The organism is Cupriavidus basilensis (assembly GCF_008801925.2).
Lineage (GTDB): Bacteria > Pseudomonadota > Gammaproteobacteria > Burkholderiales > Burkholderiaceae > Cupriavidus > Cupriavidus basilensis.
In genome coordinates this window covers 3,679,387-3,793,022 of the sequence record NZ_CP062803.1, presented here as the reverse complement: position 1 = coordinate 3,793,022, position 113,636 = coordinate 3,679,387, and the positions used below count along the sequence as shown (strand labels likewise).

The window sequence follows — 113,636 nt, the reverse complement described above, 5'->3', positions numbered from 1 at the left end:
ACGCCATCCCTTGGCGGGCCGGTATTTTCTTGACACCTATTTTAGGCGCGTGCCCGTACTGTTCCGGTCGCGCCGCGGCCACTGTCATCCTGACGCTCGCCGTGGCTTCAGTCGTCGCTGCATGCGTGACTGTCCACCGATCGAAGTTCTTCCAATTGCCAAGTTATCCATGACTGCTCTTCGCTTCAACGTTTCGCACGCCTGTCTCGCTACCCTGTCCTGCGCCACGCTTCTCGCCACGCCGGCCGCCTTCGCACAGGGCGCGCCCGATGCAGCCGCAGCAGCCGACGCGTCGCCGCACACCTTCACGGCCAACGTCACGCTGGCCAGCGAGTATCGCTACCGGGGCCTGATGCAGTCCAACCGTCGCCCGGCGATCCAGGGCGGGTTCGACTACACGCATTCGAGCGGCTTCTACGTGGGCAACTGGAACTCCAGCATCAGCTGGCTTGGCGATAGCAACGCCAAGGTGTCGGCGCCGATCGAGATGGATTTCTACGGCGGCTTCAAGAACACCGTCACGCTGGGCGGGCTCGAATGGAACTACGACGTGGGCGTGCTGGAATACTACTATCCCGGCGACTATCCGGCCGGCTACACACGCCCGTACACGACGGAGCTGTACGGCGGCATCGGCTACGGCCCGGTGTTCCTGAAATACTCGCACGCAGTGACCAACCTGTTCGGCTTCAACGACAGCAAGAACAGCTACTACGTAGACCTGTCGGCCAATGTGCCGCTGAACGTCTGGGACCTGACGCTCAATGCGCACGTCGGCTACCAGAAGGTGAGGAATGTCACGGACGCCTCGTACACGGACTGGAAGCTGGGGTTGACCAAGGATCTGGGCAAAGGCTTTGCGCTGGCGATCGCTTATATCGACACCAATGCCAACAAGTCGGTCTACACCAATGTGCCTGGCCGTTATATCGGCAAGGCAGCCGCCTTCGCGTCGCTTACCAAGACGTTCTGAGCATGCCGCGCCATCTTGATGACATTTTGATGGCGGCGGCGGCGATTACTGCATCAACTTGAGGCGGCCATGCTTAGCATGGTTGCATCTTCAACAGACGACCCGCCCAGCGCGGGTCCCGCTCAAATGCGACAGTCGAGCCTTGCCGTGGCCTTTGCTTGCGTGCCACGCCGCCGTCTTACCCGCACCGAATCCCGCACCGCGCGCCTTGACGCATCTGGCATCGAAGCCGCGCAGGCCGTCGCGCCCGCGCTTGGCGTGGACACCGCGCACAGCTGGATCCGCCTGCGCCTGGCGGTGGCGTCGAGCCAGGTCTTCGCACTGCGCCAGTCGCTGCACCGCGCGATCGGCCAACTGGCGCGCATCTACGTGGTCGAGGTGGACCACCGCCATGGCGAGACCACGCTGCATGTGGAAGTCGAGCGCGGCGGCCGCGACGCTGCCATGCATGCCATCATGATGGCCCTGCCGGCCGCCGAGTTCGGCGTCACCACGATGCTAGGACAAGACCATGCCGCGCACTGAGATGATGGCGGGCTTGCGCGAAGACAGCCGCGCGACGTTGTGGCTGCCGCTGGTGACACCGATGCAGGGCGGCGAGCTGGACCTGGCCTGCGCGCAGCGGCTGGCCGCGCACTATGTGGCCAGCGGCGTGGATGGGCTGGTCATCCTGGGCACGACCGGGGAGGGCGGCTTGCTCACGCGGGATGAGCGGCTGATGTTTACCGCCGCGGTGCTGGAGGCGGTGGACGGTGCGCTGCCGGTGCTGGCTGGCGTTGGCGGCGTGGATACCCGCGTGGTTTGCGAGCAGGTGCGCCAGCTCGACCGCTTCGACCTGGCGGGCTACCTGGTGCCGCCGCCGTACTACCTGCGGCCCGGCGATGAGGGCATTGCCTGGCATGTCGAACGCGTGGCGGATGCCACCTGGCGCCCGCTGATGCTCTACAACGTGCCCAAGCGCACTGGCTGCAACATGTCACCGGCATTGGTGCAGCGGCTGGCCGCGCATCCGCGCGTCGTCGCGGTCAAGGAGTGCGACGCGACCGGGCTTCGCGCCCTGGCCGGCAACGACCGGCTCGCAGTTTTTTGCGGCGAGGACGCTGCCATGCTGGACCACCTGCTAGCGGGTGGCGACGGCGTGGTGCCGGCTTGCGCGCACATCCGCCCGGATCTGTTCGTGCGGCTGCTGCAACGGGTGGCGCAGGGCCGTGTTGCCGAAGCGCGTGCGCTGTTCGCGAGCCTTTCGCCATTGATCTCTCTGCTGTTTTCCGAGCCCAATCCGGCCCCGGTCAAGACCGCGCTGGCATTGTGCGGGCTGGCAGGTTCCGAGGTCAGGCGGCCACTGGCGCCGGCCAGCCGCGCGCTGCGCGAACGGCTGGACCAGGTGATCGCTTCGCTGCCGGCGGTGGAGGACGTGGAGCGCACTTTGCTGCCGGCCTAGCGCTGGCGCGGGCGCGGCGCCGGATGCGTCGGATGCGCAGGATGCGTGAAAGGGCGGCAACCGGTAGAATGCCGGATTGCCTAAAATTTGTGCATCATGTCACACGACTGGAAGGCCAGCGTCACGGTTGCCGCGGTAATTGAGCGCGGCGGCCGCTTCCTGCTGGTGGAAGAAGAAACCCCCGACGGCCTGCGGTTGAACCAGCCTGCCGGCCATCTCGACCCGGGCGAGAGCCTGATTCACGCCGTCATCCGCGAAACGCTGGAAGAAACCGCGCACACGTTCGAGCCGCGCGCGCTGCTGGGCTGCTATATGGCCCGCCCGCACTCGGCCGGCACGGCGGCGCGCCCGGGTGGCGACATCACCTATGTGCGCTTCGCCTTTACCGGCGAGCTGGGCGCGCTCGATGCCGGGCGTCAGCTCGATGTGGGCATCGTGCGCACCGTGTGGATGAGCGCCGACGAAATCCGCGCCTGCCCCGAGCGCCATCGCACGCCGCTGCTGCTGGCCTGCATCGAGGACTACCTGGCGGGCAAGCGCTTCGCGCTCGACGTGCTTTACACCCATCCTTCCGTGGTGGGCAGCGGAGTGCTGTCATGAGCCAGGGCAAGCGCGTGGTGGTGGGCATGTCGGGTGGCGTGGATTCGTCGGTGACAGCCTGGCTGCTCAAGCAGCAAGGCTACGAGGTGATCGGCCTGTTCATGAAGAACTGGGAAGACGACGACGACAGCGAGTATTGCTCGACCCGGCAGGACTGGCTGGACGTGGTCTCGGTGGCCGACCTCATCGGCGTCGACGTGGAAGCGGTCAATTTCGCCGCCGAGTACAAGGACCGCGTCTTTGCGGACTTCCTGCGCGAATACTCGGCCGGCCGCACGCCTAACCCGGACGTGCTGTGCAATGCCGAGATCAAGTTCAAGGCCTTCCTGGACCACGCCATGTCGCTGGGCGCTGACACCATCGCCACCGGCCACTACGCGCGCGTGCGCGAAGCTGGGGCGGATGTGGGGGCCGGCACGGGCCGCTTCGAGCTGCTCAAGGCCTTTGACCACACCAAGGACCAGAGCTACTTTCTGCACCGGCTGAACCAGGCGCAGCTGTCGCGCACGCTGTTTCCGCTGGGCGAGATGCCCAAGACGCGCGTGCGCGAGATCGCTGCCGAGATCGGCCTGCCCAATGCCAAGAAGAAGGATTCCACCGGCATCTGCTTTATCGGCGAGCGGCCGTTCCGCGATTTTCTCAACCGCTACCTGCCGACCAAGCCGGGGCCGATGAAGACCCCGGACGGCAAGGAAGTCGGCCAGCACATCGGTCTGGCGTTCTACACGCTGGGGCAACGCAAGGGCATCGGCCTGGGCGGCAGCCGCGCGGGCAACGGCGACGCCTGGTACGTGGCGCGCAAGGATATGGCCAGCAACACGCTGTATGTGGTGCAGGGCCATGAGCATCCGTGGCTGCTGACGCCTACGCTCGACGCGGCCGACCTGTCGTGGGTGGCGGGCACCGGTCCGGCAGTGGGCACCACGCTGTCGGCCAAGACGCGGTATCGGCAGAGCGATGCGCCCTGCACGGTGACGGGGGCCGGCGACGATGCCCTGCAACTGACGTTCGCGCAGGCGCAGTGGGCGGTCACGCCCGGCCAGTCGGCGGTGCTGTACGACGGCGATGTCTGCCTGGGCGGCGGCATCATCCGGTGACGCGCGCCGAGCGCGATCGCATGAAAAAACCGGCTCGATGGCCGGTTTTTTTTCCTCTTCGCGCGGCAGGAGGCGCAGGCAAGGCTCAGGCGCGTGGCGGTTCCGTGTCGATGAACGACTGGCGCTTGGCAAGCTTGTCCTGGTACACGGCGAGGCGCGGGTGGCGCTCACGCCAGGCGATGTCCGGGAAGCGGAAGTCGAGGTACGACAACGCGCAGCCCACGGCCACGTCGGCCAGCGAGTAGTGGTTGCCCGAGCACCAGGGCCGGTCGGCCAGGCCGTCGGCGATGGCGGCCACCGCGGCGTCGATCTTGCCGAGCTGGCGCTGGACCCAGCGCTCGCTGCGCTGCGCGGGCTCGCGCTGCGTGTGTTCCAGGCGTGCCAGCAGGGCGGCATCGAGCAGGCCGTCGGCCAGCGCTTCCCAGCAGCGTACCTCGACGCGTTCGCGGGCGCCTTGCGGGATCATGCGGCTGACGGGCGTCAGGGTGTCGACGTATTCGACGATCACGCGCGAGTCGAAAATCGCGCCGCCGTCTTCCATGACCAGGCACGGTACCTTGCCCAGCGGGTTGAACTGGGAGATGGTGGTGTCCGGCGACCACACGTCAACCTCGACCATCTGGTAATCGATCTTCTTTTCCGCCATCACGACGCGCACCTTACGCGCGTAAGGGCTGGTTTGCGATGCATACAGCTTCATGGACTCCCCTCGAGCTTGTTATGAAGTGCATCGGCCGCGTCTCGCGCGCCCCGGCATGCCCGATGCACTTCATAACAGGCTAGCGGATCGGCGAGCGCGAGTATACCCGTGCCCCGTCCGGGATGTGCCGGGCGTGCGCGGCGCCTGCCTGCCGTGTCGTCATGCCGAGACGCGCGAGCTGCCCGGCCCCGCGAACGCGTCCACAGAAGGCGGGCCGCGATGGTAAAATGCCCGCTTTCCGTCGTGCCGTCAGTCGGTTTTTGCGCCGAATTGTTCTCTTCTTGAGGCGAATTGGACCTGTTTTTGTGTCTTTTCCCCTCGTTAGACCGGTTCGGCCTTGTCACCGGCCACTTCGGCCCGCGAGGGCCTCGCCCGGCCATTTTGCCCGCGCAATCTGCCCGCCCGGCCACGCTTGCGTAACCACTTCCCTCTATCCCTCCGGTCTCCCAGCATGTCTTCTTCCTCGCTCTCCCCGCTCACCGCCCTGTCTCCTATCGATGGCCGCTACGCCTCCAAGGCCGATGCGCTGCGCGAGTGGCTCTCGGAAGCAGCCTTCATGCGCAACCGCGTCAAGGTGGAAGTGCACTGGCTGATCGCGCTGTCGCAAGCCGGCCTGCCCGACATGCCGAAGTTCTCGCCGGCCTCGGAAGCGGCCCTGCTGGCGCTGGTGGACAACTTCACCGAAGCCCACGCATCGCGCATCAAGGAGATCGAGGCGGTCACCAACCATGACGTGAAGGCCGTGGAATACTGGCTCAAGGAACAGGTCAAGGGCAACGCCGAGCTGGAAGCCGCGAGCGAGTTCATCCATTTCGCCTGCACCTCGGAAGACATCAACAACACTTCGCACGGCATGATGCTCAAGGGCGCCCGCGAAGGCGTGATCCTGCCCACGCTGCAACGCGTGCACGCGCGCCTGGTGGAGCTGGCGCATGCCAATGCCCGCCAGCCGATGCTGTCGCGCACCCACGGCCAGCCGGCCAGCCCGACCACGCTGGGCAAGGAAATGGCTAACGTGGCGGCACGCCTGGCGCGCGCCATCGAGCGCATCCAGCGCGTGGAGCTGCTGGGCAAGATGAACGGCGCGGTCGGCAACTACAACGCCCACCTGTCGGCGTACCCCAGCTTCGACTGGGAAGCCTTCTCCAGGCAGGTGATCGAAACGCGCCTGGGCCTGACCTTCAACCCCTACACCATCCAGATCGAGCCGCACGATTACATGGCCGAGCTGTTCGACGCCATCGCCCGCGCCAACACCATCCTGCTCGACCTGAACCGCGACATCTGGGGCTATATCTCGCTGGGCTACTTCAAGCAGCTCACCAAGGCCGGCGAAATCGGCTCGTCGACCATGCCGCACAAGGTCAACCCGATCGACTTCGAGAACTCGGAAGGCAACCTGGGCCTGGCCAACGCGGTGCTGCGCCACCTGTCGGAAAAGCTGCCGCTGTCGCGCTGGCAGCGCGACCTGACCGATTCCACCGTGCTGCGCAACATGGGCGTGGCCTTCGGCTACAGCCTGCTGGCCTATGAGGCCTGCCTGCGCGGCCTGGGCAAGCTGGAAACCAACCCCGAGCGCCTGGACGAAGACCTCGACAACTGCTGGGAAGTGCTGGCCGAGCCGGTGCAGACCGTCATGCGCCGCTTTGGCGTGCCCAATCCCTACGAGCAGCTCAAGGAACTGACGCGCGGCAAGGGCATCTCGCGCGAGGCGCTGCAGACCTTCATCAGCGGCCTGGCGATCCCCGACGATGCCAAGAAGCTGCTGCTGGAAATGACCCCGGCCACCTATATCGGCCGCGCCGTCAGCCTCGCCGAGCGCGTGTGATTCTTCCGGCCTGCCGGCCGGCGCGTTGCAAAAAAAGCCATCCCTGCGGATGGCTTTTTTGTTGTTGGGCGGCCAGCGCGGGCACGGCTTGCCGGCTGCGGCGTAATGTCACTTCAAATGGTTTGAATGATTCCATGAATTTCAGACCGTTCCGCAACCTGCCTGCCGCACAATAATGCGAGAATTCAAGGAGCAGCAGCAATTGCCGTTCAGTAAAAGATTGTGAAACGCCCGCAAGGGCAGGGGTCCTTATCCATGCATTCCCAAGCCAAAGCCGGCGCCCACGCCGGCGCTGCCGCAGCGCCGCAGCCGACGTCCGCCTATGGAGCCACGGCGATCGGCCTGCACTGGATCATCGCGCTGCTGATCTTCGCCGCCTTCGGGCTGGGCCTGTACATGACCAGCATCCCGGGCTTGTCGATGCTCAAGCTCAAGCTGTTTTCCTGGCACAAGTGGATCGGCGTGACCGTCTTTGCCATCGCGGTGCTGCGCGTGCTGTGGCGCGCCACCCACCGCGCGCCGGCACCGGCCGCGGGCACTCCGGCCTGGCAGGCCAAGGCCGCGCACGCGGCGCACCTGCTGCTCTACGCGCTGATCGTGGTGGTGCCCATCACGGGCTACCTGTACAGCTCGGCTTCAGGGGTTCCCGTGGTCTACCTGGGCATCTGGCAGCTGCCCGCGCTGATCGAGAAGAGCGATGCGCTCAAGGAAATCCTCAAGCTGGTCCACATCTGGCTGAACTACCTGATGGCCGTGATCGTCGTAGTGCATGCGGCGGCTGCCATCAAGCATCAGTTCATCGAACGCGATGGCACGCTGGCGCGCATGCTGCCGTTCCTCAAGTAAGCCGACGTACCGACATACCGGCAAACCGACAAATGACCGAGGGCCGCAAGGCCCTCTTAGCGACAGGAGTTTTTAATGAAACGCATTCCCCGCCCGAGCGCGCTCCTGATGGCAGCCACGCTGGCCACCGCCGGCATCGCAGCCAACTACGCCTGGGCCCAGGTCGACGCGGCCAAGAGCTCGGTCACCGCGACGGCCCGCCAGATCGGCGTGCCGATGGAGGGCAAGTTCAAGAAATTCGACGCCACCGTCGCGTTCGATCCCGCCAAGCTGGCAACATCCTCGGCCAAGGTCGAGATCGACGTGTCCAGCTTCGAGATCGGCGACGCCGAGACCACCAAGGAGGTCAAGGGACGCGACTGGTTCGACGCGGCCAAGTACCCCAAGGCGGTGTTCCAGTCGACCAGCATCAAGGCCGGCGCCGCCGGCAAGTATGAGGTGGCAGGCAAGCTCACCATCAAAGGCAAGACCCAGGACGTCGTGATTCCGGCAAGCTATCGCCAGGATGCCGGTGGCCAGGTGTTTGAAGGCGTGCTGCCGATCAAGCGTACCGTGTACAACATCGGCGACGGCGAATGGAAGGACACTTCCGTCGTGGCCGACGATGTCCAGATCAAATTCCGTATCGTGACCTTGGCCAAGAAGTAAGCGCGCGGCGCCCATCTTCCCAGCCATTCCTTTGCTGTTCATCCCCAACTTTTTGCCGGGAGCTCTTATGAAATTGCGCACCATCCTCGCCGCTGTCGCGGCCCTGTCCGCCGTCGGCGTCGCATCCGCCAACACGGTGACCTACAACCTCGATCCCACCCACACGTACCCGAGCTTCGAAGCCGACCACCTGGGCGGCCTGTCGACCTGGCGCGGCAAGTTCGAAAAGTCGAGCGGCGTGGTGACGCTGGACCGTGCCGCGAAGACCGGCTCGGTGGATATCAAGATCGATCCCGCCTCGGTCGACTTCGGCAACAGCAAGCTGAACCAGCACGTGAAGGGCCCCGACATGTTCAACGTCGAAGCCTTCCCCGAAGCCACCTACAAGGGCAAGTTCTCCAAGTTCAACGGCGATGTGCCGACCGAAGTCGATGGCGTGCTGACTCTGCACGGCGTGTCCAAGCCGGTCAAGCTGGAGATCCGCGAGTTCAAGTGCATCCAGCATCCGATGCTCAAGCGCGAAGCCTGCGGTGCTGACGCGGTGGGCACCTTCAACCGTGCCGATTTCGGTATCGACTACGGCGTGAAGATGGGCTTCAAGCCCGAGGTCAAGCTGGCGATCCAGGTCGAAGGCGTAAAGGCGGACTAAAGCCCGGCCAAGTGCCAACCAAGCGTCGACTAAAAAAAAGGCCGGGAGCATTCCCGGCCTTTTGCATTATTTTCGGTGGTTTCCAGTCGTTCCTGGCTCGGCGAGCGGGCTTGCGCAGGTTGTGTTGTCTGCACTTGACGCCCACAGTACAATGATCCGCTAAGATTCAGTTACAGTCCTACCCAGTACAGTCTCAATCAGTCTCACTCAGTTTCAGTCTCAGTCACAGTTACCAGGGTGTAGTCGCGCGCGTGCCATCATCAGGACGCCCATGCCCGCAACCGATTACCGACATGTATCCCAGCAGTACCCCCTGACACTGGCCTAGCGTAGCGATCCATCGCCCTACGAGCTGTACCCGGCCAGTCAATGATGCATTGTTGAACTGGGCGGCCGGCAGCGTTTTTCGGATTTCTCTGGCGCAATACCGTGTACTCCCAAACGCAAATCGATCCGGTGGTTAGTTTCCGCAACTCGCAGGGCGAGCAGGTGCGGGGCACAATTATCAATCTCCAGAGAAAAGCTCTGGTGATGGAAATCTACAATCCATACTCGATCGTCCAGGTCAGTGAGGTGCTGAGCGAGCTGAGTGTGCGCATGGGCAGCAAGAACGCCTACCTGGGCAAGGCGGTGGTGATGAGCCTGGTGAACACCGGCCTCACCGCGGTGGTATCGCTGACGCTGATCGATGAATGGCGCGAGCTGAGCGACCTGCCCAATGAGCCTAAATCGGTTGGGCGCGAGGCCGAACTGTTCATCAACGACTGGGATGCGCGCTTCAATATCCGGCGCGATTACCAGATCGTGGTCAACGAAATGCGCGCGTTTCTCTCGGAAGTCTCGCGCTGGGTCGAGCAGGTCGACCTGACCGAGAACCTGCCCAAGACCGACGGACGGTTGCGCGAGGACGTGTTCTACGAGCTCGCCACGCCAATCATGCTCAAGGTCAAGACTTACCTTGACCGGCTCGAAGGCGAGGCCGAGCAGGTGGACGCGGAGATCGCGCCGGTGCACCGCACATACGCGCAATCGGCCCTGCATCCGCTGCTGCTGCGCGCCCCCTTTGTCTACCGCACCTTCACCAAGCCGCTGGGCTATGCGGGCGACTATGAGATGGTCAACCAGATCCTGAACGATCCGCAGCAGGGCCCGACCACCTACTTCCAGATCGTCAATACGGCCTTCCTCAAGGCGGCCGTGGCGACCGCCCACCGCAACCGGATCGACCTGCTGGTCGATTTCCTGTCGCGCCAGGCCGATGCCGCCCGCGCGGCCGGCAGGCCGTTTCGCATCCTGAATGTCGGCTGCGGCCCGGCCTTCGAGATCCAGCGCTTCGTGCGCGAGTATCCTCAGCCCGAGCTACTGTCGTTCCAACTGGTCGACTTCAGCGAGGAGACCCTGGCTTACACCAAGTCCTCCATCGAGGGCTCGGCCGCTTCGGCGGGGCACACGGTGTCGGTGGAGATGGTGCATCAATCGGTACATGAACTGCTTAAGCGCAAGATCGCGCCGGACGACGCCGGGCTGCGCGAGTTCGATGCGGTGTACTGCGCCGGGTTGTTCGACTACCTGTCCGATAAGGTGTGTTCCCGCCTGCTGAGCTATTTTGCCGCGCGTACGCGGCCGGGCGGCCAGTTGCTGGTAACCAACGTCCATTCGGACAATCCGGAGAAATTCGGGATGGAACACCTGCTGGAGTGGTACCTGATCTATCGCGACGAGGCCAGGATGAGTATGCTGCTGCCCGAACAATCCCGCGATCACAAGCTCTATGTCGACCAGACCGGGGTAAATGTGTTCGCCGAAGCGATCATCCTCTGAAACGCCAGTAGCCGGCCCAGCCATGAGCACCAATCAACTTTACGCGGGTTACCAGACCGAGCTGGCGGATTTCCGCCTGGCCTTCAGCCGCGGCGGCGCCTATACCGCCATCGTGCTGGTGCTGCTCGGCGTGGGGCTGGACTACGGCCAGTATCCGCAGTTGCAGGCGCCCTTCGCCGTGGCGCGCGTGCTGGTGTCGCTGCTGATCGCCGGCATCGTGATGCTGTTGTACAGCACGGCCGGGCGCCGCTTTGCGCCATGGCTGACGTTGTCGTGGCTGCTGCTGCCGCAGATCATGATCTCGTGGATGATCTGGCATACCGATGGCGTGGAGTCGCCGTATTACGTCGGGCTGAATCTCGCCATCTTCGCGTCAGGCATCGCGCTGCCGTTCGGCTTGTGGCAGAACCTGGTCTTCGGGATACTGTCCTACCTGTTCTACCTGCTTGCCTGCGTGCTGCACCCCGGCGGCATCGAGCCGGCGGGCACCTTTATCGTCAATTCGCTGTTCCTGCTGTTTGCCGCGGCGGCCAGCGCGGTCTATACCTTCTTCAATGAGCGGGCGCGCTTCATGCTGTTCCGCCTGAAGGCCGAAGTGGCGGAAAAGAACGGCGAGCTCGAAGTGATCAACCGCAAGCTGGTCGACATCAAGGGCCAGATGCTGCAGCAGGAAAAGATGGCGGCCATCGGTACGCTGGCCGCGGGCCTGCTGCACGAGGTCAACAACCCGGTCAACTTCTGCCTGATGGCAATCGAAGTCGCGCTGGAAGAACCGGTGGCCAAGAACGAACCGATGCTGCAGGAGTGCCTGGTGGACGCCAAGCAGGGAATGCAACGCATCCAGCATATCGTGTCGGACCTGAAGACCTTCGCCTATCGCAAGCCCGGTGCCGAAGCGGAGGGCACACCGTTCCTGTTCGAGAAGGCGCTCGATTCCTCGATCCGGCTGACCGCCCATGAACTGCGCGGGGTGGCGGTCACGCGCGAGCTGCCGACCGATACGCTGGTGCTGGGCGACGAAGCCGCGGTGATCGGTGTGCTGATCAACCTGTTCTCCAATGCCGCGCTGGCCATGCGCAAGGCCGGCACGCAGGCCCCAGCCATCCATACCACCGTGAAGTGGGTGGAGCGCCGGCTGCATGTGACCGTGAAGGACAACGGGCCGGGCATTGCGCAAGAGCACCTGGCGCGCGTGTTCGAGCCCTTCTTCACCACGCGCGAAGTCGGCCAGGGCCTGGGCCTTGGCTTGTCGATCAGCTACGCGGTGATCGAGCGTCACGGTGGCGTGCTGTTTGCCGAGAGCGAACTGGGCAAGTGGGCCTCGTTCAGCTTCGACCTGCCCCGAGCCGACTGAGAATGCCATGAGCGACGCCCGTCAACCACGGCTTACCGTGCTCTACGTCGATGACGAGGAAATGGCATGCAAGTACTTCGCCCGCGCGGTCGGCACGGAGTACGAGGTGCTGGTTGCCAGCGGCGCCGACGAAGCAGTACGCATCCTGCGCCGGGAGAGTGCGCGCATCGCCGTGCTGGTGACGGATTTCCGCATGCCGGGGCGTGATGGCGGCGACCTGCTGCGCCAGGTTGCGCTCGAATACCCGCAGATCGTGCGCATCCTGGTGACCGCCTACGCGGACAAGGACATGCTGTTGAAGACGGTCAACACTGGCGAAGTGTTCCGCATCCTGGAAAAGCCCATCGAGCTGGGCCAGGTGCGCGAAGCGCTGCGGCTGGCCGCCGAGCGCTATCGCGAACGCTCGATCCGCCATCAGCGCCTGATGGCGATCGACGAGACGCTGGCCTTCCTGGCGCATGAACTGAACACGCCGTTGGCGGCGATTGCAAATTTTGCGCGGGGTATCGAAAGCCGTATCGCGGCGGAATACAATCCGCTGCGCCAGAGCGAGATTGGCCAGGCGGCCACGTCGATGCACGACAACGCGCAGTATTGCCTGGCCGTGATTTCGTCGTTCCTGCAGTCGGTGCGCAGCAGCGGCAGCCGGCCGAGCACGCGAGCGGGCGCCAGCCGGGAAGTGACCGCCGGCGGCCTGATCGCCGCGCTGCTCGACACCTACCCCTTTGCCGGGCCGCAGCGCGAGTGGGTGAAGATCGAAATGCATGACGACTTTGCCGTGCGCACACTGCCCAATTGCGTGGCGCTCGTGCTGTCGTCGCTGTTGTCCAATGCGCTGCGGGCGCTTGACGGCGTCGACTCGCCTTCGCTGCGTTTCGTGGTGGCGGCCGAGCCCGATGCCGCGATCCGCATCTGCGACAACGGCCCGGGCATACCACCTGAGGTGATGGGGCGCCTTCTGGTGGATCCGGTCACCACCCATGCGAGTACCGGCGGCAACGGACTGGGCATGATTTTTTGCAACCGTGTCATGCAGTCTTTCGGTGGCGGCATCCGGATCGAGTCTACGTCCGGTGCGGGTACCACGGTGACGCTGGATTTCCCCAATACCAAGAGTCGAATGCATAGGAGTAATCGATGAACGAACCGAATGCCACGCAGGCACCATCACCGGCGATTCTGTTCGTCGATGACGAGGCGACGGCCGTCAAGTATTTCCAGCGTGCCATCGGAGCCCTGGCGCCGGTCGTGACCGGTGGCTCGGTCGAAGAGGGCAAGGCGCTGCTGGATGCGCACGCGGACAGCCTTGCGGTCCTGGTCTCCGACCAGCGCATGCCGGGCGAGTACGGCAACGAGCTGCTGCGCTACGCGCGCGAGCGCTATCCGCACATCGTGCGGATCCTGACCACGGCCTACTCGGAGATCGAGCATACGGTCGCGGCCGTCAACGAGGGGCAGATCCATCGCTATATCAAGAAGCCGTGGGACATCACCTCGCTGCGCATGGAGCTCAAGCAGGCGCTTGAGATGGCCGGCCTGCGCAAGGAGCGCGACCAGTTGCTGCGCGAGAAGCTGAGCGTGCTGCAGCGGCAGACCATTGCCGCGCGCATCGGCCTGATCCGCACGCTGTCGGCCAGCCTGATTGGCCCGGAGCGCTTCCAGCCGGTGGACACCTACCTGGCCTCGGCCGCGCTGGTCGGCGTGCAGAATCCCGAGCCGGACTGGCTGTTGATGGACTACGCCGACCTGGTGGCGGCGGAAAGCCGCCGCAGCGGCACCTTCGGCCACGCGGTAGCGGCCAAGCTCGCCGCGCTGCGCACGCAGCTTGCCGGCCGTGGCGCGGGCGATGCGGTGGCGGCACTGGCCGAGACGCTGGCCGCGACGCAAGGCGCAGCCAACGTGCGCCGCGATGGGGATGCCCTGGTATGGATCCAGGGCGCCGCGCTTGCCGAGTACCTGGGGGAGCCGGTGGATAAGGAAGTGTCCGCGCAGCACGCCACCTGGCTGGCCGGGCTGCTGTGGCTGGATGAAACCGGCGGCGCGCTCAAGGCTGTGCGGGAGGGCGATTCCATCGTCTACCGGCCCGCCGATCGCACCGCGGAGTTTGCCGCGGATCGCCTGGCGGTGTGGATCGAGCAGTTCTGAGCGCGTCCCGAGCGCGTTCCGAGTAGCAACGGCATAACAAAGAAGGGCACCCGAAGGTGCCCTTTTTTGTTGGCTTGAAACTATCCGCGGCAGGCCCGTCAGGCTTGCGCGCCGAAGTTCGGGTCTTCGCGGTCGACGTCGCCCGGCTTCTTCTCGCCCTTGACCAGGTCCTCGCGCTTGACGCCCAGCCACATGGCCAGCGCCGCGGCGACGAACACCGAGGAGTAGATGCCGAACAAGATGCCGACGGTCAGCGCCAGCGCGAAGTAGTGCAGGGTGGGGCCGCCGAAGAAGAACATCGACAGCACCATCATTTCGGTCGAGCCGTGGGTGATGATGGTCCGCGAGATGGTGCTGGTGATCGCGTTATCGATGATCTCGTGCGTGGTCATCTTGCGGTACTTGCGGAAGTTCTCGCGAATCCGGTCGAAAATCACCACCGATTCGTTCACCGAGTAACCCAGCACCGCCAGGATTGCCGCCAGCACCGACAGCGAGAATTCCCACTGGAAGAAAGCGAAGAAGCCCAGGATGATCACCACGTCGTGCAGGTTGGCAATGATGCCGGCCACTGCGAACTTCCACTCGAAGCGGAACGACAGGTAGATCACGATGCCGGCCACCACGCACAGCAGCGCCAGCAACCCGTCGGTGGCCAGTTCCTTGCCCACCTGCGGGCCGACGAACTCGACACGCTGGAGCTTGACGTCAGGCGTGGCCGTCTGCAGGGCGGTCATGACCTGCTCGCTCTGCTGGGCCGAGGTGACTGGCTTGCCGTCCGGACCCTTTTGCAGAGGCAGGCGGATCATCACGTCGCGCGAAGTGCCGAAGTTCTGCACCTGCACGTCGGTGTAGCCAAGCTTGCTGACCTGGCCGCGGATGCGCTCCAGGTCGGCCGTCTGCTGGTAGTTGACCTCCATCACCGTACCGCCGGTGAACTCGATCGACAGGTGCAGGCCCTTGTGTGCCAGGAAAAATACGGCGGCGGCAAACGTCAGGAAGGAAATCACGTTGAAGATCAACGCGTGCTTCATGAACGGAATATCGCGCCGGATGCGGAAGAATTCCATGTTGAATCCTGTTTTGTACGGCAGCGCCTGCTGCCGTTCTATGCTGGTTGGATGTCCGTGCGCGTTCTGTGCGCGCGGACATCCATGATGCTTACTTTGCGACGGTGCCCTGGCTGTCCGAGCCCGGCTTCCAGATCTGGCCGATCGCCACGCTTTGCAGCTTCTTCTTGCGGCCGTACCAGAGGTTCACCAGGCCGCGGTTGAAAAACACCGCCGAGAACATCGAGGTCATGATGCCCAGGCAGTGCACCACGGCAAAGCCGCGCACCGGGCCGGAGCCGAAGGCAAGCAGCGCCAGGCCCGCGATCAGGGTGGTCACGTTGGAGTCCAGGATGGTGGCCCAGGCGCGGTCAAAGCCGACGGCGATCGCCATCTGCGGCGATGCGCCGGCGCGCAGTTCCTCGCGGATCCGCTCGTTGATCAGCACGTTGGCGTCAATGGCCATGCCGAGCACCAGCGCGATAGCGGCGATGCCGGGCAGCGTCAGCGTAGCCTGCAGCATCGACAGTACCGCCACCAGCAGCAGCAGGTTGATGGCCAGCGCGGCCACCGAGAACACGCCGAACAGCATGTAGTACAGCATCATGAAGACGGCGATGGCGCCAAAGCCGTAGGCCACCGAGTCAAAGCCCTTCTTGATGTTGTCCGCGCCCAGCGACGGGCCGATGGTGCGTTCTTCGATGATTTCCATCGGCGCGGCCAGCGAGCCGGCGCGCAGCAGCAGGGCCAGGTCGTTGGCGGCTTCGGTGGAGTACGAGCCGGTGATCTGGAAGCTGGAACCCAGTTCGGACTGGATCGTTGCCACCGTCAGTACTTCGCCCTTGCCCTTCTCGAACAGCACGATGCCCATCGGCTTGCCGATGTTCTCGCGCGAGACGTCGCGCAGCACGCGGCCACCCTGGGCGTCGAGCTTGATGTTGACCGAGGCGCGCTGGTTCTGGTCGAAGCCGGCCGAAGCGCTTTCGATGCGGTCGCCGGTGAAGATCACCTGCTTCTTGAGCACCACCGGGGCGCCATTGCCTTGCGTGAACAGCTCGCTGCCGAAGGGGATCGGGTCGCCCGGGCGCGGGTTGCGCGGCGCGTCGGGGTCGGCCAGGCGGGCTTCCAGCGTGGCGGTGCGGCCGATGATGTCCTTGGCCTTTGCGGTGTCCTGCACGCCAGGCAACTGCACCACGATGCGGTCGGCGCCTTGCTGCTGGATCACCGGCTCGGCCACGCCGAGCTCGTTGACCCGGTTGTGCAGGGTGGTGATGTTCTGCTTGACCGCCGCATCCTGCACCGCCTTGCGGGCCGCATCGGTGAACACGCCGGAGATGTTGTTGCCATCCGGGGTGAACGCCAGCTCGCGCAGGTTGTCGGCCAGGATGCCGCGCGCCTTGGTGGCGTCGTCGGCATTGTTGAAGCGCACCGTCAGGCGGTCGCCGTCGCGGTCGATGCCGCCATGGCGGATGCCTTTGTCGCGCAGCAGGGTTCGGGCGTCGCCGGCCAGGCTGTCGAGCTTCTTGTCGACCGCGCCCTTCATGTCCACCTGCAGCAGGAAGTGCACGCCACCGCGCAAGTCCAGCCCCAGGTACATCGGCAGCGCGTGCATGGCGGTGAGCCAGCGCGGCGAGCCCGACAGCAGGTTCAGCGCGACCACGTAGGTGGCGTCGTTGGGGTCGGGGTTGAGCGCGCGGGTCAGCACGTCCTTGGCCTTGAGCTGCTCGTCGGGCGTCTTGAAGCGCGCCTTGACCGAGCCGGACTGCCCGTTCAGGTCGAAGAACATGCCGTCGGGCTGCAGGTTGTTCTGCGCCAGCACCTGCTCGATCTGCTTTTGCATGGCCAGGTCGACCTTGACCGTGGCCTTGGCGGAGGAGACCTGCACGGCAGGCGCCTCGCCGAAGAAGTTCGGCAGCGTGTAGGTGATGCCGATGGCCAGGGCCACCAGGATCACGAGGTATTTCCAAAGCGGATAACGATTCATCTTTGGCCAGTCGTTCTTCGGTTGGCGGTGCCGACGAGACCGTCAGCGGGCAGTTGGCGCCACCGCACCGGTTGGCAAACAGCCGCCTGGCATCCACGGATAACCCGTGCTGGATCAGGCGGCTGCAGGGGCACGCGCGCTAAAGGCGTGCCGGGAAGGGCGAAAAAGCAGGCAGGCGGTGCGGGAGAAGCTGGGCGGTGCCTGAGTCAAGCAACGCCCCGCCCGCGGCCCCGGTGCTCAGAGCGACTTCAGCGAGCCCTTGGGCAGCACCGTGGTAACCGCGCTCTTTTGCACCGTGATTTCGGTGCCCGTGGCGATTTCGATGGTCACGTATTGTTCGTTGACCTTGGTGACACGGCCGAGAATACCGCCGGCGGTCACGACTTCGTCGTTCTTGGCCAGGGCTTCCAGCATTGCCTTCGATTCTTTCTGGCGCTTCATCTGCGGGCGGATCATGATGAACCACAGCACCGCGAACATCAGGATGATAGGCAGGAAACTCATCAGGCCACCCGCCGCGCCGCCGGTGGCACCGGCAGTCTGGGCAAATGCGTTAGAAATCAGCACGTTGCTTCTCCGTCACAAAGTCAATCAGTTAGTCGGTCATTCTACCACCCGCTTGCAGCCGCATTCCATGCCCGATCCGGGCATTTACGGTGTAGTACGGGTTTGTTCGGGGCGCCTTGCGAGCCGCTTGGCAGCTGCAGGCACCGCTATTCGACCGAAGCCGTGCGGAAAGTTCACGCCGGGGCGGGCGTGGCCGGCTGCGCCCCGCGCGCGCGATCGGCGGCAAATCGCAGGCGGAAGGCCTCGAAGCGGTGTTCCTCGATGGCTTCGCGCATCTCGCTCATCAGTTCCAGGTAGTAGTGCAGGTTATGGATGGTGTTCAGGCGCGCGCCCAGAATCTCGCCGACCCGGTGCAGGTGGTGCAGGTAGGCGCGCGAGAAGTTGCGGCAGGTATAGCAGCCGCAGGACTCGTCCAGCGGGCGGGTGTCGTTGCGGTGGACGGCATTCTTGATCTTGACGTCGCCAAAGCGCGTGAACAGCCAGCCGTTGCGGGCATTGCGGGTCGGCATCACGCAGTCGAACATGTCCACGCCCGACGCCACGCCGGCCACCAGGTCTTCGGGCGTGCCCACGCCCATCAGGTAGTGCGGCTTGTGCGCGGGCAGGCGCGGGCCCACGTGCTCCAGCACGCGCATCATGTCTTCCTTGGGTTCGCCGACCGACAGGCCGCCGATGGCGTAGCCGTGGAAGTCCAGCTCCGACAGGCCGGCCAGCGACTCGTCGCGCAGGTCCTCGAACATGCCACCCTGGACAATGCCGAACAGCGCGTTGGGGTTGCCCAGGCTGTTGAACTCATCGATCGAGCGCTTGGCCCAGCGCAGGCTCATGCGCATGGAGGCGGCAGCTTCCGCGTGGGTGGCGGGGCGGCCGTCGATTTCGTACGGTGTGCATTCGTCGAACTGCATCACGATGTCCGAGTTCAGCGTGCGCTGGATCTGCATCGAGATCTCGGGCGACAGGAACAGCTTGTCGCCATTGACCGGCGAGGCAAAGGTCACGCCATCCTCGGTGATCTTGCGCAGCGCGCCCAGCGAAAACACCTGGAAACCGCCTGAATCGGTCAGGATCGGCTTGTCCCAGCCCATGAAGCGGTGCAGGCCACCGTGCTTTTCCACCACTTCCAGCCCGGGACGCAGCCACAGGTGGAAGGTATTGCCCAGGATGATCTGGGCGTTGATCTCACCGAGCTCGAGTGGCGACATCGCCTTGACCGAGCCATAGGTGCCGACCGGCATGAAGATCGGCGTCTCGACCACGCCGTGGTTGAGGGTGACGCGGCCGCGGCGGGCGTTGCCGTCGGTGGTGAGCAGTTCGAAGTTGAGCATGACGGGATTCGGGATTCAGGGTCGGGCTGGCGCGGCGCGCTCAGGGCTGGGGCTGGCGCGTCAGCAGCATGGCGTCGCCGTAGCTGAAGAAGCGGTAGCGCTCGGCCACCGCATGGCGGTAGGCAGCGCGGATGGGCTCCACCCCGGCCAGCGCCGACACCAGCATCAGCAAGGTCGACTTGGGCAGGTGGAAATTGGTGATCAGCGCATCGACCACGCGGAAACGGTAGCCGGGCGTGATGAAGATCTCGGTGTCGCCACTGCCGGCGGCCAGCATGCCATCGGCAGCGCCGGCGGACTCCAGCGCGCGCAGCGAGGTGGTGCCGACCGCGATCACGCGGCCGCCGGCGGCGCGCGTGTCGCGCACGGCTTGGGCCAGCGCATCCGAGACCTCGTACCACTCGGCGTGCATCTTGTGCTCGGCCAAGTTCTCGGTGCGCACCGGCTGGAAGGTGCCGGCGCCCACGTGCAGGGTCAGGAAGCCGCGGCGCACGCCCAGCGCGTCGAGCCGGGCGAACAGGGCCTCGTCGAAATGCAGGCCGGCAGTCGGCGCGGCCACCGCGCCGGGGGCGCGGGCGTAGACCGTCTGGTAGCGGGATTCGTCGAAGGCGTCGGGATCGTGGGTGATGTATGGCGGCAGCGGCAGGCGGCCGTGGCGCTCGATCAGGTCCAGCGCCGGCTCGGGGAAGGTGAGCGTGAAGAACTGGTCCACGCGCGGGCCCACAGTGACGTCGAAGGCATCCGCCAGGCGCAGCAGGCTGCCCTCGGGCGGCGTCTTGGAGGCGCGCACCTGGGCCAGCACGGTGTGGCTGTCCAGTACCCGCTCGACCAGCACCTCGACCTTGCCGCCGCTGCTCTTTTGCCCGAAGAAGCGCGCCTTGATGACGCGGGTGTCATTGAACACCAGCAAATCGTTGGGGCGCAGGTAGTCGACGATGTCGGTAAACGCCCGGTCTGTGAGGCGGGTGGTGCCCACCCGGGCGTCCGTATCCACCACCAGCAGCCGGCTCGCGCCGCGCTCCGGCAAGGCGGTCTGGGCAATCAGTTCGGGCGGGAGGGCAAAGTCAAAATCGGACAGCGTCAGCATCATGGGGGCAAAAACGGCCGCAGACCGCGCGGTGGCGCGGCCGGCATAGGTACAATCGGCGAATCCGATATTGTAAGGCTTGGGGCGGCTGCTCCGCCCGGGCGCGCGTGATATCGCCTATTTGCGCCAACCAGCGCGTGCCACCCGACGCGCGCCCCGACCCGAATCGCCAGCCACGCCCCAGATGCCAGGAACCGTTCCCGACCGAACCCCGGAAACCAACGACAGCCCGCCCACGGCGCGCGCCGGGGACAAGCCGGGCCGTGCGGGCAAGGCAGCGGCCAAGGGCGCTGCCGCCGGCAAGCCGTCCTCAGCCATGGCCCGGCTGCATAAGCTCGGCCTCAAGCGCGATGTCGATCTGGTGCTGCACTTGCCGATGCGCTATGAGGACGAGACCACGCTGCTGCCGATTGCCGATGCCGTCGGGCGCGCGGGCATGGGGCTGACGGTGCAGGTCGAGGGCGTGGTCACCTCCAACGAGGTCAGCCTGCGCCCGCGCCGCCAGATGGTGGTCAAGATCGCCGACGATAGCGGCGAGCTGACGCTGCGGTTCATTAATTTCTACGGCAGCCAGACCCAGCTGATGGCCGAAGGCGCCTGCCTGCGGGTGCGCGGCGAGCTGCGCGGCGGCTTCTTCGGCGCGGAAATGGTCCATCCCACGGTGCGCGCGGTGACGCCCGGCGAGGCGCTGCCCGAGCGGCTGACCCCGGTCTACCCGAGCACCGCCGGCATCCCGCAGAGCTACCTGCGCAAGGCCATCGGCGGCGCGCTGTCACGCACGCCGCTGCCCGAGACCCTGCCCGCGCCCGTGCTGCAAGGCCCGCTAGCCCAGCTCAAGCTGCAAGCCTTGCCCGAGTGCCTGCGCCTGCTGCACGCACCGCCGCAGGATGTGGACGAGCACGCGCTGATCGAGCGCTCGCACCCGGCCTGGCAGCGCATCAAGCTCGATGAGCTGCTGGCGCAGCAGCTCTCCCTCAAGCGCTCCCAGGCGGCGCGGCGCGACAAGAGCGCGCCGCCCATGCCGCGCCGCGCGGGCGGCCTGCTGACCGCCTTCCTGGCCGCGCTGCCGTTCAAGCTGACCGGCGCGCAGCAGCGTGTGGTGGAAGAGATTGCCAAGGACATGGGCGCGCCCCATCCGATGCACCGCCTGCTGCAGGGCGACGTCGGCAGCGGCAAGACCATCGTGGCGGCGCTGGCCGCCTGCCAGGCTATCGATGCCGGCTACCAGGCCGCGCTGATGGCACCCACTGAAATCCTGGCCGAGCAGCATTACCGCAAGCTCTCCGCCTGGCTGGAGCCCCTGGGCGTGCCGGTGGTGTGGCTGGCCGGCAGCCTGAAGACGCGCGCCAAGCGCGAGGCCGCGGCCAAGGTCGAGTCCGGCGAGGCCAAGCTGGCCATCGGCACCCACGCGCTGATCCAGGACAGCGTCAAGTTTGCCCGCCTGGGCTTGTCCGTGGTCGATGAGCAGCATCGTTTCGGCGTGGCCCAGCGGCTGGCGCTGCGCGGCAAGGCGGACCCCGATGCCGCCGCCGCGCAGGGCAAGGCTGTCACGGTCGCGCAAACCGTGCCGCACCAGTTGATGATGTCGGCCACGCCGATCCCGCGCACGCTGGCCATGACCTACTACGCCGACCTCGACGTCTCGGTGATCGACGAATTGCCGCCCGGGCGCACTCCGGTGGTGACGCGGCTGGTCAACGACGCGCGCCGCGACGAGGTGATCGAGCGCGTGCACCACGCCGCCGCCGATGGCCGCCAGGTCTACTGGGTCTGCCCGCTGATCGAAGAGAGCGAGGCGCTGCAACTGCAGACCGCGGTGGAAACCTATGAAACGCTGGTCGCCGCCTTGCCCGACCTCAAGGTGGGATTGGTGCACGGGCGCCTGCCACCGGCGGAGAAAGCCGCGGTGATGGAAGACTTTACCGCCAACCGGCTGCAGGTGTTGGTGGCCACCACTGTGATCGAGGTGGGGGTGGACGTGCCCAACGCCTCGTTGATGGTGATCGAGCATGCCGAGCGCTTCGGCCTGGCGCAGCTGCACCAGTTGCGCGGCCGGGTAGGGCGAGGCAGCGCGGAATCGGTCTGCCTGCTGCTGTACCAGGCACCGCTGTCGCCCACCGGGCGAGAGCGCCTGGCCACCATGCGCGAGACCACCGACGGCTTCGAGATCGCCCGGCGCGACCTGCAGATACGCGGTCCCGGCGAGTTCCTCGGCGCGCGCCAGTCCGGCGAGGCCATGCTGCGTTTCGCGGATCTCAACACCGACGCCTGGCTGGTCGACTATGCCCAGGAGGCCGCCGAACTGATGCTGGCGCGCTTTCCGGAGGCGGTTGAAGCGCACCTGCTGCGCTGGCTGGGTGGCAGGGAGCATTACCTGAAGGCCTGATGTGACGGCGGGGACTCACCGGGTGCGGGCGCTCAGGTATCGCCTGCATCGCTTTGCCTGTCATCTCTGACAGAACGTCGAATCGAAGGTAAAATCTATCGCTTAACGGAAATTGATAAGTCATGACGCTCACCGAACTCAAGTACATCGTCGCCGTAGCGCGCGAGCGCCATTTCGGCCGGGCGGCCGAAGCCTGCTTCGTGTCGCAGCCGACGCTGTCGGTGGCGATCAAGAAGCTGGAAGACGAACTTAATGTGCAGATCTTCGAGCGCGGCACGTCCGAAGTCTCGGTGACGCCGATCGGCGAGCAGATCGTGGCGCAGGCCCAGCGCGTGCTGGAGCAGACCATGGCCATCCGCGAGATCGCCAAGCAGGGCAAGGACCCGCTGGCCGGGCCGCTGCGGCTTGGCGTGATCTACACCATCGGGCCCTACCTGCTGCCCACGCTGGTCAAGGAAATGATCCACACCGTGCCGCAGATGCCGCTGATGCTGCAGGAGAACTACACGGTCAAGCTGATTGAGTTGCTCAAGCAGGGCGAGATCGATTGCGCCATCATGGCCGAGCCCTTTGCCGATTCCGGGCTGACCGTGCAGCCGCTGTATGACGAGCCCTTCGTCGTGGCGGTGCCGCGTGGCCACCATCTGGAGCATGCCGGGAAGGTGGATCCCGACGAACTCAAGCAGCAAACCATGCTGTTGCTGGGCAGCGGGCATTGCTTCCGCGACCAGGTGTTGGGCGTATGCCCGGAGCTGTCGCGCTTCTCGCAGGCGGCCGACGGCATCCAGAAGACCTTCGAAGGCTCCTCGCTGGAAACCATCCGCCACATGGTCGCAAGTGGCGTTGGCATCACGGTGCTGCCGCGGACTTCGGTGCCGGACCTGAAGTCCAACAAGAACGACCTGCTGGCCTACGTGCCCTTTACCGATCCGGTGCCCGACCGGCGCGTGGTGCTGGCCTGGCGCAAGAGCTTTACCCGCCTGCCGGCCATGGAAGCGCTGCGCCGCGCGGTGGCCGCCTGCGACTTGCCCGGCGTCAGCATGCTGGCCGCCAAGGAACTGGCTGAAGCCGCCTGAGCGCGCCCCGTGCTTGCCGGCGCTGCGCGCCGGCGGCACGCTTTGCCCTGCCTTGTTTTTTTCTTCCCCTCCTCGATTTTTCTAACTTCACTGCGTCTTTTTCCTATGCCATGCTGGCGCGCAGGCATGGCATAGGCATGCTCTATTTCATAGTTAGAAATAATTGAATTTCATATTCAATAGCCTTTCTGTACACTTCCTGCGTCGACGCATATTTCCCGGCGGCTTTGCCGCAGCCCGCCCCAGCCAGACTCCCCCGTTCCACCCCCAAGAAAAATGAGGCCAAGATGAGCAAGAACAAGGACACTCTCACCACCGCCGCTGGCGCGCCGGTAGCCGACAACCAGAATTCGCAGACCGCCGGCGCGCGCGGGCCGATGCTGCTGCAAGACGTGTGGTTCCTGGAAAAGCTCGCTCACTTCGACCGTGAAGTCATCCCCGAGCGGCGCGTGCACGCCAAGGGCTCGGGCGCCCACGGCAAGTTCACGGTGACCCATGACATCTCGCGTTTCACCAAGGCCTCGGTCTTCGCCAGCGTTGGCAAGGAGACGCCGATCTTCATCCGCTTCTCCACGGTGGCGGGCGAGCGTGGCGCCGCCGACGCCGAGCGCGATGTGCGCGGGTTCTCGGTCAAGTTCTATACCGATGAAGGCAACTGGGACGTGGTGGGCAACAACACGCCGGTGTTCTTCGTGCGCGACCCGCTGAAATTCCCGGATTTCATCCACACGCAAAAACGCAATCCGCGCACCAACCTGCGCGACCCGATTGCCGTATGGGATTTCTGGTCGCGCCATCCGGAATCGCTGCACCAGGTCACCATCCTGATGAGCGACCGCGGCCTGCCGCAGAACTATCGCCAGATCCATGGTTTCGGCTCGCATACCTTCTCGTTCATCAATGCGGCCAACGAGCGTTTCTGGGTGAAGTTTCACTTCAAGTCGCAGCAGGGCATCGCCAACTGGACCAACGAGGAAGCGGCCAAGGTGGTGGCGGGCGACCGCGAGAGCGCGCAGCGCGACTTGTTCGAGAACATCGAGCGCGGCAACTTCCCGCGCTGGAACGTGCGCGTGCAGGTCATGCCCGAAGCCGATGCGGCCAGGTACCACATCAACCCGTTCGACCTCACCAAGGTGTGGCCGCACAAGGACTATCCGCTGATCGACGTGGGCGTGCTGGAGCTCAACCGCAACCCGGACAACTACTTCGCCGAGGTGGAGCAGGTGGCGATGAACCCCTCCAACATCGTGCCGGGCATCGGCTTCTCGCCCGACAAGATGCTGCAGGGCCGGCTCTTCTCGTACGGCGACACGCAGCGCTACCGCCTGGGCGTGAACCACAACCAGATCCCGGTGAACGCGCCCAAGTGCCCGTTCCACAATACCTTCCACCGCGATGGCGCGATGCGCGTGGACGGCAACCAGGGCGGCAAGCTCAACTACGAGCCGAACCGCGAGGGCGCCTACGCCGCCAGCGAGCGCGCCATCGAGCCGCCCCTGGCCCTGGATGGCGCGGCCGACCGCTTCGACCACCGTGTCGACAGCGATTACTACAGCCAGCCCGGCGCGCTGTTCCGCCTGTTCGACGAGGCCCAGCGCCAGCGTCTTTACGCGAACATTTCGGCGGCCATGCAGGGTGTGCCGGAAAACATCGTGCGGGTGCAGCTGGAGCACTTCACCAAGGCCGATCCGGCTTATGGCGAGGGCGTCAAGCGCGCGCTCAACCTGAAGTAATGCGCAAGCAATGAAGCAGGGCAGTGCGGGTGGCCCCGAGCCGGGGCCACCTTGAAAGCCCGGCACGGAGAACCATCATGGCCATGTTCAGACTGTTCGTCAGCGAATTTCAGCAGTTGCAGCAAGTTGCCCACGACCGCCCCCGCCGCGCAGACGCGGCGCGCCTGCAGCGCAAGCTGTGGCGCACGGAGATCGGGCTGGCGGCGGTCGCGCTGGGCGCGGTCGCGATGTTCCTGGACGCGGCCAAGGGTTTGTCTGCCTTTACCGGGTGATGCCATAATGTGCGGGTTGTGCCGCGTCCCGTGGCGCGGCAGTTGTCAGAGCCACCCCAGACTGGAGCGTACCTATCATGGCAAAGAAGAATGAGATGAGCGTGAACATCGGCATTTCCGACAAAGAACGCAAGAAGATCGCGGAAGGCCTGTCCAAGTTGCTGGCGGATACCTACACGCTCTATCTCAAGACCCATAACTTCCACTGGAACGTCACGGGTCCGATGTTCAACACCTTGCACCTGATGTTCGAGACGCAATACACCGAGCTGGCGCTCGCCGTGGATTCGATCGCCGAGCGTATCCGCGCGCTGGGCTACCCGGCGCCGGGCACCTACAAGGAATACGCCCGCTTGTCGTCGATCCCGGAGGAAGAGGGCGTGCCCGAAGCCACCGAGATGATCCGCAAGCTGGTCGAAGGCCAGGAAGCCGTGGTGCGCACCGCGCGCTCGCTGTTCCCGGTCATCGACGCCGCCGGCGACGAACCCTCCGCCGACCTGCTGACCCAGCGCATGCAGACGCACGAAAAAACCGCGTGGATGCTGCGCTCGATGCTGGCCTGATGCCCTGATCGACATCACCGGCGGCCTTGGTGTGCTGCCGGCCATGCGCGCCGCGCCCTGACCGGGTCGCGGCGCGTTTTCGTTGAATGCCAATGCTTTGCCCGACCCCGTGCCGCGGCCCCTCGCCATGCTTGAACGCTTAGCCCTGTACGCGCGCCTTGTGCGCATCGACAAGCCCATCGGCACGCTGCTCCTGTTGTGGCCCACGCTGTGGGCACTGTGGATGGCCTCGGGCGGCCAGCCGGTGTGGAGCCTGTTCTGGATCTTCGTCATCGGCACCTTCCTGATGCGCTCTGCCGGCTGCGCCATGAACGACTGGGCCGACCGCGACTTCGACAAACACGTCAAGCGCACCAAGGAGCGGCCGCTGACCGCGGGCAAGATTGCCGCGTGGGAGGCCGTGGCGGTGGCGGTGGTGCTGGCGCTGGCAGCCTTCGCGCTGATCACGCCGCTCAATGGGTTCACCAAGTGGCTCGCGGTGGTCGGCGCCGTACTTGCCGCCACCTATCCGTTCTTCAAGCGGTTCTTTGCCATCCCGCAGGCCTACCTTGGCATTGCTTTCGGCTTCGGCATCCCGATGACGTTCGCCGCGGTGCAGGACCATGTGCCGGTGGTGGCGTGGGTGATGCTGCTGGCCAATGTGTTCTGGGCGGTGGCCTACGATACCGCCTACGCCATGGTGGACCGCGACGATGACTTGCTGCTCGGCATGAAGACGTCGGCCATCACGTTCGGGCGATTCGATGTCGCCGCCATCATGATCTGCTATGCGGTGTTCCTTGGCCTGATGGCCTGGGCCGGTACGCAGTTCGGGCTGGGCTGGCCGTACTGGATCGGCCTGGCGGCGGCGGCGGGATGCGCGGTGTATCACTACACGTTGATCCGCGAGCGGGATCGCATGAAGTGCTTTGCCGCGTTCCGGCACAACAACTGGCTGGGCGCTTGCGTGTTTGCCGGGGTGGCTGCGGCTTATGCGTTGCGCTGAGGCTGCGCTTGAGCGTCCTGACGGCTTGCGTCCTTTCCCGTGAGGCGGGAAAGGACGTACCCAACTCAGTCCTTGCCAAACTCCGCGCCCATTTCCGTCGCGCGTTCAGCGGCGGCATGCATGGCCCTGGCGAAGGCTTCGCCGATGCCGGCGGCTTGCATGGCGGTGAGCGCGGCGTAGGTGGTGCCGCCCTTTGAGGTCACGCGCTCGCGCAGCAAGCTGACCGGCTCTTCCGACTGTGCCGCCAGGGCCGCGGCGCCGCGGAAGGTCTCCACTGCCAGCGCGCGCCCTTGCTGGGCGTTCAGGCCGAGTTCCACGGCCGCTTTCTCCATGGCTTCGATGAAATAGAAGACGTAGGCCGGGCCGCTGCCGGAGATGGCGGTGACTGCGTCGATCTGCGCGTCGCCTTCCACCCACTCGCACTTGCCCACGGCTTGGGCCAGTGCGCTGGCGATATCGCGGTCCTGCTGCGCCAGTCCGGCTACCGCCGCCAGGCCGGTCATGCCCATGCCGGCCAGCGCCGGGGTGTTGGGCATGGCGCGCACCAGGCGGGTGCGCCCGCCGAACCAGCGCTGCATGTCGGCCAGGCGGATGCCGGCGGCCACGCTCACGATCAGGCTGTCGCCCAGGTGCGGCAGCAGCGCTGCCGCCGCTTCGCGGAACTGCTGCGGCTTGACCGCCAGCACAAGCACATCGCTCTTGCCAAAGGCGGCGTCGGGCGCGCCTGCCGCATGCACCCCGAAGTCGCGCCGCAGGCGCGCCTGCGCTTCATCGAACGGATCGACCACGCGGATCGAGGTGGCTGGCACGCCCCGGGCGATCAGGCCGCCGATCAGGGCGGTGGCCATATTGCCGCCGCCGAGGAAACCAAAGGTGAGGGTCTTGAGCATATCGGTCTCTTGCTGGGAATCGTCTGGGAAGAAGGGGGCGGGCGTTCAGGCCGGCCTGGCCTGTGTCGCCTCGGGTGCCGTGGCATGGTCGCGCGCGCCGAATATGGCGGTGCCGATGCGCACCACGGTAGCGCCCTCGGCAATGGCGGCCTCCATGTCGGCGGACATGCCCATCGAGAGCGTGTCCACATCCAGCCCGGCGGCGCGCAAGGTGTCGAGCAGGGTGCGCAGCGCGGCAAACGGCCGGCGCTGGGCATCCAACTCGCTCTGCGGCTCCGGAATGGCCATCAGGCCGCGCAGCCGCAGCCCGGGCAGCGCCGCCACGGCGCGTGCCAGCGCGGGCACTTCGTCTGGCGCGATACCGCTCTTGCTGGCTTCGCCGCTGATATTGACTTGCAGGCAGACCTGCAACGGCGCCATGCCGGCGGGCCGCTGCGCCGACAGCCGCTCGGCGATGCGCAGGCGGTCGATGGCATGGACCCAATCGAACTGCTCGGCCACGGCACGCGTCTTGTTGCTTTGCAGGGGGCCGATAAAGTGCCAGCTTATCTGGTCGCGCAAATCGCCAAGCTGCGCAATCTTGTCCACGCCTTCCTGCACGTAGTTCTCGCCAAAGGCGCGCTGGCCGGCATCAAACGCTGCCCGCACCGCGGCGGCGGGGAAGGTCTTCGAAACCGCCAGAAGCGTGACGTCACCGGCCGGTCGCCCGGCCTGTTGTGCGGCCGCCGCGACGCGCCGGTTGACGGCTTGCAAGTTGGCGGCGATTACAGACATAATCCGGCGAACATATCAAGAAGTACAACAATAAGTACGACAAAAAGGGTGGGGTCATTATAGATGGACATCGCGCAGCTATTGGCTTTCGCCGTCAAGAACAAGGCGTCCGATCTCCATCTCTCGGCAGACATGCCGCCGATGGTGCGTATCCACGGCGACATGCGCCGCATCAATGTGGCCGCGATGGGCCACAAGGATGTCCACGCCATGGTGTACGACATCATGAGCGACACCCAGCGCAAGCAATATGAGGAACGGCTGGAAATCGACTTTTCATTCGAGATCGCCAGCCTCTCGCGTTTCCGGGTCAATGCCTACAACACGCAGCGCGGCGCCGCCGCCGTGTTCCGGACCATCCCTTCCAAGGTACTGACGCTGGAAGACCTGCGCGCGCCGGCGGTATTCGCTGACCTGTGCATGAAGCCGCGCGGCCTGGTGCTGGTGACCGGCCCGACCGGCTCGGGCAAGTCCACCACGCTGGCGGCGATGGTGGACCACCGCAACGATCACGACATGGGCCACATCCTCACAGTGGAGGACCCGATCGAGTTCGTGCACACGTCCAAGAAGAGCCTGATCAACCAGCGCGAGCTGGGGCCGCACACGCATTCCTTTGCCAACGCGCTGCGCTCCGCGCTGCGTGAGGATCCCGACGTGGTGCTGGTGGGGGAGCTGCGCGACCTGGAAACCATTCGCCTGGCGCTGACCGCGGCCGAAACCGGCCACCTGGTGTTCGCCACGCTGCACACGAGCTCGGCGGCCAAGACCATCGACCGGGTTGTCGACGTGTTCCCGCCCGAAGAAAAAGACATGGTGCGCACCATGTTGTCGGAATCGCTGGAAGCGGTGATTTCGCAAACGCTGCTCAAGACGCGCGATGGCAACGGCCGTACGGCGGCCCACGAGATCATGATCGCCACGCCGGCGATCCGCCACCTGATCCGCGAGAACAAGATCGCGCAGATGTACTCGATGATGCAGACCAGCAGCGGCCTTGGCATGCAGACGCTGGACCAGTGCCTGTCGGACCTGATCAAGCGCGGCATCATCAACTACAACGATGCGCGCGCCATTGCCAAGAACCCCGACTCATTCACGGGCTGAGGCGAGTCCGCCGCATCCGAACCAGGACACCGCCATGCTCGATCGCGAATCCGCTGCCAAGTACATCAACGACCTGCTCGAGCTGATGGTGGGCAACCGCGGCTCGGACCTGTTCATCACCGCGGATTTTCCGCCGGCCATCAAGGTCGACGGCAAGATCACGCCAGTCTCGCAGCAGCCGCTCAACCCCACCCAGGCGCTTGGCCTGGTGCGCTCCATCATGAACGAGCGGCAGGCGGGCGAGTTCGACGGCAGCCGCGAGTGCAACTTCGCCATCTCCGTGCCCAACGCCGGGCGCTTTCGCGTCTCCGCGTTCATCCAGCAGGGCAAGGCGGGCATGGTGGTGCGTACCATCAATACGCGCATTCCTTCGGTGGAAGACCTCGACCTGCCACCCGCGCTGCATGACATCGTGATGTCAAAGCGCGGACTGGTGATCGTCACCGGCGCCACCGGCTCGGGCAAGTCGACCTCGCTTGCGGCCATGCTCGATCACCGCAACGCGCATTCGTACGGGCACATCATCACCATCGAGGACCCGATCGAATACGTGCACGCGCACCAGAACTGCATCGTTACGCAGCGCGAGGTCGGCATCGATACCGACTCCTGGCACGTGGCGTTGAAGAACACGCTGCGCCAGGCGCCCGACGTGATCCTGATCGGCGAAATCCGCGATCGGGAAACCATGGAGTACGCGATGCAGTACGCCGAAACGGGCCACCTGTGCCTGGCCACGCTGCACGCCAACAACGCCAACCAGGCCATCGACCGCGTGGTCAACTTCTTCCCCGAGGAAAAGCGCCAGCAGTTGCTGATCGACCTGTCGCTCAACCTGAAGGCGATGGTGTCGCAGCGCCTGTTGCCGCGCAAGGGGCAGAAGGGCCGGGTGCCGGCCGTGGAGATCATGCTCGGCACGCCGCTGGTGGCCGACCTGATCTTCAAGGGCGAGATCCATGCGCTCAAGGAAGTCATCAAGAAGTCGCGCGAGCAGGGCATGGTGTCGTTCGACCAGGCGCTGTTCGATCTCTACGAGGCCGGCAAGATCACCTACGAAGACGCGCTGCGCAATGCCGACTCCCTCAACGACCTGCGCCTGATGATCAAGCTGCACGGCACCATGGACCGCGAGACCGACCTGGGCGCCGGCACCGAACACCTGAATGTGATCTGAGCACCCACGGCCGCGTCGCCAAGTACACTGTCCGCCGGTGGGCGCACATCGCCGTCCACCGCCGTGTCACCCGAGGATTCCGTCATGAGCAATGTCTACCAGTTCGAAGCCAGCTCCCTGGCCGGCCAGCCGGTGCCGCTGTCGCAATTCAGCGGCAAGGTGCTGCTGATCGTGAACACGGCTAGCGAGTGCGGCTTTACGCCGCAATATGCCGGCCTGCAGGCGCTGCAGGACCAGTACGCGGCCAGCGGCCTTGAAGTGCTGGGTTTTCCCTGCAACCAGTTCGGCAAGCAGGAGCCGGGCGACGCCGCGCAGATCGGCCAGTTTTGCGAGTCGCGCTTCCACGTCACCTTCCCGATGTTCGGCAAGATCGACGTCAAGGGCGACAACGCGCATCCGCTGTATCGCTGGCTGACCTCGGAGAAGCCGGGCGTGCTTGGCCTGGAGGCGATCAAGTGGAATTTCACCAAGTTCCTGCTGCGCCGCAACGGGACGGTGTTCAAGCGCTATGCGCCCACCACCAAGCCCGAGGATATCAAGCGCGACATCGAGACGCTGCTGGCCGAGCCGGCGTAGGACGCATCTCCAATCACCTGAGCAGCCGATCAGCCGGCTAGCCGCTGGTGTGCTGCACCGCACGCAGGAAGCCGTTGAGCGAGCGGTCGGGGGTTTCGTGGAAGCGGTCTTCCAGCATGACGATGCCGCGGCAGCGGTCCAGGCGGAAGCTGCGATAGTCGATGCGCGTGGTGCACCAGGCGGCCAGCAGCCAGCTATTACCCCAGAAGAACAGGCCCAGCGGCTGCACGATGCGGTCGGTGGCGCGCTGCTGCGCGTCGGTGTAGTCCAGGCGCAGCAGGCGTTGCGCGTTCATGGCGCCATGCACTACGTCAAAGGCGTCGCGCACCTGCGGCAGGTTGACGAATTCGGGGGCGAACACGCGGCTTTGCTGCGCCGCATGACGCCGCGCGGGCGGTAGCGCCGCCACCAGCTTTTCCAGCGCGGGATCGGCCGCGGCGGCCAGCGCGCCGCCGCCCCAGGCCTTGAGCAGCCGCAGCCCGGCCACCAGCGCTTCGACTTCGATCGCGGTGAACATCAGCGGAGGGACGTCATAGTCGGCCCGCAACCGGTAGCCAATGCCCGCTTCGCCCTCGACCGGCACGCCCGACAGCGACAGCGCCTGGATATCCCGGTACACCGTGCGCTCGGACACCCCGAGCCGCTGCGCCAGCAGCGCCGCCGTGGTGAGGCGGCGCCCGCGCAGTACCTGGACGATCTGGAAAAGGCGGTCGGCGCGGCGGCTCATCGAGGCTTCATCTTGGTGCTATGCGGGGATTGTTAAAACGGTCGCGGTGGCCGGCTATCCTGCCAGCGGCTGGTGCAGGCCGACGCGATTGCCTTCGCTGTCGATGATATGCGCGATATGGCCGATATCGCCAGGCAACTGCAGCGGGCCGAACACGGTCTTGCCGCCGGCCGCGGACACACGCGCCAGCAGCGCCGTGAGCTGCGCCGTGTGCAGGTAAGGCAGGCAGCCGTCGGCCGAAGGGCGGAAGCCCTCGCCGGCTACCAGTGCGCCGCCAGGCTCATGGTTGGCAAAGACAGCCATGTCGATCTGCGCCATGGTTTCGCGCTTGAGGGTGGTCTCGAAGGCCTGCTCGTAGAACCGGATGGCACGGGTCATGTCCGCGACAGGAATTTCAAGCCAGTTGATCAGTCCGCTCATGATGGTCTTTCTCAGGGGTGATGGTGAGACGGATCATGCGCGAGGGCTCCTGACAACGTCCTGTCAGCAGGGATCAGCGCGGTATCCATGCCGCCAGCATCGGCACCATCACGGCGGTCAGCACGCCGTTCAGGCCCATGCCGAGCGCGGCGAAGGCGCCGGCCTCCTGGTTGACCTGGAAGGCGCGCGCGGTGCCGATGCCATGCGCTGCCACGCCGGTGGCGAAACCGCGCACGGTGTAGTCGGAAACGCGCAGCAGGTTCAGCAGCTTGGTGGCGCTGACCGCGCCGATGATGCCGGTGGCCATCACCAGCACGGCCGTCAGCGAGGGCAGGCCACCGATCTTCTCGGCCACGCCCATGGCGATCGGGATGGTGACCGACTTGGGCGCGAGCGAGCGCATGGTCTCGGGCGATGCGCCCAGCAGCCAGGCGATGCCCACGGCCGACACCACCGCCACCAGCGATCCCGCCAGCAGCCCGCCCAGCAGCGGGAACACGTGCTTGCGCAACTTGGGCAGCTGCATGTAGAGCGGCACCGCCAGCGCGACGGTAGCGGGCCCGAGCAGGAAGTGGACGAACTGCGCGCCATCGAAATAGGTCTTGTACGGCGTGCCGGTCACCGTCAGCAGCGTGACCAGGATGGCGACCGCGATCATCACGGGATTGGCTAGCGGCGAGAAGCGCGCGCGCTCATAGACGCGGAACGCGAAGACATAGGCCAGCAAGGTAGCGGTCAGGCCGAGCAGCGGGCTGGCTGCCAGATAGACCCAGATCTCGTTCAGGCGCGGCGTCATGCTTGTTCTCCCGAACCGGCTTGCGCGCCGGCATCCTCGGGCGGCCGGGGCTTGCCCATCAGCGCGCGCGCCACCAGCGCGGTGGTGGCGATCGCAAGCCAGGTGGACACCACCAGCGCCACCACGATCGGCAGCCACTCCCCGCCGATGCGGTGCGCGTGCACCATGATGCCGACACCCGCCGGCACGAACAGCAGCGACAAGTGCTTGAGCAGCTCGGAGGTGGTCCCCTGGATCACCGGCAGCAGCCGGTCGTCGAACGTGAGCCAGCCGAACAGCAGGATCATGCCGATCACCGGCCCGGGCACAGGCAGGCTAAGGGAATAACTGAGCGCTTCCCCGACGGATTGGAAAACCAGCAGGATGGCGAAGGTCTGAAGCATGCGGGTGCGGGGCGAAAGGAGCGAAAGGCGGCAAGGTTGAATGCCATCGCATGGTAACCCGGCACCACGCGTCCAGCCTACCCCAGCATGCGGTCCACCAGCTCGATCCAGTGCATCACCGGCGTGCCGGTGCCGCTCTGCAGGTGCGTGATGCAGCCGATATTCGCCGAGACGATGGCCTCGGGCTTCGAGGCCTGCAGATTGGCGAGCTTGTCATCGCGCAGCTGATAGGACAAAGCGGGCTGCAGCACCGAGTACGTGCCTGCGGAGCCACAGCAAAGGTGGCTGTCGGCACAGAGCTTGACGTCCACGCCCAGGCCTGTCAGCAGGGCTTCCACCTTGCCGCGGATCTGCTGGCCGTGCTGCAGCGTGCAGGGCGGATGATAGGCCACGCGCTGGCCATTGGTGTTGTTGGTGCCCTTGCTGCTTCTTGCCTCGTCGGCCGCGTCCTGCAGGGCGTCGGCGAAGTTGGGCAGCAGCTCCGACAGATCCTTGGTCAGCGCCGAGATCTGGCGCGCGCGATCCGCATAGCGGGCATCGTTGCGCAGCAGGTGGCCGTATTCCTTGACCATCACGCCGCAGCCCGACGCCGTCATCACGATGGCCTCCGCGCCGGCCTGCACCGCCGGCCACCAGGCGTCGATATTGCGCCGCATATTGTCGAGGCCGCCGTCGTGGTCGCCGGTGTGATAGCGCACGGCGCCGCAACAACCGGCCTCGCGCGCCATCACCAGCTGCACGCCAACGCGGTCGAACACGCGTGCCGTGGCGGCATTGATGTTGGGCGACATCGAAGGCTGCACGCAGCCGTCGAGCAACAACATCTTGCGCGCATGCGTGGTGCGGGGCCATGCGCCGGCTTCGACCGCCTGCGGCACCTTGTTGCGCAGCGCCTGCGGCAACAGCGCTCGCACGCGCTGCCCCATGCGCATGGCCGTGCCGAACAGCGCCGGGCGCGTCATGCTCTCGCGCAGCGCCCACCGCGCGAGGCGCTCGCGCGCCGGGCGCTGGATGCCTTCGGCGGCAAGGCGGTCGTCCACCACCTTGCGGCCGATGTCGACCAGGCGGCCGTACTTCACGCCCGAGGGGCAGGTGGATTCGCAGTTGCGGCAGGTCAGGCAGCGGTCCAGGTGCAGGCGTGTGCTTTCCGTGACGGGCTGGCCCTCCAGCACCTGCTTCATCAGGTAGATGCGGCCACGCGGGCCGTCCAGTTCGTCGCCGAGCAACTGGTAGGTGGGACAGGTCGCGGTACAGAAGCCGCAATGCACGCATTTGCCGACGATGGACTTGGCTTCTTCGCCGTCGGGCGTGTCGCGCAGGAATTCGGCCAGTGTGGTTTGCATGGTTCGGGGACTCTCCGGTGCCTTGGCTGGGGATCGATGCGGTGTGGCGCGGTGCGGCCCGTGGCTCAGAGGCCAGCGTACATGCGCTGCGGATTGAAGATGCCGGCGGGGTCGAACGTCGCCTTGAGCCGCTGATGGATGGCAGCCACCGGCGCGGACAGCGGCGTGAACACGCCCACGGCCTTGTCGCCGTTGCGGAACAGCGTGGCGTGGCCGCCGGCCGCCTTGGCCGCGGCGCGCACGATGGCGCTGTCGGCCGCGCTGTCGCTGCCGCCCAGCCACCAACGCTGGCCGCCGCCCCATTCGATCAGCTGCCCGCCGGGCAGCGCCAGCGGTGCGGCGGTGGTTGGCACGGCAATGCGCCACAGTGCCCGGCCAGCTTGCACCGGGGCAAAGAAGGCGTGGCTCTGCTCGCGCAGCGCGCGCCACAATGCATCGGCTTGCGCGGCGTCCACGGCTTCGCCGCCAAGCCGCTCGCGCGCGGCGCGCAGCGCGGCCGCCGCGCCCGACAGGCGCAGGTGCAGCACGCCGTCGTGCCAGGCCGAAGCGGCAATCGGCAGGGGCTGGCCGCCCCAGTCGTTGAGGCGATCGAGCGCCGCGGCCTCGTGCAGCGCAAATCGCAGCGTGGCGTCGTCGAAGGGCACCGGCAGCACCTTGAGCGAGACTTCCAGGATCAGCCCCAGCGTGCCGAGCGATCCCGACATCAGCCGCGAGACGTCATAGCCGGCTACGTTCTTCATGACCTGGCCGCCAAAGCTCAGGACGTCGCCACGGCCGTCCATCACGCGTGTGCCCAGCACAAAGTCACGCAATGCGCCCACCGCCTGCCGGCGCGGGCCGGACAGGCCCGCGGCCACGGCGCCGCCGATCGTGGCCACGTCGCTGGCATTGGCGCCGGTGCTGAAGTGCGGCGGCTCGAACGCCAGCATCTGGCGCCGTTCGGCCAGCGCCGCTTCGATCTCCGCCAGCGGCGTGCCGCAACGCGCGGTGATCACCAGTTCGGGCGGATCGTAGTCGACGATGCCGCTGTAGGCGCGCGTGTCGAGCAGGGTGCCTTGCGCATGCTGGCCGTAGAAATCCTTGCTGCCGCCGCCGCGCAGGCGCAGCGGCGCGCGCGTGTCGGTGGCATGCCGGATGGCATCGCGAAAGGCGGTGAGGGTGGCTTGCGGATCTGCTGGCATGGTGGCGGGCGGGTGTCGGCTGAACTAGGTCAGGCGGAAGAAGTGGGACGGCGAGGTGGTGTCTCGGCGCTTGCGCGGGAGCCTGCCGGCTCGCGTTCGCTCTCGCCCTGGTAAGGCGGCAGCTCGCTGCCGCAGTGCTTGCAGTAGCCGGCGTCCGGATCGTGGCCTTCCGTCAGGCAATGGTTGCAGGTGCGCGTGGTCAGCGGCCGCTTCATGATGCTGGCGGCCAGCTCGGCGCCCACGATGCCGGTGGGGAAGGCGATGATGCCGTAGCCCAGCAGGATGGTCAGCGAGGTGATGAACTGGCCCAGCGGGGTCTTGGGCACCATGTCGCCAAAGCCGGTGGTGGTGAGTGTCACCACCGCCCAGTACATGCTCACGGGGATGCTGGTAAAGCCGTGCTGCGGGCCTTCCACCACATACATCACGGTGCCGAGGATCACGGTGATGATGAACACCGTGCCAAGGAAGACGAAGATCTTGCGCCGGCTGTTGGCGAGCGCGCGGTACAGGATCTGCGCCTCTTCGAAATACACCGTCAGCTTGAGGATCCGGAACACGCGCAGCAGCCGCAGCAGCCGCACGTCGATCAGGAAGGCCAGCTCCGGCACGAAGAAGGCGAGCCAGGTCGGGATGATCGACAGGAAGTCGACCACGCCGAAGAAGCTGAACACATAGCGCAAGGGACGCCGCACCACCAGGATGCGCATCACGTACTCGCCGGTAAACAGCAGCGTGAACAGCCATTCCAGCACGGTGAATATCCGGCCCAGCCGCAGGTTGACCGCCGGCAGGCTGTCGAATATGACGATCAGCACGCTGGCGACGATGGCCAGCAACAGGGTGATATCAAACAGCCGGCCGTTGCGCGTGTCGGCCTCGAAGATGATGGTGTACCAGCGCTCGCGCCAGCCCGATTCGGGCTTGCCCAGGCGCTGGCGGGTCTGCGCGCTGCTGTTGGCGCGCTGCGTTGCGTTTTGACCTGGCATGTTCAGAAGCGCGGCAGTTCGGGGTGCGGCAGCAGGCCGCGCTTCACATGCATGCGGCCGTACTCGGCGCAGCGCGCCAGCGTGGGGATGGCCTTGTCGGGGTTGAGCAGGCGCGCCGGGTCGAAGGCCGCCTTGACGCCAAAGAACAGCTCACGCTCTTGCGCGGAGAACTGCACGCACATGGAATTGAGCTTCTCCACGCCCACGCCGTGCTCGCCGGTCACCGTGCCGCCCAGCTCCACGCAGCTCTCCAGGATGTCGGAGCCGAACAGTTCGGCGCGGTGCCATTCGTCCTGGTCCGCACCATCGAACAGGATCAGCGGGTGCATATTGCCGTCGCCCGCATGGAACACGTTCATGCAGCGCAGGCCGTACTTGCGCTCCATCTCCTCGATGCGCTTGAGCAGCGTGCCGATATGCTTGCGCGGGATGGTGCCGTCCATGCAGTAGTAGTCTGGCGAGATGCGCCCGGCGGCGGGGAAGGCGTTCTTGCGCCCGCTCCAGAAACGCAGCCGTTCGGGCTCGCTTTGCGACACCTGGATGCGGCTGGCGCCGGAAGCGCGCAGCACCTCGCTCATGCGCTCCACTTCCTCGGCCACTTCTTCCGGCGTGCCGTCGGACTCGCACAGCAGGATGGCGGCGGCGTCCAGGTCGTAGCCGGCGCGCACGAATTCCTCGACCGCGGCGGTGGCGGGCTTGTCCATCATCTCCAGCCCGGCCGGGATGATGCCGGCGCCGATCACATCGGCCACCGCGTTGCCGCCCTTGGCCACGTCATCGAAGCTGGCCATGATCACTTGCGCCAGTTGCGGCTTGGGGATCAGCTTGACGGTCACCTCGGTGACCACCGCCAGCATGCCTTCGGAGCCGATCACGGCGGCCAGCAGGTCCAGGCCCGGCGCGTCGGGCGCTTCCGAGCCGAACTCCACCACTTCGCCTTCCATGGTGACGGCGCGCACGCGCAGCACGTTGTGCACCGTCAGGCCGTACTTCAGGCAATGCACGCCGCCCGAGTTCTCGCTGACATTGCCACCGATGGTGCAGGCGATCTGCGAGGAAGGATCGGGGGCGTAATAGAGGTTGTACTGTGCGGCGGCCTCGGAGATGGCGAGATTGCGCACGCCGGGCTGGACCACCGCGGTGCGCGAGCGCACGTCCACGCTGACAATGCGCTTGAACTTGGCCAGCGACAGCACCAGGCCGGTGGCGATCGGCATGGCCCCGCCGGACAGGCTGGTGCCGGCGCCGCGCGGCACCACGGGCACCTGCAGCGAGTGGCACAGGCGCAGGATGGCGCAGACCTGGTCCTCGTTGTCGGGCAGCGCCACGGCCATCGGCACCTGGCGGTAGGCGGCCAGGCCATCGCACTCGTAGGGCACGGTGTCTTCGGGTTTCCACAACAACGCCGCATCGGGCAGGATTTTCGCCAGGCCGGCGAGCAACGCGCTGCGGCGTGCGTCGTCGGCGACCAGTGAGACTTCGTGCGGGGCGTTCATGGCAACTCCTGTTATGGCCGCCGGCGCCCGCAGTGGCAGGGCGGGCGCGGGTGGGGAGCAAGGACTATAGCGCAGCCAGGTGGCTGCGCAGCCCCGTGGCGACGTGAATTCCGCATGGCAAGCCGATCAAAATCGCTCATGACGGCATGTTCCAAGAACCTGCCATGCGGGCGGTGGCAGGGACGATCCTCGCGGGCTGGCCGGTACCAATCCAGCTTAGCACCGGCGTGGTACAAGGCGCCAAGAGGGCGCTTTATGGTCCGCGCGGTGCCAGCATGTGCACCATTTCCAGCTTGTCGTGATAGTCCGGTGCCACATAGAGCGCCTGCGGCTCCACGCCGTAGCGCACGAAGCCCATGGCCTCATAGAGCGCAATCGCTGGCGCATTGATGACGTTGACGCTGAGCGTGACCTGGCGCAGCCCGGGCATGGCGGTGGCTACCGCCAACGCCTGCTCCATCAGTTGCCGCCCGAGGCGCCGGTCGCGATAGCCCGGCGCCACATACATGCCCCAGATAAACGCCTTATGGCGCTGCTTGGCCTTGTCCTCGCGCATCACCCCGACCACGCCGGCCAGCGCGGTGCCGTCCCCGGTGGCGTCGAAGGCGCCGAGCACGGCCTTTTCGGGCGTTGCCTCAAGGCGGCCGGCGATGGTGGCCAGCGGCAGGTCGCGCTCTTCCTCGAAGCTGGAACCGAAGGCAGCGGGCGCCTCCAGCAGGCCTTCGAGGCGCAGTGCGTGGAAGGCTTCAGCATCGTTGGGGGTGAGCAGGCGGATCTGCATGGGCATCATGCGTGCTCCTGGTTGGCAGTCACGAGCTGTTGTCTGGCGCGTCGTTCCCGATATGCCTTGATTGCCCATTGTGTAACAGCTGTAGCAAGGATTGCCATGGGAAAGGCGATCGCGATGGTGCTTTGCGGCAAGAGTACGGCCAAGGTGAAGCAGAAGGCGACAAAGGAAAACAAGCCTGCCGCCATCGAAGTCAGCAAGGTAACGACAAAGTCCGGGCCGGCTGCCCGGTGCGAGAACACCGACAGCACAATGCCAAGCACTGGGAATACGGCCAGCAGCCCGCTCCAGGTGGAGCCGATCGATGCCGACAGGGTCGTTACCGCGACCGTCAGGGCCGCACCGGCCAGCATGCGCATCAGCAGCCCCGCGCGAGACACGGGAGCCGCCAGCCCGGCCGGACCGGGCAGCGGAAAGAGCGACGGGCAGATGCCTAGCGTGAGCAGCGCCAAGGCCAGAGCAGTGAAGGGCGAGAAGGGCAGCCCGCCAAGCAACGCCGCCGCGGCCAGCCAGGCACACAAGGCAGCCGTCAGCGCCAGTGGCCAGCCGTGCCGGCGGCAACTCCATGCATAGGCCAAGCTGAACGAGACCGACGCGAACACGGCGCAGAGGGCGCTGGTAGCCGCCGATGCGGCAAACGGCGCGCCACGTTCCAGCGCAATCAAGAACAGGATCGGACCAACTACCACGGGCATGCCGGCCAGCAGGCCGGCCACGCTGGGGCCCCAGCGTTTGCCCGCCATGGAGATGCATGCGATGAAGCCGGGTACCAGTAACAGCTTCAGGGCGAGCATTGGCAGGATTCCTCTTCGTTGATTTTCTGGTTTGGGTTTGGCGGTGCTACCAGTCCAGGCTGAGCAGCCAGTCGACGAAATACCGTGCCTCGGGCTTGAGCGGCGCCTGTTCGCGCTCGACGATGTAGTAGCCGTGCGGCGACACCGACTCGATGTCCAGCAGCCGCACCATCTGGCCCAGTGACAGCCAGTGCCGGGCCATGCGCTGGCGCACCAGCGCCACGCCTTGGTTGGAGGCGATGGCTTCGAGCATCAGGCCGATGTCGTTGAACTGCGGGCCGGTCTGGGGCTCGGGCCAGTCCAGGCCGGCGGTCTCGAACCAGGGCTTCCAGGGTTCCAGCGGGCTGCGCAGCAGCACCAGGTTGTGCAGGTGCTCGGGTTTGGTGATGGCGCGGCCGTCGATGCGCTCGTAGTACTCGCGCCCGCAGGCCGGGAACACGGGCTCGACCAGCAGCTTGGTGGTTTTCAGGTCGGGGTAGCGCCCCGTGCCATAGCGGATCTCCACATCGGTGTCTTCCGCCTTCACGTCCAGGAAGGGGATGGCCAGGTGCAGCTCCGTGTCGATGTGCGGGTACAGCGCCGTGAACTCGGGCAGGCGTGGCACCAGGTGCTGGCGGCCGAAGGTGGGTGGGATCGCCACGCGCAGGCGGGTGCGCAGCTTGTTGTATTCGGGCCGGGCCAGTTCGTTGAGCGCCTTGAGGGCATCCTGCACATTGCGCAGGTAGCGCGTGCCGGCGGCCGTCAGCCGCAGCGCGGCGTTGGCGCGCACGAAGAGGTCCTCGCCCCACAGCTCCTCCAGGTTCTTGATGCGGTGCGACACCGCGCTGGGCGTGACCGACAGCTCCTCGGCCGCGCGGGCGAAGCTGCCAAGCCGGGCGGCGGCTTCGAACGCGATCAGCAGGTGCAGCGGCGGGACGCGGTTGAACACGGATGCCATGCCGCGCGCGCCCTTAGCGTGCCGGGCGGAAGATCTTGCCCGGGTTGAGGATGTGGTTGGGATCGAGCGCGTTCTTGATGGCGCGCATCAGGTCGAGCGCGTCTTCGCCGTGCTCGCTGACCAGGAAGTCCATCTTGTGCAGGCCCACGCCGTGCTCGCCGGTGCAGGTGCCGCCCATGGCCAGCGCACGCTCCACGATGCGCCGGTTGATGGTCTCGGCCTCGGCGAGCTCCTCGGGCTTTTCAGGGTCGGTGAGGATAGCGACGTGGAAATTGCCGTCGCCCACGTGGCCCACGATGGGGCAAGGCAGGCTGGACGCGTTGAGGTCACGCTCGGTCTCGGTCACGCAATCGGCCAGGCGGGAGATCGGCACGCACACGTCGGTGGTGACCGCCTTGCAGCCCGGCTTGAGCTGCAGCATGGCGAAGTAAGCGGTATGGCGCGCGTTCCACAGGCGGCTGCGGTCTTCCGGGCGCGTGGCCCACTCGAAGCCCTGGCCACCATTGTCGGCGGCGATCTGCTGCACCGTCTCGGCCTGCTCCTTGACGCCGGCCTCGGTGCCATGGAATTCGAAGAACAGGTGCGGTGCCTCCGGCATGGACAGGTTGTCGTGCCGGTTGATGGCGCGGATGGCCAGCGCGTCGACGAACTCCACGCGCGCGACAGGCACGCCCAGCTGGATGGTCTCGATGGTTGCCCGCACCGCGCTGCCCATGCTGGGGAAGCTGCAGATGGCCGCCGAGATGGCTTCGGGCTGCGGGTACAGCCGCACCGTCACCTCGGTGATGATGCCCAGCGTGCCTTCGCTGCCGATCATCAGGCGGGTCAGGTCGTAGCCGGCGGAGGACTTGCGGGCGTGGGTGCCGGTCTTGATGATGCGGCCGTCGGCGGTGACCACCGTCAGCGCCAGCACGTTCTCGCGCATGGTGCCGTAGCGCACCGCGTTGGTCCCGGAGGCGCGCGTGGCGCACATGCCGCCCAGCGAGGCATCGGCGCCCGGGTCGATCGGGAAGAACAGGCCGGAGTCCTTGATTTCCTGGTTCAGCTGCTTGCGTGTCACGCCCGGTTGCACCGTCACGTTCAGGTCTTCGGGTTGCACCGACAGCACCTTGTTCATCTGCGACAGGTCCAGGCTGATGCCGCCGGCCACCGCCAGCAGGTGGCCTTCGAGCGAGGAGCCGGCGCCATAGGCGATCAGCGGCACACGGTGCGCGTTGCACAGGCGGGCCACTTCGGCCACTTCCTCGGTGGTGTGGGCGAAGACCACGCCATCCGGCGCTGCCGGCGGGAAGGGGGACTCGTCGCGGCCGTGGTGGTCGCAGACACCGGGGGAGGTGGAGAAGCGTTCGCCGAAGCGGGCCTGCAGGGCGTCGCGCACGGTGGCGGGCAGGGGTTGGCGCACCAGCGCGGCGTGGGCAAGGGGTTGGTTCATGGCGTCTCCGGCGGGTCTGTGGGGGCCGGAGACGCGCAGCGCCGGCCATGGCAAGGCCGCGCTGAACGGCGCCGGCTATCGCACCCGGTAGCGTATCAAGCGAATCCCGTTATTCTACGCCGCGCCCGGGGCGGCTCGCTGGGCGGGCGCCGCAACCGCCACCCGGCTGCCGGGCAGCGCGCTAACGCGAAGGGCCGGATGCGCGCCATAATGCTGGATTCGCCAACGCAGGAGACCCGCATGGGCCATCGCCTCTCCAAGATCGCCACCCGCACCGGAGATGCCGGCACCACCGGGCTTGGCGATGGCAGCCGCACCAGCAAGGATAGCCTGCGCATTGCCGCCATCGGCGATGTGGACGAGCTCAACTCGAACCTTGGCGTGCTGCTCACCGAGACGCTGCCCGATGACGTCCGCTCGGCCTTGCTGCATATCCAGCACGACCTGTTCGACCTTGGCGGCGAGCTCTCCATCCCGGGCTACGTGCTGGTCAAGCCCGAGCAGGTGCTGCAGCTGGACGCATGGCTGGATCACTACAATGCCAACCTGCCACGCCTGGCCGAGTTCATCCTGCCGGGCGGCAGCCGGGCCGCGGCGGTGGCGCATGTGTGCCGCACGGTGTGCCGGCGCGCCGAGCGCGCGCTGGTGGCCCTGGGCGCGCAGGAAGCCCTCAACGAGGCGCCCCGCCAGTACCTGAACCGCTTGTCCGACCTGCTGTTCGTGCTGTCGCGCGTGCTCAACCGGGCCGGCGGGGGCAGCGATGTCCTGTGGCAGCGAGGCCGGTAGCCGCTCCTGTTTAAGTGACTCAAGATGCATAAAAACCACGCTTGGCGCGCAACGTCCCCTAACACCCTTCAACTTGGCCAGCCAGCCTGACGTTGATCAGAGGGAGAAGCCGAGAAATTTAGTCGGAATTGCATTTCCGGCCCTTGAAATGGCCCCGGACGGCCACATTTCGGCCTCAGGATGAATTGCAGTCCCCGTGGATAGCGGGGCTCAAGAGGAGAGAATAATGGGTAAGATCATCGGTATCGACCTCGGTACCACCAATAGCTGCGTCGCGATCATGGAAGGCAATACGCCCAAGGTGATCGAAAATGCCGAAGGCACACGTACCACCCCGTCGATCATCGCCTACATGGAAGACGGCGAGATCCTGGTCGGCGCGCCTGCCAAGCGCCAGGCGGTCACCAATCCGCGCAACACCCTGTACGCGGTGAAGCGCCTGATCGGCCGCAAGTTCGAAGAAAAGGAAGTGCAGAAGGACATCGGCCTGATGCCGTACTCCATCGTCAAGGCCGACAACGGCGACGCATGGGTATCGGTGCGCGACCAGAAGCTGGCGCCGCCGCAGGTGTCCGCCGAAGTGCTGCGCAAGATGAAGAAGACCGCCGAAGACTACCTCGGCGAGCCGGTGACCGAAGCCGTGATCACCGTGCCGGCTTACTTCAACGACTCGCAGCGCCAGGCCACCAAGGACGCTGGCCGCATCGCAGGCCTGGACGTCAAGCGCATCATCAACGAGCCGACCGCGGCCGCGCTGGCCTTTGGCCTGGACAAGAACGAAAAGGGCGACCGCAAGATCGCCGTGTATGACCTGGGTGGCGGCACGTTCGACATCTCGATCATCGAGATCGCAGATGTTGACGGCGAGAAGCAGTTCGAAGTGCTGTCGACCAATGGCGACACCTTCCTGGGCGGCGAAGACTTCGACCAGCGCATCATTGATTACATCATCGCTGAGTTCAAGAAGGACCAGGGCGTCGACCTGTCCAAGGACGTGCTCGCGCTGCAGCGCCTGAAGGAAGCCGCTGAAAAGGCCAAGATCGAACTGTCGAGCTCGCAGCAGACCGAAATCAACCTGCCGTACATCACGGCGGATGCCTCCGGTCCGAAGCACTTGAACCTGAAGATGACCCGCGCCAAGCTGGAATCGCTGGTCGAGGAACTGATCACCCGCACCATCGAGCCGTGCCGTATCGCCATCAAGGATGCCGGCGTCAAGGTCAGCGAGATCGACGACGTGATCCTGGTCGGCGGCATGACCCGCATGCCGAAGGTGCAGGAACAGGTCAAGGAGTTCTTCGGCAAGGAAGCGCGCAAGGACGTGAACCCGGACGAAGCCGTGGCCGTTGGCGCCGCGATCCAGGGTTCGGTGCTGTCGGGCGACCGCAAGGACGTGCTGCTGCTGGACGTGACGCCGCTGTCGCTGGGTATCGAAACCCTGGGTGGCGTGATGACCAAGATGATCACCAAGAACACCACCATCCCGACCAAGCATGCGCAGGTGTTCTCGACCGCCGACGACAACCAGCCGGCCGTGACCATCAAGGTGTTCCAGGGCGAGCGCGAGATGGCCACCGGCAACAAGCTGCTGGGCGAGTTCAACCTCGAAGGCATCGCGCCGGCCGCACGCGGCACGCCGCAGATCGAAGTCTCGTTCGACATCGACGCCAATGGCATCCTGCACGTGGGCGCCAAGGACAAGGCGACCGGCAAGGAAAACCGCATCACCATCAAGGCGAACTCGGGCCTGTCGGAAGACGAGATCCAGCGCATGGTGAAGGACGCCGAGGCCAACGCCGAGGAAGACAAGAAGGCCCGTGAGCTGGCGGATGCCCGCAACCAGGCCGACGCGCTGATTCACTCGACCAAGAAGGCTGTCACCGAATACGGCGACAAGCTGGAAGCGGGCGAGAAGGAAAAGATCGAAGCCGCGATCAAGGAACTGGAAGACGCCGCACGCGGCGGCGACAAGGCCGAGATCGATGCCAAGGTCAGCGCGCTGTCCGAAGCCAGCCAGAAGCTGGGCGAGCGTGTCTATGCGGACATGCAGGCCCAGGCCGGCGAAGCGGGTGCGGCGGGCGCCGCGGGCGCAGCCGGTGCCGGTGCTGCCGGCGCGGGCCATCAGCAAGCCCATCCGCAGGACGATAACGTCGTGGACGCCGAGTTCAAGGAAGTCAACGACAAGAAGTAATGGAAGAGCGGGGCGGGGGCGCGGTGCGCAACACCTGCGCCAGCCCCCATCCCGACGCCGGGCGACGGACATTGGACCAAGCGGGTTACCGCCGTCGAATGCCTCGCTCGGCTTTTTTGCTATTTCGCCCGGGCGGGCTTTGGACGCTTCCGGGCCCATCAGGTAAGCAGCCACCATGGCAAAACGTGACTTTTACGAAGTGCTCGGGGTGGGCAAGAACGCCGGCGACGACGAGATCAAGAAGGCCTATCGCAAGCTGGCGATGAAGCACCACCCGGACCGCAATCCGGACAGCAAGGATTCCGAAGAGAAGTTCAAGGAGGTCAAAGAGGCCTACGAGATGCTTTCGGACCCTGAGAAGAAGGCAGCCTACGACCAGTACGGCCACGCCGGCGTCGACCCCAACATGGCGGGCGGCTTCGGTGGCGGAGGCCAGGCCTACGGCGGTTTTGCCGAAGCCTTCGGCGACATCTTCGGCGATATTTTTGGCCAGCAAGGCGGCCAGGCTGGCGGCGGACGCCGTGGCGGCGGCCCGCAGGTATACCGCGGCGCCGACCTGCGCTACAGCATGGAAATCACGCTGGAGCAGGCCGCCCACGGCCACGACGCGCAGATCCGGGTGCCTCACTGGGACGAGTGCGAGCATTGCCACGGCAATGGCGCCGAGCCCGGCACCAATGTCGAAACCTGCCCGACCTGCCATGGCGCGGGCCAGGTGCGCGTGTCGCAAGGCTTCTTTTCGATGCAGCAGACTTGCCCCAAGTGCCACGGCACCGGCAAGCACATCCCCAAGCCGTGCACCAAGTGCCACGGTCAGGGCAAGCTGAAGTCGCAGAAGACGCTGGAAGTGAAGATTCCCGCCGGCATCGACGAGGGCATGCGCATCCGCTCCTCGGGCAATGGCGAGCCGGGCATCAACGGTGGCCCCCCGGGCGACCTGTATGTGGAAGTCCACATCAAGCAGCACGCGGTGTTCGAGCGCGACGGCGACGACCTGCACTGCCAGATGCCGATTTCCTTCGCCACCGCGGCGCTGGGCGGCGACCTGGAAGTGCCTACGCTGGGCGGCAAGGCCAGCTTCCCGGTGCCGGAAGGCACCCAGCCCGGCAAGACCTTCCGCCTGCGCGGCAAGGGCATCAAGGGTGTGCGCTCGGGCTACCCCGGCGACCTCTACGTGCACGTGAATGTGGAAACCCCGGTCAAGCTGACCGAGGCGCAGAAGGACATCCTGCGCCAGTTCGACCGCTCGGTGCATGAAGGTGGCTCGCGCCACAGTCCGCAGGAGCAATCCTGGCTGGATAAGGTGAAGAGCTTCTTCAGCTGATCTGGCTTGGGGCATGCGGCCGGCCACGCTTTGATGCGTGGCCGGCTTTTTTGTTTTCTGGGCGCCGCTCAAACCGTCGGCTTCGCAACAAGTGGCTCCTGGCCAAGCCACGCCCGTCCCCGGCCCTCTGCCCCTTGAGGGGATAGGGCCGGGGACAGGGCGGGCGCGCGATAATGCGATGTCGCCCGCCTCCCGGCGACCTCAATTTACGCTGGTGATTTCCCGTGGCAGTTTCCCCGATCCGCACGCTCCCCTTCCCGGCCAACGCCGAGCCTTTCGTCCTGCTCGACCATGCCACCGCCGCGCCGGGCGAGGCGGCATCACGCCTGTACACCGGCTTTGCCCGTGAAGACGTGCTGCCGGATGCCTCCGCGCTCGGCACGCTCGATGCCTTGCTGGCCGATGGCTGGCGCCAGGGCTGGCACGCCACGTTGTTCGCGCCTTACGAATTCGGCGGCCCGCTGATCGGCGTGCCGGTCCACGTCGATTGCGCATTGCCCTTCCACGATGGCGCGCTGCGCCTGTTGTGGTTCACGGAATTGCATCGGCTGGACAAGGCGCAGGTCGCGCAATGGCTGGCGCGGTCCCCGGATCAGCCGGCCGGCTTGATGGATGTCCTGGCCGACACGCCGGAGCCGGCCTTCCATGCCGCCATTGCTCGCATTCACCAATGGATCGAAGCCGGCGACACCTATCAGGTCAACTTCACGCAGCGCCTGCGCTTTACCGAGTTTGGCGATCCGCTGGCGCTCTATGCCGCCTTGCGGGCCGCCCAGCCAGTGCCCTACGGCGCGCTGGCGCGGTTCCCGGGCGATGGCTGGGTGCTGTCGCTATCGCCGGAATTGTTCGTCCGGCATGACGGCCAGGGCCAGTTGCTCACCCGCCCGATGAAGGGCACGGCGCCGCGCACGGGCGACGACGCGCGCGATGCCGAGGCCGCGCTGGCGCTGGCGGCCGACGCCAAGAACCGCGCCGAGAACGTGATGATCGTCGACCTGCTGCGCAACGACCTGGGCCGCGTCGCGGTGCCGGGTACGGTGGCCGTGCCCGATCGCTTCGTGGTGCAGCCCTTCGGCCAGGTGCTGCAGATGACCTCCACCGTCACTGCCACGGCGCGCGCCGGCACCAGCCTGGCGGATCTGATGGGCGCGCTGTTTCCCTGCGGCTCCATCACCGGCGCGCCCAAGCGGCGCACCATGGAGATCATCGGCGAGCTGGAGAGCGCGCCGCGCGGCCTTTACACCGGCTCGCTCGGCTGGATCGATGCGCCCGGCGAAGGGCAAGCGCAGGCATGGCCGGGTACCTTTGCGCTGTCGGTCGCCATCCGCACGCTGGTATTGGGCGCGCAGGGCGCCGACGGGCTGCGCGCGGGCGAGATGGGCGTGGGCGGTGGCATCGTGCATGACAGCGACGCCGCGGGCGAATTTGCCGAGTGCGGCTGGAAGGCGCGCTTCCTGACCGCGCACGATCCAGGCTTTACCTTGTTCGAAACCATGCGGGTGGAAAGCGGGGCATGCCAGCGCCTGGATCAGCATCTGGCGCGGCTGGCGGCTTCCGCTGCGTGCTTCGGCTTTGCGTTTGAGCGGGCTCGCGCGTTGGCGTTAGTGCAGGCGGCCATGGCGGATCTCGGGGCCGGCACCTGGCGCCTGCGGCTGGCGCTGGACAAGGCGGGCAGCTTCACCGTAGCCCACGGCCCGTTGGCGCCGCTCGCCGCGGTCCCGGTGCGCGTGGTGCTGGCCGCGCAGGCGCTGCCGGTCACGGACGCGTTGCGCCGCCACAAGACCAGCGCGCGTGCCGTCTATGATGCCGGCTGGCAAGCGGCCGAGCGCGCCGGCGCCTTCGACAGCCTGTTCTTCAACGCCCGCGGCGAGCTGCTTGAAGGCGGCCGCAGCTCCGTGTTCGTCAAGGTGCAAGGCGAGTGGCTGACGCCGCCGCTGGCCGCCGATATCCTGCCCGGCGTGATGCGCGCTGCGGTGCTGGGCGATGGTGCGCGCTACCTCGGCGGGACGGTGCGTGAGGCGGTTGTCACGCGTGCCATGCTGCTGGGCGCGGAGGCACTCGCGCTGGCGAACTCGCTGCGGGGCGTGCTATCTGCGCAGTTGCCGGTAACAGTCTGAGCCAGGCGTTCAGGGGTGGCGCGTATCCAGCCGCCCGTCACCAAGCTTCCAGCGCACCACGCCCGGCAGCTTGATCAGCTCGCGATCGTGGCAGACCATCACCACGCTGCGGCCTTCGGCGGCCAGCTCCTGCACCAAGCCGATCACCTGTTCGCGTGCGTGGCCGTCCAGGCTGGAGGTGGGCTCGTCCAGCAGCAGCAAATCGGGCTCCAGCACCTTGGCGCGGGCCAGTGCCACGCGCTGCACTTCGCCGCCGGACAGGCATTCGGGGGCGGTGTCCTGCACGTGCGTGATGCCGGCCCAGCCCAGCGCGGCTCCCACGCGCCGCCTGACTTCGTCGTCGGGCATGCCGCGCGCCTTCAGGCCATAGGCGATGTTCTCGCGCACTGAGGTGCGAAACAGGTAGGGATGCTGGTGCAGGTAGGCAATGCGCTGGCGCAGCGCGGCGGGCAGCGGATCGAGTGCGGCGCTGCGCGGCGTGCCGTCCGCGCTGGTCCAGGCCACCGTCGCGCCGGGTGCGCGCTCCAGCCCCGCCACCATGCGCAGCAGCGTGCTCTTGCCCGCGCCGTTGACACCGGTCAGCACCACCACAGCGGCGCGCGGGAAGGCCAGCTCGGCAATATCGAACAGCCGCCGCGCGCCTACCTGGCGCTGCAAGCCGCGCACCGTCAGCAGCGGCGGCAGCTGGGAAGGCGGCAACGCCTGCCCGTCAGGCGTGCGGCGCGCGGGCAGGGTGCTCATCGGCGAAATCCTCCCGCGCCTTGCAGCCACGCCAGCATCACATTGACGAGCACCGCCAGTGCGATCAGCACAACGCCCAGCGCGATACCCTGGGCGAATTCCCCCTTGCTGGTTTCCAGCGCGATGGCCGTGGTGATGGTTCGGGTGGCGCCTTCGATATTGCCGCCGATCATCAACGCCGAGCCGACTTCGGCAATGACCCGCCCAAAGCCCGCCACCAGCGCGGCCATCAGGCCGAAGCGCATCTCGCGCAGGACGGTGAAAAAGGTCCGCCAGCGCCCGGCACCCAGTACCCAGGCGGTTTCACGCAGCCGCGCATCCGCCCCCTGCAAGGTGGACAGGGCAAACGCCAGCACCACCGGGAAGCCGATCACCGCCTGCCCGAGCACCATGCCGCTGCGTGTGAACAGCAAGGAGAAATTGCCCAACGGCCCGTGGCGGGTAAACAGCAGGTAGAGGATCAGCCCGACCAGCACGGTCGGGAAGGAGAGGAAGGCCTGCGCCATCACGACCACCACGCGCCGCCCGGGAAAATCGTGGGTGGCGATCAGGTAGGCCGCGCCGATGGCCGGCACGGCGGCAATCGCCAGCCCGAGCACGGCCACCACCAGCGAGGTCCAGACGATGAACCAGATGGCGCCGTCACCGCTGGCCAGAAGCTGGAAGGCTGTCGCGGTGGCGGCACCGATCTCCATTGCCGGCGCGCGCTCAGGCCGAGAAGGTGTGTTCGACAGCCGGGAAGCTGCCGTCCTTCACGGCCGCCACGTAGGCGCGCACGGCGGCCTCGATCGAGCCGGCGCCTTCCATGAAGTTGCGCACGAACTTGGCCTTGCGGCCCGGGTAGACGTTGATCATGTCCTGCAGCACCAGGACCTGGCCGGAGCAATCCGCGCCGGCGCCGATGCCGATGGTCGGGATGTTCAGCAGGCCGGTGACCACGCCAGCCACGGCTGCCGGCACGGCTTCCATCACGATCAGCTGGGCGCCCGCCGCTTGCAGCGCGAGCGCGTCGCGCTTGAGCTGCGCCGCGCTTTCGTCGGTCTTGCCCTGCACCTTGAAGCCGCCCAGCGCGTGCACCGACTGCGGCGTCAGGCCAATGTGGCCGCACACCGGAATGCTGCGCTCGACCAGGAACTTGACGGTGGGCGCGAGCCAGTCGCCGCCCTCCAGCTTGACCATTTGCGCGCCGGCCCGCATCAGCGCCACGGCGCTGGTGAAGGTGGCTTCCGGGGTGGGATAGGTGCCGAATGGCAGGTCCGCCACCAGCAGCGCGCTCTGGTTGCCGCGTGCCACGCATTCGGTGTGATAGACAACTTGTTCCAGCGTCACGGGCAGCGTGGTCTGCTGGCCTTGCATGACATTGCCAAGGGAGTCGCCGACCAGCAGCACCTCGACCCCGCAGTAGTCGAGCAGCGCGGCGAAGCTGGAGTCGTAGGCGGTCAGCATGGCGATTTTCTCGCCGGCGGCGCGCATCGCTTGCAGCTTGGGGATGGTGACGGTCTTGCGGGAGGGGTCGAGGAGGTAACTCATGACGATGGGCCGGTAGAGAGACGGGAGCCGGGCCGGCCGCAATGCCGCAGTGCATTCATGATCGCTGCATCAACGCATCTGCATCCGTGCGGCAAGGCCTTTGCCCCTTTCAGTTCGTACTGCGCGAGGCGCTCGGCCCCAGGATGGGGCCACGGGATTCGCGGCAGCGACTGCTGTCGTTATGGTGAAGGCTGGCAGGCCAGAGAGCCTGTCAGGGCGCAGCGAGATTGAGAAAGGCCTTGCGGCCACGCATGTTTTCGATGCGCGACAGTAGTGTACGGAAATCGGCGTCGTTGTCTACCGGGCTAAAGTGGGCGGTGTCGACGATCATGACCGGTGCCTCGTCGTAGCGATGGAACAGCTCGCCGTAGGCATCCGACAACCGCTCCAGATAGGCATCGTCGATGCTGGACTCGCCAGGTGCATTGCGCCGGGCGATGCGCTCGCGCAGCAGGGCGGGTGAGGCCTGCAGCACGATGACGAGGTCTACGCGCTGGCCTTGGGCCGGCAGGCGCGCGGCGAGGGCGTCGTACAGCGCCAGTTCGTCCTCGGGCAGTGTCAGCCCGGCGTAGAGGCGGTCCCTGGTGTGCAGGAAATCGCCCACCATGCGCTGGCCCGCCAGCAGTGCCGCCTGCCAGGCCTTGAGCTGCTGCGCGCGCTGGTTCAGCAGCGACAGCTGCAGGGGTAGCGCGTATCGCGCGGGCTCGCGGTAGTAGCGCTCCAGGAAGGGGTTTTCACGCGCCGCATCAAGCAATTCGCCGGTGCGCAGGGTTTGCGCCAGGCGTTGCGCGAGCGCGGTCTTGCCGGCTCCGATGGGGCCTTCCACCACAATGCGGCGCAAGTGTTCGAGCATGGGCGGGTCCGGTCGGCTAGGGAGGAACTACACAGTACAGGGCGGATAAAGCGGGGCCGGCTTGCCGCTGCCGGCCATGGCCTCAGGAATCGCTGCGCGCGTCCAGTTGCCGCGTGCACTTGCAAAAGGAGACCTTCTCGACGCGCTGCGCGCTGACCGCGGCCAGGTAATCCGCTGCAGGGCCAAGGCCGGGGATAACCAGTTCGGCATCCAGCTCAAGCAGCGGCACCAGCGTGAAGGCGCGTTCGGCCAGGCGTGGATGCGGCACCACCAGCTTTTCGTCCTGGTGGATTTCGTCGCCAAAGACCAGCAGGTCCAGGTCGAGGGTGCGTGGTGCGTTGCGGAAAGGCCGCTCGCGGCCGAACTGATCCTCGATGTGGTGACAGATGCGCAATAGCTGGGCGGCGGTGAACGAGGTCTCTACCTTGACCACCGCGTTGTAGTAGTCGTTGCCCGTCGCATCGACCGGGGCCGTGCGATAGAGCGACGATCTCGCCAGCACCGTGATGCCGACCTGCTGGGCCAGGCACACGATGGCATCTTTCAGAGCCTGCCGGGCGTCACCCAGGTTGGCTCCGATGCCGATAAAGGCAAGTGTCATTACGATTCCTCCGGCTGGACGCGTACCTTGCCGGTTTTCCGGTCTGCAGTGGAGCCGGATTCCTGGCTCGCGTCCATATCACTCCGCGGAGAAACTTTATCCGATTTCCGCGGACTGCGCCGACGGCGCTTCTTGCGTGCCGGGCCGCCGCTGTCGCCGCTATCGCCATCTCCGGCGGGCTCAAAGCCATCGGCATCGCCCGCGCCGCCGCTGCCGCCGCCGCCTTGCTTGCCGGCGCCGCGCACCGGGCGCACTGCTTCGATCAGGTCCTCGCGGCCGTGGCTATCGGCATCCTGGAAGTCCTGCCACCATTTCGCCAGTTCGGCCGGCTGCTCGCCGGATTCGCAGCGCAGGTAGAGGAAATCGAAGCCGGCACGGAAGCGCGGCGATTCGATCAGGCGGAACGGCATGCGGCCCACGCGCTTCTCGAAGCGCGGCTGCATGCCCCAGATGTCCCGCATGTCGGTGACAAAGCGGCGCTGGATGGCGAGCTGGCCGGTCTGGCGCTCCAGCACGTCGTCCATGGCGATATTGAGCGCGGCGATGGCGTGTTCGCCTTCCTCGCGCAGCGTGGTCCAACGCTGCAGCACGTGGTGCCATAGCAGCGCGGCAAACAGGAAGCCCGGCGAGACCGGCTTGCCGACCTGCACGCGCTGGTCCGTGTTGTCCAGCGCCAGCTGCACGAAGCGCTGGCCCATCGGCTGCTCCAGCGCGACATCCAGCAGCGGCAGCAGGCCGCGGTGCAGGCCGGCTTTGCGCAGCTCCTGCAGCGATGCCCAGGCATGGCCTGACATCAGCAGCTTGAGCATCTCGTCGAACAGGCGCGCGCTGGGCACATTGTGGATCAGCGAGGCCAGGTCGGCGATCGGTTGGCGGGTGTCTTCGTCGATCGTGAACCCGGTCTTGGCGGCGAAGCGCACCACGCGCAGCATGCGGATGGGGTCCTCGCGGTAGCGCGTGACCGGATCGCCGATCATGCGCAGCGTGCGCGCGCGGATGTCCTCCATGCCCTGGTGGTAGTCGTACACCAGTTGCTGGGCGGGGTCGTAGTACATCGCGTTGATGGTGAAGTCGCGGCGTTCCGCGTCTTCGGCCTGCGAGCCCCACACGTTGTCGCGCAGCACGCGGCCCGAGGCATCGATCGCGTGGGTCTTGCTGTCAAGCTCGGAGCGCTTGAGGCGGCGCCCTTCGGGCAAGGTCTCGCTGGCGACCGCGTCGACCAGCGCGCGGAAGGTCGAGACTTCAATGATTTCCTGCTCGCGCCCGCCATAGAACGTCACGTGCACGATCTGGAAGCGCCGGCCGATGATGCGCGAGCGGCGGAACAGCGCCTGCACCTGGTCAGGCGTGGCGTTGGTGGCGACGTCGAAGTCCTTGGGCTTGATGCCTAGCAACAGGTCGCGCACCGCGCCGCCGACGATAAACGCGTCGTAACCTGCCTGCTGCAGCGTGGAGGTGACCTTGATGGCATTGCGCGAGATCAGCGACTGGTCGATCTGGTGCTCGGCATGCGTAACGATATTCGGCGTATGGGCGCGCTGGCCGCGGCGTTTGACGGGGCGCTGCTGGGTGCCCGGCTTGCCTAGCAGCCGGTTGATTAGCTTTTTGATCACGTCAGAACAGGTCCATGATGCGCCAGCCTGACGCGGCGGCGTGGTGACGCAGGCGATCGTCCGGGTTGGCGGCGATCGGCTCGCTGACCTTCTCCAGCAGCGGCAGGTCGTTGGCCGAATCGCTGTAGAAGGTGGTGTTTTCGAAGGCATCCCATTGGGTGCCCATGCTTTTTAGCCAGGCTTCCACCCGGGTTATCTTGCCCTCGCGGAAGCTGGGAATGCCATCCACTTCGCCGGTGAAGGCGCCGTCGGGCTTGCCGTTGGCGGTGGCCGGCTCGGTGGCGATCAGGTGCTTGATGCCGAAGGCCGCCGTGATCGGGGCGGTGACGAAACTATTGGTAGCGGTGACCACGGCGCACAGGTCGCCGGCGTCGAGGTGCTTGTAGACCAGTGCGCGTGCCTGCGGCGTGATGACCGGATCGATCACTTCACGCATGAACTGGCTGCGCAACGCTTCCAGGCGGTCGCGCGGATTGGCTGCCAGCGGCGCCAGCGCGAAACGCAGGAAGGCATGGATATCCAGGGTGCCAGCCTTGTAATGGCCGAAGAACTCGTCGTTCCTGCGGCGGTAGAATTCCTCGTCGACAACGCCCAGGCGTACCAGGAAGCGGCCCCATTCGTGGTCGCTGTCGGTCGGGAGCAAGGTGTGGTCGAGGTCGAACAATGCCAGATTCATGGGCGGCGATTTTACATTAACGTGACTGTGAGAGCTTTCTTAACGTCTCTGGATGCCAACAAAGGCAAGCACGGTGCATGCCATGGGTCACGCGCGCTGGCGCGCAGGCCTTGGCTCACTCGCGCAACTCGGCAAACATTTCCCGCAGCAGGGGCAGCGTGACAGCGCGCTTGCGCTCCAGCGAATAGGTGTCCAGCGCGTCCAGCAGTGCCATCAGGCTGGGCATGTCGCGGTATTTGCGCGTGACCAGCCAGTGCGGGATTTCCGGCGAAAGCTGCAGCCCGCGCTCGCGCGCAGCCTGCACCAGCGCCGCCATCTTGTCCTCGTCCGACAGCGGTGCCAACTGATAGACCAGGCCCCAGCCCAGCCGCGTGCGCAGGTCCTCGCGCACCGGCATGGCCAGCGGCGCCTGGCTGCCGGCCACCACGATGGCGGTGCGCACGTGAGCCCGGACCTCGTTATACAGCGAGAACACGGCGATCTGGCGCGCTTCGTCGAGCAGTTCCACATCGTCCACGGTGTAGAGCTGGCAGCTCGGGTCGAAGATGAAGTCCGACAGGGCGTGATGCGGGCTCAGGTAGCGGCAACGGATGCCGGCCTGGTAGCCGCTGTCGCAGACCGCATGCAGCAGATGGGTGCGGCCCGAGCCCACTTCGCCCCACAGGTAGATCAGGCGGTCGGCGGCCCGCTCCTGCGCCACCGCCGTGGCCAGGTCGCGCAGGCGCTGCACCGGCTCGCGGTTGACCGCAACGAAAAAATTTTCGAAGGTCGAGGGCGGCGGACTGCCAAGTTCAAGCGATAGCTGCTTGGGACGCTGAAACATGACTTATCGGTTACTTTTGGTACGGATCATCTGTCAGGTAAACGCGTCGCGGCTGGCATGCGCTGACCGCCTGTAGGGCGCGGGCAGAACGGCCGGTGGCTGCCGGAATCATCTTCATCGGGAATGGCTGCGGACAATACTTCATGACACGGAACACCGGAAACTGGAAGCCGGAAGCCCGTATCCGTTAAAATTGCAATTCTACTGGACTCGCGGCCGCAAATCGCCGTCGTGAGCGCCGCATTCCTCACTTCATACTCCAGGAAAAGCAGGTTCCCATGAGCGCATCCCCCACTTCCGGCCAGGCAGGCCTCTCCTACCGCGATGCCGGCGTCGATATCGACGCGGGCGACGCGCTCGTCGACCGCATCAAGCCGTTCGCCAAGCGCACCATGCGCGAAGGCGTGATGGCCGGCATCGGGGGCTTCGGCGCACTGTTCGAACTGTCCAAGAAATACAAGGAGCCGGTGCTGGTCTCCGGCACGGACGGCGTGGGCACCAAGCTCAAGCTGGCCTTCCAGCTGAACCGCCACGACACGGTGGGCCAGGACCTGGTCGCCATGAGCGTCAACGACATCCTGGTGCAGGGCGCCGAGCCGCTGTTCTTCCTCGACTACTTCGCCTGCGGCAAGCTCGACGTGGAAACCGCGGCGACCGTGATCAAGGGCATCGCCCACGGCTGCGAGCTGTCCGGCTGCGCGCTGATCGGTGGCGAAACCGCCGAAATGCCCAGCATGTACCCCGATGGCGAGTACGACCTGGCCGGCTTCGCGGTCGGCGCCGTGGAGAAGAGCCGCATCATCGACGGTACCACCATCGTGCCGGGCGACGTGGTGCTGGGCCTGGCTTCGTCGGGCGCGCACTCCAACGGCTACTCGCTGGTGCGCAAGATCATCGAAGTGGCCAAGCCTGACCTGAACGCAGACTTCCACGGCCAGCGCCTGCAGGACGCCATCATGGCGCCCACCCGCATCTACGTGAAGCCGCTGCTGTCGCTGATCGAGACCCTGCCGGTCAAGGGCATGGCCCACATCACCGGCGGCGGCCTGACCGAGAACGTGCCGCGCGTACTGGCGCAGAACGTGACCGCCGTGCTGCAGCGCGACGCCTGGACCCTGCCGCCGCTGTTCCAGTGGCTGCAAGCCCAGGGCAACGTCGCCGATGACGAAATGCACCGCGTGTTCAACTGCGGCATCGGCATGGTGGTGATCGTCGCCAAGCAAGACGCTGACCGCGCCATTCGTCACCTGCAAGCCGCTGGCGAAGCCGTGTGGCAGATCGGCGAGATCCGCGAGCGTGAAGAAGGCCAGGCGCAGACCATCGTGGTCTGAGCGGTCCCGCTCCAATAAAAAAACGGCGCATGCTCAGGCATGCACCGTTTTTTTTTGCCCGCCGGGCGCAGACCGTCGATCGACGGTCTGCCGAGTCACTCCGTCGCGCCCAGCTTCGCCAGCGCGTCCCCAGTCACCCGGCAAATTCGCCAGTCCGGCATCACGTCCGCACCCATTGCCCGGTAGAAATCAATGGAAGGCGTGTTCCAGTCCAGCACGCTCCATTCAAAGCGGCCGCAGCCGCGCTCCACCGCCAGCGCCGCAAGATGCTTGAGCAGGACCTTGCCCAGCCCATGGCCGCGCCAGGCGGGGTCGACATAGAGATCTTCCAGATACAGCCCGGGCTTGGCCAGGAAGGTCGAGAAATTGTGGAAGAACAAGGCGAACCCGACGGCCTGCGGACCCTCAGTGCCGGGGACTTCCACCAGCACAGCCTCGGCATGCGGGCGCGGGCCAAAAAGCGCCTCGCGCAGTTTTTCCGGCGTGGCTTCGACCAGGTGGGTGAGTTTCTCGTATTCGGCCAGTCCCGTGATCAGCGCGAGCAAGGTTTCGCAATCGTCGGCAGTGGCGGGGCGCAGTACGAAATCGGTGGCAGACATGGTGGGATTTGACGTTATCGGCAAGATATGGACGACGATTATCGCTGATCCGTCACACCTGTCCTCTCCCCGCAGTGACGCTACGCTTGCCCGATCCGCGCCAGCCGCGCTACCTGCGCGACATAGTCCGGCGCCAGGCAGTCCACAACCTCCCGCTCGGGCGTGCTGCGCAGCCAGGTCAGCTGGCGCTTGCAGAGCTGGCGGGTGGCGGCCAGGCCGCGCTCGCGCATGGTGTCGAAATCGGTCTCGCCATCGAGGTATTCCCACACCTGCCGGTAGCCGACGCAGCGGATCGAGGGTAGCGTGGGCTGCAGGTCGCCGCGCGCACGCAGCCGTTGCACTTCCTCGATAAAGCCGCCCGCCAGCATGGCGTCGTAGCGGGTGGCGATACGCGTGTGCAGTACGGCGCGGTCCGACGGCTCCAGCGCGATCACGCGGTAGCGCCGGTCGGCTGCGCCGGCAAAGGTGCGCTCGTCGGCCTGCCGCGCCAGCAGCGCCGACATGGGCTGGCCGGACAGGCGGTGGATCTCCAGTGCGCGCTGGATGCGCTGGGCATCGTTGGGCGCGAGGCGGGCCGCGGTGACCGGGTCGACCTCGCCCAGCATGGCATGCAGCGCCGGCCAGCCGCGTTCGGCGGCCAGCGCGTCCAGCTCGGCACGCAGGGCGGGATCGGCTTGCGGGAGGTCGTTCAGGCCCTGTGTCAGCGCCTTGTAGTACAGCATGGTGCCGCCGACGATCAGCGGCTCGCGGCCGCGCGCGCGGATCTCCACGATCAGCCGCTCGGCGTCGCTGACGAACTGGGCGGCCGAGTAGCTATCGGCCGGATCGATGATGTCGATCAGGTGGTGCGGCACCGTGGCCAGTTCGGCGGGCGAGGGCTTGGCGGTGCCGATGTCCATCTCGCGGTAGACCAGGGCCGAGTCCAGGCTGATGATCTCGATCGGCGTCTGTGCGGCCAGCGCCAGTGCCGCGGCGGTCTTGCCGGAGGCGGTGGGGCCGAGCAGGCAGACCACCGGCGCGTGGCCTGATGCGGGCGCGGCGGTGCCGCTGGGCGAGGCTGTTGTCATCGAGTCGTTGGGCACGCGGCTTACTGCCCGCGCAGGAACAGGCGATCGAGTTCCGCCACGGTCAGCTGCACCCAGGTGGGCCGGCCGTGATTGCACTGGTCGGCGCGCTCGGTCTGCTCCATCTGGCGCAGCAGCGCGTTCATTTCTTCCAGCGTGAGCTTGCGGTTGGCGCGCACCGCGCTGTGGCAAGCCAGCGTGGCCAGCAGTTCGTTCTGGCGCTCGACCAGCACGCGCGAGCCACCGAAGGCTTGCAGGTCGCGCAGCACGTCGCGCGCCAGGGCTTCGGTGTCGGCCTGCTTGAGCAGCGCGGGAATCGCGCGGATTGCCAGCGTGGTGGGCGAGACCTGCGCGATGTCGAAGCCGAGCAGGGTGAGGGTTTCCTGATGCTCTTCGGCCGTGCCGATTTCCACCGGGCTGGCTGTGAGCGTGACCGGGATCAGCAGCGACTGCACCGCGAGCTCGCGCGCTTCGAGCGCGGTCTTGATCTGCTCGTAGAGGATGCGCTCGTGGGCGGCATGCATATCCACCAGCACCAGGCCGCGCGCGTTTTGCGCCAGCACATAGATGCCGTGCAACTGCGCGATGGCATAGCCCAGCGGGCTGGCCTCGTCTTCGGGAAGTTCCTGGCGGCCCAGCTGGTCCAGCAGGCCGGGCGCGTCGTTCTCCCGCGCGGCTTGCGCATCGGCCAGCCAGGCCGGGGGCGTGGCGCCCGGGCCGGCCGGCGGGGCATAGGCGGGGCCGCGTGAAAACCCGCCGCCCGGCTGGATCGCGTCGCGCACCATGCCGAGGTAGGCCTGCCGGGGCTGGGCCACGCCGAGCTCGGTCTGCCGTGCGGCGGCAGTGTAGTCGACCCATGGGCGCGGGCTGGCGCCGCCGCCCATGCCGCCGCTTCTGCCCGATCCGCCGGAGCCACCGGAGCCAGCGCCAAAGCTACGCGCGCCCGGGAATCCGCCGGCGCCGCCAATTGGCTCGGCCGCCGCCGGATCGGCCGCGTCGACCGACGTATGCAGGCTGTCGCCCTGCTCGCCGGCCTGCCGCGCCAGGCAACGCTGCACGGCGTGGTAGACAAACTGGTGCACCGAACGCGATTCGCGGAAACGCACTTCGATCTTGGACGGGTGCACGTTCACGTCCACCATCTCGGGCGGCAGGTCCATGCACAGCACATAGGAGGGGAAGCGGTCGCCGTGCAGCACGTCCTGGTAAGCACTGCGCACGGCGTGGGTCAGCAGCTTGTCACGCACGTAGCGGCCGTTGACGAAGAAGAACTGCTGGTCCGGGCGCCCGCGCGAGGCGGTGGGCAGCCCGGCAAAGCCGTACAGGTGCAAGCTGCCGGCCTCTTCATCCAGCGGCAGCCGGGCGTTGGCGAAGTCGGCGCCCAGCACCTGGGCGGTGCGCGTGGCGACGTCGCCGGCGTTCCAGTGCTCCATCGGACGGCCATTGTGATGGACCGAGATGGTCACGTCCGGGCGCGCCAGCGCCGCGCGCCGCACCATCTCCAGGCAGTGGCCAAACTCGGTTTGTTCGGATTTCAGGAACTTTCTGCGCGCTGGCGTGTTGAAGTAAAGGTGCTGCACGTCGACGGTGGTGCCCACGCCGCCGGATGCGGGCTGTACCACGCCGGTATCGGCGATCACCTGCGTCGCGTGGGTATCGCTGGCGGTGCGGCTGGTCAGGGTCAGCTCGGACACCGAGGCGATCGAGGCCAGTGCTTCGCCGCGAAAGCCAAGCGTCAGCACCGCTTCGAGCTCGTCCAGCGAGGCGATCTTGCTGGTGGCGTGGCGCTTGAGCGCGACTGGCAGCTCATCGGCGGGAATGCCGCAGCCGTTGTCGGCAATCACGATGCGGCGCACGCCACCTTCCTCCAGGCGGAGGTTGAGCTGGGTGGCGCCAGCGTCCAGCGCGTTCTCCAGCAGTTCCTTGACCACGGAGGCGGGGCGCTCCACCACCTCGCCGGCCGCGATCTGGCTGATCAGCTGGTCGGGCAGGGGGCGGATGGGACGGAGCGGCTGGGCTGGGTGCGGGGCTTGGGCAGGCATGGGCGGAATTATACGTGGGTGCGCCGCCTGGCCCATGGGCGCGCGATGGATGAAAAGTGGCTGGGGAAGGTGACTTTGGCGCCCGTCCGGTCTTGTATGATGTCGGCAAATTATCGAACGGGGATCGAATTGGATATCGCATTGCAGTTCATCGACATGCTGCTGCACGTCGACAAATACCTAGGCACCGTCATCCAGAACTACGGCGCGTGGGTCTACGCCATCCTCTTCGCCATCGTGTTCGCGGAGACCGGGCTTGTGGTGCTGCCTTTTCTCCCGGGCGATTCCCTGTTGTTTATTGCCGGCGCCTTCTGCGCCACGCACGCCATGAATGAATGGGCGCTGGTCGGCCTGCTGCTGGTGGCGGCGATCGGCGGCAATACGGTCAACTACTTTGTCGGCAGCTGGGTCGGGCCGAAGGTGTTCGACGGCCATTGGCGCTTCCTGGACCAGCAGGCGCTGCGCAAGACCCACGATTTCTACGAGCGCCATGGCGGCAAGATGCTGGTGATGGCCCGTTTCCTGCCGATCGTGCGTACCTTCGCGCCGTTCGTGGCCGGCGTGTCGCAGATGACGTTTGCCAAGTTCCAGCTGTTCAACGTGATCGGCGCGGCGGCCTGGGTGCTGGGCCTGGTGTTTGCCGGCTACTTCTTCGGCAACCTGCCGTTCATCAAGCAGTACCTGAACCTGATCGTGCTGGCGGGCATCGGCGCGGCCGTGGTGCCGCTGGTGCTGGGCGGCCTGTGGAAGCTCGTGCGGGGCGGCAAGCGCCGTCCTTCCTGAGCCAAGCGGGGGCAGGCCCCGGCCTGCCCCGCCTGGGTTTCAGGTGACTTTCAGCTGACGCTGCGGCTCATCATGCGCAGCGCCGGCATGCGGTCGCGGATCTGCGTGGTGTCGGCCGCATCCGGGCGCGCCATCACATAGGCTTCCAGGTCGGCCAGCGCCGGGCGGAAGCACTCCAGGTTGGCATACGCCAGCCCGCGGTCGCGGACCTCCTCGATCGAGCCGGGCAGCAGGATCACCAGGCGGTTCTGCACCGCCAGCAAGCGCTGCCAGCGCGACTCCTGCAGATAAATCGACTTGAGATTGCGCAGCATGCGCGCCACGATCTCGCGGTGGCTGGCCACCTGCAGGAACAGGCCCAGCGGCACCTCGTTGGGATCCGCGATGCCCTCGCGCTCCAGGTGCGGGTCGAGCATCTCCTGCAACTGTTCCTTTGACAAGGTCTCGCCGGTGAGCGGGTCCACCACCACTTCGCCGGCCGGAATCGACATCCGCACCAGGAAATGGTTAGGGAAGGACACGCCCTTGAGCGGCAGCCCGATGTGCTGGCCCAGCTCCATATAGAGTACCGCCAGCGAAATCGGGATGCCGCGCCGCTGCTTGAGCACGACGTTCAGGTACGAATTGTCGGGGTCGTAGTAGTCGTTCGCGTTGGCGCCGAAGCCCAGGTCGCGGTAGAAGAAATGATTGAGCAGGCGCATGCGCTGGATGGCCGGCGTACCTTCGGCGACGCGGCGTTTCAGGCGTACCGCGAGCATGTCGAGCGCTGCGAGCTCTGCCTGCAGGTCCAGGTCCGGATAGGCGTCCTGGGCGATCGAGAGCACGGTCTCTGTCAGCGGGATACCGTTCTCGTCTGCCACGAGACTGGCAAAGTATTCCAGGACTTTCGTGGTTGTCATTGCGGCGTTCCTGAATGCGGCCTGGCGGCTGTCCCGGATGAATGCTGGCGGCGTGGCGTGCATTCCCGAACGGTAGGGTGTTGGTACCGTCCGCGGTCGCGCGCCTGGGCAGAACCGCTTCGTTTCATTCTGACACAACCTCAGTAGCCTTGACCCTGCACCGCGCGCTGCCGCGACCCCTGGCCAGTGCCGTCTGGCACTGGCGACAAGGGCAGGTTTGGCAGGCGGGGGCTTGTTAGCCGGCTCTCCGCTTGAAAGCGGAGTATCTCAGCCCCATGAGCCACAGTGTACCGAAGTAGACGACTGCCGCAAGTACCAGGCACGAGGCCAGCAGGGCGATACGCAACAATGGCGTGGCACCCAGGGCGACCCAGTCGAAGTTGCGGGCGAACCACAACAGCATGCCCGCCAGCAGCGTTACCGCGGTCAGCAACTGGGCCAGGAACAACCACCAGCCCTTGGCCGGCGAGTAAAAGCCGCGCTTGCGCAGGCCAAGGAACAGCAGCAGCGCGTTGACGGTGGCGCCGAAGCTGATCGACAACGCCAGGCCCGCATGGCCAAAGCGCGGCACGAACACGTAGTTGGACAACTGCGTGATCACCAGCACCAGCAGGGCGATCTTGACCGGCGTGCGGATGTCCTGGCGGGCATAGAAGCCCGGCGCCAGGATCTTGATCAGGATCAGTCCCAGCAGCCCGATGCCGTAGGAGACCAGCGCCTGGCGGGTCATTTCCACCGCATGGGCGTCGAACTTGCCATAGTTGAACAGTACCGCCGTGAGCGGCGCGCCGAACACGAACAGCCCGACCGCGCACGGCACGGCCAGCAGGAATGTCAGGCGCAGGCCCCAGTCCAGCAGGCCGGAGTATTCGGCCCGGTTCTCCTCGGCGCTGGCTTTCGACAGGCTCGGCAGCAAGATGGTGCCCAGCGCCACGCCCAGCAGCGCGGTCGGGAATTCCATCAGGCGGTCGGCATAGGTCAGGTAAGACACGCTGCCGGCGGCCAGGCGCGAGGCGATATTGGTATTGATGATCAGGCTGATCTGGGCCACCGAGACCGCCAGCAGCGCCGGCGCCATCTGCCGCATGACGCGGCGCACGCCGGGCTCCGCCCACGCCGCGCGCAGGTTAAAGCGCAGGCGCGGCATCACGCCCAGGCGCCGGAGCGCCGGTATCTGCACCGCCAGCTGCAGGATGCCGCCCACCAGCACGCCCCAGGCCTGCGCGTAGATCGGCTGCGCCATATGCGGGCCGACAAACAGCGCGGCGACGATCAGGCAGATGTTGAGCAGCACCGGGGTGAAGGCCGGCATGGCAAAGCGGCGCCAGGTGTTCAGGATGCCCGAGGCCAGCGCCACCAGTGAGATCAAGCCGATATAGGGAAACATCACGCGCGTCATGAAGACCGCGGCGTCATAGGTTTCGCCGCCATGCTGGCGAAAGCCCGTGGCGACCACCATCATGACTACCGGCGCGCCGATCACGCCAAGCAGCGAGACGCCCATCAGGACCCAGGTCATGACCGTGGCAACGGCATCGATCAGCGCCCGGGTCTCGGTCTCGCCACGCTTGCTGTGGTATTCACCCAGGATTGGCACGAAGGCTTGCGAGAACGCGCCCTCGCCGAAGATCCGGCGCAGCAGGTTGGGGATGCGGAACGCCACGTTGAAGGCGTCGGTCATGTCCGAGGCGCCGAAGGCACGCGCGATCAGGATCTCGCGGATGAGGCCTGTGATGCGCGACAGCATCGTCAGGCTGCTGATGGTGGCGAGCGCTTTGAGCAGGTTCAAGATGGTTCGGCGGCAAGGGGTGGCGGCGGCAGCGTGGGTCGGACCGCCGGTGCGAACCGGGTTCAGACGCCGGGCGCGCGCCAAAGTTGCATCGAGGCCACGCGAGGGCGGGGCCGGTGTGGCGCGTATTATACGGTTTGGCCCCGCAGGCGCCCGGATATGCACGTATATCGGCCTTTGCTTCGCCCTGCTCGAGATGCGGTGTGGCTCAGCTTGCCAGCCGCTTTTTCTTGTGTGTATAATTGCCGATTCACAAGGCTAGTTGCGTTCCGGATTCGTGTGCCAGTGCATCCCGGGTCGCTTGATGTGCACTTAATTGTGTCCGCGGTTTGCTCCGTCCTCCCGTCGGGCACGCATCTGAATTCAGGAAATCTACTTAAATGGCAAATTCCGCACAAGCTCGCAAGCGCGCGCGCCAGGCCGTCGCCCAGAACGCCCACAACTCCAGCCTGCGTTCGCGTCTGCGTACCGCAGTGAAGGCTGTTCGCAAGGCGATCGAAGCCGGCGACAAGGCTGCTGCTGCCGAGATCTTCAAGAACTCGCAATCGATCATCGACGCTATCGCCGACAAGAAGATCGTGCACAAGAACAAGGCTGCACGCCACAAGTCGCGCCTGTCGTCGGCTATCAAGTCGATGGCTGCCTGATATAGGCATTGGTGCCGGGCGCAAGCCAGGCACCTTCCGGCTGTTCGCCGGCCATTGTGTGGCCGCGCCGCTTCGGCGGCGTGTCACAGTCCTGGTCAGGTTGGCAGTCGGCGGGTTGGGTCGTCTTAGGCTGGTCCGGCCGATAAAAAAGCTCGTCATTTGACGAGCTTTTTTTGCTTTGTACCTTGTGCTGGCGCCTGTCCCGATGGCGTGCGGCTAGCTGCGGCCACGCCGCAGCCGCTTCCGTGCGAGCTCACTCCAGCGAGCAGGCTTCGACCAGTTGCAGGTTGTTGTCGCGGGCGAAGTTGAGCACGAAGTCGAGCGCTTTGGGCTCGATGTCGCGCAGCCGCGCATCGACCACCACGCTCTTCAATCCGCCGGCTATCACTGGCCGCACGTAAGGCGAGTAAGTAATGCGGGGGTCGCCGGTGTCGCCTTCGGGGCGGAATTGCGCCATCACGCCGCACAGTCGTTCAGCCCAGTCGCTTGGGCGGAAGGTCTTGCCTTCCTTGGTGATGCCTTGGATAAAGTATTCGCGAACTGTGGGATTCATGAGACTGCGGGGATAAGACGGGTGACTCGACGGTAAACCCGCCAGACTGACCAAACGGAAGCCCGTTTGACGCGGCCAGGAAACAATTAGTTCGTTTCATTCCGGCCGTGGCGGCGGGGGCGTCGGTGTCGGCGGGGGCACTTTTGATGCCGGCAGCGGGCGGTGGCATGGGTATGCCGGGCCCCGCGTGAATCAGCCGGTATTATATCTTATATAAGACTCGCGCATAAGGCTCCGTGCCGGGCGACGCGCCGTGCATGCTCGCCAAAGCCACAATAATCCCTTATGATTCTTACAGTTAAATTGCGTAAGCGACGCGAAAGGCGGCTCCGCGGCATGGCCAGGTCATGAACCCTTCATGGCGGCATGCCACCACCGAGCCGCCTTCTTTGTTTTATGAGCCCAACTTCGATCAAGCATTACCTCCAGTTCAGCGACCTGACTCCCGACGAGTACGAGTACCTGCTGGACCGCGCACGGATTCTGAAGACCAAGTTCAAGAACTACGAGACATGGCATCCGCTGCACGACCGCACGCTGTCCATGATCTTCGAGAAAAACTCGACTCGTACGCGCTTGTCGTTCGAGGCCGGCATCCACCAGCTCGGTGGCCATGCCGTCTTCCTCAACACCCGCGACTCCCAGCTGGGGCGCGGCGAGCCGATCGAGGATGCGGCGCAGGTGATCTCGCGCATGGTCGATATCATCATGATCCGCACCTTCGGCCAGGAAATCATCGAGCGTTTCGCCGCGCATTCGCGCGTGCCGGTGATCAACGGGCTGACCAACGAATACCATCCCTGCCAGGTGCTGGCCGATGTCTTCACGTACATCGAGCAGCGTGGCAGCATCCGCGGCAAGACCGTCGCATGGATCGGTGATGCCAACAATATGGCCTACACCTGGATCCAGGCGGCAGAGCGCCTCGGCTTCACGTTCCATTTCTCCGCGCCTCCCGGCTACCAGCTCGATCCGGCCATGGTGCCGGCAACGGCTGCGCATCTGGTCAAGGTGTTCGACGATCCGCTGACCGCCTGCCAGGGTGCCGACCTGGTCACCACCGACGTGTGGACCAGCATGGGCTATGAGGCCGAGAACGACGCGCGCAAGCGCGCCTTCCAGAACTGGATGGTGACTACCGCCATGATGGATCGCGCTGGCGACGATGCCCTGTTCATGCACTGCCTGCCTGCCCATCGCGGCGAGGAAGTCGAGGCCGCCGTGATCGACGGCCCCAAGAGCGTGGTCTGGGAAGAGGCTGAGAACCGCCTGCACGTGCAGAAGGCGCTGATGGAATACCTGCTCTGCGGGCGTTACTGACCGCAGGCGGGCCGGCGCCACGATTGGTGCACATGCGGTGCGCCAATCCGGTGCCGGCATGCTTGCCCGGATCTCCAAGTGCCGCCCAAGCCGGGGCGGACGTGTCAAAATAGCGGTTTTTCCGCGTCCCTTTTTCTCGCGTGACTGGCTTAGTGGCCGGCCGCGCTTACTTTTCGCATCGAGTCGAACATGAGCGATATCAAGAAAGTCGTGCTCGCCTACTCCGGCGGGCTGGACACTTCGGTGATCCTGAAGTGGCTGCAAGACACCTATCAGTGCGAGGTGGTCACCTTTACCGCCGACATCGGCCAGGGCGAGGAACTCGAACCTGCCCGCCAGAAGGCGCTCAAGTTCGGCATCAAGCCGGAAAACATCTTCATCGACGACCTGCGCGAAGAGTTCGTGCGCGATTTCGTCTTCCCGATGTTCCGCGCCAACGCCGTCTATGAAGGCGAGTACCTGCTCGGCACCTCGATCGCGCGTCCGCTGATCGCCAAGCGCCAGATCGAGATCCTGCGCAGCACTGGCGCTGACGCCGTGTCGCACGGCGCCACCGGCAAGGGCAACGACCAGGTTCGCTTCGAGCTGGGTTACTACGGCCTCGAGCCGGGCGTGAAGGTCATCGCCCCGTGGCGCGAGTGGGACCTGCTGTCGCGCGAGAAGCTGCTGGCCTATGCTGAAAAGGCCGGCATCGAAATCGACATGAAGCACAAGAAGGGCGGCGCCCCGTACTCGATGGACGCCAACCTGCTGCACATCTCCTTCGAAGGCCGCCACCTGGAAGACCCCAAGGCCGAGGCCGAAGAAGACATGTGGCGCTGGACCGTGTCGCCGGAGAACGCACCGGACGCGGCCGAGTACCTGGACGTCGAGTTCGAGGGCGGCGACATCGTTGGCCTGAACGGCAAGCGCATGACCCCGGCTGAAGTGCTGACCGAGCTGAACCGCCTGGGCGGCAAGCACGGGATCGGCCGCCTCGACCTGGTGGAAAACCGCTACGTCGGCATGAAGAGCCGTGGCTGCTACGAAACCCCTGGCGGCACCATCATCCTGAAGGCCCACCGCGCTATCGAGTCGATCACGCTCGACCGCGAAGTGGCTCACCTGAAGGACGACCTGATGCCGCGCTACGCCAGCCTGATCTACAACGGCTACTGGTGGAGCCCGGAGCGCCGCGCGCTGCAAGTGCTGATCGACCACACCCAGGCCAAGGTCAACGGCTGGGTCCGCGTCAAGCTGTACAAGGGCAATGTGATCGTGGTCGCCCGCGACTCCAAGGACACGCTGTTCGACAAGACCATCGCGACCTTCGACGACGACGGCGGCGCCTACAACCAGGCCGACGCCGGCGGCTTCATCAAGCTGAACGCGCTGCGCATGCGCATCGCCGAAAACGCTCGCCGCCAGCGCGGCGAGTAAGCCAGACCGCAGGCATGCAACAGAAGAGGGGCCGTCATGGCCCCTTTTTTGCGCCGACTTGCCCTCCGGTATTCCCGATTCAGTCATCCAGAACCAAGAGCATCAAGGAGAAATAGCGTGAGCCAGTTCGACAACGTATCCGTCGTCAAGAAAGCCAACCTGTACTTCGACGGCAAGTGCGTGAGCCACACCGTGCTGTTCCCGGACGGCACCCGCAAGACGCTGGGCGTGATCTTCCCCGCTGCGCTGACCTTCAACACCGGCGCCCCGGAGATCATGGAAATCAATGGCGGCGTGTGCTGTGTCAAGCTGGCTGGCGAAGACCAGTGGCAAACCTATGGCGCTGGCCAGCAGTTCAATGTGCCCGGCGACAGCAGCTTCGATATCGAAGTGACCGAAACGCTGGACTACGTCTGCCATTTCGGTTGAGAACGGCAGCCCGGACGGGTTAAAGCACCACCGGCTCGGGTTCGATTCGCACGCCGAAGCGGACTTGTACCGCATCGGCGATGCGGTGCGCCAGCGCCAGCAGCGCCTGCCCGGTGCCGCCGCCGTGGTGCACCAGTACCAGCGCCTGCTTGCCATAGACGCCCACCGGGCCGTCGCTGACCCCCTTGAACCCACACTGGTCGATCAGCCAGCCGGCTGCCAGCTTGTAGCTGCCGTCGGGCTGGGCATGGCTGACCAGGTTGGGATACCGGACCAGCAGCGCGTCGCGCTGTTCGGCGCCCACCACCGGGTTCTTGAAGAAGCTGCCGGCATTGCCGACCTGGGCCGGATCGGGCAGCTTGCGCGAGCGGATCGCGATCACCGCGTCGCGGATGCGCTCTGCCGTGGGATGCGCCGCAGGATCTTGCGCCAGCTCGCGCGCCAGTTCCGCATAGCCCAGCACTGGCTGCCACGGCAGCGGCAGGCGCAGGGTGACTGCAGTGATGATGTAGCGGCCCCGCCCCTCACGCTTGAACAGGCTGTCCCGGTAGGCGAACCGGCATTGCTCCAGCGTCAGGTGGACGAATTCGCCGCGATGGCGGTCGAACGCGCGCAGGCTGTCGAAGCGCTCGCGCAGCTCCACGCCGTAGGCGCCGATGTTCTGGATTGGCGCCGCGCCCGCGGTGCCGGGGATCAGAGCCAGGTTTTCCAGCCCCGGAAGGCCGTCGGCGATCGTGCGGCAGACCAGCGCGTGCCAGTTCTCGCCGGCACCTGCCGTCACCAGGTGGGCGGCATCCGCCGAGGCCACCGCGTAGCCTGGAATCTCCATCAGCAGTACCAGCGCGTCGAGGTCCTGCGTAAGGACCACATTGCTGCCGCCGCCGAGCACCACCAGCGGCAGGCCTTGCGCGCGGGGATCGGCCAGGGCGGCCAGCAGGTCGGCTTCGCTGCGCACATGCACCGCAAAGCGCGCGCGCACGTCGAATCCGAATGTATTGTGGCGGCGCAGGGGATAAAATTCGAGGAAATCTGCCATGCAAGGGAAAGGTGAAGCGGCCCGCCGGGGTCGACGGCACCGGACTGCAGGGTAGGCTGGATTATACGTAAGCGCCGCCGCCAGCCGGCGCGCGCCCGGTACAGGCAACAAGCAACAAGCAACACGCAGCAAGACAAGGAGAATGCAATGCCGTCGTTTGACGTAGTGTGCGAAGCGAACATGATCGAGGTGAAGAACTCGGTCGAGCAGGCCAACAAGGAAATCACGAACCGTTTTGACTTCAAGGGTTCGGATTCGCGGGTCGAGCACAAGGAGAACGAGCTCACCGCGTTCGCCGATGACGATTTCAAGCTCGGCCAGGTCAAGGATGTGCTGATCAGCAAGATGGCCAAGCGCAATGTCGACGTGCGCTTCCTCGACTACGGCAAGACCGAGCGCATCGGAGGCGACAAGGTCAAGCAGGTCATCACCATCAAGAAAGGCGTCACTGGCGACCTGTCGAAGAAGATCGTCAAGATGATCAAGGACAGCAAGATCAAGGTGCAGGCCAGCATCCAGGGTGACGCGGTGCGAGTCACGGGGACCAAGCGCGACGATCTCCAGAGCGTGATCGCGCTGCTGCGCAAGGACGTCCCCGAAGCGCCGCTGGACTTCAACAACTTCCGCGACTGATCGCGTCGCCGGCAGGCGTGGCAGCCATGCTGCCGCGGCCTGCTTTTTCTTTAGCGCGCCTGCGGCAGGCCGCCGATCTTCGCGCCGGCCTTCAGGCCCTTCTGCGCAAACCAGCCCTTGTTCATCTCCAGCGCGTAGCGTACGGCCGCGCGCGGGCAGTGGTTGTCCTCGGTCTGGGGCGCCATGTCTTCGATATTGACGATGGACCCGTCATCGGCCAGGAAGGCGATCGACAGGGGCAGGTCGGTATTCTTCATCCAGAAGCAGTGTCCGGCTTTTTCTTCGAACACGAACAGCATGCCCTCGTTGGCGGGCATGGTCTTGCGGTACATCAGGCCGAGCTCGCGGGCTTCCGGCGTGGCGGCGATTTCCGCCTTGATCGCGTACATGCCAGCGGTGAGTTGCCTGACCGGCAGGCTGGCCGGGGACTGGGCACAGGCGGTGGCCATGGCGGCGAGGGTGCAGCCGCTGACGAGCAGGTTCTTGAGCGAAGGACGCATGAGTTGGAGCGGCGAATGACGGGTTCGGGACAGCCGCCAGCATAGCGCAGCTACCGCGCGAGCGGCACTGACAAATATTCCACTTCGTTGCAGCGGGCCTTACTATCGCGAGCAAGAAAAAAGGCAGGCACCCTGCGGGCAACCTGCCTTGCTTGCCGGGCGCAAAGCCTGGCCTGCCTGCAAACTCTTACTTCGTTGCAGCAGCGTCAGCCTTGGCAGCCGGAGCAGCCTTGGTCTTGCTGTGAGCGTGCTTCTTGGACTTCTTGGTGCTCTTCGTCGCGGGCTTTGCAGCCGGTGCTTCGGCGGCAGGCGCTGCAGCAGCCGGGGCTGCCGGTGCGGGTGCGGCGGCTTGGGCGAAAACGCCGGTGGCGAACAGGCCGGCAACCAGAGCAGCGATCAGTTTGTTCATGCTTAACTACCTCGAAGGTAAATCGATTCGGAAGAGTTGACTCGTATGCGACGTGTCAGTGTCAAAAACGAAACGAGGCGGTGAGCCGTTGACCCGCGACTTGTTAATATTTGTAACTTCTTGCGCGAGGGCGTGCGTGGCGCCGCTCCGCCGGGCTTGTCGCCGTCCCCGGTCCACGCCCGCGCCCGATCGCGCGGGGGCGTGGCGCGGTTACGGCTACGGCTTCCAGACCGAGCGCGCTCGGGTCGATTTCGCACCACTGCCCCGGCGCGAGTCCGAGCGTGCGCAGGTCGAGCCTGCCAATTTGCACGCGCACCAGGCGCAAGGTCGGAAATCCCACCGCCGCGGTCATGCGGCGCACCTGGCGGTTCTTGCCCTCGTGGATCTCGAGTTCCAGCCATTGGGTCGGGATGGCGGCGCGAAATCGCACCGGCGGATGGCGTGGCCACAGAAAATCTGGCTCATCGATGCAGCGCGCTCGCGCCGGCAGCGTGCGGAAGTCTCCGAGGTCGACGCCATTGCGCAGATGCGCCAGGGCGGCTTCGCCGGGCACGTTTTCGACCTGGGCCAGATACGTCTTGGGCAGCTTGTGGTGCGGATCGGCAATGCGCGCCTGCAGGATGCCATCATCGGTCAGCAGCAGCAGGCCTTCGCTGTCGGCATCGAGCCTTCCCGCCGGATATACGCCAGGCCGCTGCACGCAGTCGGCGAGCGTTGGGCGCGACGGGTGCGCGGAGAACTGGCTCATGGTGCCGAAGGGTTTGTTCAGTGCGATCAGCGTCATCGAGAGTATTGGAGTCTGGCGCGCGGGTGGGCGCTTGAATGGCTTCAGTATGGGGTGTCAGTATGCCGCAGCCCTGGCCGGGCGGCGCGGGGCCGGCCAGGATGGCGGATCATGAAATTTTGCTGCATAATACGAAACGGTCTTATGTCTTATATAAGACCTGTATGCGTGTGACGCATAGCCGGGCAGTCCGCGCGTGGTGCGCAGCGGCATCGCCTGCGCGCCAATCGCCGTTAAAATGCCCGCGCGCCACCCAAATCTCGCCGTCTGGTCACGAATCCGGCGGCTCGTTGCAACCCCCCGTTCCGTACTGGAGACGTCATGTATCAACACATCAAGGTTCCGGCCGGCGAAAAGATCACGGTCAACCAGGATTTTTCGCTGAATGTTCCGGACAATCCGATCATTCCATTCATCGAAGGCGACGGTACGGGCCTGGATATCACCCCGGTGATGATCAAGGTGGTCGATGCAGCCGTGGCCAAGGCCTACGGTGGCAAGCGCAAGATCTCCTGGATGGAGATCTACGCCGGCGAGAAGTCGACCAAGGTGTATGGCCCTGACGTGTGGCTGCCTGAAGAAACCCTGGAAGTCCTCAAGGACTACGTGGTGTCCATCAAAGGCCCGCTGACCACGCCGGTCGGCGGCGGCATCCGCTCGCTCAACGTGGCGCTGCGCCAGCAACTGGACCTGTACGTCTGCCTGCGCCCGGTGGCGTACTTCAAGGGCGTGCCCTCGCCGGTGCGCGAGCCGCAAAAGATCGACATGGTGATCTTCCGCGAGAACTCGGAAGACATCTACGCCGGAATTGAATGGGAAGCGGAAAGCGACCAGGCCAAGAAGCTGATCGCCTTCCTGCAGAACGAAATGGGAGTGAAGAAGATCCGTTTCCCGGATACCTCGGGCATTGGCGTCAAGCCGGTCTCCAAGCAAGGCACCAAGCGCCTGGTGCGCAAGGCCATCCAGTACGCGATCGACAACGACAAGCCGTCGGTGACCATCGTGCACAAGGGCAACATCATGAAGTTCACCGAAGGTGGCTTCCGTGACTGGGCCTACGAGCTGGCACAGCAGGAATTCGGCGCCGAGCTGATCGACGGCGGCCCGTGGTGCAAGTTCAAGAACCCGAAGACCGGCCGCGAAATCGTCATCAAGGACGCCATCGCCGACGCCTTCCTGCAGCAGATCCTGCTGCGCCCGGCCGAATATTCGGTGATCGCCACGCTGAACCTGAACGGTGACTACATCTCCGACGCGCTGGCGGCCCAGGTTGGCGGCATTGGCATTGCCCCGGGCGCCAACCTGTCGGATTCCGTGGCCATGTTCGAAGCCACCCACGGCACCGCGCCAAAGTACGCCGGCAAGGACTATGTGAACCCGGGTTCCGAAATCCTCTCCGCGGAAATGATGCTGCGCCACATGGGCTGGACCGAAGCCGCCGACCTGATCATCTCCTCGATGGAGAAGTCCATCCTGTCGAAGAAGGTCACCTATGACTTCGCCCGCCTGCTCGAAGGCGCGACACAGGTGTCGTGCTCGGGCTTTGGACAGGTGATGATCGACAATATGTAATCGTAGTTCGGGCCGTCTCAGCCTGAACCGAAACCCCGGCGACTCAACCTTCGCCGGGGTTTTTTTTCATCCCGTCGTACCAGGAGGGACTACCCGGCAAGGGTGCAGCCAGGTCGACATGAAAGAGACCGAATAGGACGCATAAGGAAGATGCTCTCCGCACTTGCAGAAATGTCCGATTGATTTTAGTGCTGTATCGCGCATAAATAGGGGGGCTCCAAACGCCTATCAATCAGTCCATGGGAGAACGTATGCACGACGTGAAGCAGTTGAGCGCAATTTGGGAGGCCAAACCATGATGCGCAGAGTTGCGTGTGTGGGCGACAGGCTTTCACCAGATGGCGTCATCCTCCCGTATGACGGGCCAGTTTTCACCATTGGCGACGGTGCCGGCCACCAGGTAGCGCTTATCGGTGGGCAAGCCTTCTGCGAAGCCTGCAAGACCACCGGCATCATTGCAAAGGCTGGCGGACCGAGACGTATTAGCTTCATGGGCGAGACGGCGGCTGATGGCGATATCGTGCTCTGCAAGTGCCCGACACATCCGCGCATTATCGCCACTCTCGCCGGCGAGACTTGGTGCGACGACGAAGCCGAGAGCGCTGGAATGGCAAGCGTGCAGGAAGCTATCGCGGGCACAACGGATTTCCCCGCAGCGCCCTTCTTGGCCTCTAACCCCCGTTACGACCAACAGGTGCAACTTCTGGACGAAAACTCCGGCCAACCCCTGGCACACCGGCGCTACCGCCTCACAGGCGATGGCGGATCGATCGAGGCGCGAACGGATGACAGCGGTATGACCGAGCGCATTTCGAGCGATACCGCAGCGACCATGACGCTGGAGATTTTTGGGGAGGATGCCTGATGCAACCAATCAAGACGATACAAATTCCATTGACTCCGGTTGAGAAGCGCGCGCCCGTGAAGTTCTATCTGCTGCGGCCTCGCGGGACTCTGTATTGGGGTGGGGCCGGACTGGATGGAGGCTACGTGCGGCCGCAACTCGAGGCATTCCGGAAGGCCGGGGTTACCCACTGCTTTGCTGGCCTTACAAACTCGGTGACTGCCGATCTTCCCAAGGGCACGAGCTATGCATTTGCGGGCACGTTGCTCGATGCCATTCGGTCCGGTCTGGCCATCCGCTCACGCGATGACGGGGAATGGACAATCACAAGCGGCATGGCGGCAGAGGCTCCCCAATTCAATCTGATAGGTTACAGCTATGGGTCACTGCTAGCGGCTCAGACGGCATGGTCATATGCTCGTGCCGGGCACGTGATTGATCATCTCGTCTTGGTGGGGTCACCTATCGAGGCAGGGTTTCTCGCCGATCTGCGTAGCCACAAGGGTATTCGCAAGACCACTGTAATCAATCTGACTGAACATGGAGATCCGATTTACGCCGGCATGCCATGGGCAGAGCTTGTCGTGGCGGCACCGCTGCTCGGCAAACAAATGATTGCAAACAAAGGGGAAGGGCATTTCTACTATGCGCATGTAATGCCAGACAGCCCGCGGCGTTGGACCGCCCTGGCGCAGCGAGTCGCTGACGAGGGGCTCCGATGAAACGGGCCAGTGGCAGGCTTGCACGCGCCGTGGACTGCATCAGTATCGGCCTAGCGCTCCTGGGCGTGGCCTTTGGCGCCTACACAGTAGCTACGCCGATAACAACCATCGACCAGGTGACGACCGGCCCTCTGGTGGCGGTTGCCGGCGCCGCACTTGGTCTGGCTTGTCTCCTGGCTCTGATTGGCCTGGTGCTTGTGTTGCTAGCGCTTGTTCTACGTGCTCCTGGGCGGTGGCGCATCATTGCCTCCTATTGCGTAGGGGTGGCGTTCTTCATCGGCACCTTCCTACTCGCGGATTCCTGGGCGGCCCGTCACTTACCCCCACGGCAGACGAGCGCTGCCGCCATAATCGGCAATCTCGATGTAAGTGCTTAGCCATCCCTCCACAGGCCGACGGCGCGCCGTTCGGGCCCGAGTGGCTGGACCATGCGCTCATGGGCGGCTGGGCCGACCATCGCGAATGCCACGTTGGCGGCGACTTCCTGTTGATCTACTGGCTGGATAGTGCCGGCACTGGAGGGCAAGATATTTCGCGCCTAATGACGTACATTTCGGGGCGTTTGTATGTGCGGAAACAGCCAAAATTGTCCAAAAAGCCACCAAAGAGCGACAAAAACGACCGGAAATCAATGAGGAATCGAGGTGGCAGGCTAAAAGGCGCGACCAGCGAGCAAACAAAAAGCCCGGCATTGACCTGACCGGGCTTTTTATCGGATGCGTTACGTGCTGCTGTTCAGCCTGCGTGCTTTGGGGCGGGGCAGGCCGATCCCGTTCCGGGGGTGATCCCCCGCATCCTGTCGTGGCCGCCTCAAGCTCTAACGGCTGGTGCGGCCGCGCACCGAATCTTCAGGCGTTATCCTGGATATTGGTGGCTTGTTTGCCCTTGGGGCCCTGGATGATTTCGAAGGATACGCGCTGACCCTCTTTCAGGGTCTTGAAGCCATTCATCTGGATGGCCGAAAAGTGCGCAAACAGTTCTTCTTCGCCGTCGTCCGGCTTGATGAACCCAAAGCCCTTGGCGTCATTGAACCATTTGACGATACCGCTTGCCATAAACTCCCCCAACAAAAAAAGCAGGATACGAGCGGGGGAAAGCGCCGCGGCCAGTGGGCGCCCGGCTAGTGTTCTTGCGCGCTGCCCGGATGGAACCGGGTCGGGCGCAAAGGTACGACTGTGCGGGCACCGCGTGGCGGCCAGTTTGATGTGCTGACTCGCCGCCGCTGGATTCGTGGGCCTCCCTGCTCACGGATCACTCAGTCCGGATGATTGCTTGGCTCGCGTAACCAGACGTGAATGTGCGAACGATTCTTCTGTCAAACCTGCGCACTGTCAAGTTGGCAGATTCCCCACTCCCGGTAGGGTGTGGCGGGAAAGGAACGGCTGTAGATGGTATTTTGGAGGGAAAGGGCGCACCGGGAAGCCGTGCGCCCTCCCGTCCAAGTGACCCACGAGTGAACCCGGATGCCTTCGGCGTCCACGGAATCTGGATGGCCGCTGCATCGGCCTCTTGAATCCGGTGTCTTTTCCCCAAATTGCAGAGTTGTGCGTAAGGGTTAGAATAAAGCCATGGCTACACGGCTGGCAAATGTCCCACAACGCGAAGCAGGCACCGTACTGGAGCGGAAAGAGCAGGCGCTCAAACCGCCCGCCATGTACAAGGTGTTGCTGCTGAATGACGACTTCACCCCGATGGAGTTCGTCGTGATGATCCTGCAGCAGTATTTCAGCAGGGACCGGGAGACGGCAACGCAGATCATGTTGACCGTCCACCGGGAGGGTAAGGGGGTCTGCGGCATCTATACCAGGGATATCGCGGCAACGAAGGTCGAGCTGGTGTCAACCCACGCACGGCAGGCGGGTCATCCGTTGCAGTGCGTGATGGAGGAAGCATGATTGCGCAAGAATTGGAAGTCAGCCTGCACATGGCGTTTGTTGAAGCCCGGCAGGCACGCCACGAGTTCATAACCGTGGAGCACCTGCTACTGGCGTTGCTTGACAACCCCACGGCAGCGGAAGTCTTGCGCGCCTGCGCAGCCAATATTGAGGATTTGCGCACCAGTCTGAAGAACTTCATCGCGGACAACACGCCCGTGGTGCCTGGTACCGACGAGGTGGATACCCAGCCTGCGCTGGGCTTCCAGCGCGTTATCCAGCGCGCCATCATGCATGTCCAGTCCACTTCCAACGGCAAGAAGGAAGTAACCGGGGCCAACGTCCTGGTGGCGATCTTTGGCGAGAAGGACTCGCACGCGGTGTACTACCTCCAGCAGCAGGGCGTGACCCGGCTGGATGTGGTCAATTTCATCAGCCATGGCATCCGCAAGGACCAGGCCGAGCCCGCCAAGCATGGCGACGGCACGGCCGAGGGCGAAGGCGGTGATGGCAAGGAGAGCCCGCTCGAGCAGTTCACCCAGAACCTGAACACGCTGGCCAAGGCCGGCAAGATCGATCCGCTGATCGGCCGCGAGAGCGAGGTCGAGCGGGTGGTCCAGGTGCTGTGCCGCCGGCGCAAGAACAACCCGCTGCTGGTGGGCGAGGCGGGCGTCGGCAAGACCGCGATCGCCGAAGGCCTGGCCTGGCGCATCACCAAGAACGAAGTGCCCGACATCCTCGAGAAGGCGGTCGTGTACTCGCTCGACATGGGCGCCCTGCTGGCCGGCACCAAGTACCGTGGGGACTTCGAGCAGCGCCTCAAGGGCGTGCTGAAGTCGCTCAAGGACAACCCGAACGCGATCCTGTTCATCGACGAGATCCACACGCTGATCGGCGCGGGCGCCGCTTCGGGCGGGACGCTGGACGCCAGCAACCTGCTCAAGCCGGCACTGTCGTCGGGCCAGCTCAAGTGCATCGGCGCGACCACCTTCACTGAATACCGAGGCATCTTCGAGAAGGACGCGGCCCTGTCGCGCCGTTTCCAGAAGATCGACGTGGTGGAGCCGTCGGTCGACCAGACCGTGCAGATCCTGCGTGGCCTGAAGTCGCGCTTCGAAGAGCACCATGGCGTCAAGTACGCGGCAGCGGCGCTGACTGCGGCGGCCGAGTTGTCGGCGCGCTTCATCACCGACCGCCACCTGCCGGACAAGGCCATCGATGTGATCGATGAGGCCGGTGCAGCCCAGCGCATCCTGCCCAAGTCCAAGCAGAAGAAGACCATCGGCAAGGGCGAGATCGAGGACATCGTTTCGCGCATCGCGCGCATCCCGCCGCAGAGCGTCAACCAGGATGACCGCAGCAAGCTGCAGACCCTGGATCGCGACCTGAAATCGGTGGTGTTCGGCCAGGAGCCGGCCATCGAGGCGCTGGCTTCGGCCATCAAGATGTCGCGTGCGGGCCTGGGCAAGACGGACAAGCCGATCGGCTCCTTCCTGTTCTCCGGCCCGACCGGGGTGGGCAAGACCGAAGTGGCCAAGCAGCTTGCCTTCATCATGGGCATCGAGCTGCTGCGCTTCGACATGTCCGAATACATGGAACGCCATGCGGTGAGCCGGCTGATCGGCGCGCCGCCGGGATATGTGGGCTTTGACCAGGGCGGCCTGCTGACCGAGGCCGTCACCAAGAAGCCGCACTGCGTGCTGCTGCTGGACGAAATCGAGAAGGCGCATCCGGATATCTTCAATATCCTGCTGCAGGTGATGGATCATGGCGCGCTGACCGATAACAATGGCCGCCGCGCCGACTTCCGCAACGTGATCATCATCATGACCACCAACGCGGGAGCGGAAACCATGAACCGCGCCACCATCGGCTTCACGTCCTCGCGCGAGCAGGGCGACGAGATGGTCGACATCAAGCGCATGTTCACGCCGGAGTTCCGTAACCGGCTGGATGCCATCATCAGCTTCCGCTCGCTCGACGAGGAAATCATCCTCCGCGTGGTCGACAAGTTCCTGATGCAGCTTGAGGAGCAGCTTCACGAGAAGAAGGTGGAAGCCAGCTTCAGCGACCACCTGCGCAAGTTCCTCGCCAAGAAGGGTTTCGACCCGCTGATGGGCGCGCGGCCGATGCAGCGCCTGATCCAGGACCTGATCCGCAAGGCGCTGGCTGACGAACTCCTGTTCGGCAAGCTGGTGTCCGGTGGCCGGGTGGTGGTGGATCTCGACGAGCAGGACCAGATCAAGCTGGACTTTGCCGAGGCAGCCGAGGAACCGCCGGAAGCGCCGGAAAACGAGAAAGCGGAAGTCTAGGGCAAAGCGCGAGGGGCAGGCAGAGCGGACCTTGCCTGCAATTCGTGCTATCCTCGGGCAAAATACAGGGCGGCAGCGATGCCGCCCTTTTTGTTTTGGCCGGGTGCGGCTACGCACCGCAGCTGTGCGCCCGCCATCCGTCTGAGTACCCGATGTCCCAATCCCAACGCTCGCGGCTGCGCCGCCTGCTGCTCAAATCGTTGCCCGTTGGCGCGATGCCCCTGATTCCCGTGCCTGGCCTGGCTGCCCTGGTTGGCGACGCCACGACAGGCGCGTCCGGCCGCCCTATCGCCATGGTGTTGCCATTCCCTCCGGGAGGCAGCGTCGATATCGTCGCACGCCAGCTTCAGCCCGGCCTGAAGAGCGGGCTCGGCCAGACGGTGGTGATCGACAACAAGCCAGGCGCCGGCGGCCTCATTGCTTCGAGCACCGTGGCCCGGGCCAAGCCGGATGGCAGCACGCTATTGATGGCATTCGACACCCATGCCATCAACCCGTTTGCGTACAAGAACCTGCCCTACGATACCTTCCGCGACTTCACGCCGATCTCGCAACTGGTGCGTTTTCCACTGGTGATCGCGGCTAACCCGTCGTTGCCGGCGTCCAACGTGAAGGAGTTGGTCGCCATGGCGCGGCAGAAGCCGGAGAGCATCCACTATGCGTCTTCCGGCATCGGCAGCCTTAACCAGCTCGCCGCCGAGGCGCTGGCGACCGAGGCCGGGGTGCGCTTTCTCCACGTGCCGTACAAAGGTGGCGGCCCGGCGGTGCAGGCTGTTCTGTCCAATGAAGTCGACATATTTTTCTCCAGTTATGCAGCGGTGCAGGCGCATGTGGCAGCCAAGACGATCAAGCTGCTTGGCGTGACCGGCACCACCCGCCTGCGCCAGTTCCCGCAGTTGCCAACCGTGGCCGAGCAAGGCTATCGCGGTTTTGAAGCCTATTCATGGATCGGCGTGTTTGGCCCGGCCGGATTGCCGGAGCCGACCGTGGCGCGCCTGCACGATGCCTTGGTTCAGTCGTTGCGGCAGCAGCGCGTGGTGGATGCGCTGGCCATGCAGGGCTTCGAGATCGTGGGCGGCAGCCCCGCCGAACTGGCCAGCCTGGTACGCCACGAGCACGACAAATGGCAGGCGGTGGCGCGCAAGGCCAATATCCAGTTCGATTGACGCGAGAATTGAAGCGAGAGGGTGCGATGACGATGGAACCGCTAGACCACGCCGTGATGGTGTGCCCCGACCTTGACGCTGCGGCGCAAGCCTGGCGCGGGTTTGGCTTCACGCTGACGCCGCGCGGTTACCACACGCTCGGCTCGCAGAACCATTGCGTCATGCTGACGCGCGACTATCTTGAGCTGCTGCATGTCACCGCGCCAAGCCCGACGCGGCAGTATTACTGGGATGCGCAGCAGGCCGGGGGCGGCTGCGCGGGGCTGTCCTGCAAGAGCAGCGATACGTTCACCGCAGCGGCGCAGCTGCGCGGTGGCGGCTGGCACACTTCGGACCCGATCGAGTTCTCGCGGCCGGTGCGGCTGGACGATGGCACGGAGCATCCCGCGACCTTCCGCGTCGCCGCGATCGACGATGCGCCGGGCGCGCGCTTTTTCATCTGCGAACACCGCACGCCGGAGCTGCTGTGGCGTCCGGAATGGACCACGCATGCCAACGGCGCCGTGGGCATCGCTACGATGTTCCTGGTGGTGGCGCCGTCCCTGGTGGAGGCTGCCGGGCGTGCCTATGCCGAACTGACCGGCGGCGAGATGACGCAACTGAGCGATCACATCTGCAGCCTGGCACTGGATGGCGCCACGCTGGTGGTGACCACGCCGCAGGCGCTTGCCGCCGCGACCGGCACCGAGCATGTGCGCCGTGCCGTGCCTGGGTACGCCGCCATCCGGCTGCGCACCAGCGACCTGGCCGCGGCCCGCCGCGGCTGGCGTGAGGCGCGCGTGGGGGCGCTCGACCTGGGGCCCGATGAGAGCCTGATTCCTGCCTCGCTGGCAGGCGGCGTGGCACTGCTGTTCGAGCAGGCGCGCTAACGCAGTATCGTCAAGCGCGCCGTCTTTCCCGCCTAGCTGCCGCTCTTGGCGTGATGCACGCCGGTTGAGCCGAAGCCGCCCGCACCCCGCACGGTGTCTTCGGAAAACACTTCCACGGTCTTGAACACGGGCCGCAGCACCGGCACGAACATCATCTGCGCGATGCGCTCGCCCGGCTGGATCACGATCGGCTCGGTGCCGGGCGCATTGCGGTTCCACACGCTCACCATGATCGGGCCCTGGTAGTCGGCGTCGATCACGCCGATCGAGTTGCCCAGCACCAGCCCTTTCTTGTGGCCCAGGCCAGAGCGCGGCGCGATGGTGGCCGCCATGTAGGGGTTGCCCATGTGCACGGAGATGCCGGCAGGCACCAGTTGCGCCGGCGTGCCCGGCTCGATGGTGAGCGCGGCGTCCAGGCAGGCGTGCAGGTCGATTGCCGCCGCCATATCGCTCTGGTAAGCCGGCAGGCCCCATTCATGCAGGCGTGCGTCAAGCACCTTGATTTCGACGGTGGGGTTGGCTTCGAATGTCATGGCTGGTCGGTCCGGGGAAAACTAAAACGTTGGCAACCCGAGATGATAGCCGAGCTTGGTCGCCCCCCGGCCGCCCTTAGTGGCCCTTAGGAGCCCTTAGTCGCCCGACAGGTCGAACGCCTGCGCCAGCAGCTCGTAGGTGCGCAGCCGCGCCGCGTAGCTGGCGGCCACGCTCAGCACCACCAGTTCGTCGGCAAGGAAGCGCTCGCGCAGGGCCAGCATGCGCTGCGCCACCTGTTCAGGCGTGCCGCAAATGGTGCGCGGGCGCTCGCGCTCGACGATCAGCCGGTCGCGCTCGCTGAGCTCGTGCTGCGCGGCCTGCGCGAGCGAGGGGATCGGCGCGTTGACGCCATAGGCCATCTGCAGCCGGCGCAGGTCCACGGCACGCTCCAGCGCCGCCGCCTCGGCCTCGGTGTCCGCGCAGATCACGAAGATCGCCGCCGCGCTATAAGGCTGCTCGTCATAGCCTGCTTCGAAATCGCGGCGGTACTGCTGTGCGACGGCGTGCCCCACATGCGGATTGATAAAGTGGGCAAAGGCAAAGCGCAGCCCCAGGCGCGCCGCCAGGGCGCCGCCGAAGTCGCTGGATCCCAGCACCCACAGCTGCGGCCGCGTATCGATCTCGGGCTGCAGCACAACGCCCTCGGCGATATGGCCGGGCGGCATCTCGCCACGGAACAGCCAGGACAGGTCCCGCACCTGCTCCTCGAACTGGTCGCCCCGGTTGTACTGGCCCATGGCCACCGCCTGCGCGGTCCGCATGTCGCCGCCCGGCGCGCGCCCCACGCCAAGATCGATGCGGCCCGGGAACAGGCCCTCCAGCATGCGGAACTGTTCCGCCACCTTGAAGGGGCTGTAGTAAGGCAGCATGACGCCGCCCGAGCCCAGCCGGATGCGCTTGGTTACGCTGCCCAGGCGCGCCAGCATGACTTCCGGCGCCGGATTGCACACGCCGCGCAGCCCGTGGTGCTCGGCGCACCAGTAACGGGTGTAGCCCAGCGCATCGGCGGCCTGCGCCAGTTCCACGGTGGCGGCCAGCGCATCGCGCGCATTATGGCCGGCGATGACCGGGCTCTGGTCGAGTACGGAGAGGCGCAGTTTGGGGTTGCTTGCAGACATGTCGAGGGTCGGGGCCGGGTAATGTTCGGAGGGCTGGGCGCGCGGACTCAACGGCGCGCGGGCAGGCGCTGGGCGATGGCCGCGACCAGGTTGCGCGCCAGCGTCAGCTTGTCGGCGCGCGGCAGGCGGGTCATGCCTTGGGCATCGAACAGCACGATCTCGTTGTCGTCCATGCCGAACGTGTGGTGGCCGATATTGCCCACCAGCAGCGGCACGTTCTTGCGCTGGCGCTTTTGCTCGCCATACTGCTCGAGCTTTTCGCTCTCGGCGGCAAAGCCCACGCAATAGGGCGCGTTCGGCATTGCCGCCACGGCGGCGAGGATGTCCGGGTTCTGCACGAAGTGCAGCGTCGGCGTGTCGCTATCGTTGGCCTTCTTCAGCTTCTGGCTGGCGACTTCGGCGGGACGCCAGTCCGCCACCGCCGCGACCGCAATAAACACATCGGCGCCTGGCAAGCCCGCCATCACCGCATCGTGCATCTGCCGCGCGCTTTCCACGTCGGTGCGGGCCACGCCGCGCGGCGTGGGCTGGCCCGTCGGGCCAGCCACCAGCACTACGTCGGCGCCGGCCTCGCGGGCCGCGCGCGCGATGGCAAATCCCATCTTGCCTGAGGAACGGTTGGTAATGCCGCGCACCGGGTCGATGGCTTCAAAGGTGGGGCCGGCCGTGATGACCACGCGCCGCCCGGCCAGCGGCTTGGGCTGGAAGAACGCGATGATGTCGGCAAGCAGTTCCGATGGCTCCAGCATGCGGCCGTCGCCGACTTCGCCGCACGCCTGATCGCCGCTGCCGGGGCCCAGCAGGGTTACGCCGTCCTTGCGCAACTGCGCGGCGTTGCGCTGGGTGGCGGGCGCCTGCCACATCTGCAGGTTCATGGCCGGTGCTACCAGCAACGGACAGTTGCGGGCGATGCACAGGGTGGTCAGCAGGTCGTCGCACAGGCCGTGCGTCAGCTTGGCGAGGAAGTCGGTGGAGGCGGGCGCGACGAGGATGGCGTCGGCTTCGCGCGAGAGATCGATATGGGCCATGTTGTTGCCCACGCGTGCGTCCCATTGGGAGGTGAAGACCGTGCGCCCGGAGAGTGCCTGCATGGTCACCGGCGTGATGAATTGGGTCGCGCCTTCGGTCATGACCACCTGCACGGTGGCGCCGGCCTTGGTCAGCAGGCGAACCAGTTCGGCCGATTTATAGCAGGCGATGCCGCCGGTCAGGCCAAGGACGAGATGCTTGCCTCGCAGATCCATGGATATGCTCTTCGCTTGAAGTGGTTGTCCGGTTGTCCGGTTGTCCGGTTGTCGCGGCAGGCGGCAGCGCTTGCCGCCCGCCGTGCCGGATAAACGTCAATAATACCGGCTTGCCCGCGCGCGCGTTGGCGGCGCTGACAACGCGCCTTGCGCGCGGCCATCCTGCCAGTCAGGCCGCACCATGAAAAACGCCCGCATGATGCGGGCGCGGTTGGCGTGCCGTTGTTGCCTCAGTGCCGGCGAACGCGGCGCAGTTCGTCCACGATCAGCAGCACAGCGCCGACCGTGATGGCGCAGTCCGCCACGTTGAAGGCCGGCCAGTGGTAGTTGCGCACATAGAAGTCGAGGAAGTCGATCACATGGCCGTACACCACGCGGTCCACCACATTGCCGATGGCGCCGCCAAGGATCAGCGAGATCGCGAAGCAGAACAGGCGCTGCCCGGTATGGCGGTACAGCATCCAGATGATGAACAGCCCCACCACCACGCCAAGGCCGGTGAAGAACCAGCGCTGCCAGCCGCCGGCATCCGCCAGGAAGCTGAAGGCGGCGCCCTTGTTATAGACCAGCACCAGGTTGAAGAAGCGCGTTACCGGACGGGATTCGCCATAGGCGAAGGTCCGCACGATGACGATCTTGAAGAACTGGTCCAGCACGATCACCAGCAGGGCGAACGCCATCCACAGTAACGGGGTGGTGTTGCTGCCCTTGGTGCCCTTGCTGCTGGCGCGTTTGGTGCCGCGCGCGGTGCGCGTGGTGGTGGCGGCCATCAGGCGTGGCTCCTGTGTTCACCGGCGCCGAACAGGTTGCTGTCACAGCGCCCGCAAAGGGTGGGGTGGGCCGGGTCGCGGCCAACGTCGGCACGGTAGTGCCAGCAGCGCTCGCACTTGGCGTGCACCGACGGCGTCACGGTGACCAGCAGGTCGCCGCCTTCCGGCGCCGGGGCTACCTTGGCGGCGGACGTCAGCAGCACGAAGCGCAGGTCGTCGGACAGGCTCTGCAGCGCAGCCAGCACCGGGCCACCGGCCTGGATGGTGACTTCGGCTTGCAGCGAGGAACCGATCTCGCCGTCCACGCGCACCGCTTCGAGCTGCTTGGTGACTTCGGCACGGGCTTCACGAATCACATGCCACTTCTGCAGCAGGTCGTCGGCCTGGTCGATCGCCGGCACGTCATAGTAGGTGCTGGTGAAGATGGTGTCGGTGTGCTCGGTGCCATGGCCGAAGATCTGCCAGGCCTCCTCCGCCGTGAACGACAGGAACGGTGCCATCCAGTGCAGCATCGCCTGGGTGATGTGGTACACGGCGTTCTGCGCGGCGCGGCGTTCCTTCGAGTTGGCCGCGGTGGTGTAGAGGCGGTCCTTCAGCACGTCCAGGTAGAAGCCGCCCAGGTCTTCCGAGCAGAAGGTCTGCAGCTTGGCGACCACCGGGTGGAACTCGTAGCCGTCGTAGTGCGACAGGATTTCCTGTTGCAGGCGCCCGGTCAGGGCCACCGCGTAGCGGTCGATTTCCAGCCATTCCGACGCCGGCAGCGCGTGCTGCGCGTGGTCGTAGTCGGCCAGGTTGGCCAGCAGGAAGCGCAGTGTGTTGCGGATGCGGCGATAGCCTTCCACCACGCGCTTCAGGATTTCGTCGGAGATCGACAGTTCGCCGGAGTAATCGGTCGAGGCCACCCACAGGCGGATGATCTCGGCGCCCATCTTGTTCGACACGTCCTGCGGCGACACCGTGTTGCCGACTGACTTCGACATCTTGCGGCCTTCGCCGTCCACCGTGAAGCCGTGGGTCAGCAGCGCCTTGTACGGCGGCTTGCCATAGAGCATCGAGGCGGTCAGCAGCGACGAATGGAACCAGCCGCGATGCTGGTCCGAGCCTTCCAGGTACAGGTCAGCCAGGCGGCCGTCGGGCAGGTCGGCCGATGCGTCGTACAGGTCTTCGCGGTGGGAGCCGCGGATCACGGTCCAGTGCGTGGTGCCTGAGTCGAACCACACGTCGAGCGTGTCACGGTTCTTCTCGTACATGGCGGCTTCTTCTCCCAGCAGTTCTTTGGGGTCGAGCGTCTGCCAGGCTTCGATGCCGTGCACTTCCACGCGCTTGGCGATTGCCTCCAGCAGTTCGGGCGTGCGCGGGTGCAGTGCGCCGGTTTCCTTGTGCAGGAAGAAGGCCATCGGCACGCCCCACTGGCGCTGGCGCGACAGGGTCCAGTCGGGCCGGTTGGCGATCATGTTGTGCAGGCGCTGCTTGCCCCACGCCGGGTAGAACTCGGTGGCCTCGATGCCGGCGAGCGCGGTTTCGCGCAGGGTCGGGCCGTTGGTGCCGTCTTCATTGACCGGATCCACGTCCATGCCCGCGAACCACTGCGAGGTGGCGCGGTAGATGATCGGCGTCTTGTGACGCCAGCAGTGCATGTAGCTGTGGGTGTACTTGTGCGAATTGAACAGGTTGCCCGAGGCCTTCAGCACTTCGACGATCTTGGGGTTGGCGTCCCAGATCTTCTGGCCGCCGAACAGCGGCAGCGTGCTGGCATAGACGCCGTCGCCCATGACCGGGCTGATGATGTCCTTGTCGTTCATGCCGTGCGCCTTGCACGACTGGAAATCCTCGACGCCGTAGGCCGGCGCCGAGTGCACGATACCGGTGCCGGTATCGGTGGTGACGTAGTCGCCCAGGTAGATCGGCGACAGGCGGTCGTAGCCCGCGTCCATCTTGGACAGCGGGTGGTGGAAGCGGATCTCCGACAGCGCCGCGCCGGTGGCGGTGGCCAGCACCTTGCCTTCCAGCTCGTAGACCTTGAGCTGCTCTTCGACACGCTCGGTGGCCAGGATCAGGAAGCCGCGCGTGGTATCGACCAGCGCGTATTCGACTTCCGGGTGCATGTTCAGCGCCTGGTTGGACGGGATGGTCCAGGGCGTGGTGGTCCAGATCACGACCCAGCCCGGCTTGGCGGCGAGCTGCTCGGCCGGCAGCTTGAAGGCATGGGCCAGCTTGTCAGTTTCGGCGAAGGGGAAGCCCACGTCGATGGACAGATCGGTCTTGTCCTTGTACTCGACCTCGGCCTCGGCCAGCGCCGAGCCGCAGTCGAAGCACCAGTTCACTGGCTTCAGGCCGCGGAACACGTAGCCCTTTTCCATGATCTTGCTCAGCGCGCGCAACTCATCGGCTTCGTTGCTGTAGTTCATGGTCAGGTAGGGATGTTCCCAGTCACCCAGCACGCCCAGGCGCTCGAAGTCCAGCTTCTGGCGGGCGATCTGCTCGGTGGCGTAGGTACGGGCGCGCGATTGCACTTCCTGCACCGGCAGGCCCTTGCCGAACTGCTTTTCGATCTGGATCTCGATCGGCATGCCGTGGCAGTCCCAGCCCGGCACATAGACGGCGTCCAGCCCCGTGAGGCCGCGCGCCTTGACGATCATGTCCTTGAGGACCTTGTTGACCGCATGGCCGATGTGGATGTCGCCGTTGGCGTACGGGGGGCCGTCGTGCAGGATGAACTTCTTGGCGCCCTTGCGAGCGGCCCGGATCTTCTTGTAGAGCTGCTTGTCCTGCCATTGCTTGACCCACAGCGGCTCGCGCTTGGGCAGGTCGCCGCGCATCGGGAAGGGGGTCTCGAGCAGGTTGACCGGGTACTTGCTTTTTTCGGGCTTGGCGCGTTTGTCGTTGGACATGTCGATTCTCGGGGCAATTCGGTTGGCGCGCGGCACTAGCTCGGCTGGGTGCGGGCGCGCGGTACGGCGTGGACCGGCTGCGGAGGGTGCCGCGGGCTGGCGTCGGGTTGGGGTAGCGACCCGGGTCCCGCCACGCGGGAACGGGGCGCTAGCTAATTCGGTCGGTGGCGGAGGTGGCGAAGTCGCGGCTGCCCGCGGCCGGGGGCGTGCCTTCGGGCGAGCCCGGCACGGTCAGGCCGAAGAAGGCACGCGCGTCCGCGCTGTCCTTGGCAATGGCGGCGGTCAGCGCCTCCAGGCCATCGAAACGGGCTTCATCGCGCAGCTTCTTCATGAATTCGACCCGCACCAGCTTGCCGTAGACGTTCTGCCTGAAGTCGAACAGGTGCACTTCCAGCAGCACCCGGCCGGCATCTTCGATGGTCGGGCGCACGCCGATGCTGGCCACGCCCGGTATGGCGTGCTCTGCCAGTCCATGCACCTGTACGACAAAGATGCCGCTGACTGCCGGCCGCTTGTGGGAAATACGCAGGTTGATGGTAGGAAAGCCCAGGTCGCGGCCGAGCTTGCGGCCGTGGACCACGTGCCCGCTGATGGCATAGCCATGGCCAAGCAGGCGGCGCGCGTGTTCGAGATCACCATCGCCCAGCGCCTGCCGCACGGCGGAGCTGGAGATGCGTACGCCGCCTTCGGAGACCGAGCCCATCTGCTCCACGTCGAAGCCGAACTGCGCGCCGGCCTGTTGCAGATAGGTAAAATCGCCGGCGCGCCTGGCACCAAAGCGGAAGTCGTCGCCGACCAGCAGCCAGCGCGTGTGCAGGCCGTGCCAGAGCACGTTCTCGACGAATGCTTGCGGGGACTGCGCGGCGAAGTGTGCGTTGAAGTGCTCGACGACGACACGGTCGACACCGTTGCGGCGCAGGCTTTCCAGCTTGTCGCGCAGCAGCGCGATGCGCGTTGGTGCCTTTTCCGGCGTGAAGAACTCGCGCGGATGCGGCTCGAATGTCATCACGCATAGCGGTAGCCCGCGTGCATCCGCCGCGGCGCGCGCGCGGGCGAGCAGCGACTGGTGGCCGCGGTGCACACCGTCAAAATTGCCGATGGTGAGGGCGCAAGGCGCCCGGCTTTCGGCGTTGGGCAGGCCACGGAAGACTTTCACGAGGACGGCAACAAGCGTTTGGGTAAAGCGAGCATTATAAGGCGAATGGTGGACAAGTTTGGCCTGGCGGCGGTGGCCGGCATGCCCGGACTGGCGTTTTTGTGCACGGATCGACCCATCGCCGTGGCGTTGCGCCCCAAAAGGCGGCATGATACGGCGGATCGCACTCGCTGCCCCCCAGCCCTCCTTTGAACGCGCTGCTAAACCGAATCCTGCCGCCGCCAGGGCCTCCGCTCGATACCGAAACGCGGGCCAAGCTGCTGGCGACCATCCATCGCGTCTCCCCCACCGCCATCGTCGCCTCGGTGGTGCTTCCGGCTTTGACCGCGATCGCCTTCTGGTCGGCCGCCGACCATGGCGCCCTGGTGGGCTGGTGCGGCGTCATGCTGGTGCTGACCGCGGCCACCAGCTGGTTCTACTTCGGCTACCTGCGCGATAGCGCCACCATGAGCCGCTCGGCGCACACGCGCAAATGGTGGGCCAATATGCGCGCGATGGCCTTCCTGACTGGCCTGACCTGGGGCAGTTCCGCGCTGCTGCATCTCTATACCGGCTCCACCGTCTTTTCCAGCGTGCTGTACCTGCTGGCGCTTGGCGTGCTGGCTGGCGGCGTTACCGCGCAATCGCCGGTGCCCTCCAACCTGGTCTACGCCGGTATCCCGATCCTGGTGCCCAATATCCTGCTGGCCGAGTACGCCTTCCCGGGCCATGGCACCTATGTGCAGTTGCTGCTGGTGGTCTACGCCATCATGCTTACGCGCCATGCCCTGAACCTGCAGCGCACGTTGGTGCGGGCCATCCAGCTGGAAAGCGACAGCCGCAGGCTGGCCAAGCAATTCCAGGAGGAGAAGGAGAGGGCGCTGCATGCCAGCGAGGAAAAGTCGCGCTTCCTTGCCGCCGCGAGCCATGACCTGCGCCAGCCGGTGCACGCGCTGGTGATGCTGGTGGAGGCGCTGCGCGCCCGCAACAAGTCATCCTCGCTTCATCCGCTGGTGGAGCAGGTAGCCGCCGGCACCCAGACCATCGACCTGCTGTTCCGCTCGTTGCTGGACCTGTCCAAGCTCGAGGGCCGCAAGGTGCTGCCCACGCTGGAGCCGTGCGAGCTCAGCCACCTGATCAGCGAGGTCATGAGCCAGTTCGCCGCCGACGCGCGGGAAAGCGGCCTGACCCTGACCCCGCGCGTGCCCGAAGAGCTGTACGCGATGGCCGAGCCGGTGCTGCTGCGCCGCGCGCTGTTCAATCTTGTGCAGAACGCCCTGCGCTATACCCGGCGCGGCGGCGTGCTGGTGACCGCGCGCGAGCGCCGCAAGCATATCCGCGTGGAGGTGTGGGACACCGGAGCCGGGATTACGCCCGAGCATCTGCCGGACATCTTCTCGCCGTATTACCAGGTGCACAACCCGCAGCGCGACCCGTCCCAGGGACTGGGGCTCGGGCTGGCGATCTTCAAGGAATGCGTGCGGCTGATGCGCGGCACCTACGGCGTGCGCTCCGTGCCGGGCCGGGGATCGGTGTTCTGGTTCTCGCTGGCGCCGGTGGCAGCCGAGACCGTGGCAACCATCCGTACCGTGCGGGCCAACGCGCAGGCCGAGGACGCCAAGCCCGACCACCTGCGCGGCACCGTGCTGGTGGTCGACGACGACACCCAGATCCGCAAGGCATGGATCGCGCTCATGGAGGCGTGGGGCATCCAGGTTGCCTGCGCGGCGCATGGTGCGGATGCCGACCGCCTGTTCCTCCAGGGACTTAAGCCGGACATCATCTTCTGCGACCTGCGCCTGCCCGGCAGCGAAAACGGACTGGACCTGCTGGAGCGCTGGCAGAACACGCAGCCGCAGGCGCGCAGCGCGCTCTTGTCGGGTGATCTGAAGTCCGCCGCGCTGGCTGCGGCCGAGGAGGCAGGCTACTTCGTGCTGCCCAAGCCGGTCGACCCGGCTGCATTGAGACTGTTGCTGCGGCGCTGGCTGCGGCCCGCCTGAGCGGCGAAGGCATAAAAAATGGGCCGGCGCATGACGCGCTGGCCCATTTTTATTTGCCGCTGCCCAGTGAGCAGCTGGCGTCGCCGGTGCGCGTTACTGGCGCAGGCGGAATCGCTCCATACGCGACATGACCTGCATGCGGGTGCGCACGCCGAGCCGCTGCAGGATGGCCGAGACGTGTTCCTTGACGGTGTTTTCCGTCAGGCCAAGCCGCCTCGCGATGACCTTGTTGGGCAGCCCCTCGAGCACCAGCGCCAGGACCGAACCCTGGCGCGGCGTCAGGCCCAGTTCCGCCGGCGTGACCGGAATGCCGTGCGCTGGCCCGAAGGATTGAGCACGGCCATTGAGCGCTTCGTCCGACGGGAAGGAGGTGTCGCCTGCCAGCACCTTGCGCACGGCGGCGGTGAATGCGTTGGCGTCGAGGTGCTTGCCGACGAAGCCACAGGCGGCGAGTGCGCGCGCGCGGCCCACGATTTCAGGCGTGGCCTCGGCCGACATAAAAATAAAGCGAGCGGAGGGTACCAGTGTCTTGAGCGCCTGCATGGCGTCGAAGCCGGTACCATCGGTCAGCCAGATATCCAGCAGCACGATGTCAGGCCTGAGTCCTTGCTGCAAGGTATTCAACGCTTCTTTGGCGCTTCCAGCAGCATGGACGGCAACGTCGGGCATCACTTCCGCCAAAAACGCGGTAGTGCCAGACAAGGCCATAGGATGATCATCGACCACCAACAAGGTCGGTGCAGCGTTCGACATGCGATTTCCCGTCTAATTTCCCAGTTCGTCCTTGTTGTCACTTGAAGCCGTGTAAACGGACTGCGCGTGGACGATAGCAGCCACTCTAGCAGAGCGGGCGAGGCGTCACAATCCACCGGGCGCGGGTTCACGTTGCGTATAGGCCATGCGAAATGGCGCTGCGGCGAGGGTTTCGCGTGTTTTAAGTGCCTAATGCGCTCGCTTTGGTCGTGTACTGGCCCCGACTTGGTAGAATTGCGCGATGAAAAATATCGTTATCCTGATTTCCGGGCGAGGCACCAATATGGAAGCCATCGTCAGCGCCTGCGCCGCCGAGGGCTGGCCGGCGCGCGTAGCGGCGGTCTTGTCCAACCGGCCAGACGCCGAAGGTCTGAAATATGCCGCCGACCACGGCGTGGTTACCGGCGTGGTGGACCACAAGTTATATGATGATCGCGCCACTTTTGATGCTGCGCTCGCCGCTGCCATCGACGCTTTCGCGCCGGACCTGGTGGTCCTGGCCGGTTTCATGCGCATCCTGACGCCGGGCTTTGTCGACAAGTACGCCGGGCGCATGCTGAATATCCATCCGTCGCTGCTGCCGTGCTTTCCGGGGCTGCATACGCACCGGCAAGCCATTGAGGCGGGCGTCAAGGTCCACGGCGCCAGCGTGCATTTCGTCACGCCCGAGCTCGATCACGGCCCCGTTATCGTCCAGGCCGCGCTTGACGTGCTCCCGGACGACACGCCGGAGAGCCTGGCCACGCGCCTGTTGCCGTGCGAACACGTTATCTACCCGCGCGCTGTGCGCTGGTTTGTCGAAGACCGGCTGCAAGTGCATGCCGGCGTAGTCCGGGTCGAACCACCCGAATCCCAGCTGTTTACGGCCTTTGCTGCCGCTACGGAGGTGCAGTCATGAGCCGCAATACCGCAGGGGCCCGCCAGCCCGTCCGCAACAAGAACAAAGACCACAAGGGCACGCCCATCCGCATGTCGCGCTCGCGCGATGCGAACGACGGCCAGGCCCCGCAGCAAGGCCGCGGGCCGCATGGCGGGCTGCATGCCGTCCATATCCAGCATATCGACCGCCTGCTGGGCAAGGTGCTGATGTTCACGCGTCCGTCCGACGTGGTGGTGAGCTACTACTTCCGCGAAAACCCCAAGCTGGGCCATCGCGAGCGCGGCATCATCGCCGAAGCCGTGTTTGCCGTGCTGCGCCGGCGCGTGGAGTTTGCGCAGTTCGCCGCCAGCGGCACGGGGGCTTCGCAGCGCCGCCTGGCCCTGCTGGGCCTGGCCGCCACGCTGGGCCGCGACGTACTGACGCCGTTCCTGCTGCCGGAAGAGGGCGAATGGCTCGATCGCCTGACCACGATCGAGCGTTCCAGCCTGGCGCCGCGCGTGCGCGCCAACCTGCCCGAATGGCTGTTCGACCAACTGGCCGCGCGCCACGACGAAGCCTTTGTCGAAGCGCTGGGCGATGCCTGGCTGCGCCCGGCGCCGCTGGACCTGCGCGCCAACCTGATCAAGACCACGCAGGAGGCCGCGCTGGCCGAACTGACCGCTGCGGGGCTGAAGGCCGAGTTGACGCCGATGGCGCCGTCCGGCATCCGCCTGGCCGGCAAGCCGGCGCTTAACCAGCTGCCGCTGTTCGTCAACGGCCTGGTCGAAGTGCAGGATGAAGGCAGCCAGCTGTTGTGCAACCTGGTCGCGCCCAAGCGCGGCGAGATGGTGGTCGATTTCTGCGCGGGCGCGGGCGGCAAGACGCTCGCCCTGGGCGCACTGATGCGCTCCACCGGCCGCCTCTATGCATTCGACGTGTCCGAGAAGCGCCTGTCCAACCTCAAGCCGCGCCTGGCGCGCAGCGGGTTGTCCAACGTGCACCCCGTGCTGATCGACTCCGAGCACGACGCCAAGATCAAGCGCCTGGCCGGCAAGATCGACCGCGTGCTGGTGGATGCGCCTTGCAGCGGCCTGGGCACGCTGCGGCGCAATCCGGACCTGAAGTGGCGCCAGTCGCCGCAATCGGTGCTGGAGCTGACCGTCAAGCAGGCGGCCATTCTCGAATCCGCCGCGCGCCTGGTGAAGGTGGGCGGCCGCGTGGTCTACGCGACATGCAGCGTGCTCGAGGCCGAGAACGAAGGCATCGTGCGCGGTTTCCTGGCCTCGCACCCGGCTTTCCGCCTGGTGCCCGCCGCACAGGTGTTGGCCGAGCAAAAGATCACGGTGCCCGGCTTGCCGGAAGATGCCGAGATGCTGGCGCTTTACCCGCACCTGCACCAGACCGACGGCTTCTTCGCCGCCGTGCTGGAGCGTGTCAGCTAAAGCCGGATCCGCCAGGCGGCCGCGCCGGGGGAAGCATCCCCGCGGTGCTGGCCGACTGGTGGCTTTTTCGCGCCGGGGCCGTTCGGCCCCAGCCGCCTGTCCCGTTCTCTCTTTCTTCCTGTCTTTTTCCATCCACGATCCCCTGCCGTCACGCAATGCGCCGGCGCCGCTCTGCCTGCGCGCACGCTGCAAGTGTGTCCGGTGTGTGTCGATACGAAGGTCTTGATGGACTAAGCCTTCTGGGCGGCTCCTCATCCTTTGTGGTGCGCGTCGCTGCGGGGAAACCGGCCATGCATGCTGCCAGCGCGAGGCTGGCCGGCGCATACCCGCTCCCGGCTGCGTGAAGGCCGCCATCGTAGAGCGCAGTGCACCACCCTTCGCATCCCCCATTCGCACGAATGGAAAAGATCTTAAGTTCAATACATTTAAGGCGGTGCAACTTGTCTTGTTGGGCAATGCAGCCTAAGTTGGCAAGACAACGCGCGCCAGGCAAGTACAACGGCACGCGAACGTGCAGGGTGGATCGGCGCCGGCACAACTTTCGGACGGAGTTTCAGGCCGCGCCGGTCCCGCAACGGGGGCGGCGCGCTCGGTTGGGAGGCGGGATGTTGCATTCATTCTTCTTCGACACGGCTGCACGGCAGCCTGGCGACCACGCCTTGTGGGTCGACGGACGCTTTTACACTTACGAGGAACTGCGCGCTCGCGCGGGCCGCGTGCGTGCCGCGCTGGCGGCGCATGCAGGGGGCGGGAGCCGCAACTGCGTCCTGTTCGCGCACCGCAGCGTCTCAGCGTACGCCGGCCTGCTTGGCGTGCTCGCGGCGGGCATGGCCTATGTGCCGTTGCACCCCAGATTCCCCTCGGCACGCAACGCCGCCATCGTCGAGCGCTCGGGCGCGCGGGTGATGCTGGTCGATCGTGCATGCGCACCGCAGCTTGAGGCGTTGATGCCGTTGCTGCCCCCGGATTTGCATGTCGTCCTGCTGGATCCGGAGTCGCTGCCGGCAACCGGATGTCCGGGCGGCAGCGCGCGCTTCGCCCCGCTGCCGCCCGCGCCTTTCGTGCATGACCCGCCTGGCCAGCTTGCCGCCGTCTCGGGAGACGACCTTGCCTACCTGATCTTTACCTCCGGCACCAGCGGGCCACCCAAGGGTGTGATGATCCCGCATACCAGTGCCGTGGCTTATGTCAGCGCGCAGATGCAGCGCTTTCCAAGCGAGCCTGGCGCCCGCTTCAGCCAGTTCGCCGATCTCACCTTCGATTTCTCGGTGCATGACATGCACGTCTGCTGGGCGAGCGGGGGCTGCCTTTATGTGCCCGCGCTCCAAGACCCGCTTTACCTGGCCGGTTTTATCCAGGAGCACAGCATTACCCATTGGGCCAGCGTCCCCTCCGTGCTGGCGCTGATGCAGCAGTTTCGCAAGCTCACGCCCTGCGCGTTTCCCAGCGTGCGGATGACCTTGATGGGGGGCGAGGCCTTGCCCAAGACGCTGGCGCGGGCGTGGTCGCGGGCGGCGCCGAACACGCGCATCGTCAATGGCTACGGACCCACCGAAGCGACGGTGATCATGCTCACCTTCGAGCTGACCGAGGCGTTTCTTGCCGATGCGTCGCGCCCTGCGGTGCCGCTCGGCAAGCCATATCCCGGCGTCGAGCTGATGGTCGTCGATGATGCGCTTGCGCCGGTGCCGCCCGGCGCGCGGGGTGAGCTGCTGATCGGCGGCGCGCAGCTTGCCAAGGGCTATCTCGGTGCCAACCCGCTCGACGCGCAGCGCTTCTTTACCCGCGCCTATCCAGAGCGGGCATGCAGCCGTTGGTACCGCACCGGCGATGCCGTGGCCGAATCCCCCGACGGCTTGCTGTATCACGGCCGCATCGACATGCAGGTGAAGATTCGCGGCAACCGTGTGGAACTGCAGGAGATCGAGCAGGTGGTGCAGGCTGCCAGCGGCGGCGCGCAGTGCGCCGTGCTGGCGTGGCCACTGGATAACGCCGGCAAGCCGACGGGGCTGGTTGCCTTTGTGCAGGCGTCGGGCGAGGCATCGTCGGGCGAGCTCGGTGCGCGCATGGCGCAGATCCGGCAAGCGTGCAGGCAGAGCCTGCCGGTCTACGCGCAGCCGGATCGCATCGTCTGCCTCGACGGCCTTCCCATGAACGTGAACGGCAAGATCGATCGCGGCCAGTTGCTGGCGCGCTGCGAGCGCCTGGCCATTGGTGCGGGGGACGCACGGCAGGCGAGCCGCAAGGCGTTTGCGCCATGATGCCGCTGCATTTCGACGGATGTTTTGGCTGGTACCACCCGGCCCAGGGTCAGCGCGCGGTGCTGCTGTGCAATGCGATCGGGCACGAAGCCTTGTGGACGCATGCCGGCCTGGCGCGGCTGGCGGAGCGGCTCGCAGCCCAGGGCGTGCCCGTGCTCAGGTTCGACTATCCCGGCACCGGTGACTCCGCCGACCTCGAACATGCCGGCGCACCAGGCGCGTCCTGTGTCGACGCCTGGCTTGCCGGGATCGATGCCGCCGGCGAGTTGCTCAGGCGCTTGTCCGGTGCCCGGGAACTCGTTCTGTTGGGCGCGCGCGGGGGCGCTTCGCTGGCGGCACTGGCCGCCGGGCGCGGCGTGGCCGGGCGGCGCGTCGACGCGCTGGCGCTGCTTGCGCCCGTGGCGAGCGGCAGGATGCTGGTGCGAGAGATGAAGATGATCGCGCAGACCTGGCGCTCGCTTGCTTGCCGCGCTGCGGAGCCGGTGCCGGCGCCTGGCGCTGGCCGGCAATCTGGCATGGACATCCTGGGCATCCATTTCACCGACGCCGCGATCGATGCCCTTGGTGGCATCGACCTGCTCAATGCGCCTTGCGCCCCCGCCCCGCAAATCCTGATCGCGGGCGCCGAGCCTCAGATGGCCCCGCTCGCGCGCCACTACGGCAGACTGGGTGCGCAGGTGCGGATGGTGCCTTTCCCTGACCTCATCGACTGGCTGCAGGACCCGTTGCATGGCACGCCGCCCGATGCGACCTTCGCTCAGGTGGCCGGCTGGATTGCCGATCTGGGGCCAGCGGCGCCAGTCGGCGAGCCAGCCCCGGGTGGCCGCGCGATGGCGGCAGGGACGGCTTCGTGCCTGCGCGCCGGCGACTGGGTGGAGACGCCAGTCCGCTTTGGCCAGGGCTTGTTCGGCATGTTGTGCGAGCCGCTCGGGCCGCGCATCGAGCGGCCGGCCGTGCTGATCAACAATTCCGGTGGCACGCATCACGTCGGTGCTGGCCGTTGCGGGGTCATGCTGGCGCGCCGGCTGGCGGCATGCGGTGTTGCCTCGTTTCGTATCGATGTGCGGGGCATCGGGGATGCCTGCGTCGGCGCGCAGGCCATCGCGGGGGTGCCGGCCGATCCGGAAGGGTACCGCGATGCTGTCACCGCCTGCGACTGGCTGCTTGCCCACGGCCATCGCGAGGTGGTGGCCTTCGGCGTGAGCTACGGTGCCAATGTGAGTCTGCACGCTGCGGGCGCGCACCCGGGCCTGGTGGGCGCCGTGCTGGTCAACCTGCAGCGCTTGTTGCGCCGGGAGACCTTCACCCGGCCCCGGTGGCTGATCCATGGCCGCAGCGCACCTACGGCAGAAGAGGGCGCGCCCGGCATCAATGCGGCATCGGTCCTGCCCGAGCCTGCCGCGCACGAGCAGCGGGAGATCGAAGGCTTGCTCCAGTCGCTCGACGCACGCGGCACGACCCTGCGTCTGCTGTTCGGCCCGGACGATCCCGGGCCTTTCGAGCTGGCGCGGTTCTTCGGGCCGACGCTGGCCGGCCTCGCCGGCTACTCGCAGTTGCAGATCGAGACCATCGATGGCCTGGACCACGGCATGCTGAACCCACCCGGTCGGGCGCGGGTGATCGACTATTGCGTCGACCTGCTATGTGGCCCCTTGCATCCCGGGGCGGACCTGCGGGATCGGCTGCAACGCATTGCCGAGCCGTGGCGTCGCCCGCCGGATTGCCGGCGAAGGTGCGGCTGACAGTGCTCGGCCTCTGCGTAGCGCCGCGCGGAGCAGGGCGGCTAGAATGGCTGACTTTTTGGCCGCGGGGCATGCAGTAACGTCATGCAGTGTCCCGCTCACATTGCAGGGACAGCCGATCCTGACCGGATGGACCCTGCCAGCCACGGCAGAGCATGAATCCCATTTCCCTGAACGAACTCCATGTTGCGCATCCGGCCTTTGGCAAGATGCTCGATGATCTGATCCGCGATGCGGGTGGCCCTGGCTTCATCTGGCAGTTGGTGGTCCTCGCCGCTTGCCTGGCGGTGGCCTGGCCATTGGCTAGATTGATCGTCAAGCGCCTCGAAGCCCGCTACGCCGGATCCAGCTTCTCCCTGCGTTTCGCCGCCGCCAGCCTGGAACGCGCCATGTTCCCGTTGTTCGGCTGGCTGCTGGTGATGGGTGCGCGCTTCGGGCTGGAGCCGATGATGTCCATCAGCGTGCTACGGCTTGCATTGGTGCCCCTTTCCGGCATTACTTTCCTGTATTTCGCCTTCTATATCCTGCGCCGGGTAATGTCGGGCAATGGTCAGTTGCATGGCATGCTGCTACTGGTGGAAAAAGTGCTGACGACCCTGGTTTGGGCGGCGATGGCGCTTTATGTGCTGGGTTTGCTGTGGGATGTGGTGCAATGGATGGACGACGTCCGCTTTTCGCTGGGCGGCAAGCAGAAGATCAGCCTGGCGGATACGCTGGTGGCCATCGTCTGGATCCTGGTCACCGTGCTGGTGGCGATGTGGTTCGGCTCATGGCTGGAAGAGCGGCTGATGCGGTCGACCGGTCTGGACAGCAACCTGAAGGTGGTTCTGAGCCGGATTTCCAAGGCGCTGCTGCTGCTCGTGTCCCTGTTGCTGAGCCTGTCGCTGGTCGGCATCGACCTCACCGTGCTGTCCGTGTTCGGTGGCGCGCTGGGCGTTGGCCTGGGGCTGGGCTTGCAAAAGATTGCCAGCAACTACATCTCCGGATTCATCATCTTGCTGGACCGCTCGGTCAAGCTGGGCGACCAGATCACCGTCGACAAGTACACGGGGATCGTTTCCCAGATCCGGACGCGCTACACCGTGGTGCGCAATGGCGATGGCGAAACCCTGGTGCCGAATGAGCAACTGGTGGCGCAGGCAGTGCAGAACCATTCGTTCTCCAATACCCATGTGCGCGTGGCGACACGTGTACAGGCCGATTACGCGGCAGACCCCGAAACGGTGCTCGCCTTGCTCGTAGAGGCCGCCCAAGATATCCCGCGCCTGATGGCGCAGCCGGGTCCGTCGGCATTTCTGGTGTTGTTCGGCGACAATGGCATCGAATACGAGCTTGCGGGCTATATCGCCGATCCTCAGAATGGTAAGCTGGGCGTGCAATCGGCGATGAACCGGGCGATATGGCGGAAGTTCAAGGAGCATGGCATCTCGATCCCGTATCCGCAGCGAGAGGTGCGGGTGCTGGGGAAAGTGGAATCCGACGGCCATGGTGGCCTCGTAAAAGAGGTGCAAGAGGCGCGTATCGATTTGCCGGGCGTCCCCGGTGGCTCGGCATCCTGAGCGTTCGCGGGGCGTTTAGGGCACCTTATGGAACAATCCGTGTTGCTTAGCGTCAAACTGAGGGAAAAAGCGGATGTCCGTGCGATGCGGTTCCGGTAGAATCCAAGGTAGTTGCGGGTTCATTCGAAAGGCACGTTTCGTTCGGGTGAGTTTGTTCGACCTCCCGCCCCACACCAGACAGCCGCCAGATTGCAGCGGCTCGTGTCCAGTTCGCCGGCAGGCAGCGGTTTTGCCCATGGCGCCAGGCGCGCGTGCCTTGGGGCTCCGGCGAATGCCGGGGTTCAGGCAGGCGCCGTACGACGCAATCATTGAATTTGCAGTCCTTTTTCTGCACCTTGTTTGCGGCTCGCCCTGTCGCGCCGCACTGAATGCCCCTGTTTAATCGACGGAGAACAGTTTGTTCGACACTATTCTTGACTGGGCCGCTAATGGCCTCGCCAACTGGTCCTGGTGGGAGATTGTGATCTACACCCTCGTGGTGACGCATATCACCATCGCGGGCGTAACCATCTACCTGCACCGCTGCATGGCGCACCGGTCGCTGGACCTGCACCCTATCGTTTCGCATTTTTTCCGTGGCTGGCTGTGGCTGACCACGGGCATGGTCACCAAAGAGTGGACCGCCATTCACCGCAAGCACCACGCCAAGTGCGAGACCGAAGACGATCCCCACAGCCCGCAGACCCGCGGCATCCGCAAGGTGCTGCTGGAAGGCGCGGAGCTGTATCGCGCCGAGTCCAAGAACAAGGAAACCATCACCAAGTTTGGTCATGGCACGCCTGACGACTGGGTCGAGCGCAATGTCTACTCGCGTTTTGGCTGGCAAGGCGTTGGCCTGATGCTGATCATCGATGTCGCCCTGTTCGGCGTGATCGGCCTGACCGTGTGGGCCGTGCAGATGCTGTGGATCCCGATCCACGCCGCCGGCATCATCAATGGCCTGGGCCACTGGTGGGGCTATCGCAATTACGATTGCGAGGACGCTTCGACCAATGTCTCGCCGTGGGGCATCATCATCGGCGGTGAAGAACTGCACAACAACCACCACACCTACCCGACGTCGGCCAAGTTCTCGATCAAGTGGTACGAGTTCGATATCGGCTGGGGCTATATCCGCGCCATGCAGGCTGTTGGCCTGGCCAAGGTCAAGAAGACCCCGCCGAAGGCGCGCCTGGTGGATGCCCGCCCGGTTGACCACAACACGCTGGAAGCCATCATTGCCAATCGCTATGACGTGATGGCGCGCTATGCCAAGGCGGTCAAGAGCGCCTACAAGCAGGAACTGGAAAAGCTGAAGGAAGCCCGCGTGGCCGAGTACAGCAGCTTCAAGCCGGCTCGCAAGTGGTTCCACCGCGAAGAAGCCAAGCTGGCCGACCCGCAGCGCCAGCAACTGGCCAGCATCGTGGAGCAGAACAAGTCGCTGCATACCTTCGTGGAAATGCGCCGCGAGCTGGCTGCGATCTGGGGCCGCTCCAACCTGACGCGCGAACAGCTGCTGGCGCAGCTGCAGGCCTGGTGCCACCGCGCCGAGGCCAGTGGCATCCAGGCACTGCACGATTTCTCGCTGCGCCTGCGCCGTTATGCCTGATGCGGGCTGATGCCCGAGCCGGCGTGGCCTGATACAATTTAGATCGCCCAAAAGCCCCGCCTCTGGCGGGGCTTTTGTTTTCGCTAAACTCCCCCAATGTCAGGGCCAGCAGCGACAAGCGGATACCAGGCGGATACCAAGCGGAATTCCGAGGCATGCTGTCCAAGAGGAGTATCGGAGATGACCCCACAAACGATCAAGGCCGTCGAGTTCGAGAAGCCGAACCTCTCGACGGAGTCCCCCGAGGGCGGCAGCTGTGTCGCCCACGCCTGGGCCAAAGTGCCTCCCGTGCTGTCGGCACAGGATCGCACGGCGCTCAAAGCGCGCATCAAGACCCTGCTGAAGCAACGCAATGCGGTGCTTGTCGCGCACTATTACGTTGATTCCGACCTGCAGGACCTGGCCGAGGAAACCGGCGGCTGCGTATCGGACTCGCTGGAAATGGCGCGCTTTGGCCGCGATCATCCGGCCAAGACGCTGGTGGTGGCGGGGGTGCGCTTCATGGGCGAGACCGCAAAGATCCTCAGCCCGGAAAAGACCGTGCTGATGCCCGACCTGGACGCAACCTGCTCGCTTGACCTGGGCTGCCCGTCCGACGAATTCGCCGCGTTCTGCGACGCGCATCCCGATCGCACGGTGGTGGTCTATGCCAACACCAGCGCCGCCGTGAAGGCGCGCGCGGACTGGATGGTGACCTCGAGCATTGGCCTGAAGATTGTCGAGCACCTGCACGCGCGCGGCGAAAAGATCCTGTGGGCCCCGGACAAGCACCTGGGCGGCTATATCCAGAAGCAGACCGGCGCCGACATGCTCTTGTGGCAGGGTTCCTGCCTGGTGCATGACGAGTTCAAGGGCATCGAGCTTGACCTGCTGCGCCGGGAGTTTCCCAATGCCAAGATTCTGGTGCATCCGGAGTCGCCGGCCAATGTGGTCGAGCAGGCCGATGTAGTGGGCTCGACCTCGCAGCTGATCGCGGCGGTAAAGGAGCTGGACGCGCGCGAGTTCATCGTCGCGACCGATAACGGCATCCTGCACAAGATGCGCTTGGCTGCGCCCGACAAGCATTTCATCGAAGCCCCCACTGCCGGCAACAGCGCGACCTGCAAAAGTTGCGCGCACTGCCCCTGGATGGCGATGAACGCACTGACCAATCTGGCCGAAGTGCTGGAGAACGGTCATAACGAAATCCATGTCGACGCGGACATCGGCCGCCAGGCCGTGACCTGCATCGACCGCATGCTCGACTTCGCCGCGCAGCAGAAGACCAATGTGCGGCCCAAGGCCGACCTGGCGAGCGAGCAGGCCTTGTTCAAGGGAATCGGCCCGGCATGAGCAGCAATCCAGACGTGAATACCGTGAATTCGAGCCGCAACGCTATCTTCGACAGCTATGGCCCGGCGCTCGCCGGGGCGCTCCAGGCCAATGTCAGCGCAGCGATTGCTGAAGATGTCGGCAGCGGCGACCTGACCGGCATGCTGGTGCCCGCCGGCAAGCCGGCGCGGGCACGCGTGATCGTGCGCGAGCAAGCCGTGCTGTGCGGCCAGCCTTGGTTCGAGACATGCATGCGCGCGGTCGATCCGGCGTTGCAGGTCGTCTGGCAACAGGCCGAGGGTGCCCGCATGGCGCCGGACTCGGTGGTCTGCGAGATCACCGGCCCGGCCCGTTCGCTGCTGACCGCGGAGCGGCCGTCGCTGAATTTCCTGCAGTTGCTGTCTGGCGTGGCGACCGCCACGCGCCGCTATGCCGACCTGGTCGAAGGTACCCGGGCGCGCGTGCTCGATACCCGCAAGACGTTGCCGGGTCTGCGCCTGGCGCAGAAGTACGCGGTCAGGGTCGGTGGTGGTGACAACCAGCGCCTGGCGTTGTACGACGGCATCCTGATCAAGGAAAACCATATTGCCGCGGCCGGCAGCATCACCGCCGCCATGCAGGCAGCGGCCGCACTGGATGCCGGTGTATCGGTCCAGGTCGAGGTGGAAAACCTGGCCGAGCTGGAAGAGGCATTGGCGGCTGGCGCGAAATCGATCCTGATCGATAATTTTACCGAGGCAATGATGCGCGATGCCGTGCGTATCAATGCCGGGCGGGCCTTGCTGGAAGTGTCGGGCGGGGTCAGTGCAGACACGATCCGTGCTTTTGCGGAAACCGGCGTGGACCGGATCTCGGTGGGGGCGCTGACCAAGGATGTGCGCGCGACAGACTATTCGTTGCGGATCATCGAGTAAGCGGGATTGATCAGGCCATGAAAAAAGCGCGCCTTGGCGCGCTTTTTTCATGGCGATATCCGGGCGCGGGCTTACTTCGCCCGGTCACGCTTGAACACCGGCTGCATCACCGTGGGCAGCGCCTTCGGCAACGTCTCGGGATAGTCGCGGCTGAAGTGCAAACCACGGCTTTCATGGCGCGAATATGCGCTATCCACGATCAACGAGGCGACTTCCACCAGGTTGCGCAGCTCCAGCAGGTCGCGGGTGACGCGGAAGTTGGCGTAGTACTCCGCGATCTCCTCGCGCAGCAGGGTGATGCGGTGCTGGGCGCGCTCGAGCCGCTTGCTGGTGCGCACGATGCCCACGTAATTCCACATCATGCGGCGCAGTTCGTCCCAGTTGTGCGAGACCACGACTTCCTCGTCGGCATCCGCAACCCGGCTTTCATCCCATTGGGGCAGGGCGATGTCGGGTTGGCCGGCCTTGTCCTGTCCGGCGATGTCGAGGGCTGCCGCGCGCCCGATCACCATGCATTCGAGCAGCGAATTGGAGGCCAGGCGGTTGGCGCCGTGCAGGCCCGTGCAGCCGGTCTCGCCCACGGCGTAGAGATTGGCCAGATCGGTGCGGCCCGCGGTGTCGGTGACCACGCCGCCGCAGGTATAGTGCGCCGCCGGTACCACCGGGATAGGCTCGCGGGCGATATCGATGCCAAGTTCCAGGCACCGTGCGTGAATGGTCGGGAAGTGCTCGCGCAGGAAGGATTCGGGCTGGTGGCTGATGTCCAGGTGCACGTAGTCCAGGCCGCGCTTTTTCATCTCGAAGTCGATCGCGCGCGCCACCACGTCGCGCGGCGCCAGTTCGGCGCGTTCGTCATGCTCCGGCATGAAGCGGGTGCCGTCGGGCAGCTTCAGCAGGCCGCCTTCGCCGCGTACCGCTTCCGAAATCAGGAAAGACTTGGCGTAGGGGTGATACAGGCAGGTCGGGTGGAACTGGATGAACTCCATGTTCGACACCCGGCAGCCTGCGCGCCAGGCCATGGCGATGCCGTCGCCGGTGGCGGTGTCGGGGTTGGTGGTGTAGAGATAGACCTTGCCCGCGCCGCCAGTCGCCAGCACGGTGTGGGTGGCGGTAATGGTCTGCACTTCGCCACTGGCATCGTCCAGCACGTAGAGGCCGTAACAACGGTTGCCCGGCAGGCCAAGCTTGCGCGAAGTGATCAGGTCCACCGCGAAGTGGTCCTCGATGATCGTGATATTGAGATGCTGGCGCGCCTGCTCGCTCAACGTGGACACGACAGCATGGCCAGTAGCGTCCGCCGCGTGGATGATGCGCCGACGGCTATGGCCGCCTTCCCGCGTGAGGTGGTAGCCGAGTTCTGCCTGGTCATCGCGGGTGAACGGCACGCCGCGGTCGATCAGCCACTGGATCGCTTCGCGCCCGTGCTCGACGATATAGCGCGTGGCGCTGTCATCGCAAAGGCCGGCGCCTGCCACCAGGGTGTCCTGCGTGTGCTCATCGTGGCTGTCGCCTGAGTCCAGGACCGCGGCAATGCCGCCCTGGGCCCAGTCGCTGGCGCCTTGCGTCATGGCACGTTTGCAAATGATGACAACCCGATGGGTGTCGGCCAGTTGCAGCGCGACCGTCAGACCGGCCAGTCCGCTGCCGACAATGGCGACATCGAAGTTCATGGTGCGAGAGACGCGCGCGGCACGCGGTCGGGAGGCAGGAAAGCTGGAAAGTGTACACCGCCAGCGGCCTTGCGTGGGCAGGCAAGCCATGCGCAAGCCGGGGGTGAGAGGCGTTGGCTACGCAATGCGGCGTATGCTGCCCGAAAAAGCAAAAACCCCGCGTGAGCGGGGTTTCTACAGACATGCCGCGCGATCGGCATGCGGAAGACAGGATCAATTACTTGATCTTGGTTTCCTTGTACGACACGTGCTTGCGGGCGACGGGATCGAACTTCATGATCTCCATCTTTTCCGGCATCGTGCGCTTGTTCTTGGTGGTCGTGTAGAAGTGACCCGTACCTGCAGTCGACTCCAACTTGATTTTATCGCGTCCGCCCTTGCTGGCCATGATGTGCTCCTAATTAGACTTCGCCACGTGCGCGCAGATCCACGAGCACGGTGTCGATGCCTTTCTTGTCGATCAGGCGCAGGCCGGCGTTCGAGACGCGCAGGCTCACCCAGCGGTTTTCCGATTCAACAAAGAAACGACGATTCTGCAGGTTGGGCAGAAAACGACGCTTGGTCTTGTTGTTTGCGTGGGAAACGTTGTTGCCGACCATCGGCGCTTTCCCGGTCACTTGACAGACGCGTGCCATGAAGCACTCCTAACTCTTCTACGTGGACAATGTTCGCAACAGATCAACAAAAGGCGCGCTGGCCCGGACTGCAGCGGTTGAGACTTCAGCAAACGAGCATTATAGACTGGAAAGCACTGGTGAATCAATGCCTTCTCTCGTTTACCGTTCAGGGGTGTGCATCCGTGCGGTGCGCATCACAACACGCATCGCATCTTGCATCACAGCTGGCCGTGTTCGGCGAAGGAGTGGATGTTACTACCTGCGACGATGAAATGGTCAAGAACTTGTACGTCGATCAGGGCCAGGGAGCGGGACAGCGCGCGGGTCATGGTGAGGTCGGCGGCGCTGGGCGTGGTGATCCCCGACGGGTGGTTGTGCGCCACGATGACCGCCGCGGCGTTATACGTAAGTGCCTTGCGGGCAACTTCGCGCGGATAAACGCTGGTTTGGGTCAGCGTGCCGCGAAACAGCTCCTCACTGGCTAGCAGGCGGTTGCGTGTGTCCAGGAACAGGCACAGGAACGCTTCGTAGGTCAGTCCCGCCAGAGACAGGCGCAGGTAGTCGCGCACCGCCGTGGGGGAATCCAGTGCCCCGGGCAGCTGCAACTGCTCGCCCAGCGCGCGCCGGGTCAGCTCGCGGGCCGCCTGCAACTGCGCGTACTTGGCGCTGCCAACGCCCTTGACGCGTGCCAGTTGCCCGGCGTCCGCCGCAAACAGGCTGCTGAGCGTGCCGAAATCGTTCAGCAGCTCACGGGCGATGTCGACGGCACTTTTTCCCGCCACGCCCACGCGCAGGAACACGGCAAGCAGTTCGGCGTCAGAGAGCGTAGCGGCCCCGCCGCTCAGCAGTTTTTCGCGTGGCCGCTCATTGCTGGGCCAATCGGTAATGCGCATGGCACGATCCCCTCGGAACAATGGCACCGCGGACAAGGCGGCGCGCGGTCGAGTCGCTTACAATACGGGTTGTTGACTGGTTGAGCACCTATGACTTTGCAAACTTTTGCTTCCGGCCCGAAGGATGGGGACGGCACCCCGGATCTGCGCAAGACCGTGCAGGCGGACTCCTTCCTGACCCTTCACTACAGCATCTCCATGGAGAACGGCACTGAGATCGTCAGTACCTTCGCGGAGAAGCCCGCCACGCTGCTGCTGGGGCAAGGCCAGTTCGCGCCTACACTGGAGCAGGCGCTGCTGGGCATGCCGGAGGGCGAGCGCATGACTTACCGGCTGGCGCCGGAGCACGCTTTTGGCCCGCGCAACCCTGATCTGCTGCAACGGGTTTCGCTGGCGACGCTGCGCGAGAACTCTTCATTTGAAGAGGACTACGCGCCGGGTGACCTGGTTGAGTTCAATGCGCCCGGCGGCGGTAAGTACGCCGGTGTGCTCAAGGAGATCGGCACGACGTCGGCGCTGTTCGATTTCAACCACCCGCTGGCCGGACAGACCATCCTGTTCGATGTCCAGCTGATCGGCATTCTCTAAGCAGACCACCGGCCGGGCCTTGCGCCGGCACCCTTGAGTCGAATCCTTGCATGTCTGAACCCATCACAGCCCCCGATGCCGAGATCCTGATGGCGCAGCCGCGCGGCTTTTGCGCTGGCGTGGATCGCGCCATCGAGATCGTCGAGCGCGCCCTTGCACGCTACGGCGCGCCGATTTACGTGCGCCACGAAATCGTCCACAACGCCTATGTGGTGGAAGACCTGCGCCGCAAGGGCGCGGTCTTCGTGCAGGAGCTAGAGGAAGTGCCGCCCGGCTCGACCGTGATCTTCAGCGCCCACGGCGTATCCAAGGAAGTGCGCGCCGATGCCACCGTGCGCGGCCTGAACGTGTTCGACGCGACCTGCCCGCTGGTGACCAAGGTGCACGTGGAAGTCGGCAAGATGCGCACCGAGGGCTGCGAGATCATCATGATCGGCCACAAAGGCCATCCTGAAGTCGAGGGCACCATGGGGCAGGCCGAAGGCGGCATGCTGCTGGTCGAGTCTTCCGAGGATGTTGCCAAGCTGCAAGTAGCGGATCCCACGCGCCTGGCATTCGTGACCCAGACCACGTTGTCGGTCGACGAAACGCTGGAGATCGTCGCCGCGCTCAAGGCGCGCTTCCCGCTGATCCGCGAGCCCAAGAAGCAGGACATCTGCTACGCCACCCAGAACCGCCAGGATGCCGTGAAGTTCATGGCGCCCCAGGTGGAGGTGGTGATCGTGGTGGGCAGCCCCAACAGCTCCAACTCCAACCGCTTGCGCGAGCTCGCGGAGCGCCTGGGCGTGCCGGCCTACATGATCGATTCACCCGATCAGCTCCAGCCGGAATGGATCGCGGGCAAGCGCCGCATTGGCCTGACCGCCGGCGCCTCCGCCCCTGAGGCACTGGCACAGGCCATCGTTGCGCGCCTGCACCTTCTCGGTGCGCGTAACGTGCGCGCGCTGGACGGGATCGAGGAAAAGATGTCGTTCCCCTTGCCGCGCGGCCTGCAACAGGTCACGTCCGCCTGATCGGCCTCTCTTCACCTGACCGTCTGGCAAAACGGCCCGCTCTAGCGGGCCGTTGCTTTTTGCGCAGCCGCTTCTGCCCGGCAGGCGCACCCCTTGCGTGCCAGTTGCACACCGTCGCGCACCATTCTCTCTCCAGGGTTGCACCAATATATAGCACTCTATATTGCCTGCTATCCCTTGGATAATGCACAAGCCTGGCGCGAACAGTCTTATGCTTGTCTGCTTAAAAGGACAAATAAGGGAAATCCCTGTAATTGGGGATTTCCCTATTATGGTGCCGGCGCACTCGCGCGTTGTATTTGAATGAGACTGTCGATATTAAATGAAACACCTATTTAATACGCGACCCCGCAAGTGACTTAAAGGCTGCAAAGCCAACCTGTGGCAAGCGGTAGGCACGAATCTTGTTAGTATCAACGGCTAGCCTCCATGTGGGAGGGAATTGCCCCAATTTGTGCATTGGGGAAATTCCCTAGCTCATTTGGTGGGTTAATCCTTCAGGTTGTTGCGTCGCATATTGCATCCGTATAAAAAGGGAATACAATTCGCGCGTTTCAAATTGAAACTAAACTAAGGCGGTTCAGGGAAACGTCCGGGGGGCGTTGGTTTACCCTGATCATGTGAATCCTAGGAGATCACTCATGCAAATCACGTTTGCCAAGATTCTGCCGATCGCAGCCGCAGTGGCGCTGGTTACTGCTTGCGGCAAGAAAGAAGAAAAGCCCGCTGATGCGGCAGCATCGGCTCCTGCTGCGGCCATGGCCCCGGCGGGCGGCGGTGAAGTCGTAGTCAAGATCGGCCATGCGGCACCGCTCACCGGCGGTATCGCCCACCTTGGCAAGGACAACGAAAACGGCGCTCGCCTGGCCGTGGAAGAAGTCAACAAGACCGGCCTGGAGATCAACGGCAAGAAGATCAAGCTCGAGCTGGTCGGCGAAGACGACGCAGGCGACCCGAAGACGGGCACCGCTGTGGCGCAGAAGCTGGTGGACGCCAAGGTCGTGGCCGTGGTTGGCCACCTGAATTCGGGCGTATCGATTCCGGCCTCCAAGATCTATAGCGATGCCGGCATCGTGCAGATCTCGCCGTCGTCGACCAACCCCGACTACACCAAGCAAGGCTTCAAGACCACGTTCCGCGTGGTGGCCACCGACGCCCAGCAAGGCCCCGCGCTGGCCAACTACGCCACCAAGAGCCTGCACGCCAAGACCGTGGCCATCGTCGACGATGCCACTGCCTACGGCAAGGGCCTGGCCGACGAGTTCGAGAAGACCGCCAAGGCTTCGGGTGTGAACGTGGTGGCACGTGAAGCCACCAACGACAAGGCGACCGACTTCAAGGCCATTCTGACCAAGATCAAGGGCAAGAAGCCCGACGTGATCATGTACGGCGGCATGGACGCCACCGGCGGCCCGTTCGCCAAGCAAGCCATGGAACTCGGCATCAGCTCCAAGATCGTTGGCGGCGATGGCGTCTGTACCGACAAGGTGGCCGAGCTGGCCGGCGATGCCGTGCAAAACATCATCTGCTCGGAAGCTGGTCTGGCGCTGTCCAAGATGGAACAGGGCGCGGATTTCGACAAGCGCTACCAGGCTCGCTTCAATGCGCCGGTGCAGATCTACGCACCGTTCACCTATGACGCCGTCATGGTCATCGTTGACGCGATGAAGCGCGCCAACTCGACCGAGCCGGCGGCCATCCTGGCCGAGATGCCCAAGACCAACTACAAGGGCCTGATCGGCAACATCGCCTTCGATGAAAAGGGCGACATGAAGGAAGGCACCATCACGTTGTACGAGTACAAGGACAAGAAAAAGACCGTCCTTGACGTCGTGAAGATGTAAACCGGGCTTACCGGCCCATCCGAACGGCACCGCGAGTATGTTGCGGTGCCGTTTTTTTAGCCTTGCCATACGTGCAGCATCCTTACCATGGGTGGAGTAGGCAGGCCGCTTACCAGCAAATATCGACACTACCAAACCACCCACATATCAACGTCCCCCCGACATCCACACCATGCCGAGGGAATTTGGACGGAAGCAAGGAGTTTTCATGGATATCTTTATCCAGCAGATCGTGAACGGTCTGGTGCTCGGCAGCATCTATGCGCTGATCGCACTGGGCTACACCATGGTCTACGGCATTCTCGGGATCATCAACTTCGCCCACGGCGACGTGCTGATGATCGGCGCGCTGACCGCCCTGTCAGCCATACTTGGCTTGCAGAAATTCTTCCCCGGCTTGCCGGAGTGGCTCACGCTGGTGATTGCCACGCTGATCGCCATGCCGGTTTGCGCCGTGCTGGCCTACACCATCGAGCGGGTCGCCTACCGGCCGTTGCGCAACGCGCCCCGGCTAGCCCCGCTGATTACCGCCATCGGCGTGTCCATCATCCTGCAGACGCTGGCGATGATGATCTGGTCGCGTAACCCGCTGACCTTCCCGCAGCTGCTGCCCTCGTCGCCGATCGATATCGGTTCGACCGGCGCCACCATCACGGGCAAGGAAATCGTCATCATCGGCATGGCGCTGATGGTCATGGCGGGCCTGCTGACCCTCGTCAACCGCACCAAGCTGGGTCGCGCGATGCGCGCCACCGCCGAGAACCAGAAGGTGGCAGGCCTGATGGGCGTGAACCCGAACTTCGTCATCTCGGCCACCTTCATGATCGGTGCGGCGCTGGCCGCGCTGGCCGGCGTGATGATGGCCACCAACTACGGCAATGCGCACTTCTACATGGGCTTCATTCCGGGCCTGAAGGCGTTCACCGCCGCGGTGCTGGGCGGCATCGGCAACCTTGCTGGCGCCATGGTCGGCGGCATGCTGCTGGGCCTGATCGAAGCGTTGGGCGCCGGCTATATCGGCGATCTCACCAACGGGGTGTTTGGCTCCAACTACCAGGATGTGTTCGCCTTCATCGTGCTGATCGTCGTCCTTGTATTCCGTCCGTCCGGCATCATGGGCGAGCGGGTTTCCGAACGCGCCTAAGGAGAGAGAATCCATGAATACCCCGATTCCATCCCCGGCGGCGCAGGCTGCGCCGCTGACCAAGACGCCGGCCAAGACCATGGCCGCGTTGCTTGGCTTCCTGGTCATCGCCCTGTGCGCCCCGTTCCTGGTGCAGACGCTGGGCGGCAACTACTGGGTGCGCGTGCTCGACTTCGCGCTGATCTACATCATGCTGGCGCTTGGCCTGAACATCGTGGTGGGCTTTGCCGGCCTGCTCGACCTTGGCTACATCGCCTTCTATGCCGTCGGCGCCTACATGATGGCCTTGCTGGGCTCGCCCCATCTGGCCAACCAGTTCGAGTGGATCCACCAGCTTTTCCCCAATGGCCTGCACCTCTCCATGTGGTTCGTGCTGCCGCTGGCGGTGCTGGTGGCGGCAACGTTCGGTGTGCTGCTCGGTGCGCCAACGCTCAAGCTGCGCGGCGACTACCTGGCCATCGTGACCCTGGGCTTCGGTGAGATCATCCGCATCTTCCTCAACAACCTCGACCGGCCGCTGAACATCACCAATGGCCCGAAGGGGATCACCGCGGTGGACCCGGTCCACATCTTCGGCTTCGATTTCTCCAAGTCGCACGAGATCTTCGGGCTGAAGTTCACGCCGGTGTTCATGTACTACTACCTGCTGGTCGTGCTGGTGATCGCCATCGTGTTCATCTGCCTGCGCTTGCAGAACTCGCGTATCGGCCGCGCCTTCGTGGCCATCCGGGAAGACGAGATCGCCGCCAAGGCGATGGGCATCAACACCCGCAACATCAAGCTGCTGGCCTTTGCCATGGGCGCATCGTTCGGCGGTGCGTCGGGTGCGGTGTTCGGCGCCTTCCAGGGCTTCGTGTCGCCTGAGTCGTTCGTACTGTGGGAGTCCATCTACATCCTGGCCATCGTGGTGCTGGGCGGCATGGGCCACATTCCTGGCGTGATCCTGGGTGGTATCTTGCTGGTGGGTTTCCAGGAGTTGCTGCGCGCCGTGGCGGAGCCGGCGCAGAACATGCTCTTCGGCCACACCATCGTCGACGCCGAAGTGCTGCGCCAGCTGTTGTTCGGGCTGGCCCTGGTTGGTGTGATGCTGTATCGCCCGGCGGGCCTGTGGCCGTCGCCGCGCAAGGAAGACCGGCCGGTGATCCGCCGCCCGGGCAGCGTTGGCCGTTTCTGACCAGGAGGACATCATGAGCAACGAGAATCTCCTCCTGTCGGTACAGGGGGTCAACAAGCGATTCGGCGGCCTGCAGGCATTGTCCGACGTGGGCCTGCAGATCAAGGCGGGCGAAATCTACGGCCTGATCGGTCCCAACGGGGCCGGCAAGACCACCTTCTTCAACGTGATTACCGGCCTGTACACACCGGACTCCGGCGAGTTCGTGCTGGGCGGCAAGGCCTACCAGCCGACCGCCGTGCACGAAGTCGCCAAGGCCGGCATTGCCCGCACCTTCCAGAACATCCGCCTGTTCGGCGAGATGACCGCGCTGGAAAACGTGATGGTGGGCCGCCACGTGCGCACCAAGGCCGGCCTCTTTGGCGCGGTGTTCCGCCCGCCTTCGGTCCGGCGCGAGGAGCACTCGGTGGAAGACTGGGCGCATGACCTGCTGGAGTACGTCGGCATCGGCAAGTACGCGCACTTCACCTCGCGCAACCTGTCCTACGGGCACCAGCGCCGCCTGGAGATCGCGCGGGCGCTGGCCACCGAGCCCAAGCTGCTGGCGCTCGATGAGCCCGCCGCTGGCATGAACGCCACCGAGAAGGTGGAACTGCGCGGCTTGCTCGACAAGATCCGCAGCGATGGCAAGACCATCCTGCTGATCGAGCACGACGTGAAGCTGGTGATGGGCCTGTGCAATCGCCTGACCGTGCTCGACTACGGCAAGGTCATCGCGCAGGGCCTGCCGCACGAAGTCCAGAGCAATCCAGCGGTGATCGAGGCTTACCTCGGTACCCCGGCGCA

106 protein-coding genes (1 of these 106 running past the window's edge) are annotated in these 113,636 nt (G+C 65.3%); 56 read left to right on the top strand and 50 right to left on the bottom strand.

The genetic code is table 11. The features are described from left to right. Window positions 1-169: 169 nt before the first annotated feature. The 5 genes from F7R26_RS17410 to mnmA all read left to right on the top strand — a co-directional run bounded on the left by F7R26_RS17410 (window position 170) and on the right by mnmA (window position 4,111). Window positions 170-973, top strand: a complete 804-nt coding sequence (locus F7R26_RS17410; protein ID WP_150985942.1) for a TorF family putative porin — start codon at window positions 170-172, stop codon at window positions 971-973. 126 nt (window positions 974-1,099) lie between these two features. Then, window positions 1,100-1,498, top strand: a complete 399-nt coding sequence (locus F7R26_RS17405; RefSeq protein ID WP_150985943.1) for a hypothetical protein — start codon at window positions 1,100-1,102, stop codon at window positions 1,496-1,498. Beyond that, a complete protein-coding gene (dapA, locus tag F7R26_RS17400) occupies window positions 1,485-2,414 on the top strand; it encodes a 4-hydroxy-tetrahydrodipicolinate synthase (protein WP_150985944.1) in 930 nt (309 codons plus the stop codon). The genes F7R26_RS17405 and dapA overlap by 14 nt, the downstream gene beginning before the upstream one ends. A gap of 96 nt (window positions 2,415-2,510) precedes the next feature. Beyond that, entirely contained in the window at window positions 2,511-3,014 is a 504-nt protein-coding gene (locus F7R26_RS17395; RefSeq protein WP_193692085.1) for an NUDIX hydrolase, read from the top strand. Then, window positions 3,011-4,111, top strand: coding sequence for a tRNA 2-thiouridine(34) synthase MnmA (gene mnmA, locus F7R26_RS17390; RefSeq protein ID WP_150985946.1), 1,101 nt, complete (start codon window positions 3,011-3,013; stop codon window positions 4,109-4,111). Before F7R26_RS17395 ends, mnmA begins: the two co-directional genes overlap by 4 nt. A gap of 85 nt (window positions 4,112-4,196) precedes the next feature. Here mnmA and F7R26_RS17385 read toward each other — a convergent pair whose 3' ends face one another. Next, window positions 4,197-4,811 (bottom strand): glutathione S-transferase family protein, encoded by a 615-nt coding sequence (locus tag F7R26_RS17385; protein WP_150985947.1) that lies wholly within the window; start codon window positions 4,809-4,811, stop codon window positions 4,197-4,199. 451 nt (window positions 4,812-5,262) lie between these two features. Between F7R26_RS17385 and purB the strand changes: the two genes are divergently transcribed. From purB to F7R26_RS17345, 8 genes are all read left to right on the top strand, one after another. Next, complete coding sequence (purB, locus tag F7R26_RS17380) at window positions 5,263-6,639, top strand: adenylosuccinate lyase (protein ID WP_150985948.1); 1,377 nt, start codon at window positions 5,263-5,265, stop codon at window positions 6,637-6,639. 255 nt (window positions 6,640-6,894) lie between these two features. Next, on the top strand, window positions 6,895-7,485 hold the full coding sequence (locus F7R26_RS17375; protein ID WP_170301867.1) for a cytochrome b: 591 nt from the start codon (window positions 6,895-6,897) through the stop codon (window positions 7,483-7,485). Between the two features lie 75 nt (window positions 7,486-7,560). After that, window positions 7,561-8,133 (top strand): YceI family protein, encoded by a 573-nt coding sequence (locus F7R26_RS17370; RefSeq protein WP_043349502.1) that lies wholly within the window; start codon window positions 7,561-7,563, stop codon window positions 8,131-8,133. Window positions 8,134-8,200: 67 nt separating this feature from the next. Beyond that, a complete protein-coding gene (locus F7R26_RS17365; RefSeq protein ID WP_150985949.1) occupies window positions 8,201-8,782 on the top strand; it encodes a YceI family protein in 582 nt (193 codons plus the stop codon). Window positions 8,783-9,211: 429 nt separating this feature from the next. After that, entirely contained in the window at window positions 9,212-10,603 is a 1,392-nt protein-coding gene (locus F7R26_RS17360; protein ID WP_150985950.1) for a class I SAM-dependent methyltransferase, read from the top strand. A 22-nt stretch (window positions 10,604-10,625) separates the two neighbouring features. Continuing rightward, window positions 10,626-11,957, top strand: a complete 1,332-nt coding sequence (locus F7R26_RS17355) for a sensor histidine kinase (RefSeq protein ID WP_150985951.1) — start codon at window positions 10,626-10,628, stop codon at window positions 11,955-11,957. A gap of 7 nt (window positions 11,958-11,964) precedes the next feature. After that, window positions 11,965-13,098 (top strand): hybrid sensor histidine kinase/response regulator, encoded by a 1,134-nt coding sequence (locus F7R26_RS17350; RefSeq protein WP_150985952.1) that lies wholly within the window; start codon window positions 11,965-11,967, stop codon window positions 13,096-13,098. After that, window positions 13,095-14,102: a response regulator gene (locus F7R26_RS17345; RefSeq protein ID WP_150985953.1), complete on the top strand. Its 1,008-nt coding sequence runs from the start codon at window positions 13,095-13,097 to the stop codon at window positions 14,100-14,102. Before F7R26_RS17350 ends, F7R26_RS17345 begins: the two co-directional genes overlap by 4 nt. A gap of 98 nt (window positions 14,103-14,200) precedes the next feature. Here the strand turns inward: F7R26_RS17345 and secF are convergent, their stop codons facing one another. From secF to queA, 5 genes are all read right to left on the bottom strand, one after another. Beyond that, on the bottom strand, window positions 14,201-15,172 hold the full coding sequence (gene secF / locus F7R26_RS17340) for a protein translocase subunit SecF (RefSeq protein ID WP_150985954.1): 972 nt from the start codon (window positions 15,170-15,172) through the stop codon (window positions 14,201-14,203). Between the two features lie 91 nt (window positions 15,173-15,263). After that, window positions 15,264-17,135 carry a protein translocase subunit SecD gene (secD, locus tag F7R26_RS17335; RefSeq protein ID WP_150985955.1) on the bottom strand — a complete coding sequence of 624 codons (1,872 nt, stop codon included), beginning with the start codon at window positions 17,133-17,135 and terminating at the stop codon, window positions 15,264-15,266. A 237-nt stretch (window positions 17,136-17,372) separates the two neighbouring features. Beyond that, a complete protein-coding gene (yajC, locus tag F7R26_RS17330) occupies window positions 17,373-17,702 on the bottom strand; it encodes a preprotein translocase subunit YajC (protein ID WP_150985956.1) in 330 nt (109 codons plus the stop codon). Window positions 17,703-17,875: 173 nt separating this feature from the next. Further along, on the bottom strand, window positions 17,876-19,027 hold the full coding sequence (gene tgt, locus F7R26_RS17325) for a tRNA guanosine(34) transglycosylase Tgt (protein WP_043349485.1): 1,152 nt from the start codon (window positions 19,025-19,027) through the stop codon (window positions 17,876-17,878). A gap of 40 nt (window positions 19,028-19,067) precedes the next feature. Next, window positions 19,068-20,114 (bottom strand): tRNA preQ1(34) S-adenosylmethionine ribosyltransferase-isomerase QueA, encoded by a 1,047-nt coding sequence (gene queA / locus F7R26_RS17320; protein ID WP_150986059.1) that lies wholly within the window; start codon window positions 20,112-20,114, stop codon window positions 19,068-19,070. Between the two features lie 184 nt (window positions 20,115-20,298). Between queA and recG the strand changes: the two genes are divergently transcribed. The 6 genes from recG (at window position 20,299) to ubiA (ending at window position 27,129) form a co-directional block, all read left to right on the top strand. Continuing rightward, complete coding sequence (recG, locus tag F7R26_RS17315) at window positions 20,299-22,500, top strand: ATP-dependent DNA helicase RecG (protein ID WP_150985957.1); 2,202 nt, start codon at window positions 20,299-20,301, stop codon at window positions 22,498-22,500. 122 nt (window positions 22,501-22,622) lie between these two features. Next, window positions 22,623-23,576: a LysR substrate-binding domain-containing protein gene (locus F7R26_RS17310; RefSeq protein WP_150985958.1), complete on the top strand. Its 954-nt coding sequence runs from the start codon at window positions 22,623-22,625 to the stop codon at window positions 23,574-23,576. A 287-nt stretch (window positions 23,577-23,863) separates the two neighbouring features. Beyond that, the gene (locus tag F7R26_RS17305; RefSeq protein WP_150985959.1) at window positions 23,864-25,309 is read left to right on the top strand and encodes a catalase; all 1,446 of its coding nucleotides are present in this window, start codon (window positions 23,864-23,866) and stop codon (window positions 25,307-25,309) included. Window positions 25,310-25,386: 77 nt separating this feature from the next. After that, complete coding sequence (locus F7R26_RS17300; RefSeq protein ID WP_150985960.1) at window positions 25,387-25,581, top strand: hypothetical protein; 195 nt, start codon at window positions 25,387-25,389, stop codon at window positions 25,579-25,581. Window positions 25,582-25,658: 77 nt separating this feature from the next. After that, window positions 25,659-26,144: a Dps family protein gene (locus tag F7R26_RS17295; RefSeq protein WP_035867478.1), complete on the top strand. Its 486-nt coding sequence runs from the start codon at window positions 25,659-25,661 to the stop codon at window positions 26,142-26,144. Between the two features lie 127 nt (window positions 26,145-26,271). Next, complete coding sequence (gene ubiA / locus F7R26_RS17290; protein WP_150985961.1) at window positions 26,272-27,129, top strand: 4-hydroxybenzoate octaprenyltransferase; 858 nt, start codon at window positions 26,272-26,274, stop codon at window positions 27,127-27,129. A 65-nt stretch (window positions 27,130-27,194) separates the two neighbouring features. Here ubiA and proC read toward each other — a convergent pair whose 3' ends face one another. Then, window positions 27,195-28,019, bottom strand: coding sequence for a pyrroline-5-carboxylate reductase (gene proC / locus F7R26_RS17285; RefSeq protein WP_150985962.1), 825 nt, complete (start codon window positions 28,017-28,019; stop codon window positions 27,195-27,197). A gap of 45 nt (window positions 28,020-28,064) precedes the next feature. Then, window positions 28,065-28,793 carry a YggS family pyridoxal phosphate-dependent enzyme gene (locus tag F7R26_RS17280; protein ID WP_150985963.1) on the bottom strand — a complete coding sequence of 243 codons (729 nt, stop codon included), beginning with the start codon at window positions 28,791-28,793 and terminating at the stop codon, window positions 28,065-28,067. Between the two features lie 63 nt (window positions 28,794-28,856). Here F7R26_RS17280 and F7R26_RS17275 point away from each other — a divergent pair, with 63 nt between their 5' ends. From F7R26_RS17275 to F7R26_RS17265, 3 genes are all read left to right on the top strand, one after another. Further along, window positions 28,857-29,900 (top strand): type IV pilus twitching motility protein PilT, encoded by a 1,044-nt coding sequence (locus tag F7R26_RS17275; RefSeq protein ID WP_150985964.1) that lies wholly within the window; start codon window positions 28,857-28,859, stop codon window positions 29,898-29,900. A gap of 34 nt (window positions 29,901-29,934) precedes the next feature. Continuing rightward, window positions 29,935-31,074: a PilT/PilU family type 4a pilus ATPase gene (locus F7R26_RS17270; RefSeq protein WP_043349449.1), complete on the top strand. Its 1,140-nt coding sequence runs from the start codon at window positions 29,935-29,937 to the stop codon at window positions 31,072-31,074. Window positions 31,075-31,158: 84 nt separating this feature from the next. Next, window positions 31,159-31,650: a glutathione peroxidase gene (locus tag F7R26_RS17265; RefSeq protein WP_150985965.1), complete on the top strand. Its 492-nt coding sequence runs from the start codon at window positions 31,159-31,161 to the stop codon at window positions 31,648-31,650. Between the two features lie 37 nt (window positions 31,651-31,687). On the opposite strand, the gene F7R26_RS17260 is transcribed toward F7R26_RS17265, so the two are convergent. The 12 genes from F7R26_RS17260 to F7R26_RS17205 form a co-directional block, all read right to left on the bottom strand. Continuing rightward, window positions 31,688-32,377 (bottom strand): helix-turn-helix transcriptional regulator, encoded by a 690-nt coding sequence (locus F7R26_RS17260; RefSeq protein WP_150985966.1) that lies wholly within the window; start codon window positions 32,375-32,377, stop codon window positions 31,688-31,690. Window positions 32,378-32,431: 54 nt separating this feature from the next. Then, window positions 32,432-32,797: a VOC family protein gene (locus F7R26_RS17255; RefSeq protein WP_150985967.1), complete on the bottom strand. Its 366-nt coding sequence runs from the start codon at window positions 32,795-32,797 to the stop codon at window positions 32,432-32,434. Window positions 32,798-32,870: 73 nt separating this feature from the next. Beyond that, a complete protein-coding gene (locus tag F7R26_RS17250) occupies window positions 32,871-33,593 on the bottom strand; it encodes an LrgB family protein (RefSeq protein WP_150985968.1) in 723 nt (240 codons plus the stop codon). Beyond that, window positions 33,590-33,976 (bottom strand): CidA/LrgA family protein, encoded by a 387-nt coding sequence (locus tag F7R26_RS17245; protein WP_150985969.1) that lies wholly within the window; start codon window positions 33,974-33,976, stop codon window positions 33,590-33,592. Before F7R26_RS17245 ends, F7R26_RS17250 begins: the two co-directional genes overlap by 4 nt. A 77-nt stretch (window positions 33,977-34,053) precedes the next feature. Beyond that, window positions 34,054-35,319, bottom strand: a complete 1,266-nt coding sequence (glcF, locus tag F7R26_RS17240) for a glycolate oxidase subunit GlcF (protein ID WP_150985970.1) — start codon at window positions 35,317-35,319, stop codon at window positions 34,054-34,056. A gap of 65 nt (window positions 35,320-35,384) precedes the next feature. Beyond that, on the bottom strand, window positions 35,385-36,500 hold the full coding sequence (gene glcE, locus F7R26_RS17235; RefSeq protein WP_150985971.1) for a glycolate oxidase subunit GlcE: 1,116 nt from the start codon (window positions 36,498-36,500) through the stop codon (window positions 35,385-35,387). A 29-nt stretch (window positions 36,501-36,529) separates the two neighbouring features. Continuing rightward, window positions 36,530-37,489 carry an ion transporter gene (locus F7R26_RS17230; protein ID WP_150985972.1) on the bottom strand — a complete coding sequence of 320 codons (960 nt, stop codon included), beginning with the start codon at window positions 37,487-37,489 and terminating at the stop codon, window positions 36,530-36,532. A gap of 2 nt (window positions 37,490-37,491) precedes the next feature. Beyond that, window positions 37,492-38,985, bottom strand: a complete 1,494-nt coding sequence (locus F7R26_RS17225) for an FAD-linked oxidase C-terminal domain-containing protein (protein ID WP_150985973.1) — start codon at window positions 38,983-38,985, stop codon at window positions 37,492-37,494. A 253-nt stretch (window positions 38,986-39,238) separates the two neighbouring features. Further along, a complete protein-coding gene (locus F7R26_RS17220) occupies window positions 39,239-39,775 on the bottom strand; it encodes a GNAT family N-acetyltransferase (RefSeq protein ID WP_241754356.1) in 537 nt (178 codons plus the stop codon). Continuing rightward, window positions 39,772-40,566: a hypothetical protein gene (locus tag F7R26_RS17215; RefSeq protein WP_150985974.1), complete on the bottom strand. Its 795-nt coding sequence runs from the start codon at window positions 40,564-40,566 to the stop codon at window positions 39,772-39,774. Before F7R26_RS17215 ends, F7R26_RS17220 begins: the two co-directional genes overlap by 4 nt. 46 nt (window positions 40,567-40,612) lie before the next feature. After that, window positions 40,613-41,503, bottom strand: a complete 891-nt coding sequence (locus F7R26_RS17210; RefSeq protein WP_150985975.1) for a LysR substrate-binding domain-containing protein — start codon at window positions 41,501-41,503, stop codon at window positions 40,613-40,615. Window positions 41,504-41,516: 13 nt separating this feature from the next. After that, window positions 41,517-42,935, bottom strand: a complete 1,419-nt coding sequence (locus tag F7R26_RS17205) for an FAD-binding oxidoreductase (protein WP_150985976.1) — start codon at window positions 42,933-42,935, stop codon at window positions 41,517-41,519. Window positions 42,936-43,175: 240 nt separating this feature from the next. Between F7R26_RS17205 and F7R26_RS17200 the strand changes: the two genes are divergently transcribed. The 4 genes from F7R26_RS17200 to F7R26_RS17185 all read left to right on the top strand — a co-directional run bounded on the left by F7R26_RS17200 (window position 43,176) and on the right by F7R26_RS17185 (window position 49,353). Next, window positions 43,176-43,721 (top strand): cob(I)yrinic acid a,c-diamide adenosyltransferase, encoded by a 546-nt coding sequence (locus F7R26_RS17200; protein ID WP_150985977.1) that lies wholly within the window; start codon window positions 43,176-43,178, stop codon window positions 43,719-43,721. 226 nt (window positions 43,722-43,947) lie between these two features. Further along, complete coding sequence (gene dnaK / locus F7R26_RS17195) at window positions 43,948-45,912, top strand: molecular chaperone DnaK (RefSeq protein ID WP_150985978.1); 1,965 nt, start codon at window positions 43,948-43,950, stop codon at window positions 45,910-45,912. Window positions 45,913-46,087: 175 nt separating this feature from the next. Then, window positions 46,088-47,236 carry a molecular chaperone DnaJ gene (gene dnaJ / locus F7R26_RS17190; protein WP_150985979.1) on the top strand — a complete coding sequence of 383 codons (1,149 nt, stop codon included), beginning with the start codon at window positions 46,088-46,090 and terminating at the stop codon, window positions 47,234-47,236. Window positions 47,237-47,460: 224 nt separating this feature from the next. Beyond that, entirely contained in the window at window positions 47,461-49,353 is a 1,893-nt protein-coding gene (locus tag F7R26_RS17185) for a chorismate-binding protein (protein ID WP_241754355.1), read from the top strand. A gap of 9 nt (window positions 49,354-49,362) precedes the next feature. On the opposite strand, the gene F7R26_RS17180 is transcribed toward F7R26_RS17185, so the two are convergent. From F7R26_RS17180 to hda, 8 genes are all read right to left on the bottom strand, one after another. Further along, a complete protein-coding gene (locus tag F7R26_RS17180; RefSeq protein ID WP_241754354.1) occupies window positions 49,363-50,094 on the bottom strand; it encodes an ATP-binding cassette domain-containing protein in 732 nt (243 codons plus the stop codon). Next, complete coding sequence (locus F7R26_RS17175) at window positions 50,091-50,789, bottom strand: ABC transporter permease (protein WP_150985980.1); 699 nt, start codon at window positions 50,787-50,789, stop codon at window positions 50,091-50,093. Before F7R26_RS17175 ends, F7R26_RS17180 begins: the two co-directional genes overlap by 4 nt. A gap of 13 nt (window positions 50,790-50,802) precedes the next feature. Next, on the bottom strand, window positions 50,803-51,624 hold the full coding sequence (gene panB, locus F7R26_RS17170; RefSeq protein WP_150985981.1) for a 3-methyl-2-oxobutanoate hydroxymethyltransferase: 822 nt from the start codon (window positions 51,622-51,624) through the stop codon (window positions 50,803-50,805). Between the two features lie 211 nt (window positions 51,625-51,835). Further along, window positions 51,836-52,477 carry a deoxynucleoside kinase gene (locus F7R26_RS17165; protein ID WP_150985982.1) on the bottom strand — a complete coding sequence of 214 codons (642 nt, stop codon included), beginning with the start codon at window positions 52,475-52,477 and terminating at the stop codon, window positions 51,836-51,838. A gap of 82 nt (window positions 52,478-52,559) precedes the next feature. Then, window positions 52,560-53,078, bottom strand: a complete 519-nt coding sequence (folK, locus tag F7R26_RS17160) for a 2-amino-4-hydroxy-6-hydroxymethyldihydropteridine diphosphokinase (RefSeq protein WP_150985983.1) — start codon at window positions 53,076-53,078, stop codon at window positions 52,560-52,562. Beyond that, on the bottom strand, window positions 53,078-54,691 hold the full coding sequence (gene pcnB / locus F7R26_RS17155) for a polynucleotide adenylyltransferase PcnB (protein WP_150985984.1): 1,614 nt from the start codon (window positions 54,689-54,691) through the stop codon (window positions 53,078-53,080). Before pcnB ends, folK begins: the two co-directional genes overlap by 1 nt. Window position 54,692: 1 nt before the next feature. Beyond that, window positions 54,693-55,367, bottom strand: coding sequence for a histidinol-phosphatase (locus F7R26_RS17150; RefSeq protein WP_150985985.1), 675 nt, complete (start codon window positions 55,365-55,367; stop codon window positions 54,693-54,695). A gap of 115 nt (window positions 55,368-55,482) precedes the next feature. Further along, entirely contained in the window at window positions 55,483-56,190 is a 708-nt protein-coding gene (gene hda, locus F7R26_RS17145; RefSeq protein WP_043349383.1) for a DnaA regulatory inactivator Hda, read from the bottom strand. A 278-nt stretch (window positions 56,191-56,468) separates the two neighbouring features. On the opposite strand from hda, the gene purM reads away from it, so the two are divergent. Continuing rightward, window positions 56,469-57,521: a phosphoribosylformylglycinamidine cyclo-ligase gene (purM, locus tag F7R26_RS17140; protein WP_150985986.1), complete on the top strand. Its 1,053-nt coding sequence runs from the start codon at window positions 56,469-56,471 to the stop codon at window positions 57,519-57,521. A 95-nt stretch (window positions 57,522-57,616) separates the two neighbouring features. Here the strand turns inward: purM and F7R26_RS17135 are convergent, their stop codons facing one another. The 3 genes from F7R26_RS17135 to mutL all read right to left on the bottom strand — a co-directional run bounded on the left by F7R26_RS17135 (window position 57,617) and on the right by mutL (window position 61,226). Beyond that, entirely contained in the window at window positions 57,617-58,120 is a 504-nt protein-coding gene (locus F7R26_RS17135; RefSeq protein ID WP_150985987.1) for a GNAT family N-acetyltransferase, read from the bottom strand. An 80-nt stretch (window positions 58,121-58,200) separates the two neighbouring features. Beyond that, window positions 58,201-59,187 (bottom strand): tRNA (adenosine(37)-N6)-dimethylallyltransferase MiaA, encoded by a 987-nt coding sequence (gene miaA, locus F7R26_RS17130; protein ID WP_150985988.1) that lies wholly within the window; start codon window positions 59,185-59,187, stop codon window positions 58,201-58,203. A gap of 20 nt (window positions 59,188-59,207) precedes the next feature. Beyond that, entirely contained in the window at window positions 59,208-61,226 is a 2,019-nt protein-coding gene (gene mutL / locus F7R26_RS17125; protein WP_150985989.1) for a DNA mismatch repair endonuclease MutL, read from the bottom strand. Between the two features lie 156 nt (window positions 61,227-61,382). Here mutL and F7R26_RS17120 point away from each other — a divergent pair, with 156 nt between their 5' ends. After that, a complete protein-coding gene (locus F7R26_RS17120; protein ID WP_241754543.1) occupies window positions 61,383-62,009 on the top strand; it encodes a VTT domain-containing protein in 627 nt (208 codons plus the stop codon). 50 nt (window positions 62,010-62,059) lie between these two features. On the opposite strand, the gene F7R26_RS17115 is transcribed toward F7R26_RS17120, so the two are convergent. Next, window positions 62,060-62,908: a SirB1 family protein gene (locus F7R26_RS17115; RefSeq protein WP_150985991.1), complete on the bottom strand. Its 849-nt coding sequence runs from the start codon at window positions 62,906-62,908 to the stop codon at window positions 62,060-62,062. 235 nt (window positions 62,909-63,143) lie between these two features. Further along, the gene (murJ, locus tag F7R26_RS17110; RefSeq protein WP_150985992.1) at window positions 63,144-64,697 is read right to left on the bottom strand and encodes a murein biosynthesis integral membrane protein MurJ; all 1,554 of its coding nucleotides are present in this window, start codon (window positions 64,695-64,697) and stop codon (window positions 63,144-63,146) included. 380 nt (window positions 64,698-65,077) lie between these two features. Between murJ and rpsT the strand changes: the two genes are divergently transcribed. Continuing rightward, entirely contained in the window at window positions 65,078-65,344 is a 267-nt protein-coding gene (gene rpsT / locus F7R26_RS17105; protein WP_006157537.1) for a 30S ribosomal protein S20, read from the top strand. A 253-nt stretch (window positions 65,345-65,597) separates the two neighbouring features. Here rpsT and F7R26_RS17100 read toward each other — a convergent pair whose 3' ends face one another. Further along, window positions 65,598-65,897, bottom strand: a complete 300-nt coding sequence (locus F7R26_RS17100; protein ID WP_043349364.1) for a DUF3579 domain-containing protein — start codon at window positions 65,895-65,897, stop codon at window positions 65,598-65,600. A gap of 396 nt (window positions 65,898-66,293) precedes the next feature. Here F7R26_RS17100 and argF point away from each other — a divergent pair, with 396 nt between their 5' ends. The 3 genes from argF to ppnP all read left to right on the top strand — a co-directional run bounded on the left by argF (window position 66,294) and on the right by ppnP (window position 69,065). Next, a complete protein-coding gene (argF, locus tag F7R26_RS17095) occupies window positions 66,294-67,217 on the top strand; it encodes an ornithine carbamoyltransferase (RefSeq protein ID WP_043349360.1) in 924 nt (307 codons plus the stop codon). Window positions 67,218-67,406: 189 nt separating this feature from the next. Continuing rightward, window positions 67,407-68,636: an argininosuccinate synthase gene (locus tag F7R26_RS17090; RefSeq protein WP_035867543.1), complete on the top strand. Its 1,230-nt coding sequence runs from the start codon at window positions 67,407-67,409 to the stop codon at window positions 68,634-68,636. Between the two features lie 117 nt (window positions 68,637-68,753). Beyond that, window positions 68,754-69,065 (top strand): pyrimidine/purine nucleoside phosphorylase, encoded by a 312-nt coding sequence (gene ppnP / locus F7R26_RS17085; protein ID WP_150985993.1) that lies wholly within the window; start codon window positions 68,754-68,756, stop codon window positions 69,063-69,065. Window positions 69,066-69,084: 19 nt separating this feature from the next. Here the strand turns inward: ppnP and murB are convergent, their stop codons facing one another. Beyond that, entirely contained in the window at window positions 69,085-70,101 is a 1,017-nt protein-coding gene (gene murB, locus F7R26_RS17080; protein WP_150985994.1) for a UDP-N-acetylmuramate dehydrogenase, read from the bottom strand. A 147-nt stretch (window positions 70,102-70,248) separates the two neighbouring features. On the opposite strand from murB, the gene F7R26_RS17075 reads away from it, so the two are divergent. Continuing rightward, window positions 70,249-70,734 (top strand): YajQ family cyclic di-GMP-binding protein, encoded by a 486-nt coding sequence (locus F7R26_RS17075; RefSeq protein ID WP_006157531.1) that lies wholly within the window; start codon window positions 70,249-70,251, stop codon window positions 70,732-70,734. 50 nt (window positions 70,735-70,784) lie between these two features. On the opposite strand, the gene F7R26_RS17070 is transcribed toward F7R26_RS17075, so the two are convergent. The 3 genes from F7R26_RS17070 to F7R26_RS17060 form a co-directional block, all read right to left on the bottom strand. Further along, on the bottom strand, window positions 70,785-71,234 hold the full coding sequence (locus F7R26_RS17070; RefSeq protein ID WP_150985995.1) for a DUF192 domain-containing protein: 450 nt from the start codon (window positions 71,232-71,234) through the stop codon (window positions 70,785-70,787). Window positions 71,235-71,421: 187 nt separating this feature from the next. Continuing rightward, window positions 71,422-71,643: a hypothetical protein gene (locus F7R26_RS17065; RefSeq protein ID WP_150985996.1), complete on the bottom strand. Its 222-nt coding sequence runs from the start codon at window positions 71,641-71,643 to the stop codon at window positions 71,422-71,424. A gap of 103 nt (window positions 71,644-71,746) precedes the next feature. Then, window positions 71,747-72,427: a pseudouridine synthase gene (locus tag F7R26_RS17060; RefSeq protein WP_150985997.1), complete on the bottom strand. Its 681-nt coding sequence runs from the start codon at window positions 72,425-72,427 to the stop codon at window positions 71,747-71,749. A 321-nt stretch (window positions 72,428-72,748) separates the two neighbouring features. On the opposite strand from F7R26_RS17060, the gene icd reads away from it, so the two are divergent. The 4 genes from icd (at window position 72,749) to F7R26_RS41470 (ending at window position 76,265) form a co-directional block, all read left to right on the top strand. Next, complete coding sequence (icd, locus tag F7R26_RS17055) at window positions 72,749-73,999, top strand: NADP-dependent isocitrate dehydrogenase (protein ID WP_043349336.1); 1,251 nt, start codon at window positions 72,749-72,751, stop codon at window positions 73,997-73,999. Window positions 74,000-74,294: 295 nt separating this feature from the next. After that, window positions 74,295-74,864 (top strand): PAAR domain-containing protein, encoded by a 570-nt coding sequence (locus F7R26_RS17050; RefSeq protein ID WP_150985998.1) that lies wholly within the window; start codon window positions 74,295-74,297, stop codon window positions 74,862-74,864. After that, window positions 74,864-75,565 carry a thioesterase domain-containing protein gene (locus F7R26_RS17045; protein ID WP_150985999.1) on the top strand — a complete coding sequence of 234 codons (702 nt, stop codon included), beginning with the start codon at window positions 74,864-74,866 and terminating at the stop codon, window positions 75,563-75,565. Before F7R26_RS17050 ends, F7R26_RS17045 begins: the two co-directional genes overlap by 1 nt. A 232-nt stretch (window positions 75,566-75,797) precedes the next feature. Next, window positions 75,798-76,265, top strand: coding sequence for a type II toxin-antitoxin system mRNA interferase toxin, RelE/StbE family (locus F7R26_RS41470; protein ID WP_277820348.1), 468 nt, complete (start codon window positions 75,798-75,800; stop codon window positions 76,263-76,265). 148 nt (window positions 76,266-76,413) lie between these two features. On the opposite strand, the gene F7R26_RS17035 is transcribed toward F7R26_RS41470, so the two are convergent. Continuing rightward, complete coding sequence (locus F7R26_RS17035; RefSeq protein WP_150986000.1) at window positions 76,414-76,620, bottom strand: cold-shock protein; 207 nt, start codon at window positions 76,618-76,620, stop codon at window positions 76,414-76,416. 513 nt (window positions 76,621-77,133) lie between these two features. Between F7R26_RS17035 and clpS the strand changes: the two genes are divergently transcribed. The 4 genes from clpS (at window position 77,134) to F7R26_RS17015 (ending at window position 81,786) form a co-directional block, all read left to right on the top strand. Next, the gene (gene clpS / locus F7R26_RS17030; RefSeq protein ID WP_006157525.1) at window positions 77,134-77,460 is read left to right on the top strand and encodes an ATP-dependent Clp protease adapter ClpS; all 327 of its coding nucleotides are present in this window, start codon (window positions 77,134-77,136) and stop codon (window positions 77,458-77,460) included. After that, window positions 77,457-79,751 carry an ATP-dependent Clp protease ATP-binding subunit ClpA gene (clpA, locus tag F7R26_RS17025; RefSeq protein WP_150986001.1) on the top strand — a complete coding sequence of 765 codons (2,295 nt, stop codon included), beginning with the start codon at window positions 77,457-77,459 and terminating at the stop codon, window positions 79,749-79,751. The genes clpS and clpA overlap by 4 nt, the downstream gene beginning before the upstream one ends. Before the next feature lie 152 nt (window positions 79,752-79,903). Further along, on the top strand, window positions 79,904-80,917 hold the full coding sequence (locus F7R26_RS17020) for a Bug family tripartite tricarboxylate transporter substrate binding protein (RefSeq protein ID WP_150986002.1): 1,014 nt from the start codon (window positions 79,904-79,906) through the stop codon (window positions 80,915-80,917). Window positions 80,918-80,943: 26 nt separating this feature from the next. Then, a complete protein-coding gene (locus F7R26_RS17015) occupies window positions 80,944-81,786 on the top strand; it encodes a VOC family protein (protein WP_150986003.1) in 843 nt (280 codons plus the stop codon). A gap of 32 nt (window positions 81,787-81,818) precedes the next feature. Here the strand turns inward: F7R26_RS17015 and dut are convergent, their stop codons facing one another. The 6 genes from dut to F7R26_RS16985 form a co-directional block, all read right to left on the bottom strand. Next, a complete protein-coding gene (gene dut, locus F7R26_RS17010; RefSeq protein WP_006157522.1) occupies window positions 81,819-82,319 on the bottom strand; it encodes a dUTP diphosphatase in 501 nt (166 codons plus the stop codon). 96 nt (window positions 82,320-82,415) lie between these two features. Then, window positions 82,416-83,438, bottom strand: coding sequence for an LLM class flavin-dependent oxidoreductase (locus F7R26_RS17005; RefSeq protein ID WP_150986004.1), 1,023 nt, complete (start codon window positions 83,436-83,438; stop codon window positions 82,416-82,418). Window positions 83,439-83,485: 47 nt separating this feature from the next. Beyond that, the gene (coaBC, locus tag F7R26_RS17000) at window positions 83,486-84,682 is read right to left on the bottom strand and encodes a bifunctional phosphopantothenoylcysteine decarboxylase/phosphopantothenate--cysteine ligase CoaBC (protein ID WP_150986005.1); all 1,197 of its coding nucleotides are present in this window, start codon (window positions 84,680-84,682) and stop codon (window positions 83,486-83,488) included. 230 nt (window positions 84,683-84,912) lie between these two features. Further along, the gene (gene lspA, locus F7R26_RS16995) at window positions 84,913-85,452 is read right to left on the bottom strand and encodes a signal peptidase II (RefSeq protein WP_150986006.1); all 540 of its coding nucleotides are present in this window, start codon (window positions 85,450-85,452) and stop codon (window positions 84,913-84,915) included. Continuing rightward, window positions 85,452-88,343: an isoleucine--tRNA ligase gene (gene ileS / locus F7R26_RS16990; protein ID WP_150986007.1), complete on the bottom strand. Its 2,892-nt coding sequence runs from the start codon at window positions 88,341-88,343 to the stop codon at window positions 85,452-85,454. The genes lspA and ileS overlap by 1 nt, the downstream gene beginning before the upstream one ends. Before the next feature lie 148 nt (window positions 88,344-88,491). Beyond that, window positions 88,492-89,499, bottom strand: coding sequence for a bifunctional riboflavin kinase/FAD synthetase (locus F7R26_RS16985; protein ID WP_150986008.1), 1,008 nt, complete (start codon window positions 89,497-89,499; stop codon window positions 88,492-88,494). A gap of 188 nt (window positions 89,500-89,687) precedes the next feature. On the opposite strand from F7R26_RS16985, the gene F7R26_RS16980 reads away from it, so the two are divergent. After that, complete coding sequence (locus F7R26_RS16980; protein WP_150986009.1) at window positions 89,688-91,478, top strand: hybrid sensor histidine kinase/response regulator; 1,791 nt, start codon at window positions 89,688-89,690, stop codon at window positions 91,476-91,478. Window positions 91,479-91,571: 93 nt separating this feature from the next. Here the strand turns inward: F7R26_RS16980 and F7R26_RS16975 are convergent, their stop codons facing one another. Then, window positions 91,572-92,231, bottom strand: coding sequence for a response regulator (locus F7R26_RS16975; RefSeq protein WP_043349302.1), 660 nt, complete (start codon window positions 92,229-92,231; stop codon window positions 91,572-91,574). Between the two features lie 241 nt (window positions 92,232-92,472). Between F7R26_RS16975 and purN the strand changes: the two genes are divergently transcribed. The 8 genes from purN (at window position 92,473) to nadC (ending at window position 103,907) form a co-directional block, all read left to right on the top strand. After that, on the top strand, window positions 92,473-93,129 hold the full coding sequence (purN, locus tag F7R26_RS16970) for a phosphoribosylglycinamide formyltransferase (protein WP_150986010.1): 657 nt from the start codon (window positions 92,473-92,475) through the stop codon (window positions 93,127-93,129). Then, entirely contained in the window at window positions 93,126-94,532 is a 1,407-nt protein-coding gene (locus F7R26_RS16965; RefSeq protein WP_150986011.1) for an RsmB/NOP family class I SAM-dependent RNA methyltransferase, read from the top strand. The genes purN and F7R26_RS16965 overlap by 4 nt, the downstream gene beginning before the upstream one ends. A gap of 605 nt (window positions 94,533-95,137) precedes the next feature. Then, on the top strand, window positions 95,138-96,793 hold the full coding sequence (locus tag F7R26_RS16960) for an amino acid adenylation domain-containing protein (protein WP_150986012.1): 1,656 nt from the start codon (window positions 95,138-95,140) through the stop codon (window positions 96,791-96,793). After that, window positions 96,790-98,535 (top strand): serine aminopeptidase domain-containing protein, encoded by a 1,746-nt coding sequence (locus F7R26_RS16955; RefSeq protein WP_150986013.1) that lies wholly within the window; start codon window positions 96,790-96,792, stop codon window positions 98,533-98,535. Before F7R26_RS16960 ends, F7R26_RS16955 begins: the two co-directional genes overlap by 4 nt. 155 nt (window positions 98,536-98,690) lie before the next feature. Continuing rightward, window positions 98,691-100,094 carry a mechanosensitive ion channel family protein gene (locus F7R26_RS16950; protein ID WP_150986014.1) on the top strand — a complete coding sequence of 468 codons (1,404 nt, stop codon included), beginning with the start codon at window positions 98,691-98,693 and terminating at the stop codon, window positions 100,092-100,094. A gap of 397 nt (window positions 100,095-100,491) precedes the next feature. Then, window positions 100,492-101,682 (top strand): DesA family fatty acid desaturase, encoded by a 1,191-nt coding sequence (locus F7R26_RS16945; protein WP_150986015.1) that lies wholly within the window; start codon window positions 100,492-100,494, stop codon window positions 101,680-101,682. A 180-nt stretch (window positions 101,683-101,862) separates the two neighbouring features. Further along, entirely contained in the window at window positions 101,863-103,014 is a 1,152-nt protein-coding gene (nadA, locus tag F7R26_RS16940; RefSeq protein WP_150986016.1) for a quinolinate synthase NadA, read from the top strand. Further along, entirely contained in the window at window positions 103,011-103,907 is an 897-nt protein-coding gene (gene nadC, locus F7R26_RS16935; RefSeq protein ID WP_150986017.1) for a carboxylating nicotinate-nucleotide diphosphorylase, read from the top strand. The genes nadA and nadC overlap by 4 nt, the downstream gene beginning before the upstream one ends. Window positions 103,908-103,978: 71 nt before the next feature. Here nadC and nadB read toward each other — a convergent pair whose 3' ends face one another. The 4 genes from nadB to radC all read right to left on the bottom strand — a co-directional run bounded on the left by nadB (window position 103,979) and on the right by radC (window position 107,087). After that, complete coding sequence (gene nadB / locus F7R26_RS16930) at window positions 103,979-105,577, bottom strand: L-aspartate oxidase (protein ID WP_150986018.1); 1,599 nt, start codon at window positions 105,575-105,577, stop codon at window positions 103,979-103,981. 217 nt (window positions 105,578-105,794) lie between these two features. Continuing rightward, window positions 105,795-105,965 (bottom strand): 50S ribosomal protein L33, encoded by a 171-nt coding sequence (gene rpmG, locus F7R26_RS16925; RefSeq protein WP_006157508.1) that lies wholly within the window; start codon window positions 105,963-105,965, stop codon window positions 105,795-105,797. A 13-nt stretch (window positions 105,966-105,978) separates the two neighbouring features. After that, window positions 105,979-106,212, bottom strand: a complete 234-nt coding sequence (rpmB, locus tag F7R26_RS16920; protein ID WP_006157507.1) for a 50S ribosomal protein L28 — start codon at window positions 106,210-106,212, stop codon at window positions 105,979-105,981. A 200-nt stretch (window positions 106,213-106,412) separates the two neighbouring features. After that, complete coding sequence (gene radC / locus F7R26_RS16915; protein WP_150986019.1) at window positions 106,413-107,087, bottom strand: RadC family protein; 675 nt, start codon at window positions 107,085-107,087, stop codon at window positions 106,413-106,415. A gap of 90 nt (window positions 107,088-107,177) precedes the next feature. Here radC and F7R26_RS16910 point away from each other — a divergent pair, with 90 nt between their 5' ends. From F7R26_RS16910 to F7R26_RS16885, 6 genes are all read left to right on the top strand, one after another. Beyond that, window positions 107,178-107,675 (top strand): FKBP-type peptidyl-prolyl cis-trans isomerase, encoded by a 498-nt coding sequence (locus F7R26_RS16910; protein ID WP_150986020.1) that lies wholly within the window; start codon window positions 107,178-107,180, stop codon window positions 107,673-107,675. 50 nt (window positions 107,676-107,725) lie between these two features. Next, window positions 107,726-108,688 (top strand): 4-hydroxy-3-methylbut-2-enyl diphosphate reductase, encoded by a 963-nt coding sequence (gene ispH, locus F7R26_RS16905; protein WP_150986021.1) that lies wholly within the window; start codon window positions 107,726-107,728, stop codon window positions 108,686-108,688. A gap of 641 nt (window positions 108,689-109,329) precedes the next feature. Next, window positions 109,330-110,532: a branched-chain amino acid ABC transporter substrate-binding protein gene (locus F7R26_RS16900; RefSeq protein WP_150986022.1), complete on the top strand. Its 1,203-nt coding sequence runs from the start codon at window positions 109,330-109,332 to the stop codon at window positions 110,530-110,532. A 208-nt stretch (window positions 110,533-110,740) separates the two neighbouring features. Beyond that, complete coding sequence (locus tag F7R26_RS16895) at window positions 110,741-111,676, top strand: branched-chain amino acid ABC transporter permease (protein ID WP_150986023.1); 936 nt, start codon at window positions 110,741-110,743, stop codon at window positions 111,674-111,676. Between the two features lie 13 nt (window positions 111,677-111,689). After that, a complete protein-coding gene (locus F7R26_RS16890; protein WP_150986024.1) occupies window positions 111,690-112,850 on the top strand; it encodes an ABC transporter permease subunit in 1,161 nt (386 codons plus the stop codon). A 13-nt stretch (window positions 112,851-112,863) separates the two neighbouring features. Next, window positions 112,864-113,636, top strand: the 5' portion of a protein-coding gene (locus F7R26_RS16885) for an ABC transporter ATP-binding protein (protein WP_150986025.1). 4 nt of this gene lie beyond the right edge of the window; 773 of the gene's 777 nt are visible here — the first part of the coding sequence; its start codon is at window positions 112,864-112,866; its stop codon lies beyond the right edge, outside the window.

Coding starts and splice junctions, on each gene's coding strand:
- F7R26_RS16960 (WP_150986012.1), top strand. CDS start 95,138: ATGTTGCATTCATTCTTCTTCGACACGGCTGCACGGCAGCCTGGCGAC.
- ubiA (WP_150985961.1), top strand. CDS start 26,272: ATGCTTGAACGCTTAGCCCTGTACGCGCGCCTTGTGCGCATCGACAAG.
- F7R26_RS17385 (WP_150985947.1), bottom strand. CDS start 4,811: ATGAAGCTGTATGCATCGCAAACCAGCCCTTACGCGCGTAAGGTGCGC.
- F7R26_RS17165 (WP_150985982.1), bottom strand. CDS start 52,477: ATGCTCGAACACTTGCGCCGCATTGTGGTGGAAGGCCCCATCGGAGCC.
- dapA (WP_150985944.1), top strand. CDS start 1,485: ATGCCGCGCACTGAGATGATGGCGGGCTTGCGCGAAGACAGCCGCGCG.
- dnaJ (WP_150985979.1), top strand. CDS start 46,088: ATGGCAAAACGTGACTTTTACGAAGTGCTCGGGGTGGGCAAGAACGCC.
- F7R26_RS17305 (WP_150985959.1), top strand. CDS start 23,864: ATGAGCAAGAACAAGGACACTCTCACCACCGCCGCTGGCGCGCCGGTA.
- F7R26_RS17265 (WP_150985965.1), top strand. CDS start 31,159: ATGAGCAATGTCTACCAGTTCGAAGCCAGCTCCCTGGCCGGCCAGCCG.
- F7R26_RS17175 (WP_150985980.1), bottom strand. CDS start 50,789: ATGGAGATCGGTGCCGCCACCGCGACAGCCTTCCAGCTTCTGGCCAGC.
- purB (WP_150985948.1), top strand. CDS start 5,263: ATGTCTTCTTCCTCGCTCTCCCCGCTCACCGCCCTGTCTCCTATCGAT.
- nadB (WP_150986018.1), bottom strand. CDS start 105,577: ATGAACTTCGATGTCGCCATTGTCGGCAGCGGACTGGCCGGTCTGACG.
- radC (WP_150986019.1), bottom strand. CDS start 107,087: ATGCGCATTACCGATTGGCCCAGCAATGAGCGGCCACGCGAAAAACTG.
- F7R26_RS17115 (WP_150985991.1), bottom strand. CDS start 62,908: ATGACAACCACGAAAGTCCTGGAATACTTTGCCAGTCTCGTGGCAGAC.
- rpmB (WP_006157507.1), bottom strand. CDS start 106,212: ATGGCACGCGTCTGTCAAGTGACCGGGAAAGCGCCGATGGTCGGCAAC.
- F7R26_RS17100 (WP_043349364.1), bottom strand. CDS start 65,897: ATGAATCCCACAGTTCGCGAATACTTTATCCAAGGCATCACCAAGGAA.
- F7R26_RS17205 (WP_150985976.1), bottom strand. CDS start 42,935: ATGAACCAACCCCTTGCCCACGCCGCGCTGGTGCGCCAACCCCTGCCC.
- nadA (WP_150986016.1), top strand. CDS start 101,863: ATGACCCCACAAACGATCAAGGCCGTCGAGTTCGAGAAGCCGAACCTC.
- F7R26_RS17350 (WP_150985952.1), top strand. CDS start 11,965: ATGAGCGACGCCCGTCAACCACGGCTTACCGTGCTCTACGTCGATGAC.
- clpS (WP_006157525.1), top strand. CDS start 77,134: ATGGCTACACGGCTGGCAAATGTCCCACAACGCGAAGCAGGCACCGTA.
- murB (WP_150985994.1), bottom strand. CDS start 70,101: ATGGCAGATTTCCTCGAATTTTATCCCCTGCGCCGCCACAATACATTC.
- F7R26_RS17270 (WP_043349449.1), top strand. CDS start 29,935: ATGCTCGATCGCGAATCCGCTGCCAAGTACATCAACGACCTGCTCGAG.
- F7R26_RS17310 (WP_150985958.1), top strand. CDS start 22,623: ATGACGCTCACCGAACTCAAGTACATCGTCGCCGTAGCGCGCGAGCGC.
- glcF (WP_150985970.1), bottom strand. CDS start 35,319: ATGCAAACCACACTGGCCGAATTCCTGCGCGACACGCCCGACGGCGAA.
- F7R26_RS17295 (WP_035867478.1), top strand. CDS start 25,659: ATGGCAAAGAAGAATGAGATGAGCGTGAACATCGGCATTTCCGACAAA.
- coaBC (WP_150986005.1), bottom strand. CDS start 84,682: ATGGATCTGCGAGGCAAGCATCTCGTCCTTGGCCTGACCGGCGGCATC.
- folK (WP_150985983.1), bottom strand. CDS start 53,078: ATGACACTTGCCTTTATCGGCATCGGAGCCAACCTGGGTGACGCCCGG.
- F7R26_RS17135 (WP_150985987.1), bottom strand. CDS start 58,120: ATGTCTGCCACCGATTTCGTACTGCGCCCCGCCACTGCCGACGATTGC.
- F7R26_RS17395 (WP_193692085.1), top strand. CDS start 2,511: ATGTCACACGACTGGAAGGCCAGCGTCACGGTTGCCGCGGTAATTGAG.
- F7R26_RS16895 (WP_150986023.1), top strand. CDS start 110,741: ATGGATATCTTTATCCAGCAGATCGTGAACGGTCTGGTGCTCGGCAGC.
- F7R26_RS17220 (WP_241754356.1), bottom strand. CDS start 39,775: ATGATGCCCATGCAGATCCGCCTGCTCACCCCCAACGATGCTGAAGCC.
- glcE (WP_150985971.1), bottom strand. CDS start 36,500: ATGCCAGCAGATCCGCAAGCCACCCTCACCGCCTTTCGCGATGCCATC.
- F7R26_RS17005 (WP_150986004.1), bottom strand. CDS start 83,438: ATGTCTGCAAGCAACCCCAAACTGCGCCTCTCCGTACTCGACCAGAGC.
- purN (WP_150986010.1), top strand. CDS start 92,473: ATGAAAAATATCGTTATCCTGATTTCCGGGCGAGGCACCAATATGGAA.
- secD (WP_150985955.1), bottom strand. CDS start 17,135: ATGAATCGTTATCCGCTTTGGAAATACCTCGTGATCCTGGTGGCCCTG.
- miaA (WP_150985988.1), bottom strand. CDS start 59,187: ATGACAACAGCCTCGCCCAGCGGCACCGCCGCGCCCGCATCAGGCCAC.
- hda (WP_043349383.1), bottom strand. CDS start 56,190: ATGTTTCAGCGTCCCAAGCAGCTATCGCTTGAACTTGGCAGTCCGCCG.
- rpmG (WP_006157508.1), bottom strand. CDS start 105,965: ATGGCCAGCAAGGGCGGACGCGATAAAATCAAGTTGGAGTCGACTGCA.
- F7R26_RS17120 (WP_241754543.1), top strand. CDS start 61,383: ATGCTGCTGCACGTCGACAAATACCTAGGCACCGTCATCCAGAACTAC.
- F7R26_RS17060 (WP_150985997.1), bottom strand. CDS start 72,427: ATGACGCTGATCGCACTGAACAAACCCTTCGGCACCATGAGCCAGTTC.
- F7R26_RS17355 (WP_150985951.1), top strand. CDS start 10,626: ATGAGCACCAATCAACTTTACGCGGGTTACCAGACCGAGCTGGCGGAT.
- F7R26_RS17225 (WP_150985973.1), bottom strand. CDS start 38,985: ATGAACGCCCCGCACGAAGTCTCACTGGTCGCCGACGACGCACGCCGC.
- mnmA (WP_150985946.1), top strand. CDS start 3,011: ATGAGCCAGGGCAAGCGCGTGGTGGTGGGCATGTCGGGTGGCGTGGAT.
- icd (WP_043349336.1), top strand. CDS start 72,749: ATGTATCAACACATCAAGGTTCCGGCCGGCGAAAAGATCACGGTCAAC.
- F7R26_RS17020 (WP_150986002.1), top strand. CDS start 79,904: ATGTCCCAATCCCAACGCTCGCGGCTGCGCCGCCTGCTGCTCAAATCG.
- F7R26_RS17090 (WP_035867543.1), top strand. CDS start 67,407: ATGAGCGATATCAAGAAAGTCGTGCTCGCCTACTCCGGCGGGCTGGAC.
- nadC (WP_150986017.1), top strand. CDS start 103,011: ATGAGCAGCAATCCAGACGTGAATACCGTGAATTCGAGCCGCAACGCT.
- F7R26_RS16910 (WP_150986020.1), top strand. CDS start 107,178: ATGACTTTGCAAACTTTTGCTTCCGGCCCGAAGGATGGGGACGGCACC.
- argF (WP_043349360.1), top strand. CDS start 66,294: ATGAGCCCAACTTCGATCAAGCATTACCTCCAGTTCAGCGACCTGACT.
- F7R26_RS17215 (WP_150985974.1), bottom strand. CDS start 40,566: ATGCTCGCCCTGAAGCTGTTACTGGTACCCGGCTTCATCGCATGCATC.
- F7R26_RS17375 (WP_170301867.1), top strand. CDS start 6,895: ATGCATTCCCAAGCCAAAGCCGGCGCCCACGCCGGCGCTGCCGCAGCG.
- proC (WP_150985962.1), bottom strand. CDS start 28,019: ATGCTCAAGACCCTCACCTTTGGTTTCCTCGGCGGCGGCAATATGGCC.
- F7R26_RS17405 (WP_150985943.1), top strand. CDS start 1,100: ATGCGACAGTCGAGCCTTGCCGTGGCCTTTGCTTGCGTGCCACGCCGC.
- F7R26_RS17200 (WP_150985977.1), top strand. CDS start 43,176: ATGGGCCATCGCCTCTCCAAGATCGCCACCCGCACCGGAGATGCCGGC.
- F7R26_RS17075 (WP_006157531.1), top strand. CDS start 70,249: ATGCCGTCGTTTGACGTAGTGTGCGAAGCGAACATGATCGAGGTGAAG.
- F7R26_RS17245 (WP_150985969.1), bottom strand. CDS start 33,976: ATGCTTCAGACCTTCGCCATCCTGCTGGTTTTCCAATCCGTCGGGGAA.
- rpsT (WP_006157537.1), top strand. CDS start 65,078: ATGGCAAATTCCGCACAAGCTCGCAAGCGCGCGCGCCAGGCCGTCGCC.
- F7R26_RS17250 (WP_150985968.1), bottom strand. CDS start 33,593: ATGACGCCGCGCCTGAACGAGATCTGGGTCTATCTGGCAGCCAGCCCG.
- F7R26_RS16955 (WP_150986013.1), top strand. CDS start 96,790: ATGATGCCGCTGCATTTCGACGGATGTTTTGGCTGGTACCACCCGGCC.
- F7R26_RS17180 (WP_241754354.1), bottom strand. CDS start 50,094: ATGAGCACCCTGCCCGCGCGCCGCACGCCTGACGGGCAGGCGTTGCCG.
- recG (WP_150985957.1), top strand. CDS start 20,299: ATGCCAGGAACCGTTCCCGACCGAACCCCGGAAACCAACGACAGCCCG.
- queA (WP_150986059.1), bottom strand. CDS start 20,114: ATGCTGACGCTGTCCGATTTTGACTTTGCCCTCCCGCCCGAACTGATT.
- F7R26_RS17210 (WP_150985975.1), bottom strand. CDS start 41,503: ATGGCATCCGTGTTCAACCGCGTCCCGCCGCTGCACCTGCTGATCGCG.
- F7R26_RS17070 (WP_150985995.1), bottom strand. CDS start 71,234: ATGCGTCCTTCGCTCAAGAACCTGCTCGTCAGCGGCTGCACCCTCGCC.
- F7R26_RS17410 (WP_150985942.1), top strand. CDS start 170: ATGACTGCTCTTCGCTTCAACGTTTCGCACGCCTGTCTCGCTACCCTG.
- F7R26_RS17370 (WP_043349502.1), top strand. CDS start 7,561: ATGAAACGCATTCCCCGCCCGAGCGCGCTCCTGATGGCAGCCACGCTG.
- F7R26_RS17300 (WP_150985960.1), top strand. CDS start 25,387: ATGGCCATGTTCAGACTGTTCGTCAGCGAATTTCAGCAGTTGCAGCAA.
- F7R26_RS17260 (WP_150985966.1), bottom strand. CDS start 32,377: ATGAGCCGCCGCGCCGACCGCCTTTTCCAGATCGTCCAGGTACTGCGC.
- F7R26_RS17230 (WP_150985972.1), bottom strand. CDS start 37,489: ATGCCAGGTCAAAACGCAACGCAGCGCGCCAACAGCAGCGCGCAGACC.
- dut (WP_006157522.1), bottom strand. CDS start 82,319: ATGACATTCGAAGCCAACCCCACCGTCGAAATCAAGGTGCTTGACGCA.
- F7R26_RS16890 (WP_150986024.1), top strand. CDS start 111,690: ATGAATACCCCGATTCCATCCCCGGCGGCGCAGGCTGCGCCGCTGACC.
- F7R26_RS17150 (WP_150985985.1), bottom strand. CDS start 55,367: ATGAATCTGGCATTGTTCGACCTCGACCACACCTTGCTCCCGACCGAC.
- F7R26_RS17035 (WP_150986000.1), bottom strand. CDS start 76,620: ATGGCAAGCGGTATCGTCAAATGGTTCAATGACGCCAAGGGCTTTGGG.
- F7R26_RS16965 (WP_150986011.1), top strand. CDS start 93,126: ATGAGCCGCAATACCGCAGGGGCCCGCCAGCCCGTCCGCAACAAGAAC.
- F7R26_RS16950 (WP_150986014.1), top strand. CDS start 98,691: ATGAATCCCATTTCCCTGAACGAACTCCATGTTGCGCATCCGGCCTTT.
- F7R26_RS17365 (WP_150985949.1), top strand. CDS start 8,201: ATGAAATTGCGCACCATCCTCGCCGCTGTCGCGGCCCTGTCCGCCGTC.
- ispH (WP_150986021.1), top strand. CDS start 107,726: ATGTCTGAACCCATCACAGCCCCCGATGCCGAGATCCTGATGGCGCAG.
- dnaK (WP_150985978.1), top strand. CDS start 43,948: ATGGGTAAGATCATCGGTATCGACCTCGGTACCACCAATAGCTGCGTC.
- F7R26_RS17050 (WP_150985998.1), top strand. CDS start 74,295: ATGATGCGCAGAGTTGCGTGTGTGGGCGACAGGCTTTCACCAGATGGC.
- ileS (WP_150986007.1), bottom strand. CDS start 88,343: ATGTCCAACGACAAACGCGCCAAGCCCGAAAAAAGCAAGTACCCGGTC.
- purM (WP_150985986.1), top strand. CDS start 56,469: ATGAGCGCATCCCCCACTTCCGGCCAGGCAGGCCTCTCCTACCGCGAT.
- mutL (WP_150985989.1), bottom strand. CDS start 61,226: ATGCCTGCCCAAGCCCCGCACCCAGCCCAGCCGCTCCGTCCCATCCGC.
- F7R26_RS17255 (WP_150985967.1), bottom strand. CDS start 32,797: ATGAGCGGACTGATCAACTGGCTTGAAATTCCTGTCGCGGACATGACC.
- F7R26_RS17345 (WP_150985953.1), top strand. CDS start 13,095: ATGAACGAACCGAATGCCACGCAGGCACCATCACCGGCGATTCTGTTC.
- lspA (WP_150986006.1), bottom strand. CDS start 85,452: ATGGCCGCCACCACCACGCGCACCGCGCGCGGCACCAAACGCGCCAGC.
- F7R26_RS17280 (WP_150985963.1), bottom strand. CDS start 28,793: ATGTCTGTAATCGCCGCCAACTTGCAAGCCGTCAACCGGCGCGTCGCG.
- F7R26_RS17045 (WP_150985999.1), top strand. CDS start 74,864: ATGCAACCAATCAAGACGATACAAATTCCATTGACTCCGGTTGAGAAG.
- F7R26_RS16975 (WP_043349302.1), bottom strand. CDS start 92,231: ATGTCGAACGCTGCACCGACCTTGTTGGTGGTCGATGATCATCCTATG.
- F7R26_RS17065 (WP_150985996.1), bottom strand. CDS start 71,643: ATGAACAAACTGATCGCTGCTCTGGTTGCCGGCCTGTTCGCCACCGGC.
- F7R26_RS16900 (WP_150986022.1), top strand. CDS start 109,330: ATGCAAATCACGTTTGCCAAGATTCTGCCGATCGCAGCCGCAGTGGCG.
- F7R26_RS17275 (WP_150985964.1), top strand. CDS start 28,857: ATGGACATCGCGCAGCTATTGGCTTTCGCCGTCAAGAACAAGGCGTCC.
- tgt (WP_043349485.1), bottom strand. CDS start 19,027: ATGCTCAACTTCGAACTGCTCACCACCGACGGCAACGCCCGCCGCGGC.
- F7R26_RS17015 (WP_150986003.1), top strand. CDS start 80,944: ATGACGATGGAACCGCTAGACCACGCCGTGATGGTGTGCCCCGACCTT.
- panB (WP_150985981.1), bottom strand. CDS start 51,624: ATGAGTTACCTCCTCGACCCCTCCCGCAAGACCGTCACCATCCCCAAG.
- secF (WP_150985954.1), bottom strand. CDS start 15,172: ATGGAATTCTTCCGCATCCGGCGCGATATTCCGTTCATGAAGCACGCG.
- clpA (WP_150986001.1), top strand. CDS start 77,457: ATGATTGCGCAAGAATTGGAAGTCAGCCTGCACATGGCGTTTGTTGAA.